This is a genomic window from Paenibacillus paludis (assembly GCF_042610515.1).
Lineage (GTDB): Bacteria > Bacillota > Bacilli > Paenibacillales > Paenibacillaceae > Paenibacillus_AQ.
The window spans coordinates 112929-228271 of sequence record NZ_JBGJZP010000002.1 but is presented as its reverse complement, the minus strand read 5'-3'; the positions used below and the strand labels follow the sequence as shown (position 1 = coordinate 228271).

Here is a 115343-nt window from a genome sequence, read left to right as displayed (position 1 = left end):
GAGCACCCGGTATTTCTGGACGGCAATTTCGATATCAAATTCCTCGAAGAGTATGAAATTTAGGACGGCTTCTCATTGTTTGTCATAAAGTTCGGCAAATGATATAGTATGTTTAATAAGAGACGTGCTTGGCGCTTGAAATTGTGAACAACTTTTTGATTGAAAGGTGTGAAGTCCAAAATGAGTACATTGCCGACAGAATTCGAACGTACGGAGATCGGTGAGATCCAGATCGCTCCTGAAGTGATCGAGGTTATCGCAGGTTTGGCAACCGTAGAAGTTAAAGGTGTGGCTGGCATGAGCGGCGGCTTTGCCGGAGGAATCGTGGAGCTTCTCGGACGCAAGAACCTGTCCAAGGGCGTTAAGGTAGAGGTTGGCCAACGTGAGGCGGCTGTAGATGTGTCCGTCATTATTGAGTACGGCAACCGTCTCCCTGAAGTGGCTGCAGAAATTCAGCGCAACGTGAAACGTTCCATCGAGACAATGACAGGTCTGACCGTTGTGGAAGTGAATGTGCATATTCATGATGTGCAGTTCAGAAACAACAACACTGCAGACAAGAGTGAAGATACAGATGCGGTTCTCCGCGTGAAATAAGGGCCTGCGTTCTTCCATAAACCCCCGACAGCACCGTCGAGGGTTTACTCTAATTTAAGGAGGTTATGTGACTCGTGGCAAAAATTTTGGACAGACTTCTGCTGTTTCTGTACAGCTTAAGTATCGGAATATTATCAGTAATTGCCATCCTCCTCTTAAGCGGCGCTATTCCGGATACGCTGGAGATTCCGGATGACCCTGCAGCGTATATAACCGTAATTGCCGTGGCTGTTATCCTGTTCTTGCTCAGCATCCGTTTCTTCTACATTTCTTTGCGCCGGGACCGCGCCTCGATGCCTTCGGTGGATCAGCGCACGGAGTATGGGGATATTCAGATCTCTATAGAGACCATTGAGAATCTGAGCCTCAAGGCTGCCGGTAAAGTAAAAGGGATCAGGGATTTGAAATCGCGCATTCGCGTTTCACAGGCCGGTCTTGAAATTATGATCCGTGCAGTGGTGGACGGCGAGCATTCCCTTCCGCTGCTTACAACAGAAGTGCAGCGCCAGGTGCATGAATTCGTGCAGGAAACGACCGGGATTCCGGTTGCTGACGTTTCTGTATATATTGCCAACCTTACTCAGTCTCCAAGCTTCAAAAGTCGAGTGGAATAGAGGTGAGTTTCCCTATGTTCTGGAGAGAAGTATGGGAAAGTCACGGGGGTAGAATTGCTGGAGTCACCTTCGGCATCGTTCTCGGATTGATTTATTTGATTAGCGGTTTTTGGGATATGCTGTTCTTTGCACTGGTAGTGTTCATCGGATATACGTTCGGCAAAAGAAAGGATACCGCACAGGGTCCCCTGTTTCAGTGGCAGGAGCTCGTAGCGCGGCTGTCCGGACGCTGGCGTCCCTTCAAGTGAACCGCTATAGTCTTTCTCCCGGAGCTGGAACCCGTTCGTTAGAGTTGCCTGTTTTGCGGAAGAAGGGCTGTGCGGTTTTTTTTCTGGAGCAGGGCGGTAATCGGCTGGAACATTGTGGGATTTGCCCACAGCAGTAAGCTCAATTAGCTCTGGCTAGTAGTTGAGATTAGGCCACAGGCTTATTTAACTAATGTAAAATGAAGTTTTGCGCCTGTTTAATTGCATTTTGTGCATTTAAAATTGCAGTATTGGTCTTCAAAGCTTATTTAACTGTATTTCGTACAATTAAATACAGAAGTAAACACGGAAAAGAACTTTTTTTGATTTTTAATTGTACGAAATACAATTAGGGATAGAATTTGCTTGATTTAGCTTAAAATAATTGTACGAAATGCAACGCGACAGACTGGTGTGGAAACATGGCAGTGTAATATAAAATGCGAGATCAGATTGTAGGAGGAAACACATGAAAAGACGTTTAGCGAGAGAGATTATTGTCCAAAGCCTGTACCAGATGGAAATGAATGACGTAGACAGTGCGGAAGCCGTGGAGATGCTGATTGAGGAAGCTTCGGAAGAGAATGAGACTGAACGTGTCATCACAGACGAAATTGAATTGAAGGCGTATGTCGTTATGCACGTGAATGGCGTATGGGAGCATAAGGTTGCGATCGACGATATGCTTGAGCATTATCTTAAAGGCTGGCAGATGAGCCGCCTGTCGCGGGTGGACCGGCAGATTCTGCGCCTGGCCACGTTCGAAATGGTATTTGCCAATGATGTGCCGGCTAAGGTTGCCGTCAATGAGGCGATTGATCTGGCTAAGCACTTCGGTACGGACGATTCCGGCAAGTTCGTCAATGGCGTACTCGGCAAGATGATTCAGGAGATTGATACGCTCAAAGCAGACCTTTAAAGTATTCTATTTACATCTTAATCAGACAAAAGGGGAGAGACTTACATGACAGCAGCAATCATCAGCGGTAAACAGGTATCCGACGAAATTCGTATCGACATTGCCCGGGAAGTTACCGGACTGGCCGAACGCGGCGTGAAGCCCGGTCTTGCTGTCGTTCTTGTCGGTGAAGATGCGGCTTCTCAGGTGTATGTCCGCAATAAAGAGAAATCCAGCACCCAGCTTGGCTTCCATTCGGAAGTCCACAGGCTGGATGCATCCACTTCCCAGGAAGAGCTTCTGAAGCTGGTGGCAGAGCTGAACAGCCGTGATGATATTGACGGAATTCTGGTTCAGCTGCCGCTTCCGAAGCATATTGAGGAGAAGGCGGTCATTGACGCCATTTCCGTGGAGAAAGATGTTGACGGCTTCCATCCTATCAATGTCGGCAATCTGGTCATCGGCGATGACAGCCTGCTTCCTTGTACGCCTGCCGGAGTCATCGAGCTGATTAAACGTACCGGCACTGAATTGTCCGGCAAACATGCTGTAGTCATCGGGCGCAGCAATATCGTCGGCAAACCGGTCTCACTGCTGCTGCAGCGTGAGAACGCAACGGTAACAATGTGCCATTCGCGCACCGCGAACATCGCTGAGCTTAGCCGCCAGGCAGACATTTTGGTGGTAGCCATCGGCCGGGCCAACTTTATTGACGGATCTTATGTCAAGCCCGGTGCGGTTGTGATTGACGTCGGGATGAACCGTCTGGATAACGGCAAGCTTGCCGGTGATGTCGATTATGAGAGCGCCAAGGAAGTTGCCGGATACATTACACCAGTACCGGGTGGAGTAGGGCCAATGACGATCACCATGCTGATGAGCAACACGCTGATAGCGGCCAAACGCCGCCGCGGCCTGGAATAGGTCAGGGCTCATGGCGGCAGAACGGCAAGTCTACTCGATAAAGGATCTTAACCGTTACATCCGCATGAAGCTCGATTCCGACAACCTGCTGTCCGATGTGTGGATTCGCGGAGAAATCTCGAATTTCACCCATCACGGCAGCGGACATATGTATTTCACGCTGAAGGATGAGAGCAGCCGGATCAAGGCGATAATGTTCGCTTCGCATAACCAGCGCCTGCCCTTTGTACCGAAGGAAGGCACCAAGGTTATTGCCAGAGGCAATGTAACCGTGTATGAACGGGACGGGCAGTATCAGTTCTATGCTACGCATATGCAGCCTGACGGGATCGGCAGTCTGTACATGGCTTACGAGCAGCTCAAGCGCAAGCTGGAGCAGGAGGGGCTGTTCGCGGCAGCGCGCAAACGGCCGCTGCCGCGGTTCCCGCGCTGTATCGGGGTCGTGACTTCTCCTACAGGCGCGGCGGTCAGGGATATTGTGATTACGCTGCAGCGGCGTTTTCCGCAGGTGGCAATTGTGCTCTATCCTGTGCTTGTCCAGGGCAAAGGTGCAGGCCCTTCCATTGTGAAGGCCATCGAAACCTTAAATGACATGGGAGAGGCTGACGTGCTGATCGTCGGCCGGGGCGGCGGCTCACTGGAGGAGCTATGGGCCTTCAACGAAGAAGCTGTCGCCCGGGCTATCGCGGCGTCAAGCATTCCGGTCATCTCGGCCGTCGGCCACGAGACCGACTTTACGATCGCCGATTTCGCCGCCGATCTGCGGGCGGCGACGCCTACGGCCGCCGCAGAGCTGGCCGTGCCGAGTGCGGCCGAACTGGCCGCGCAGCTGCGCACGGCAGAGCAGCGGCTGCGCCAGGGCCTGCTGCGCCGCTCCCAGCGCGGCGGCGAGCGCCTGGCTTCGCTGCAGCGCTCGCTGGCGCTGGTCGGCCCGCGCCGCCAGCTGGCCCAGCACGCGCAGCGGCTGGATATGCTCCGCACGGCGCTCACGCGCGCAGCGGAGACCCGGAACCGCCGTGCGCGTGAGCGCCAGGCGGTGCTGCACCACAGCCTGCAGCGGTTCCATCCGCTGGGCAGTGTCAGCGCTGCCCGCCAGCAGGCGGAGAGCATGACCCGCCAGCTGGCGGGGGCCATGCAGGCGCGCCTGCAGGACAAGCGCTCGCGGTATGTGTCCGAGCTGCGCCATCTGGATGCGCTCAGCCCGCTCAAGGTTATGTCGCGGGGCTACAGCCTCGTCTACGACGAACAGGAACAGCATTTAATCAAATCGCTTAAGGAAGTCGAGCTTGGCGATGTGGTGAATATAAAGCTCAGTGACGGACAGCTAAGCTGCCAGGTATGGGGAATGAAGGAGGATGGCAAAGACGATGACGAAGGAAGCGGAACTGGATTTTGAAGGAGCTATGGAGCGGCTGGAGGAAATCGTACGTGAGCTTGAGCACGGCGACGTTCCCCTGGAGAAAGCTATAGATTTATTTCAGCAGGGCATGAAGCTCTCGCAGCTGTGCGGCAGCAAGCTGGAACAAGTGGAACGCAAGATTGAGATGATTACCCTGGAGGATGGGGAGCTGCGCAAAAAACCGTTCGGTGCCCGCCTGGAAGGGGATGCCGATGAGCCGCTTTGAGCATGACTTGGAGACAGGCACTGCCGGTAAGGCCCAGCAACCGCCGCTGAAGGATTACATTGCCGAAGTCTGCGAACTGGTTGGAGCTGAGATGGAGCGGACGCTTCCGGCAGCCTGGACGGTCCCCGTCCATTTGAAGGAAGCGATGGACTATTCGCTGCAGGCCGGAGGCAAGCGCCTCCGCCCGCTGCTCGTCATCGCTGCCTGTGAAGCGCTGGGAGGCAGCCGCGAGGCGGCTCTGCCGGTAGCAGCGGCCATTGAGATGGTGCATACGTATTCGCTGATTCACGACGATTTGCCCGCCATGGATAATGATGATTACCGGCGCGGCAAATTGACGAATCACAAAGTATTCGGTGAAGCGACGGCAATTTTGGCCGGCGATGCGCTTTTGACGCATGCGTTCTACAGCGTGGTACAGGCTTCCCGCCGCCATGGCATTCCTGCGGAGCAGGTGCTGTCCATCGTAGAGGACCTGGCCGAAATGGCCGGTCCCCGCGGCATGGTCGGCGGCCAGGTTGCCGATATGGAGGGTGAGCAGGGGCTGACCGATCTGAAACAGCTGCAGTACATCCATCTTCATAAGACTGGCGATCTTATCGTTTTCTCGCTGCTGGCGGGCGGACGGATCGCCGGAGCCGATAAGAAGCAGCTGGAGGCGCTCCGTGAGTTCGGCACCCATATCGGTCTGGCTTTTCAGGTGCAGGATGATATTCTGGATCTGGTCGGCGACGAAGGCAAACTCGGCAAAAAAACAGGCAGCGACATCAAGCAGCAAAAGGTGACCTACCCGTATTTCATCGGGCTGGAATCCTCGCGCGAAGAGGTGAAACGCCTAACGGACGCTGCCCGGAGCGCGGTGCTTGAGGGCGGATTTGCCGACAATACACGGCTGCTTGAAATCGCGGGGTATTTAATGGCTCGCGATCATTAGAAAAATTTAGGGAGCGGCTGTGTTACGACAGCCGTTTCGTTTGTGTTATAATGGGTTTTATATATTTTACAACATCTAGGAAAGCGGGGAATACTCGTGCTGCTTCCACAAATAAATGATCCGGAGCAACTTAAATCCTTGTCAACCGAGGAGCTGGCTACCCTTGCGGAGGAAATCCGCCGGTTTCTGATCGAGAAGCTTACTGTAACCGGCGGGCACCTCGGATCCAACCTGGGGGTAGTGGAGCTTACACTGGCTTTGCACTATTGCTATGACAGTCCCCGGGACAAAATGATATATGACGTAGGGCATCAGGCTTATGTGCATAAGATACTGACCGGCCGCCAGGACCGGTTTGATACGCTGCGCAAACGTGATGGGCTATGCGGCTTTGTAAAGCGTTCTGAAAGCGAGCATGACGTATGGGAAGCCGGGCACAGCAGCACCTCTTTGTCAGCTGCGATGGGCATGGCTATGGCCCGCGATTTGAAGGGCGAAGACAACAAGGTAATTGCTGTAATCGGCGATGGCGCGCTCACCGGCGGGATGGCTTTTGAAGCCTTGAACCATATCGGTCATGAGAAACGCAAGCTGATGGTCATACTGAACGACAACGAAATGTCCATTGCTCCCAACGTCGGGGCGATGCACAATTATTTGAGCAAAATCCGTTCCGACCGCCACTACCTGCGGGCCAAAGATGAAGTTGAAAGATCACTGAAGAAGATTCCGGCGATCGGCGGCAAGCTGGCCAAGACCGTTGAGAAGATCAAGGACAGTCTTAAATATATGATGGTTCCCGGAGTGCTGTTTGAAGAACTGGGCTTTACCTATCTTGGACCGGTAGACGGGCATGATCTGGAGAAGCTGATTGATACCTTCCATCAGGCGGATAATGTGTCAGGACCTGTTCTGGTGCATGTGCTGACCACTAAGGGCAAAGGTTATAAACCGGCTGAAACCGATTACTATAAATCGCATGCCATTTCTCCTTACAAGATTGAGTCCGGACAGTCCCTAAAGGCTGTGGGCAATCCGATGTACACTGAAGTATTCGGGCAGACACTGATTGAACTCGGTCATGAGGATAAACGCCTCATTGCCGTTACCCCGGCGATGCCTGGGGGTTCGGGTTTATTCCCGTTTGCCAAGGAGTTTCCGGATCGGATGATTGATGTCGGGATCGCCGAGCAGCATGCGGCGACACTCTGTGCGGCACTTGCAATGGAAGGCATGAAACCGGTATTTGCCGTGTATTCGACCTTTATGCAGCGGGCGTACGATCAGATCGTTCACGATATCTGCCGGCATAACGCCAACGTAATGTTCGCGATTGACCGCGCCGGCTTCGTCGGCGCTGACGGTGAGACGCATCAAGGGGTGTATGACATCGCCTTTATGCGCCATATTCCGAATCTGGTCATGATGATGCCGAAGGATGAGAATGAGCTGCGCCATATGATGAAGACGGCGCTGGAGTACAATGACGGTCCGATTGCCTACCGTTATCCGCGGATTGACGGAACCGGAGTTCAACTGGACGCCGAGCTGCGCAGCCTGCCTATCGGCTCTTGGGAGCGTCTGCGCCCGGGTGACGATTATGCGGTGCTTGCCTGCGGACCGATGGTCCAGGTTGCAGAGGAAGCGGCAGAGATTCTGAAGCGTGAAGGCATCCAGGTAGGTGTTGTGAATGCCCGGTTCCTGAAACCGCTCGACAACTCTATGCTGCTTGAGCTTGCCCATGCCGCAACCAGCATGGTAGTGCTGGAGGAAGCCAGCCAGGCCGGTTCTCTGGGCAGTGCTGTGCTTGAATTTTATGCCGAACATGAAATTTATGATGCCCGCGTTCACTTAATGGGTGTGCCGGATCTGTTTATTGAACACGGCTCGATTAAAGAGCAGCGCCAGGAGACGGGACTTACCGTGGAAGCGCTGTGCGCACGCATTAAGACAATGAAGGCTTTAAGCAAATATACTTACAAGACGACTTCTACTTCCTGAATGAAGGAAGCTGAACTTGGGAGCCCAATGATCGGGAGATGAACATGGAACACCCTAAAGAACGTATAGATGTACTGTTAGTTGAACAAGGCTTTTATGAAAGCCGCGAGAAGGCCAAGGCTGCCATTATGGCTGGCCTGGTGCTTGCGGATGAAGAACGGATCGAGAAGGCGGGCATGAAGGTATCGCGCGGTGCAACCCTGAAGGTTAAGGGAGCTGTGCATCCTTATGTCAGCCGCGGGGGACTGAAGCTGGAGAAGGCGCTCCGCCAGTTTGGAATCGAACTGACCGGGAGAATCATGCTGGATATTGGCGCTTCTACCGGAGGGTTCACCGATTGCGCGCTGCAGAATGGTGCAAGCCATGTCTATGCGATTGATGTCGGTTATAACCAGCTGGATTGGGGTCTGCGCAATGATGAGCGGGTCAGCGTGATGGAACGGACCAACTTCCGCTACATGACGCCACCTGATCTGATCGGGCCGGTGCCTGATTTTGCAAGCATAGATGTCTCTTTTATCTCGCTCAAAATCATTCTCCCGCCGCTCAAAGCGCTGGTTAACCGCCCTGCGGACATCGCCGCACTCATCAAGCCGCAGTTCGAGGCTGGCCGTGAAAAGGTAGGCAAATCAGGAGTGGTGCGTGATCCGGCCGTTCATAAAGAGGTGCTGGTGAATGTGCTGACCATGGCTTCAGGGCTGGGCTACCGGCTGGAAGGTCTGACATTCTCACCGATTACTGGCGGAGAAGGAAATATCGAATTTCTGGCCCATTGGAAGCTGCTGCCGGAAGCTGTGGAAACAGCATCGGCAGCGGACCCGGGGACTTCGTTTGCAGAGCTTGCTGATGCCGTAATTAAGGAAGCGGCGGCGACATTTACTGCCAATACCACTGGAAACTCATCGAAGAAACGATGAGTTTCTTTTGCTAGTTCAGCAACAAATAACCACGGCTAAGTACGACAAGCAGGATTTCAGCGATCCTCAAGCGAATAAATCACCGAGGTGATTGCTTTGGCGAGCTCTGATAAAGCGGTTATGATACTCATTGGAGTGGCGGTATCGATCTTCCTGATTTACCGGATATTTATATGGCTGCAGAGCTCTCCGCGTTCGTTCATCAAGGACCGGCTGCCCCTCAATAAAGACATTCTTCCCCATCCTGCCATAGATCTGCTGGAGGCGGCTGGATATGAGGTGATTGGTGGCAAACTGAAGATTCCGTTATCCTTTCAGGTGGACGGGTCTCCGATGTACAGCAGGCTGTTCATTGACTACGTTGCCAGTAAAGAAGAGGACAATTTTTACCTGGTGATTTTATCCCGCCCGCGCAAAGGGCTGGAGTTTACCGGCAGCGGCCTTAGGGATACCCTGCTGCCTTATCTGCTGATTTATCCCGAATGCAGCGGTGTTCTGTATGTTAACACGTCTGCTTCGGCCATACATCTCATCAAACTTGGCAAAGATGATGGGGAATCGAATTAAAGTTCATTTTTTAAATACGGGAGGCAATAATGAAGGGACACAGGCATATTAAGATACGTGAAATTATTACACAGAGGGATATTGAAACGCAGGATGATCTGGTAGAGGCACTGCGCGGCGCCGGTTTCCAGGTCACTCAGGCTACGGTATCGCGTGACATCAAGGAACTGCTGCTGATCAAGGTTCCCATGGATGACGGCAGATACAAATATTCTCTTCCGACCGACCAGCGCTACAACCCGATTCAGAAGCTGAAGCGCGTGCTGGTGGACAACTTTGTTCATATTGATTTCTCCGCCAACCTCGTGGTGATGAAATGTCTTCCGGGTACTGCCAATTCAGTAGCGGCTCTGATCGACAATATTGACTGGCCGCAAATTATGGGCACCATTTCCGGTGACGACACTATTCTGATTATTTGCCGTCAGCCGGAGGACAGCAAAGATGTTATTTCGCAAATTATGGGTTATATCTCTTAATTTAAAAAACTCAGTGATCATCTTTTCGGAGGTGTTGTATTCGTGTTAGAAACCTTGTCGATCCGCAATCTTGCCGTTGTTGAAGCGGTAGATGTGCATTTTTATCCCGGTTTTCATGTGCTTACAGGGGAAACCGGGGCAGGTAAATCGATTATTATAGATGCGCTTGGACTTATTGCAGGCGGACGCGGATCAGCGGATTCGATCCGCTACGGCTGTGAGAAGGCAGAAATGGAAGCGTTATTCAGCTTACCCGCCAGCCATCCGGTATGGGAAACCCTAGATCGTCTTGGCATCGGAGCCGACCGGGAGGAGCATCTGGTTATCCGCCGTGAAATCACCTCCCTTGGCAAAAGCACTTCGCGGGTCAACGGGCAAATGGTGAATCTCAGCATGCTGCGTGAGATCGGCGAACAGCTGGTCAATATTCACGGGCAGCATGAGCACCAGAACCTGCTGAAGGCAGATCGTCACCTGGGATTGCTGGATACATACGGAGATGCCGTGATCGGCCCTCTTAAGGCTGATTATCAAGAGAAATATTCCGCTTTTGCCAAAGTAGAGAAAGAACTGCGGGAGCTTCAGGAATCAAGCCAAAAAGCTTACCAAATGCTCGATTTGTACCGCTTTCAATTAGAGGAAATTTCTTCTGCAGGATTAAAACCCGGGGAAGATGAATTACTTGCTGAAGAAAGGGTCAAACTATCCCACAGCGAGAAAATGATGGATTCCGTATCCGGCGCATACGAGCTGCTGTATGACAGGCAGGGATTGGAATCAATTGGTAACGTGATCTCGAAGCTGGAGGACGCGGTGCGTTATGATGAAAAGGGTCTCCGGGCAGTGCTTGATCAGCTGCAGTCTTCTTATTATCAGCTTGAGGATGCTGCGTTCCAACTGCGTGACTACCGTGAGGAAATCGAGTTCAATCCGGTCCGGCTGGAGGAAATTGAGAACCGTCTGGATCAGATTACCGGCCTGCGGCGCAAATACGGGGAAAGTGTAGAGCAGATTCTGGCTTATTATGAGCAGATTGAGCGGGAGACCGATCTTCTGGAGAATAAAGACGAATATATAGAGAAGCTGACCGTGAAGCGTGATGGATTACTGAACGTTCTAATGGAGGCAGCCGGGAAGCTCAGCGTTGCGCGCAGCCAGTGTGCAACAGATCTGTCTACCCAGGTTGAAGGTGAACTGAAGGATCTGCAGATGGAACGGACCTCGCTGCAGGTCAAGCTGGAACCTCTGGAGGACCCCCGGGGTATCGAACATGAGGGGCGGCGTTACCGTCTGACCCGACAGGGGATCGACGGCGCCGAATTTATGATCTCTCCGAACCCGGGAGAACCGCTGAGACCGCTGGGCAAGATTGCCTCAGGCGGGGAGCTGTCGCGGATTATGCTGGCAATGAAGAGCATATTCGCGCGGACCGATGCGATTCCGGTTCTTATCTTTGATGAAGTGGATACCGGTGTCAGCGGCCGGGCTGCCCAGTCCATAGCGGATAAGCTGTTCAGGTTGTCATCTTCTTGCCAGGTGTTTTCAATTACGCATTTACCGCAGGTGGCCTGCATGGCCGATCATCAGTATTTAATTCGCAAAAAAGTCGAGGACGGACGGACGATGACCGAAGTGGAGTCCCTCTCAGCGGAAGGCCGGGTGATGGAGCTGGCCCGGATGCTGGGCGGTGTGGAAATTACCGAAAAAACATTGCATCACGCACAGGAGATGCTTGGTCTGGCCGAGGCCAGCAAAGCAGCTTTAGGGTAAGCGGGACAATGATTGACAGTAATAAAAGCCTGGGGGCAAGGTTATCTTATAGGTACGCAATTGGCGACCACCTTTTTCGTCAAGCGAAAGAAGCAAAAGGGAGCGTGACAGCCATTGAAGCCGAACCTCAGGAAGTTAATGCCCGGCCTTTTATTTGCCTTCTTTCTCAGCATGTCAGGAATGACGGGATCTCTCCAGGCCTATGCATCACCGCTGGATATTCCGCCTGACAAGCCGGTACAAGGAATTGACGGGGAGCTGAAAGTCATCCCTGGAGGCCAGACGATTGGCGTCAAAGTGAAGTCAGCAGGTGTTCTGGTTGTGGGCCATCATCTTATTGAAGTATCTGAGCAGTCCAAGCTTTCACCAGGAGAGAACAGTGGTCTGGTACCGGGTGATCTGATGATCTCGATTGACGGGAACAAGTTGGACGAGGTATCTAAGGTAGCCAAGCTTGTGGAGCGTGCAGGAATGGCAAATGAGCCGCTGACCATCGTGTACAAACGCGACGGGAAAGAACATACGGCGAAGCTGAAGCCTGCTTATGACCGTAATGACAAGGTGTGGAGATTAGGGCTGTACATCCGCGATTCAGCAGCCGGTGTCGGCACCTTAACGTTCTATGCTCCTGAGCAGGGCGTATATGGCGCTCTGGGCCATGTCATTACGGACATGAATACCGGAACACCGATTGTCGTCGGCAGCGGTCACATCGTCCAGTCCAGTGTGACCTCAATCTCCAAGAGCCAGGACGGTGATCCCGGCGAGAAACGTGCTGTATTTCTAAAGGAAAGCCAAGTGCTTGGCAATGTTCAAAGCAATACGGACTTCGGGATCTTTGGTAAAATGACCCGCAATCCGGAGCACAGCCTGTATAAGCAGCCGATACCGATTGCCATGAGCAGTGAAGTCAAGGAAGGGCCCGCGCAAATTCTTACGGTTGTTGACGGACAGCAGGTCGAGCGATTCAATGTAGAGATCATCCATGTTGCCCATCAGCAGACCCCGGCAACCAAAGGTCTGGTGCTGCGCATTACCGATCCCCGTCTGATTGACAAAACCGGAGGAATCGTTCAAGGCATGAGCGGCAGTCCGATTGTGCAGAATGGCCGTTTAATCGGCGCAGTGACCCATGTATTCGTTAATGACCCGAAGTCAGGGTATGGCTGCTTCATCGAATGGATGCTAAAAGACTCTGGTGTGGCTCAGCAGAGCAATATTACTCCCTATAATCTTAAGGCGGTTTAGCCTTAAGATTTTTTTGTCGAAGCTAAGCGAGAAAGATCGAAACATGAAACAAAATATTTAATTATAATCCAATGCCGAAAAAAAATAAAGAAAAATAATTTTCGACAGAAGGATATTCAAACTGTATGTCGAAAATGTAAGGGAGACAAGATAAATGTTATTTTCGAATAGCAGTTATTAATAAGGAGGAAGCAGCCAGTGCAGAATATTGAAGTGTTGTTGGCCGATGATAACAGAGAGTTTACGAACTTGCTTGCCGAATACATTACGGAACAGGAAGACATGACCGTGACGGGCATTGCCTATAATGGTGAAGAAGTGCTTCAAATGCTTAGCGGGGCACGTAAAGTTCCGGATGTGCTAATTCTTGATATCATTATGCCGCATTTAGATGGACTTGGCGTCCTGGAGCGCCTGCGTGATATGGATTTGAATCCGCAACCGAAGATCATTATGCTGACTGCTTTTGGGCAGGAGAACATCACTCAAAGAGCTGTGCAGCTTGGCGCGTCCTATTATATTCTTAAGCCGTTTGATATGGAGGTTCTGGCCAATCGTGTGCGTCAGCTTGTTGGTACCCAAGGCAGTATGAGCTCCTCCTCCAGCATGTCCAATTATTCCGGCTCCAGAAATAACAACAATGTTGTGCCGCTCTCCAAAGGCAAAAATCTGGATGCTAACATTACCTCAATCATTCATGAAATCGGCGTTCCGGCCCATATTAAGGGTTACCAATATTTACGTGAAGCCATAACGATGGTGTACAACAATATCGAAATCCTCGGTGCTATCACCAAGACACTATATCCGGCCATCGCCGAGAAATTCAAGACCACGCCTTCTCGCGTAGAACGCGCGATCCGTCATGCCATTGAAGTGGCCTGGACCCGTGGCAACATCGACAGCATCTCCCACCTGTTCGGCTATACCATTAATATCTCCAAATCCAAGCCGACTAACTCAGAATTTATTGCCATGGTAGCCGACAAGCTGCGGATTGAACATAAGGTTTCTTGAAAGGGTTAGGATCAGTGAGCGTGAGTGGTAAGGGGATTTTATGATTTTCTAGCGGCAAGAGCTATTCGGAAATGAATGCAGTAAAAAGACACTGAGATCCTATTCATCAGTGTCTTTTTTGTTGTAATCATTTCATTCCAGAAGGTTGTAGTTTAAAGCAACTTAATCAGCTCTTCCAGCTCATCAACCAATACTTTTGCAAGTTCAAAATCAGTATCTTTTAAAGCCAATTCTATTTTCATTTCAACTGATTTTTTCTTTTGTTCAGTTTCTAAATAGTCTCTATCAAAATGACTAGCATAAATCATCTTTCTGAATTTTCGCATACTCATTTTTCTAATCGTCTTATCGGCAATGATTAAAACATAATCCATACCATTTACCACAGAATAGAAATCATGAGAAATCATGAGAATCGCACCTTTATAGTCTTCAATGGCTTTCTCCAGTGCTATTTGTGTATAGGTGTCTAAATGGCTTGTCGGTTCATCAAGAAGCAATATGTTTGCTTTACTGGCAGAAACTTTAGCCAATTGAAGCATATTTTTTTCTCCACCAGATAAAGATTCTATCTTTTGATTAACGATTTCTCCTTCAAAGCCATAGTTTGAAATATATGATCTTATCTCTTCATAAGTTTTAAATCCAGCATCGATGAATTCTTCCAGTATTGTATTAGAATCCTTTAGCATTTCGCCTTGAAGCTGAGATAAATAAGCCATTTTAACATCAGTGTTTATTTCAATTGAATCATGATTATTTTTAAAGATTTCTCGGAGTAAAGTCGTTTTCCCAGTACCGTTTGAACCGATAAGAGCTACTTTATCCGTAGATTTTATCTCAAAGTTAACATTTTCTAAAAGCAATTCATCAAAGGAAACACTATAATTATTGACATTTACAACAACGGTGTCTTCAATTTCATTATCAATACCTAAACTGATATTCGGTTGCTTAATATCTACGAATGGCGCTTTAATTCTACGCGCTTCCAATCTCTCTTGAAACCTAACTCTAGCTTTTAAAGCTCTCCCTCTAGATGCTTCTGAATTATAGGTTGCGATAACTCTAAGATTATTGATGATGTTCTCGTTTCTCTCAATTTCTTCATTCTCAGCGACCGTGAGTTCTTGTAACTCAATTTTAGTTTGAAGTAATGAGAAGTTATAATCAATATATCGCCCATTAAATTCTTGGATTTCCATGTTTTCAAGGTGTATAATTTTGTTGAAACAATGATTCAATAGATATCGGTTGTGCGTAACAACTAGCAGCATTCCTTTGTGGGAATTAATAAGATTTTTAAGCGCATTTAGGTTTTCAAAGTCTAAAAATACATCTGGTTCGTCCATAATCATTAAGTCTGGACTACTAAGCATTTCCTTCATCACTTGAATAAGTTTGAATTCTCCGCCACTCAGGTCGGATACCCTAAGATCTTTTAGCTTCATGAGGTTTGCTAGATTTAGTTTCTTATTAATATTGCTTTCAAAATCATCCCCGCCAATTGAATCAAATGCGTCTAAAGCTAATTGATACTTTTCTAGTAACGAATCAATCTCCGATGATGTTTCCATTTCAGTGCAAATAGATTTTATTTCATTTTGGATCTTAATAAATTCTTCTCCTATATATTCAAAAACTGTTGTTTCTTTAGATTTGTCCAGTTGCGAGAACTGACTTACATACCCAATTGTGCAAGTCGGGTCCATCTCTAACATGCCATCGAAAATATATCTTTCTGGATCCATCAGTATATCTATCAGTGTACTTTTCCCACTGCCACTTGTTCCTATAAAAGCGCAATGTTGTGCCTCTTCTAACGTAAATGAAATATTTTTATATAGTTCTTTTTGCGGAAATGAGAAGGATAAGTTATCAACTTTTATCATAGTATTACCTTTCTTTATAACTAAATTGGTGACGATTAATATGAAGATCATAAATTTTGAGTTTACCGTTGATAGAGTAACACTGTTTACAACCAACTTCAATCATTTCGCATTAAAGTTGTTCGTGAAATTGAAAAATACTTTCATTGAGAGAGGAAGTTGTATTTTGAATTTGAAGAAAATTAATTCTTTAACAAAGTACCCAAGCATTCTTACCTATCATCAATTAGGTGAACGGGGTCGCTTAAATGATGTATTAACTGAGTCCAAAGGCTTCTCAGAATCAGACGATGTTTTTGTTTACGAAAAAGTAGATGGTGAAAATTCAAGAATCATTCTATTTAAAAATGATTATAACGAAGTTGATTATCTGATTGGTTCCAGAGAAGAATTGTTATATGCAAAAGGAGACAGAATCGGTAATCCTTACGGGAACATTGCGGAATTCCTTAAACCGTTAGCAGAGAAAGTAACAGCAGATATCTTTTCACAGGGTGACTGGGCATTAACCGTAATTTATCAGGAATCTTATGGAGGAAAAACTAAAGCTTCCAAGAACTATTCTGACAGAAGAACTCAAGGGTATCGTGTATTTGATGTGTTCTCCTTGGATAAGGATGAATTAGATAGACTACTAGAGTTATCGCAGGAGAAAATTGCGGAGTGGCGAGATCATGGTAATCAGCCTTTTTATAATGAGATTGAGAAGAAGAGATTTGTAGAGCGCATGGACTTGCAGTCCGCCCCCCTTTTGGAAACCATCAAGGGTTCCCAATTTCCAACTTCTCTTGAGAATACATATTCTTACTTAACAAAGTTCGAAAATACGCAAGTGGGGATCGAGGCAACAGGCAAATCAGAAGGAATCATTGTTAGAACAACTGACCGTAAACAAATTAGAAAGATCCGTTTCGAAGATTATGAACGAACGTTTAGAAAATAACTGTTCAAAGTAAGGGAGTTATTATGGAGACTCATTATACAAGAGCCGTAAATCGAATTAACAATATTGATGCTAAGTATTATATAGATATCTCTAATAAAAGGTATGAAGATGTAAGGTCCAAAGGTGAATATACTGCAGACGCTACACTTATCGCTGAATACTATCGTAGAGTTGGTGTTTTATTACAATTTATGTCTATAGAAGGCGTTAGTATTTATGCAGGCATGGCGAAAATCATTAATAATGAAATAGAGCTTCTCGATTTTGATAATCTGTTTAAAATTTGTCCTAATCTTGAGCCGATAAATTTAACGGTTTTAAAAATGATTTGCTCCAATTATATTCAATGGTGCATACTGCTTGATGCCGGCGACCCGATTGCTGTTAAATTTCATGATACATATGAGCCAATCATCAAGTTGTTTGAAAGAGGTGGAGGACGGATTAGTACGCATCATCACGAATTGGTTGGAGGGTTTGGTGCGTTTGGCCGGTCTATACATGCTAGTAGAGGAGACATGAAAGAATTCGACATCAGTGACCAGGCACTTAGACAAGAAATCAAAGAGGTAGAACATGCCGAAGAATATGTTAAAGAGTATAAGTTAGATAGCAGCGTTACAAAGAATTGCCTACGATGCGGAAATAGACTGGTTGTACAAGAAAACGAGGGCTATGGTGGTAAATGGTACAAAATTAAATGTGAAACTAATATATGTTTTGATCAGAATTTTAGTTGAAATCTTCAATGAAATAAATTTTAGTCTAGCTGAACCGCTATTCATTTGATTAACCAATCGAAGTGAATAGCGGTTTTATGTTAATCTCCTCGAAAGACCTTCACACCCGTACGTCAATTGATTTTACCGCCCCGGAAGCTCCAGCATCATCCCCAGTTTTTTCGTTTCCCGAGAGCGATTTATCTTTCGAAGTGCTGTCTTTGGTAGCCTTCTTATCACTGTCCGTATCTTCCTCAAGTCCGGAAATTTCCGGTACGGCTTTGTTTGCTTGTGACAAGCGGGAGTTATCCTCTTTGAGCTCGGAAACCAACTCGCCAATTTTTTGATCGACATTATGTATGGTAGAGCGGATATCCAGTATCCGTTCCCGTTTGGTCTGCAGGACGGTATATTCTGCATTCTCCAGCATTTCGTATCTGCCGATATCTTTGGTAGGGTTGTTAGCCAGTCTGTCGTGCTCCATCTTGGATTCGCTCTTTAACGGATCTATAGAGCCTTCCAGCTTCTTGCTCAGGCCCACCAGCTTGCCCAGGCGGTCATAAGTCGTGCTGTGCTTTAAAACAACGTCCAGCACTGCTGCAGAGCTGTCTGTTGACGTTGGTTTGCTGTCCTGCTGCTCGGGCCGGTTGCGTTCAGCTTTTTCTTGCATTTCTTGGGCTTTGAGCTCGGCAATTTGGGCATCAATGTTTTGGATTGAGGTCCTCAGGGACTGAACCCGTTCGGCCTTCATCTTCGTGTCCAAATCTTTATCGGCCTTAACCGCGCTGATTTCTTCATTTAATTTGCTTTTTTGGCTTAATAAGCTTTGGATCTCCTTGCCACGGGGGGAAGCAATGGTTTGGTTTGCGGTATTAGTGTTACCGTTACTTGAGATTGAGGGGATGGACTTCATGGGTATTTCCTCCAAATCAAAGAATTATTTACCATATAAATGTTTTATCGGTAAAGCAGGGCGCTAAAATGAGAATAATGCTTAAATAAGCAGCAAGTATTTTAGGGATTAATTGTTATATTGAAACACAAAGTGTTATCTTGTGTTATGATATAGGTAGAGGTGACTCCCATGAACGATTTCGATAACTATCCTGATGAGCTGGGGGATTTTATCCGGCACTTCAGAAAAGCACGCGGGTTGACCTTAAGAGGACTGGAAGAGAAGAGCGGCATCAGTTACTCTCAGCTCAGCAAGATTGAACGCGGGGAAAGTATTCCTCTCAAAGATAACCTGGATAAGATCATTGAAGCGCTTGGAGCGGATCTTAAGAACCGCATGTATCATCTGGCCGACTATATGCCGGATATTGAATACATCAAGACACTTAAGCAGGGCTACAAGCTGCCTGTCCTTAATCAGTCCCAGGATTATATATATGAGACGGCATTTAACAAGCTGAAGGAGTTTCGGTCCAAGGAAGGGAAAGAAACTTCGTACGTTTCGTTTGATTCCGATGAGGTCATCGTTTATGAAACGGAATATGGGGCAGGAATGGTAATAGAAAAAATTGAGAAATATAACCTTACTGATGTGCTCAACGACAAATTTGAAGGCAATCTGGATTCACTCCGCAAGCAGCCCCGAAAAGGCCGACAGGCCTATATCTTCGGCGAGTGGCTGCGGGAATGCATCTATGAGCTGAAGGATGAGGAGCAGGACGAGGTTATCCAGGCACTTAAGGAGTTTACCCAATTTAAGGTGCAGCAGGTTAAGGGCGCGTTTAAATGAGCGTGCGTCCGTTCTATTGTTTTCAAAAATGAATAATGTTGCCCTTTCTTGCAGCCATCTATTCATCTTGATCCATAAACCAACAACAAAAATGGTTACACAGAAAAGGGGATATCTCAAATGAGAGTTAACATGAAATTTACCAGCAAGGGAAAAGCGGCAATCGAAAATTTCAACAACGAAGAGCTGCTGGAGATCTTTGCGAGATACATCAAAACATTGACTAAGAAATATGATATCGAAGTGGACGTGCCTCTCGAAGTGAACCAGAATATCGTGGGGGACGGAACCATAATCGCCATGGCACAGAATGTGAAGTGTGATATCGAAACCTTCTTCAAAGAACTGGGCCGGGATATCAAGGTGCCTCTCAAAAAAAGACTGGGCGGAAAGCTCGACAACGTCTTCAAGACAGAATTCATCGAGTAGTCCTGAAGTACTCTCCTTTATCTAATCATTAATCATCCCAATAAAAGAAGCCATCCTGCACATTAAAGTGAGGATGGCTTCTTTGCTGTTTATCGGGCAAGGCCTACTCCAAAAAGTAGAAACTATGTAATAATATGCTGAGATTATAGCAGCATCAAGCATCCAGGTGCTCTGAGCCCATTAATTTTCTCCCGTTCAGTACATTTTTAATAATTTCAATAAAATCAGGCGAAGCCTTCGCCTCCACCGCCAATTCATAGATGTTCAATAACTGTTCGTCAGATAACATTTCAAGGGATGAGGGGCGCGGAGAAGGATGAAAGTAATAATCCATTAGATTCCTCCATCGGTTATTTAGAATGACTTAAATTATAGTAATCTATCTAAATGGTACCATTTGGAAAGAAATCCGTCTCCTGGTATTCACAGTGTGAATTCCCCTTTACAAAAAATGAATGATATGGGAAAATGAAGGATTGGGTCGAAGGATGTTGAATAAAAGCAACGATCCCAGTGCTAATCTGCACCGGGATCACTGCTTATTGTTGCTGTCTTTGTTCTCTTCTTGCGAGGAGTCTTTTTTGCGTCCTGCTAAATGTTTTTTGAGGCGGGCTTCATTGGACTCAGATACAGTGGCAAATTGTTCTCCTTGATTAAAAAGAACGATCTTCCGCTCCGCATCATAACTGTCCACATTGCTGAGACTCACGACATTGCTGCGGTCAAGACGCTCAAATCCTTTACCCTTATAAGCAACCCATAGATCGGAAAGAGTAGTGGGGAGAACAAATTCGCCTTCTTTCGTATGGACGAATATTGCATTTTTGTAGCTGGAAAAATACAATATTTCTTCTTCCTGGATGTCCAGGGAGGAGCCGTCGTTTTGTAAGACACGCATGTTTTCCCCATCCTTGTTTAATTACTTCCGCAATTCTTTTGGTGCTTCAGGGCTGTGAAACCCTAACTTCATGACAGAGACGAAGAAACGGGCGGATGCTTCAAGTGCTGAAGAAGCTTGTTTGGCGATGAAAGTTTTCACTATTTTAACCTCCCTTTCCAAGGAATTACTGTTAAGGACTGAACCAGAAAAGCCAGTCCGATGACAGACGAACCAATAATAAAATTAAAACCAACAAGTGCTATGGAAGCCATCTTCAGACCGGGAAACCATCTGAGCGGAATTTGGGCATTTTTATCCGGGTTTGGGGCAAAGAAAAACATAATGATTAAACTCAAAATATTTATTATCCAAAGTGATGCTCCTGTAATATCAAACAAGTACGGAGTAAGTACACAAATCAAAGAAGTAACAATGTTGCAAGCCGCCGCAGTTTTTAAATGGAAACCTCCGGAACATACACGTAGTACGGAAAGACTTATGTAGAATATCATAGTTTCTGTGAGATTATGAAGTAGCAAACCTAAACCAATAGTAAATATTAGTGTTAAAAGTGTATTTAAAATGATATTTAGGGCATATTGCATAATTTCTACAGAACAAGTTTCTTCTGGATTGGCCCGCTTTATAGCGACAGAAATTTTATAAGCCAGACTGTTCATAATTCGTCACCTCGATCTTTCTTGCTGGACTGATCCAAGTACCCGATCAGGAGCAGGGAATAGATCAAAGGGATCACGAAAAAGAATTGATAATAATGTTCGGCGAAAAAAAGCAGCAGCATAACAAACATGATGGAAGGAAACGTAAGCGCGAACAGTATTTTTTCACGTCGTGCAATAGTGATTTTTCCATCGGGCTTGTCCGGTATAAAGTCAAATCCCTTTCTTTTCTTGCCAATCATGTAGCCAATCAGAAAAGTTGTAGAGGCGGTAAATAACTGCAACAGATAAACTCCTACAGAAATTGAAGGATAGTGAAGTGCATAAACTCCAGTATAGTTCATAAATAAATAAAATAACGATTGAATTAACAAATAGGCCTGATAGGATATGGCTGTCATGATAAAAGCGTAAAAAATATGAATACGGAACAAAAGCCACAAAAAGCAAATAATGAGTGTATATTGAACGAGAACATCAAACTCTGCAATTTGGTAAGTAACTCTCAGAACATAAGAGAAGAAAGCCATAATTAAACCAGCAAAAACCATTTCCTTCGGATAAAGATCAATCTTGAATATCTTAAATGCCAGATAAAATAATGCGGTACTTTCGAGTACCGAAAACACAATAAAAAGTACAGAATCCAGCATACCGACACTCCCGAACGTCAGATTAACTCAACCTTTAATCTTGCAAATATTATACCTAATGAACTAAAATACAACAATAAGATTTTGTTCTTTTCACCAAATTTTTCTTAATATTGTTGGAGAAGAGGTATTATTTGATGAATCAGCGTCTGGAAAAAAATGAGTATCTTGAGGTTCAGGAGCGATATATCGCTCTAGTGCCAGCTGACGGAGATTTGGCAGCCATTCTGAGGGAGCAATCCGGAAGCTTTTTTGATTTGCTGGGAGCCTTAAGCGAAGAGCAGGGGAACTACCGTTATGCACCGGAGAAGTGGAGCATCAAGCAGATGATTGGCCACCTGACCGACAATGACCGGATTATGTCTTACCGCTTGCTTTGTTTTGCCAGAGGAGAACAAGCACCGCTGCCCGGGTACGAGGAAAATGATTATGTGGCCGCAGGTGATTTTGACCGCTTCACTCTTCAGGAACTGGTCAGCCAGTACAAACTGGTCCGCCAGTCTACGCTGGCCCTGCTGGACAGTCTGCCGGAAGACGCCTGGACCCGGAGAGGAATGTTCCATTCGACAGCAATGTCAGTCAGAGCACAGGCCTGCCTCATTATCGGACATGAACTTCATCATTTGAATGTGTTGAACGAGCGTTACTTGAATTAGTTGCGGCTGCAGTTGATGGCAGTGAGGGATGGGAACAGGAGGAGGACGCAAATGAGCTTTTTAACGGGCATCTTGCATTTCTTTGTTCCACGGGAGAGAACACTGCTCTTCACTACATTTGATCAGGCCCAGTATTTCAGGGTGAAGAGCCGTCTTACCGCAGCGGGCATCCGCCACCGTTCCAAGATTAATGGAGGCATGCGGGCTGCAACCAAGCGCGCAAATTATGGAGGGAACGTGGCAGTGCAGCATGAGCTGTTTGTGAGCAGGGAAGACGAACATAGGGCGCTGAAGGAGATTCAATCGTCTTCGGTCTAAACCAAAAAAAGCATTCCGGCTCTTTATGAAGAGGCTGGAATGCTTTTATATTTACAAGGGCGGATTCTTGTGGCATTTGCGGCAGACCGGATAATAAGCTTCATTGCCGCCGATCTGGATTTGCTTGCCGCTGTATACGGGTTTGCCGTTCTCTACACGCAGCGCCATTGTGGCTTTCCGTTCACAGAACCAGCAGATCGTCTTCATCTCTTCAATTTTATCCGCGTAGATCAGCATATATTTACTGCCTTCGAATAAGTTGTTCTGAAAATCATTTTTTAGTCCAAAAGCCATTACCGGTATGTTCAGCTCATCCACAATACGCACAAGCTGGAGGATACAGTCCTTGGTCAGAAACTGACATTCGTCGATCAGCACGCAGTGGGGCTTCGGCAGATTGCTGCTGACTATGCTGTATATATCTGTGCTCTCGTCGATGGCTATGGCCTGCTTGCGCAGTCCGATGCGGGAGGAAATATACCCGACCTCGTCCCGATCGTCCAGGGATGGAGTGAAGATGAGCACCGACTTGCCCTGCTCCTCGTAATTATGGGCTACCTTGAGAATCTCAATGGATTTGCCGCTGTTCATTGCTCCATACTTGAAAAACAACTGTGCCACGTCCATCTATCCTTTCGTTCTTCAACCTGTGTAATAGTGTACTGAAAAATGCGACTTTACTAGAGTATCATACTCGTGGCTGAACTTGCCAGTGAAATCATTGCCATCGTGTTTTTAAATTTCAGCAACCGCTTTAAAGTGTGCTTCCCTGGTGATATGTTATAATATACGCAATTAATGGACTTCCACAGGAGAAGCCTTGACAGAAAGGAAGTTTGGCAGTTGACGGAGAAAATGGAGCATTATAAAGAGAGAATGGCAGCACTTCAGGAGAGCGGGGAACTGTCCCCGGAAACGCAAAGTTTATTGACGGAAATGCTTGATGAATTAGCAGAAATGAACCGGAGCAACAAGGCGCTGCGGCGGGTGATACTCAAGACGGGACAGGGTTCGGCAATGTCCACCCGCCTGCGGGATGCGCTCTACGAATAAACAAATGGGGTAACGTCGATGAACTTAATTTTTTCTTATCTCAAAAGATACCGGGTGGCGGCGATCGCCGCTCTGGTAATGATGCTTATCGAGCTTTCGGTGGAACTGTCGCAGCCTTTGCTGATCTCCAAAATTATCGATAATGGGATCAGGGAGAAGGATAATTCAGTAGTCTGGCTGTGGGGCGGTGTACTTGCAGTAAGCGCGATTATAGCGTTTGCGGCGGGTGTGCTCAGCTCTTTTTTTGCGTCTCATGCCAGTCAGGGATTTGCTTTTGATCTCAGGGACGAGCTGTACGGGAAGGTGCAGTCCTTCACCTATGAAGTGTTCAGCCGTTTTCCGACCTCGTCGCTGATTACGCGTCTTACCGGAGATGTGACCCAACTGCAGGATACAATATTTATGGGGCTGCGGTTTATGACCCGGGTGCCGCTTGTTGTCTTGGGCAGTGTGATCATGGCTTTGGTCGTGCATGTGAAGCTGGGGCTGCTGCTGACGGTGACATTGCCGGTGCTGATTCTGTTCCTGGCGTGGGTGATACGCAGGTCATCAGGTTTGTTTCGCAGCGTGCAAGTCCGGCTGGATGGGGTAAACGGCGTTATTCAGGAGAATCTGACCGGCATCCGTTTAATTCGTGTGTTTGTCCGTATGGGCCATGAGATTGGCCGGTTCGCTTCATTCAGCGGAGAGCTGATGAAGTCGACTGTAGCTGCACTCCGATTGACGGAAACAACTGCTCCGCTGATTATGCTGATCGTCAACGCGGGGATTATGGCGGTTTTATGGTTTGGAAGGATTGAGATTTCTGCAGGGGAAGCAACCCTGGGACAGACCGTGGCGGTCATTAACTACTCGTTGCGCACGATAGGTGCTATGTCAGCCTTGTCCTCGATCATGGCGACATTCTCCCGTGCAATAGCTTCTTCGCAGCGGGTGGCGGAAGTGATGTCGGCAGATGCAGTTCCGGACGTAACGGCGGAGCAAGGCATACAGACCAATGTGCATAAGCGTGGCGTTTTTGGACGCAGTGACTATACCGGACCGGATGCTATACAGGGTGAGGTTGAATTTGAGAATGTCAGCTTCAGTTATCCGGGGAGCGAGATCGCAGTCCTGGAAGAGATCTCCTTTAAGGTGAAATCTGGAGAACGGGTGGCGATTATGGGGGCAACGGGCTCCGGGAAATCCTCGTTAGTCGGACTGATTCCCCGGTTATATGAGCAGAACCATGGGGTGATCTCAATTGACGGTGTGGACAGCTCGGAGCTGGACATTGCCAAGCTGAGGGGAGCGATTGGTTATGTGCCACAGGAGGTACTGCTCTTCACCGGCTCGGTACGTGACAATATTGCCTGGGGGAATGAGCACGCAACCCGGGAAGAGATCGAGCGGGCAGCTGCTGCGGCGCAAATCCACGAAACGGTGAGAGGTCTTCCTCAAGGCTATGACACCATGCTGGGGCAGCGGGGGGTCAATCTGTCCGGCGGGCAAAAGCAGCGGCTGACTATCGCCCGGGCGCTTGTGCGAAAGCCGGCGATACTCATTCTGGATGACAGCACCAGTGCGCTAGATGCAGTAACGGAAGGTCTTTTGCTGGAGGAACTGAAGCATATGTCCTGCACAACCTTTCTTATTACCCAGAAGATCAGCTCCACGGTATCGGCAGACCTGATCCTGCTGCTGGATGAAGGCCGTTTAATCGCCAAAGGTACCCATGGAGAGCTTATGACCGGCTCTTCCCTCTACCGGAAAATTTATGAATCCCAGGGCAAGGAGGCGGTGCATCATGTTCAAAGCATTAATTGAACCTTTCAAGCATCCGAAGCTGGATCTGGCACTTGGAGAGGGTAGAAGCTTCGGGGCGGCCTCGAACCGTAAGCCCCAAGCGAAAGCGAAAAATTGGTCGGCTACGCTGAAACGGATCTGGAGTTATCTTGCCGAGCGCAAAGCCAAGCTGTTCCTCGTGCTTCTGATGGTGCTGTTCAGCTCCGGTCTGGCGCTGCTTGGTCCTTATCTGATCAGCCGGGCGGTCGATCATTACTTAGAGGGATCGGGGGGCAGAACCTGGGGGACCTTCCTCATTACCCTTGCACTTGTATATGTGCTCAATTCATTAACTTCCTGGCTGCAAAATATTTGGATGATCGAAATTGCCCAGGAGACAATCTACCGGATACGCACCGATTTGTTCGCGCACCTGCACCGTTTGCCGATTTCCTTCTTCAACCGCAGGCAGCAGGGCGAAATTATGAGCCGCCTGACCAATGACATCGAGAATATCAGCTCCACCCTGAACAGCTCGGCGATCCAGATTTTTTCCAGTGTCCTCACGCTGCTGGGTACCGTAGGTGTCATGCTATGGCTCAGTCCGCTGCTTACGCTCCTGACGTTTATTGTAGTGCCGCTGATGACGCTGGGGATGCGCTGGATTACGCGGCGTACCGGGCCGCTGTTCAAGGAGCGGCAGCGCAGCATGGGCGAGCTCAACGGCTATATAGAAGAGACATTGTCGGGACAGCGGATTATCAAGGCGTTCTCGCAGGAGGAACGGGTCATTTCCGGTTTCCGTGAACGCAATACGCGGATTATGCTGTCCGGGTATTGGGCGCAGTCCATTTCAGGCTTCATTCCCAAGCTGATGAATGGCCTGAACAATCTGAGCTTTGCCATTGTTGCCGGTGTGGGCGGCCTGCTGGCGATCCGCGGCCTGGTCACGGTCGGTGTAATCATCGCCTTTGTGGAGTATACACGTCAATTTACGCGGCCGCTTAATGATCTGGCGAACCAGTGGAACACACTGCTGTCGGCGATTGCCGGGGCGGAGCGGGTGTTTGAGGTTATGGACGAAGAGACTGAAGCCAAGGATGAAGGCGCAGCAGTATCGCTGGAACAGGTGGAGGGGGCGGTGACGTTCAAGGACGTCTCTTTCTCTTATGACGGCGGCGCCGATACATTGCAGAATATCAGCTTTGAAGCGAAGCCGGGCGAGATGATCGCCCTCGTCGGACCTACAGGGGCCGGCAAGACAACACTGATAGGCCTCTTATCGCGGTTCTATGATCCGAGCAAAGGAAGAATTACGCTGGACGGCATGGATCTTTCGTCCATCCGCAGGGAAAGTCTGCGCAGCCAGATGGCTTTTGTGCTGCAGGATTCCTTCTTGTTCAAAGGCACAATCCGCGACAATATCCGCTACGGCAGGCTGGACGCTACGGACGAGGAAGTGGAGCAGGCGGCGAAGCTGGCGAATGCCCATTCCTTCATCATGCGGATGCGCGGCGGCTACGAGCGGATGCTCTCCGTGGACGGCAGCGGGATCAGCCAGGGGCAGAAGCAGCTGCTGGCGATCGCAAGAGCGATTCTCGCCAATCCTTCCATGCTGGTGCTGGATGAGGCGACCAGCAGCATTGATACGGTGACTGAAATCAAGATTCAGGAAGGGCTGCAGGCGCTGATGAAAGGCCGGACAAGCTTCGTGATCGCCCACAGACTGGGCACCATCCGCGAGGCGGACCGTATCCTGGTATTGCAGGGCGGACGTTTGCTGCAGCAGGGCACACATGACGAACTGCTGCAGCAAGGCGGACTGTACAGCGAACTGGTTCGGGGTGCCAAGGATGAGGCAGCAATGTAAGGGGACAGTCCAGAATCAGAACGACTAACTAGAAGCAGCAAGATACGCCATCCCGGCAGGCAGTGGAACTGGGGCGGCGGGCTTGCTGCTTTTTTTGCCCTTCCCGAAAAATGGAGCTACTGTTTGTAGGATAATATAATGCTCTCATTGCTCAGCTTCCCGTTTAGAGAGGAGCGCACAGCGGTGCAGAGTGCAGCCAGGAGAAGCAGCATGCAGCCGGTAATCCAAAGGATGGCGTTACCATCCGGTGTAATCCCGAGCTTGCGGATAAATGTGCCGGGCAGTGAGGCGGCAAACACAAACAGCACGGCACTGACCGAAAGGAAAGTCCTTACCCGCTCGGGGGACTTGGAGAGCATGGAGATCAGCGTCAATGTTCCGGTGGCGGCATAGGTAAACAGGAGATAAGCCGCAGCAAACATCACAAAAGCAACATTCCGGAACAGATGGAGAAGCACCGCTTCCCGGGCAGCCAGGGCATATCCGAACACGAGGGCATTAAAAAGCAGGACAGGAGCAATGCTTAGCACAAAGGCGGAGCGGCTGTATAAAGACGTTAGCCGGCGGATATCGACCTTATTGGCAAGATAATATTCGCAGCGCCCCGAGGTTTTTTCGGAAATAACTATTAGACTGAGGGCAAGCATATTAAGAAAAAGATAGATCGAGATGTTGAGGATAAGGTAAATATAGACCGCGATAAATGCCATCGGGCCAGTGCTGGTTCTCAGAATTTGCAGCAGGGAGTTAAACGGCAAGATCATCACGATCAGGAGCATGGCAATATACGAGGGGGTTCTCAGGACATCCTTGATATTCAATTTGTTCACCGGATGCAGCCTCATTATCTAGCCTCCTTAAGTACAGTGAAGAACCGTTGCTCCAAATCACCGCAGAATTCTTGATTATGGATAATATCAACAATGGAACCGCCGATCAGGATGGTGATCCAATCGCTGATTTTTTGAACCTCCGCCAGATCGTGAGAGGTAAGGATAAGTGTTTTGCCTTCATCCTTCAAACCGCGCAGGACGCTGCGCATGACCAGTCTTGATTCGGGATCGACACCGGAGGTAGGCTCGTCCAGCAGCAGAATGGGGGAATCCTTCAGCAGCGTAATCAGCAGCGACAGCTTTCGTTTCATGCCTTTGGAATAGGAAGCCACTTTATTATCAAGTGCGGTTTCGAGCTGCAGAAGAGCAGCATATCGTTCGATCATCGTAGAAGCCGACGCCGGACTTACGTCCAAATAGATGCAGAAATCACGGATGTTTTCACGCCCGGTTTTGGTCTCGAATAAGTAATCATTCTCCAGCAATACCGAGATTTTCCGCAGATCACTGGAATAAGTAATCGTTCCTTCATCCAGTGTCAAGAGACCCATGATGAGACGCAGCAGGGTTGTTTTGCCCGCTCCGTTCGGGCCGATGATGGCAAAAATGCTGTTATGAGGCACAGCGAAAGAAACGCTGCGGATGATCTTTGTCTGATTTAATGTTTTGCCTGCGCCGGATACGATAATCGCATTGCTGTCCAGTGCCGGGGTCTGTTGTTGATGCAGCAAGACATACCACTCCCTGATTAAAATAAGTTACAGGGAAAATATACCTTATTTCCTAAGGGATTCATAGAATCAAAAAAAAGGCATCTCCGAATGTCTTCGGAAATGCCTGGTTAAGTGATCTAAGTTATTAAAAGTTAAGAATTACTTTTCGTAGCAGGCGGCTGCTGGATTTTTTGCTTCTCTCTGAACCGCGGGCCGACATAGTTCTTTTTACGGTCACGCGTCAGAATCCAGCCTCCGAGAAAGCTCATCCCGGCCAAGAAGAGCAGCAGCCCCCCGCCAAAATGCAGCCAGGCAAAATCCGGTGTCACAGCATCGTCGCCATGCATGGAGATATAGTTGAAAATATCATCTTTCATCATCAGGAAGCCCGTCATGGCCAGCAGGCCGGGAATAACCAGAATAAGGATGGCAATGAAGCGTGAAATCAGCAGTTTCATGAGGGTTCCATCTCCTTCGCAGCCCTTTGGATTCCCCCATATGATAACGCTTCACCAGGAAAAAGTCCATGAATACATGACGATTATAAGTTTGTAATGGGCATAAAAGAGAGTACAATGTAATAGGTTATGCAGAACTTATGAGTAATGACTGGAGGATACATATCATGACAATATCCTGTGACGTGGCAATACTGGGCGGTGGAACCGGAGGTTATGTGGCGGCGATCCGCGCGGCCCAGCTGGGAAAGTCGGTTGTCGTCATCGAAATGGACAAACTGGGCGGCACCTGCCTGCACCGCGGCTGTATTCCAAGCAAGTCGCTGCTGCGCAGCGCAGAAGTCTATGCTGAGATAAATGAGAGCGAAAGTTATGGCATCGAAACAACAGGTGTGCAGCTGGTATTCCCGAAGGTGCAGCGCCGCAAGGAAGCTGTGGTGGAACAGCTGCATGAGGGTGTGCAATTTTTGATGCGCAAGAATAAAATCCAGGTCCTCAAAGGGAAAGGCCGGATCATCGGGCCTTCGATTTTCTCCCCGCGCAGCGGTGCTGTGGCGGTGGAACTGGAGAATGGCGAGATGGAGACTGTGGTCTCATCCAATCTTATTGTCGCTACAGGCTCACGCCCCCGAGTGCTGCCGGGACTTAAACCGGATGGCAAGGTTATTCTGAGCAGTGAAGAAGCGCTGACGCTTGAAGAGCTGCCGTCTTCGATCATTATTGTGGGCGGCGGAGTAATCGGTGTGGAGTGGGCTTCAATGCTGGTTGATTTCGGTGTACAGGTGACTGTGGTCGAGGCTGCTGGCCAGCTGCTGCCGCTGGAAGACGAGGAAATTGCCCGGGAGCTGCTGCGTCTGCTCAAAAAACGCGGGGTCAAAGTTCTGACGGGGACAACTGTGGATGCTGAGACTTGTGTGGTAACGGAGGACGGCGTAACCATTGAAGCCCGCAAGGGGGAACAGAGCCAGAGCTTGTCCGCAGAGAAGCTGCTGGTATCTGTCGGCAGAGTAGCCAATATCGAAAATATTGGATTGGAAAATACCGATATCCACTTCGATAAAGGTGTGATTGAGGTTAATGCTAACATGCAGACAAATGAGCCGCATATCTACGGTATCGGCGACTGCATCGGCGGCCTGCAGCTGGCCCATGCCGCCAGCCATGAAGGTATTCGCGCGGTGAACCATCTGGCAGGTGAGAAGCTCTATCCCTATCATATCCATCAGGTTCCCCGCTGTGTCTACACACGGCCGGAAGTGGCCAGTGTCGGATATACGGAGAAAGAGGCCAAGAATCTCGGCCATGATGTCGTGACCGGGAAATTTCCATTCTCGGCTATCGGCAAAGCTATCGTCTACGGGATGAAGGACGGTTTTGTCAAAGTCGTTGCCGACCGCAGCAGCGGAGATATTCTCGGTGTTCAAATGATCGGACCGCATGTGACCGATCTCATTGGCGAAGCGGCGCTGGCGCAGCTGCTGGACGCCACCCCTTGGGAGATCGGCGAAGCCATCCATGCCCATCCGACCCTTTCCGAGATTATAGGAGAAGCCATGCTGGCGGTAGATGGCAAATCAATCGGTTTTTAGTATACGAGAAAAGTCCCCAAGAGAATGCCGGATAGAGCTGGAGAAGCGTTATGCGCCGAAATAGCTCTATTCCGGCTTTTCCTCTCTTTTCTTTTTGTACAGAAAGGGATTATAATGAACTCAGGCCAAGTCTTAGTACCAGGTTATAAGATCAGGCACAGGTTGTTATAATTTTAAGCATCTAATCCAAGTTTGTACGAAATCAATTTAGTGGGATTAGGCTCACAAAACTTTTAGGAGGTACCTCTCATATGGAATCTCAAGGTACTGTAGGAACAGTCAACAGACATAAGGAGCTTGGACTCAGTGACGGCCAGGTCATCGATATGTACAAATATATGCAGATGGGACGGAAGTACGATGAGCGCAGTCTGCTTCTGCAGCGCGCCGGGAAGATTAACTTCCATGTTTCCGGCATCGGCCAGGAGGCGGCGCAGGTGGCGGCTGCCTTTGCACTGGACCGGCAGAATGATTATTTCCTTCCGTATTACCGCGATTATGCCTTTGTGCTCACCGTGGGCATGACCATGCGCGAGCTGATGCTCTCCGTGTTCGCTAAGGCTGAGGATCCCAACAGCGGTGGACGGCAGATGCCGGGCCACTTTGGAAGCAAACGTCTGCGCATCGTAACCGGCTCAAGTCCGGTGACTACACAAGTACCGCATGCGGTAGGTTTCGCGCTTGCGGCCAAGATGCAGAAGAAAAAGTTTGTTTCTTTTGTTACGTTCGGAGAGGGCTCCAGCAACCAGGGTGACTTTCATGAAGCGTGCAATTTTGCCGGTGTGAACAAGCTGCCGGTCATTATTTTTTGCCAGAACAACCAGTACGCCATCTCCGTCCCTGCCCATAAGCAGCTCGCCGGCAAAGTCAGTGACCGTGCGCTGGGCTACGGCTTCCCGGGCATCCAGGTAGACGGCAATGATCCGCTTGAAGTGTACCGTGTCGTTAAGGAAGCGCGGGAGAGAGCACTTAGAGGAGAAGGGCCAACGCTGATCGAAGCGATGATGTACCGCCTGTCACCACATTCCACCTCGGACAACGATCTGGCTTACCGGACCAAGGAAGAGGTTGACGAGAACTGGAAAAAGGACGGCGTCGCCGCCTTCCGCAACTATCTGATAGAGCTGGGCCTGTGGAGTGACGAACAGGAACGCGATCTGGCTGCACAGTACAATCTTGAACTGAAAGAGGCTATTGAATATGCTGACAATGCACCGTTCCCGAAACCGGAAGATACGCTGCTGCATGTATACAGTGAATCAGACCTCAAAGGAGGAGCATAATTCATGGCAATGATGGAATATATCGATGCGATCCGGCTGGCGATGAAGGAAGAAATGGAACGCGATGAATCCGTGTTCGTGCTGGGTGAGGATGTTGGCGTTAAGGGCGGTGTGTTCACCACTACCAAAGGGCTGCAGGAGCAGTTCGGGGAAGAACGCGTGATGGATACCCCGCTGGCGGAGTCGGCGATTGCCGGAGTGGCCATCGGAGCGGCCATGTACGGCATGAAACCCATTGCCGAAATGCAATATTCGGATTTCATGCTTCCGGCAACCAACCAGATTATTAGCGAAGCGGCCAAAATCCGTTACCGCTCCAATAACGACTGGAACTGCCCGGTTGTTATCCGCGCGCCTATCGGCGGCGGTATATTTGGCGGGCTGTATCATTCCCAGTGTCCCGAATCAATTTTCTTCGGCACACCGGGACTGAAGATTGTGGCGCCTTATTCGGCTTATGACGCCAAAGGTCTGCTGAAGGCAGCGGTCCGTGACCCGGATCCGGTCATATTCTTCGAGAACAAGAAATGCTACAAGCTGATTAAGGAAGACGTGCCGGAAGACGATTATACCGTGCCGATCGGAGAGGCGAACCTGCTGCGCGCAGGCAGCGATATTACGGTGATCGGGTACAGCCTGCCGCTGCATTTTGCGATGCAGGCCGCGGAGGAGCTGGAGCGCGAGGAAGGCATAACGGCACACATACTGGATCTTCGCACGCTGCAGCCGCTGGACCGTGAAGCCATTATTGCTGCTGCCCGCCAGACCGGCAAGGTGCTGATTGTCCATGAGGACAACAAGACAGGCGGAATCGGCGGCGAGGTGGCGGCCATTATTGCCGAGCACTGCCTGTTCGAGCTCGACGCGCCGATCTTCCGGCTCTGCGGCCCTGATGTGCCCGCGATGCCGATCAGCCCGCCGATGGAGAAATTCTTCATGCTGAGCAAAGATAAAGTGAAAGCGGAGATGCTCCGGCTGGCGCAATACTAAACATTCTGATTCTGCGGGTACTTACTTCCGAAGCGAGTTTTGTACGACGACTCAACACGAAGTATTGCTTACAAAACTTAAGCGTATGCTTCCGAAGTGAATTTTGAACGAAGACATTTCAGGAAGTATTGCTTACAAAATTTTAAGGAGTGACAATATGTCTGACAATACAAAGCTGATCGACGTGATTCTGCCGCAGCTGGCTGAGTCGCTGGTATCGGCGACGATCGGCAAATGGCTGAAGCAGCCGGGCGATCAAGTGGATCAATATGAGCCCATCTGCGATTTGATTACAGATAAAGTCAATGCAGAGCTGCCTTCCACCGTGGAAGGAACACTGGTGGAGCTGCTCGCGGAAGAGGGCCAGACCGTCAACGTTGGCGAAGTTATCGCCCGTATTGCTGTAGCTGTGGCTGCTCCCGCAGCTCCAACGGTTCCGGCAGCTCCATCCGCCGGAGCTGGCCAGGTGAGTACTGCTCCGCAGGCGCCTGCAGCCGCCAGACCGCCGGTACCAGCTGCCGGGGGTTCAGCTGACGCTCCCATGCGCTCCCGCTACTCACCGGCAGTACAGACACTCGCCGCCGAGCACGGTATTAATCTTGCCGCTGTGCCGGGAACCGGTATGGGCGGCCGTATCACCCGGAAGGATGTGCTGACGTTCCTGGAAAGCGGCGGGGCCGCAGCCGTCCATGCCTCCAATGGCGCAGCTTCGGCAGCCGGACATCAGGCGCAAGAAGCCGCGCAGCAACCTGTGCTGCAGGCTGTTCAGACCGAAGTGCAGGAGCCCGTTCGCCATTCCGGACTGCACCTGAGCGAATCTCCGCGTATTCCGACGATTGAGGTGGAAGGCGGCCGGGGCAGCAGTTCAGAATTTCTGATCGACGTCACCCCGATCCGCAACACGATCGCCACAAGAATGCGCCAGAGTGTCTCGGAGATTCCCCATGCGTGGACAATGATTGAAGTGGATGTGACGAATCTCGTCGTGCTGCGCAATAAGCTTAAAGATGAGTTCAAGCGCAAGGAAGGCATCAACCTGACTTACCTCGCTTTTATGATGAAGGCTGTAGTCAGTGCGATCAAGGATTATCCGATTATGAACTCCGTCTGGGCGGTTGATAAAATCATTGTCAAACGCGACATCAATATTACACTTGCTGTAGGCACCGAAGATTCCGTTATGACACCGGTAATCAAGAAGGCTGATCAGAAGAACATCGCCGGACTTGCCCGGGAGATCGACGAATTAGCGCAAAAGACCCGCGACGGCAAGCTTCGCCTGGAAGATATGCAGGGTGGTACCTTTACCGTTAACAACACCGGTTCTTTCGGCTCTATTCTGTCCTACCCGATTATCAACTACCCGCAGGCGGCAATATTGACCTTTGAATCCATCGTGAAGAAGCCTGTGGTCATCAACGATATGATCGCCGTACGCTCCATGGCCAATATTTGTCTGTCTCTGGATCACCGGATTCTGGATGGAGTCATTTGCGGCCGCTTCCTGCAGCGCGTGAAGGATAACCTGGAAAGCTATACACCGGATACCAAGCTGTATTAATATTTTGCAACATTCAGTGACTGGCGACTCTAATTCAAAGGGGACCTGACGTTATGAATAACCCGCAACCTGGCAAGCTGGAAATTTCATATCACCCCCTGATGGAATATGGTGCGGCCTGGGAGCTGCAAAAGGAACATGTGCAGGCCATTGATGCCGGAACAGGCCTGGAACAGCTGATCCTTTTGCAGCATCCGCCCACCTATACCATCGGTTCTCAGAATCACCCGGAGCATCTTCTCCTCAGCGGTGAACAGCTCAAGGAGCAAGGGATTGCGCTGTTTGAAATCGACCGCGGGGGGGACATTACATATCACGGGCCGGGCCAGCTTGTCGGCTACCCGCTGCTGAAGCTTGGGGAGGACGGAAGGGTCGACCTGCATGGGTATCTCCGCCGGCTGGAGGCTGTAATTATCGATTATTTGGCTTCCTGCGGAATAGAGGGTGACCGCAAACCCGGGTATACCGGCGTTTGGGTTGGCGACCAGAAGATTTGTGCGATTGGCGTCAAGTTTAACAGAAGCAAATCACGCAGAGGCTTTATTACCAGCCACGGCTTCGCCTTCAACATCTCTGCGGGGATTGGCGGGCGCGGGTTTCAGGGAATTATTCCCTGCGGCATTGCGGAATATGGGGTAACTTCGCTGGAGGAATGCACCGGCCGGCCTATGGATCCTGAGCAGGTATCAGAGGAGCTGATTCCTTATTTCCTGCAGCACTTTCCGTATAAGGTGATCAACCCGGTGAATCCGTAGGCTCAGGCCGATTTGACGGTAACCCGGGATGTCAAATAGCGCCCGGGGAGTCCGGACGCTATTATTAACGTTCTACTTTCTGCTGTTAACCGGCCAGGAAAGGCTCGATGACCATCAGCAAGGTAGAGCCGACCATGGCGATCAGCATGACATAAATGAAGATACGGAACCATTTTTGACGTTGCATGAGTGACTCCTTTAGAATTAGTTTAAGTTAAGAGCGTACAGATATTTAAGGCAGTACCACTATTGTAACGCAATCGTGAAAGAGAGGGAAGTCCAATGATATCACAAGACCGATTGATTCAGGAATTTATGGAGCTTGTCCGTATTGACAGTGAAACAAGAAACGAACGGCAAATTGCCGATGTGCTAAAAGAAAAATTCAGCGCTTTGGGTCTTACTGCCATCGAGGATGATTCTCAGGAGCGCACCGGACATGGAGCGGGCAATCTGTTCGTTACCTGGCCTGCCGATAACGGAGCTGCGGCTCCCAAGCTGCTGTTCACCTGCCATATGGATACAGTAGTTCCCGGGCAGAATATCAAACCTACCCTTGGAGAAGACGGCTGGATTACGAGCGACGGCAGCACAATTCTCGGGGCGGATGACAAAGCGGGGTTAGCTGCTTTGTTCGAAGCGATCCGTGTCATTCAGGAACAGGGCGTTGCTCACGGTCAGATCCAGTTTGTCATTACAGCCGGTGAAGAATCCGGGCTGCTTGGCGCCCGGGCCATGGACCCCAAACTGCTGGATGCTGACATGGGCTTTGCGCTGGATTCCAACGGTGAGGTTGGAGCGATTGCGGTTGCTGCGCCTTCCCAGGCTAAAGTAACAATGCAGATCTTCGGCAAATCCGCCCATGCCGGCGTGAATCCGGAAGATGGCATCAGCGCCATTCAGGTGGCAAGCAAAGCCATCTCGGCGATGAAGCTGGGGCGCATCGACAATGAGACTACGGCCAATATCGGCAAGTTCGCAGGCGGCGGACCGACAAATGTGGTTTGCGACCATGTGCAGCTGGATGCCGAAGCGCGCAGTATTGTGCAGGAGAAGGTAGACCGGCAAGTAGCTTCCATGCGCGAAGCATTGGAGACCACAGTGCGTGAGCATGGTGCAGAATGTGAATTCCGCAGTGAGATTATTTATCCGGCCTTCAGCTTTAATGAGCATGATCCGGTTGTGGTGCTTGCGGACCGTGCCATAACCTCACTCGGTCTGAAGACACGCCTGTTCCCGTCCGGCGGCGGCAGCGACGCCAATGTGTTCAATGGTCTAAAGGTACCAACGGTAAATCTGGCCATCGGTTATGAGCATATCCATACCACCAAGGAACGGATCAAAGCCGAAGACATCGTCAAAGCAGCTGAGCTGGTTGTAGCCATCGTTAAGGAAAGTGTAAAAGGTTAAAATATCATGCGCAGCAGCTGAGGCTGGGTATATGCAGTGAAGGAGCTGTTTCCGGGCGATGCCCGGGAACAGCTCCTTATGGTTTTTCTGGACAGTACCATTAGTAGCGTTTAATGGAACAGCTTCGCCGAATGGAACCTTACGGGAAATGCTGCTGTCTAGCTTAATCTACGTATTTGTTGGCAACGTTCCTTCAAGCGAATGGGGAGGACTCTCCGTGACTTAGAAGCTGGGAAGAACTCTCCGTGACTTGAGGATGAGGACTAGAAGCTGCCGGACTCCATGGACGTTATTTCTAATAATCGCCTGTTTTTTACAAGGAAACGGACTCCAGTGACACTACTGTTCTGTTTTGAAGCCAATTTCCCTCCTTGTAGAGGAAATAACGTCTTTCCGGTCCGAAAGATCGGGAAAAAGGATTTACCAGGTATAATAACGCCTTTCCGGTCCGGATACATTCAGAAACGGAAAGGGGAAAATGCTGCAAGCGGTTACCCCGCTTTAGGTGGACTCAGCCGTGATTCAGCTTTCAGCCGCAGGATGTAGGACAGTGGCATATCACGTCCGTACTGCAGGGTCCACCCGGCGATTACTGCTTTAATCTGCTCCGGTGTACCTACCATTGTGACTGCAGTCGAGCTTGTACGGATAAGGATGTCATTCATGTCTACATTCCTTCTTTCCCCTTAAGTTTGCTATAATACACCCTATGCAGAACTGAGCTAAAGGAGACCATAAACTATGAAAAAAGATGAAACTCACCGCAATCCCGCACTGGATGAAGAGACGTTGTCTACACAGCCGATTTTTGAAGGCAAAATTATTACCCTGCAGGTGGATACGGTTAAGCTGCCGGATGGCAATACCGCAACCCGCGAGGTCGTGAAGCATCCCGGAGCTGTAGCTGTGCTTGCCCTGAATCAGGGCAAGATGCTTGTAGTGGAGCAATACCGCCAGCCGATGCACCGCACCGAGGTGGAGATCCCCGCTGGTAAGCTGGATAAGGGCGAAGATCCCTTGGCCGCTGCCGGCCGGGAGCTTCAGGAGGAGACGGGCTTTCACAGCGGCGACCTTAAGCTGCTGAAATCCTTTTATACCTCGCCCGGATTCGCGGATGAAATTATTCATTTGTATGTGACAGACAACGCCCAGGCAGGAGATATGGCACTCGATGAGGACGAATTCCTGGAGGTCTCCGAGCTTACGCTGGAGGAAGCTTACCAGTACATTGCGGACGGCCGCATCGCCGACGCCAAAACGATGATGGCGGTGTATGCATGGCATCTCTATACGCTGACGGGCCAATGGCACTAGAAGAGGAAAACAAGCTGCACAGCTTCTACTGTGACCTGCATGTTCATATCGGCCGCACTACGGAAGGACAAGCTGTCAAAATCAGCGGCAGCAAGAATCTCACCTTTGCCGGAATCGCCAAGGAGGCCGCAGAGCGCAAGGGGATCGGGCTAATCGGGATTATAGACAGCCACTCTCCCGGCGTGCAACGCGATATCTGCCAGTCGCTGGAATCCGGAGAGATGACAGTGGCAGACGGTGGAGGTATTGCTTACAGGGGCACCACCATCCTGCTGGGGTCAGAGATCGAAATCCGCGAGCCTGGCCGGAAGGAATGCCATGTGTTGGCCTTTATGCCGGATCTGGAGACGATGGCGGATTTCAGCAACTGGATGAGCAAGCATATGCGCAACGTAAATCTCAGTTCCCAGCGGCTGTATGCCCCATCCAGAGAACTGCAGGATGAGATTTACGGACGCGGGGGCATTCTAATTCCGGCGCATATTTTCACGCCGCATAAAGGTCTTTACGGCTGCGCTGCAGAACGTATGGCTGAGCTGTTTGACCTGGAGCGTATCGCAGCAGTTGAGCTTGGCCTTAGCGCGGATTCGGAGATGGCAGGATACATTTCTGAGCTGGACAGCTATACCTTCCTGACCAACTCTGACGCCCACTCCCTCGGCAAAATCGGCCGTGAATACAATGTCATCGAGCTGGCTAAGCCGTCCTTCAGCGAACTGAAGCTGGCACTGAAGCGTAAGGCAGGCCGTAGAGTCAGCGCTAATTTTGGACTGAACCCGCGCCTGGGCAAGTATCACCGCACCTATTGCGCCGGATGCGGCAGCATCATTGATGAAGCGTATGCCACTTCGGAACGTTGTCCTTATTGCGGCAGTCCCAAGCTGGTGCAAGGGGTGTTTGACCGGATTCTGTCCATTGCCGACCGCAGGCAGCCCCTCGTGCCGGACCATCGTCCGCCGTATCACTATCAGGTGCCGCTTGAGTTTATTCCGGGACTTGGCCCGGCCAAGATGAACGCGCTGCTGGCGGCTTTTGGAACGGAGATGAACATTCTGCATGGCGCCGGCGAGGCGGAGATTGCTGCAGTAGCGGGAACGGAGCTGGCTGCGCAGATTGTTCTTGCCCGCACGGGGGAACTTGCACTGTCGGCAGGAGGCGGAGGGACGTACGGCAAAGTAATGGTGAACAAAAAGTAGAATTGCTGTGCATAACGGCGACCTGTCCAAAGGACAAGTCATAGAGCGGGATGTCTCCTCATATGGTGTAATATGTGACCGGAAAGGAGAACGTCCCGATGCGCAGTTTAAGGCTGATGATGAAGGAACAGACGCCTCTTTATATTTTTGTTGCCGTATTATTTCTCGTTGGTGTCGTTTTCGGGGCTCTGATTGTCAGTGCGTTAACGTTGGACCAGCAGCAGGAGCTGGGAGATTACATGGGGAATTTCTTCGTCACCGTTGATCAGCAGGGCCTGCCGGCTGCACCCGACTCTTACTGGAGTATCGCCGCGCTCAATCTGAAGTGGGTGGGACTCATTTGGATTCTTGGCTTGTCGGTCATTGGGCTTCCGGGTATTCTAATCCTGGATTTTCTCAAAGGCGTGCTGATCGGTTTTACCGTCGGTTGCCTCGTCAGTCAATATTCCTGGCACGGCATGCTGTTTGCCCTCGTCTCGGTTGCTCCGCACAATCTTGTGCTGATCCCGGTTCTGCTCGTATGCAGCGCAGCAGCTATTGCCTTCTCGCTGCTGATGATCCGCAGCCGGGTGCTGGGGAAGCGGCGTACGCCGGTGACAAGGCCTTTTGCAATGTACACGGTATTATCGCTTGGAATGGCCGTACTCGTCTTGGGCATTTCCGGTTTTGAGGCTTGGGTGACGCCGGTGATGATGAGATGGGTGACACCCATGCTCGTATCTATTGGTTGATTTAAAGAATGCTGCCGGGTGGGATTTTCACTGGGCAGCATTTTTTTGTTCCTTTGATTGCAAAAAGTTATGAATAGTAGATATTTGCAAATATAGGAATTAAAATGGTGTTGGGACTTTAGAAGGCTTTCTTAACAATGATTTGCAATTGTTTACACTTTCAGCCCAAGAGAAAGTTATTTTTAACAGGATGGATAACTCGATATCTGTCTTTAACTTGGCTTCAGGCGAAGAAGCTTGGACGAAAAGTTGTTCCAAGCTCTATGATGTTGATGTACTCAGCTCTCCGGAGAAAATCATTGTGATCGCCAAAGATAAAAACAACAAGCTGCAAAAGATCGTCCTGAGTAAGGAACGAACGACACTCTCCATTACAGTCTTTAACAGCGCTCCAATCACTAAATCAATAACAAGCAATGGGGAGTTGATCCACTGGTACGCACCAGAAGGTAGCAATAAAGAAAGACTTTCTGTGTACAGTAACAACGTTCTCGCTGTGTATCAAGCCCCTTGGAACAATCCTGTTTTTAAAATGAATTTAGGCGGAATGTCAAGCAGCAGGTACGAAGATATCATGCTTAAGGATATTAAATTGAACGGGCCTTATGCGGTGGTCAAATTTACAGGATCCAGTCTAATGCAAAGTCAGGATTTTTTTCGTGTGATTAATACCTCAAATAAGAAAACATACACTATAGTTGCCGATTGGAGCACACACAGTGATTCTTCATTTGCCGGCAATGAGCTTGTTATTAACAGTTCCTTCAACGTGGGCAATCCGCTGGGCGTGAATGTTGGGCAGCCTTATTCACTATCCGGCATGTATAATCTCTCGACAGGAAAAAAGACAGCAGGCATCTCTGAAACGTTTACTGATCGGGAAATGGGATGGAAGTCTGAACGTATAGGCAATCATATTCTAATCTATCTCCCAATTTTGGAACTGTAGGAGCGATAGCGACCGCCTTTGTCTACGGATTTCTACCGCTATGAGCATATAAATCAAGAAATCAGTAGACAACAGCGGCCGGAAGTCCAAACATTCACTGCAGTTGCGTTCTATGCCGGCTCGCTAAATCTAAAGTCAACTTATACAGTCTATAGAACCGTTGTCAGAGCTGTATTGCCATCACGGAATACCTCTATTGAACACACTCTAAAAGCGTTTGACTTCTCAAAGCGACTCCCCCTATAATGGAAGAAGTGGTTTTATGCCCGGTGCGGTAATTTTCCAAGGGGGAGGGATACTATGGAAGCCCGGATAGACAAGATAAAGCAACAGCTACAATCCCAAGGATATAAGCTTACACCCCAACGGGAAGCAACCTTAAGAGTGCTGCTGGAGAACGAAGACGATCATTTAAGTGCAGAAGATGTGTTTATGCTTGTGAAAGAAAAGGCTCCCGAGATCGGTCTCGCCACTGTATACCGGACCCTGGAACTGCTCAGCGAGCTTCATGTCGTGGAGAAGATTAATTTCGGAGACGGAGTTGCCCGTTATGACCTGCGGACAGATACGGCGAAACACCATCATCATCATTTAATCTGTGTGCAATGCGGCACAATGGATGAAATCCGTGAGGATTGGCTCGGACCGCTGGAAGAGCGGCTGGAGAACGATTATAATTTCACGGTGCTCGATCATAGACTTGATTTTCACGGGATTTGCCACCGCTGCAAGGACAAGAATACTACGGATGGCAATACGCCTGAATAGGCTTATAGATGATAAATTACCGCACAAGCTCTCCCCGGTGTACTGCCGGAGGGGGCTTTTTAAATGATTTCATCAGGCCGACATACATATCACCGCCCGCCGGCGCATAAAGTGAAGGACGAGCTATGCTTCCGAAGCGAGTTCTGTACGAAGCAACCCTGGGAAGTATAAGCTCACAAAACTTTTAGGAGGAATCCTAATGATTATTTCTGTGCCTGGAACGGTGCGCCGGCTGTATTTTTTGACCCTGCTTGTTGCATTGAGCTGTTTCTTGTATTACGCCCTGAGCTGGCTAAGCGGATGGATCAGTCCGATAGATCATTATGAAATCCCGGAAGGCACGGCAGTCCGGGCCTTCGAGGATGCCCCTGTCAGTGTGGACAGTCTGAATGCAGGGGAACGTCTGCGGCTATATTACTGGTATGGCGAGTGATTGCCCGGCCCGAAGCAGGAAGAAGCCGGAACACTGTCGAATGAACCTTAGGTGAGTTCATGCATCTGGCTTGCCGCTGTGCAGCCAGATGCTGAACTCCATGCCTAAATGCTGCATAGCCGCGAAGAGCAGCCTGAGCAGACAGGAGCGTGAATGAAATGAAGTCACACTTGCAGCCTTTTATGCAATATTTAACCGTAGAGAAAGGTTTATCTTCCAGCACGCTCGAGTCCTATGGACGCGATGTGTCGCAGTTTCTGGAGTTTGCCGAAGGCCGTGGTGCCGTTACACCGGAGGAGATTAGAAGATCGCATATTATGCAGTATCTCGCTGAGCTCCGCACCGCAGGGCGGGCCACCGCAACAGTGAACCGGAATACGGTGTCGCTGCGCGCGTTTTTTCACTATCTGCTGAAAGAAAGGCTGATCGTGCAGGACCCAACGCTGGATATGGAAATGATCAAACCGAGCAAAAAACCGCCGATGATCTTAAGTATTGAAGAAATCGAACGGCTGCTGGCGGCCCCTGATGATGCTACCCCCCAGGGGATGCGCGACAAGGCGATGATAGAGCTGCTGTACGCCACCGGCATCCGGGTTACAGAGCTGATTACCCTGAATGTCGAGGACGTGCATACGGACCTGAAGTTTGCCCGCTGCAGCGGGGCTTCCGGGAAGGAGCGGGTAGTGCCAATCGGCGCTATTGCAGCGGAGTGCGTGGCGGTATATACATCCGGTATGCGGGACAAGCTGCTGCGGGGAAATCAGGAGGAGCCTGCCTTGTTTCTGAACAGTCTGGGCGGACGGCTGACCCGTCAGGGCTTCTGGAAAATCATTAAAAAGTATGCGCGTGAAGCTCAGATTGAGCAGGATATCACTCCGCATACCCTTAGACATTCGTTCGCTGCTCATTTGCTGGAAGGCGGTGCGGATCTGCGTTCCGTGCAGCAGATGCTTGGTCATGCGGATATTTCCACAACGCAGATTTACAGCGGGATTGCCCGCAAAAATATGAAGGAAGTCTACGAAAGCCACCATCCCCGGGCGAGGTAACTGCTGCTGCGGAATGGGTATAAGACCTGAATCGCGGGTAATCCCCGAGGTAAGGGTAAAAAGATGCTTTTTGTGAGTAAGATCGTTATGATGGAAATATACTGAAAGGATAGACCGGAGCGTGTGAACCCCGGGAGTTACTTTCGGCAGAAACGGGTACCTAAAAAGCGGGGCAATGGGCCGCTGGCTTCGGAAGGGCTGTCCCTTCGGAAGAAGGTAGAGCCGTTTCTTCTTGTTTTGATAAAACCTAAAGAATATGCATACTACGAAGGAGTGAAGACGGACATGTCCTCATTTAAACGAATTGGATTTATCGTTCTTGATAGTGTTGGTATCGGCGAAGCGCCGGATGCGGAAAGTTTCGGTGATAAAGGGTCCCATACGCTGGGACATATTTTGGAGCGGGTGCCGGGTCTTAAGCTGCCTAATCTGCAAAAGCTTGGTCTCGCCAATATTGCACCGCTGCCGCCGCTGGAGCCTGTAGCAGCACCAGCCGGATATTACGGCAAAATGCAGGAGGTATCGGTAGGCAAGGATACAATGACCGGGCATTGGGAGCTGATGGGACTGAAGATTGAAGTTCCGTTCAACACCTATTTTGACGGATTCCCGGCAGAGCTGATTGAGAAGTTCGAAGCGGCAACCGGACGCAAAGTGATCGGCAATAAACCGGCTTCCGGTACGGAGATTCTGGTCGAATATGGCGAAGAGCAAATGAAGACCGGGGCCTGGATTGTGTACACTTCCGCCGATAGCGTATTCCAGCTTGCTGCTCATGAAGATATTATCCCGCTGGAAGAGCTGTACAGCGCCTGCAAAATCGCCCGCGAGCTGACGATGGCTCCCGAATTCTCAGTAGGCCGCGTAATCGCCCGCCCCTATGTCGGCGAACCGGGGAACTTTGTGCGTACTCCTAACCGCCATGACTATGCGGTCAAACCGCCGGAGCCGACGGTAATGAACGCGCTGGAGGATATCGGTAAAGACGTTATCGCTGTGGGCAAGATCAACGATATTTTCACAGGTGAAGGCGTAACAGCCACTTATCCGACAAAAAGCAATGAGCATGGCATCGAGATTACGATCCGAGAGCTGCGCAAGCCGTTTGACGGCTTCCTGTTCACGAATCTGGTAGATTTCGATTCCCTGTATGGCCACCGCCGCGATCCGGAAGGTTACGGACATGCTCTTGAGGTATTCGATCAGGCGCTTCCGGAACTGCTCTCTACACTCGGCGAAGATGATCTGCTCATTATCTCGGCAGACCACGGCAACGATCCGATCCATAGCGGAACTGATCATACACGCGAGTATGTGCCACTCTTGATTTATAGTCCAAGATTCAAGACTCCGGGCAACCTGGGCATCCGCCAGACGTTCTCAGATGTGGCAGCGACAATTGCCGACAACTTCGGGGCCAAAGCGCCGCAATATGGGACAAGCTTTTTGGCGGAACTCAAATAATACGAAATCCTATGAAGCATCAATACTACGGACAACCCTCAAGGAGGCAATAAACTATGGAAGCAGTTAGCCAAAAGCACATTCAGGAAGCAGCGGTTTATATCAAGGATAAATGTACAGTCGCCCCGGAAATAGGGCTGATTCTCGGTTCAGGTCTGGGCGTTCTGGCAGACCTCATTACGGATGAGGTTGTAATTCCCTACAACGAGATCCCCCATTTTCCTGTATCCACAGTAGAAGGACATGAAGGCGAACTGCTGATCGGGATGATCGAAGGACGACGAGTTGTAATGATGAAGGGCCGGTTCCACATGTATGAAGGCTACGGCCCGGAGACGACGGCTTTCCCGGTGCGCGTCATGAAAGAGCTTGGCGTAACCAGCCTGCTCGTTACCAATGCCGCAGGTGGCGTGAACACGGACTTTACACCCGGCGATCTGATGCTGATTACCGATCATCTGAACCTGACCGGGCGCAATCCGCTGACCGGCCCGAATGACAATGCTCTGGGCGTGCGGTTCCCGGATATGTCGACCGCCTACAGCCCCCGCCTGATTGCAGCGGCGAAGGAAGCTGCGGCAGAGCAGGATTTTGAATTCAAAGAAGGCGTTTATGCCGGATTGCTCGGCCCTTGCTATGAAACTCCGGCTGAAATTGTCATGCTGCGCCGTCAAGGTGCGGATGCTGTAGGCATGTCCACCGTCTCCGAGACGATTGTGGCCCGTCATGCCGGTATCGAGGTGCTTGGCATTTCCTGCATCACCAACATGGCTGCCGGCATTCTTGACCAGCCGCTGAACCATGCGGAGGTTATGGAGACGGCTGAACGTGTGCGTGAGCGCTTTTTGAAGCTGGTACTGGCCTTTATTCCGAAGATGTAGGCTCTATAGATCAAATTCAATGGCATCGGAATTATGCCAATATTATTCATCCACAACAATTCATACCCGGGAGGTTCAATTCATGACACAAACCAATATTTCTTACGGCAATCAGGTGAAAGAAGCAGCGGACTACGTAAAATCCAAATTCGGAGCGTATTCACCGTCCATCGGGCTGATTCTGGGCTCAGGGCTTGGCGATCTGGGCGACCAAATCGAAGATGCAGTGTATCTGCCCTATGAAGAAATTCCTCATTTTCCGCGTTCTACGGTAGAGGGCCATGCTGGCCGGTTCGTCATCGGGAAGCTGGAAGGCAAGGATGTTATTATCATGCAGGGCCGCTTCCACTTCTATGAAGGCTACGAGATGCGCAAAGTTGTGCTTCCGGTCTATGTGATGGCAAAGCTTGGCGTGGGTACGCTGGTGATCACTAACGCGGGCGGCGGAATGAACCGGGCATTCAAAGCAGGCGACCTGATGCTGATTACCGACCACCTCAATATGACTGGTGACAACCCGCTGATCGGACCTAATGATCCGGAGCTGGGTGTGCGTTTCCCGGATATGTCCCGTGCTTATGACCCTGAGTACATGGCTTTGGCCAAAAAGCTTGCGGCTGATGTTAAAGGTGTAGACGGTGAATCGCTTGTGCTGCAGGAAGGTGTATATGCCGGCATCAGCGGTCCAACTTATGAGACACCGGCGGAGCTGAAAATGCTGGCATACCTCGGCGGTGATGCTGTCGGGATGTCTACTGTACCTGAAGTGATCGTGGCCAGCCACAGCAAGCTGCGTGTGCTCGGCATTACCTGTATCACCGATATGGCGATCGGAGATGAGCTGGAGCCGTTGACCCATGAGCAGGTGGTAAAAGTCGCCAATCTGACTAAACCGAAGTTTATCGGCCTTGTGCGCGCCTTTGTACGTGAGGTACAGGTGTAATGCGAGCGGTTGATCTTATTCAGAAAAAAAGAGACGGCGGGGAGCTTAGCCGTGAAGAAATAGCTTTTCTGATCCAAGGCTACAGCAAGGGTGAAATTCCCGACTACCAAATCTCGGCTTGGGCAATGGCGGTGTATTTCCGCGGGATGAACGCACGGGAAACCGGCGATCTGACGCTGGAAATGGCCATGTCCGGTGATCAGGTCGATCTCAGTCCGATTGCCGGCATCAAGGTGGACAAGCATTCCACCGGCGGCGTGGGCGATAAGACGACTGTGGTACTGGCACCGCTTGTTGCCTCAGCCGGAGTTCCGGTGGCCAAAATGTCCGGCCGCGGGCTGGGACATACCGGAGGCACCCTCGACAAGCTGGAGTCGATCAGCGGCTTTTCTATCGAGATGGGCCGGGAACAATTTTTCGCCCAGGTAGGGGAGATCGGCGCTGCTGTAATCGGCCAGTCGGGCAACATTACACCTGCGGACAAGAAACTCTACGCACTGCGTGATGTGACAGCGACAGTGGAATCCATTCCGCTGATCGCCAGCTCCGTCATGAGCAAAAAAATCGCCGCAGGTGCCGATGCCATCGTGCTTGATGTGAAGACCGGCAGCGGCGCGTTCATGAAGACACTTGACGATTCCATTGCCTTGGCGCAAGCCATGGTGGATATCGGGACCCATCTGGGCCGCAATACGGTTGCGGTCATCAGCGACATGGACCAGCCGCTTGGCTACGGCATCGGCAATGCCCTGGAAATCAAGGAAGGCATCGAAACCTTGAAGGGCCACGGGCCGAAGGATCTGCAGGAGGTCTGCCTTATTCTGGGCAGCCAAATGCTGGTGCTTGGCGGCAAGGCGAAGGACGAAGCCGAAGCCCGCTCCATCCTGATGTCTCATATTGAGGATGGCAGTGCTCTGGACAAGTTCAAGCAAATCGTATCTGCGCAGGGCGGAAAGGTGTCGCAGGTCGAAGCGCCGGACACATTGCCGGCAGCACGGAGATTTATCGAAGTGAAAGCAGCAACCGGTGGTTATGTGGAGAGCATCCAAGCCGAAGAGATTGGTGTAGCTGCCATGCTGCTTGGCGCAGGCCGCGAGACCAAGGAATCGGTCATTGATCTCGCCGTCGGCATCCAGCTGTCGCTGAAAGTCGGCGATGCCGTAGCCGCAGGCGATACGCTTGCTGTATTGCATGTGAACGATGCCAGCGAGAACAAAGTGCAGGAAGCGGAAGCCAAAGTGCTGGAAGCTTACCGCATTTCCGCTCAGCCCGTTCCGCCTCAGCCGCTGGTGTTTGCGCTTGTGACCAAAGATGGCGTAACCCGGTACTAGGATTCAGCGCAGGATGTAAAGGTTCTTGTATTTCTGTGATAGATCAGCATCATGTAAACGAAAAGCCGTACAGAACAGTCAAATGTTCTGTACGGCTTTTTGCAATTTGAAGTAATCTAACCCTCCAGGAGTTTGACTTTAAATATCATCTAACTTGCACCTTGCCATGAAGAATTACTGCAGCAGCCAGTCCTCTACCACCTTCAGGATAGGGTAGGCTCCCCGGCTTTTGTTACACAGGACAACAACGGTTACTCCGCTTGCAGGATAGAAGGCGGAGTGGAAGGACACCCCGGGATCGTACCCCATCAGATGGTATTTCAGTGCCTCGCCGTTTCGCTTCGTGATCCATACTCCGTAACCGTAGTACTCATCATTATCATCATGAATATGCGGAGTGAGCAGCAGGGCCGTCAGCTCCGGATTTAGCAGCGTATGATCAAGCAGTCCCTGCCATAGCCGCTGCATATCAGGCGCGGTGACGAAAGCGCCGCCGTCAGCGCCTCCTTTTACGGGAATGGAATAGATGTTGGTGACCCAGTTTCCATCCGCTTCTTCGATATATCCCATGGCGGTATTGGCTGGAAGCGCATCCAGTGCAAAATACCCGGAATGCTTCATTCCGCAAGGCGCAAAAATATGCTGCTCCACGTAATCCGTAAAGGACATCCCGCTAATCTTCTCAACCAGCAGGCCAAGCATGATGTATCCGGCATTGTTATAGTGAAATCTTTCTCCCGGTGTGAATTTCATCGGATGCTGCGAGAACATTGGCACGAAATCCTGGAGCTTGCGCAGCAGGTACATGGGCTGGTTCAGCCACAACGCCGCGTAATCATCCATGATTTCTTCATCAAAGTAATCCGCAATACCCGAGCTATGCGTCAGCAGGTGATGAACGGTCATGTCATGGCTGAATCGGGCAAACTCTTTTCCATTCAGCACATCCAGCACCTTGCTGCTGAAAGCAAGCTTGCCCTGTTCCACCAACTGGCAGACAGCAATCGCCGTAAACAGCTTGCAGCCGGAGGCGATGCCAAAGCGTGTGTCCGGATGATTTAGCCGCTCCTCTGAAATGTTGGCACTGCCGTAAGAAGCGGCCAGGGTCTGGCTCTGTTTTTTGACCAAAACTGCTCCAGAGAATCTTTCGGTCTCAGCTTCCTCGCTGAGCTTATGCTGCAGATATTCAAGCTTCATGATGGTTCCTCCGATTCAGTTCATTTATAAGTAGCTTAGCTAAGAAATTCGCCTGAAAGATACAAGTTTCCTTTATTTGATCCTTATTTATAAGGCGAGAATTGGAATAACGACTGAAGACTGTACGTGCTGCGTAAGGTTTATCTGCTAAGGACAAGAAAAGCACATCAGTTTTGGCAGGGCGGTACATTGTGGACGTTTTGGAATTTAAGATACTATAAACTCTAACCTTACAATAATAGTTTTGTACAGACTGGCGGCGGTTGGCTGCTTTTTCATGAAATGTCGTTAGCGTTTCTACAGATTAACAAATCCGCGAGTCAGCACATCCGAGGAGGAATTATAATGGCACTTCATCAAACGATAACGGTATTGAACACACTGGACAGCGCTTATGCTAACGGTGAACAGGTCAGGCAGCTGTTTGCAGCTTATCCGGCAGTTAAGGTAGACGTCCATAAGGTTGAGGGTGAAAAAGGCAGCACGGAATTCGTCAAAATCTCAATCCCGGGCAGCAACGGAAAGCTGGCGGGCGGCACGGCGCCGACCTTCGGGATTGTGGGCAGACTAGGCGGAATCGGCGCCCGTCCCAGCCGGATCGGGATTGTCTCCGATGCGGACGGCGCAGTCGCTGCCATTGCTTCAGCACTGAAATTGGCCCATATGCAGACCCAAGGCGATGTGCTCAAAGGGGATGTGCTGGTAACGACCCATATTTGCCCGGATGCTCCGACGCTGCCGCATGAACCGGTGGATTTCATGGATTCCCCGGTCGATATTCTGCAGATGAATGAACATGAGGTGCTGCCGGAAATGGAAGCGGTTCTGTCCATTGATACCACTAAAGGCAACCGGGTGGTCAACCACAAAGGCATTGCAATTTCGCCAACGGTCAAGGAAGGCTATATCCTGCGGGTGAGTGAGGACCTGCTGCGCATTCTGGAAATGACGACAGGCCAGTTTCCGGTTACTTTTCCGGTGACGACCCAGGATATTACACCTTACGGGAACGGCCTCTATCATATTAACTCGATTCTTCAGCCTGCCGTTGCAACGAATGCTCCGGTTGTGGGCCTGGCGATAACTGCACAGTCCATGGTGCCCGGCTGCGGTACCGGGGCAAGCCACGAGGTTGATATTGCTTCCGCAGTACGTTTTGCGATTGAAACCGCCAAAGAAGTGACCGGGGGATCATGCTCATTCTATAACGAAGCGGAATTTGACCGCATTACAGAATTGTACGGCACGATGAGTGTATTGCAGACACTGGGCAAACCGGCGGTAACCTCCCGCTAAATCCGGGTTTATAGCGATTGTACTGCGAAGGGTAACTCCATGAACATCTAGGAGGAAGCAAATTGATGAAAATTGGATTGATCACGATTGGACAGTCCCCCAGATCCGATGTGGCGCCGATTATTGAGAAATATTTGGAGGGCCGTGCGGAATTGCTGCAATCGGGGGTACTGGATGGATTCACTCCGGCACAGGTCCGCGAATACTACAGTCCGCAAGAAGGAGAATACGTTCTGACGACCCGGATGGCGGATGGTACTGCGGCGATCATCTCCCGCGAAAGGATAAAGACGGTGCTGCAGGGAAAAATTGATGCCATGGAGGCTGCTGGAATCCGACTGATTCTGCTGCTCTGCACCGGTGTGTTTCCTGAGCTGCACACGAACCGTGCCCATTTGCTTGAGCCGGACCGGATTATACCACCGGTAGTGCAGGCCATGATTGGCAAACGCCGGTTGGGGCTGATCGGTCCCTTGCCTGAGCAGGAAGTGAGTATGGTCGAGAAATTTGCCGGGCCGGGGACCTCTCTTCCTTTTGCCGCTGTCTCTCCATATACCGGCACTGAAGCGGAGTTTCGCGCCGCAGCAAGCCGGCTGAAAGACCAGGCGGATGTGATTGTGCTTGACTGCATGGGTTATGTGGAGCAGCATAGAATATGGGCGGCCTCAGCAGGAGTGCCAGCCGTACTGTCAAATGCCCTCATAGGGAAGCTGATGGCGGAAATGGTGTAATCAGGAGGAACGAATATGAGTGAAGAGCGGATAATAATCAGTATGAATGTCCTGAAGGACTGCCTGGGACTCAGCAGCGGTGAACTGCTTGCTGTAGTGGCGGATGATGACAAGCGGGAGCTTGCCGAATCCGTCTATGAGGCCGGCAAAAGACTCGGAGCCGAGTCGGTGCTGCTGATCATGCAGGAACGGAGCAAGTCCGGTGAAGAACCGCCTGCTCCGATTGCGGAGGCGATGGCCAAGGCGGATGTGGCGGTGTGTATTACAAAACACTCCATGACACATACAGCGGCCCGCAAGCAGGCTGCTGCAGCGGGAACCCGGGTAGCGACCATGCCGGGTATGACGGATGACATGTTCAGCCATGGAGCCATTACGGCAGACTATGGACAGGTGAAGTCGTTGACGGAACAAGTTGCCCTGCTTTTGTCCGCAGGCCGTGAGGTACGTGTGGAGAAGGACGGGCTAAGCCTCTCCTTTTCCATAGAAGGGCGGGACGGAGTGCTGAGTACCGGGCTATACCTGAATCCTGGAGAATCCGGGAATTTGCCTTCGGGCGAAGCGTATATAGCACCGCTTGAAGGCACCGCCGCAGGACGGATTAAAGTAGACGGGTCCATAGCCGGTATTGGCGCCTTGGCCAGTCCAATGGTGCTGACGGTGGAGCAGGGCCGGCTTACAGCAGCTGAAGGTGAAGGCGGAGACAAGCTGCTGGGGATGCTGGGGGCAGGCGATGGCCGGCTCCTGGGTGAATTCGGCATTGGCACGAATAACAAGGCGAGAATTACCGGTGTGGTGCTTGAGGATGAGAAGGTCTACGGGACCATTCATGTAGCCTTTGGCAGCAATAACACCTTTGGCGGCGTTGTAGCGGCAGGTGTACATATAGATGCCGTAGTGATGAAGCCGGATGTGTTTATTGATAACAAAATCATTATGCGCGCCGGGGAATTGCTCTAGTCTTGACAAGTACCTAAGCGGTCGTTACAAGCAACCTGAAAGGGAGGGATACGGATGCTGGGAATCATACGTGTAATAACACTTCAAGAAGAGAGCTCCATCCATCTGCACGGCGAGCTGATAGAGCACCGCTATGGTCTGCCGGTCACGAGCCGCTGCATTCAGGATCAGCCTCAAGGCGTCTACGATGACCTAACGGAAGCGGAATCCGTACCGAAAATCATTGAACTCGCACGGGAGCTTGAAGCAAGCGGATGTACGGCGATCGGCATCAGCTGCGCGGCGGATCCGGCGCTGCTGGAAGCGAGGGCTGCGGTACGGATTCCTGTACTCGGTGCCGGGTCCTGCGCAGCCCATATGGCACTGGCCTTCAGCAGCCGAGTCGGCGTTCTGACGATCCTGACCGAGGTGCCTCCCTTCATTCGAAGCATCCTCGGGGACGCCTATCTCGGGATGGATCGCCCCGACGGTGTAACAACGACGCTTGATCTGAACACGCCTGCGGGACGTGCCGGAGCTCTGGCCGGAGCGGCAAGGCTCGTTGAGCGCGGAGCAGAGGCCATTGTGCTGGCCTGTACCGGATTTGCAACGATCGGTTTGGCTGCTGAACTGGAAGAGAAGCTAGGAATCCGTGCGCTCGACCCGATTCTCTCACTGGGTGCCGCAGCGGCTTCGGCTGCCTCTCTGCCCGGGCTTGTCCGCCGCTAAATCGTTGTCAACGGCTGATTTGTTGGGCAGACAGCTACCCACACTCAAGTGAAACGTTCTCCCGGACCATCGGTCTGGCGAGGACGTTTTTTTGTGGATCACTCGAAAGCTTGATGAAACGCAGGAGCGGAGTCTCGATCGCGTAAAGTGGTGGAACAGAGGGCGGAATGAGAAGCAAAGGTGCATCTGATATTGTCGCAAACGCGATGGATGGCAGTATGAGAGGTAAAAGTGCATCTGGTTTCGCCACAAGCAGGCTATATGGCAGTATGAGAAGCAAAAATACATCTGGTTTCCACACTACATGCGGACCGCAGTCGCGTAATTCCTTGGAGAAACGGCAAAGTGCCGGCAATTTCATACAAATTGCAATAGCGACTGTGATGTCCGTGGATTGCCGAAATTGTGGATTTCAACGAACTAACAGCTCTGGTGTCCGGATAAGTCACCGCACAATGTAGTTTGCAGGATGTCTCCATTTCAGCGATTTTCTCCAGAAGGTTTTACTGTAGGATGCAGTTGTTATCTGCAATTTGAAATATTTGCCCTGTGGTTTGCGGGCGAATTCTGATAAACTATCGGGAACGCCAGACTATGGCATATCTCAGGAGAAAACTTGAAATACTGTAGACAGCGGAGGGAGGAAGGAATATTGAACACACGAGGAATTACGTTGAGAGAGCTGCTGCAGCTGCCGATACTCGGCACAGCCACCGTAGTCAGCGGTGGACAGGGACTGGACCGGATTGTCCGCTTTGTAGATATTATGGAGGTTCCCGACCTGAAGGGTTGGATCAGTGAAGGCGTCATGCTGCTCACTACGGCCTATTCGATCCGTCATGACCCTTCACTGCTGACTGAGCTGGTATACACACTGGACAAGCTCGGGGCAGCTGCGCTGGCGATAAAACCAGCCCGGTTCCTGAAGGAAATTCCTCAAGCGGCGATCGAAGCGAGCAATGCCTGCGGGCTGCCGATCGTCGAGATTCCGCCTGAAATCCCTTATACGAACATTACCCAGCCGGTGATGGAGCTGCTGCTGGGCCGTCAGGCTATGCTGCTGCGCCGGGCAGAAGAGGTCTACCGCACACTCACAACGATGGTGCTGGAGAACAGCGGAATTCAGGCGGTAAGCGATAATGTGGCCGACTTTCTAAAAGCGCCTGTCGCACTGGTGGATACGCAGCGCAGTATTATAGTTTCCTCACCCTCCAATTTTGACTGGTCACAGAAGACTTCACCGCTGAACTGGAACATTAATGTGGACAAGCGGACGGTGGCCAGGCTTCTGGTAGACAAGGAGAAGCTGGATGATATGGAGGAAGTGGGGATCGAGCAGGCCAGGCTGGTATTTGCCCTTGAGCTGATGCGGAAAAAGGTAGCCGAGGATACCGAGTTTCGTCTGCGCGGCAATTTCATCGACGAGCTGCTGACGCCTCCGCTGCCTTCACGGCATGAAGTGGAGCGGCGGGCACGTCAGCTTGGCATGAATCCTGAACATAAATGGGAGGTAGCCGTCATTGAAGGTGATACCGCTCCTAGTGAGGAGACCGTGAACCGGCTGCTGGACCGGGAAGCGCGCAAGCGCGGAGTGACTCCCCATGTGGAATACCGCTCAAGCCGAGCCGTATTGTTCTTGCCGACACCGGAAGGCCGTAAATTTACGGGAGCTGCAGGCGGGGAGGAACCATGGGCGGCAACGCTGGAAAGCTGGCTGCATGACAAAAGCGAAGGTCTTAGCGCCTACCGGACCGGTATCGGGACCCCGGAGAATTTGTGGAATATCCACACCAGCTATAATGAAGCGCGCAAAGCGCTGTCGGTCTCCAAACGTCTGGGCCAGGGGGCTGGTGCAGTCACCCAATACGAGGAGATGGAGGTCTACCATCTGCTGGAGGGGTTAAGCGGGCAGGGCTTCGAGGTGCTGTTCGAGCGCAAGCTGGGTAAGCTGCTGCGATATGACCAGGAGCATGACAGCAACATGCTGTTGACGTTTTATCATTATCTGGAGCACCGGGGGAGTCTGATTGACACGGCCAGCAGTCTCTACATACACCGCAATTCAGTGAAATACCGGCTGGAGCGGATCCGTGATATTACAGGGTTCGATCTCAATGATCCGCGTGAGCAATTTGTCTGCCATTTGTGCCTGATTTACTACTACCTGCAGGAAAAATAGGGCGTGCTGGAATTTTTACGGAAGTTAATGTTAGAAAACATGACATTAAGAGGCGGTAATAGTGCACAACCGACAAACGGTTGTGCTTTTTTTTAGCTAAACGGGACGTAGAGTGGACATGAAATTGTATGTAGAATTAGCTCAACTACTAAAGAGAATAAAGAAACAGCACAGTACCTGACATGGAACCGCAGGTTCCGCTAAAGAAAGGGCTCACAGCCTGGATTGCAACAGAAGCCGTAAGGGGGTTGATTCATTGTTTGCTTACACATTAAAAAGACTAACGCAGATGATTCCGGCCTTGCTTGGTATCATCGTCATCACATTCATTCTATCCAGGGTACTGCCGGGTGATCCCGCAATTATGCTGTCCGGTGAACAGGCCCCGGAGGAAGTCGTGAACAAGATCCGCCAGGACATGGGGCTGGACAAGCCGCTTTACGTTCAGTTCTTCAGCTATTTCGGGCAGCTGTTTCAAGGGAATATCGGCTATGCCTATCATACGGGGCATTCGGTAGCCAGTGATTTGTCCTCACGGTTTCCGGCCACCCTTGAGCTAACCTTGACCAGCATACTGATCGCGATTCTGGTGGCGATTCCCGTCGGAATTGTTGCTGCGACCCGCAAGGAATCCATCCTCGACCATATTTCGCGTGTATTCTCGCTGATAGGCGCCTGCGTGCCGATCTTCTGGCTTGGTCTGATGTTCATTTATATTTTTTATTCGATCCTTGGCTGGGCTCCGGCACCGATGGGGCGAATCAGCGGTGATCTGAATCCGCCGGTCCACATTACGGGTTTGTACGTGCTGGACAGCCTTCTGTCGGGTGATACCGCCGCTTTGAAAAGCAGTCTGGCCCACCTGCTGCTTCCGGCAATCTGCCTGAGCACAGGCACCATGGCTATTGTGGCCCGCATGACCCGTTCGAGCATGCTGGAGGTAGTCGATCAGGACTTCGTGCGCACCGCCCGGGCCAAAGGGCTGCGGGAGTCCGCCGTAATTTATAAGCATGCACTTGTGAATGCCCTCATTCCTACACTTACCGTGCTCGGCCTGCAGTTTGGCTATCTGATGGGCGGTGCGGTCATCACCGAGACGATCTTCTCCTGGCCGGGCATCGGCGGGTATGTCACAGATTCCATTCTGGCCGCGGATTATGCGCCGATTCAGGCGTTTACCCTAGTAAGTGCGATTCTCTATTGCGGCATTAACCTGGCGGTAGATCTGATATACGGTCTGATTGATCCGCGTATCCGCTATGAATAAACAGCTTTTTGGAGAGGAGGAGATTTCTGTTGAGCACTGCAGCACATTCAGCACAGGGCAGCCCTGCCAAACCCGCCGCTGCACCGAAACCCAAAACATTACTGACGCTGCTTCTGCATAACCGTCTGGCTGCCATCGGCCTCATCTTTATTCTGATCTGGACGGTGATTGCCATCATTGCACCCTGGATTGCTCCGCATGATCCTTACATTACTGATATGGCGAATAAACTGCAGGCTCCTTCAGGAAGCCACTGGTTCGGAACGGACAACTTCGGCCGGGATATTCTCAGCCGGGTGCTGTACGGAGCAAGGATCAGTATCTGGACCGGTCTGATTGCCGTGGCGATTTCTTTTCTTATCGGCGTACCGCTGGGCGGAATTGCTGCCTACTACGGCGGAAAGACCGGAACGGTCATTATGCGCTTGATGGATGTCCTGTTATCCTTCCCTTCACTGGTGCTGTCCATGGCAATTGCCGCTTCCATCGGGGCAGGCTTAACCAGTGCAATGATCGCTGTAGGAATCGTCGGTATTCCGGAGTTCGCGCGGCTGATGTTCGGCCAGACCGTCTCTCTCCGCGAGAAGGAGTATGTTGAAGCCAGCCGGGCGATCGGTGTAAAAAATTCGGTGATCCTATACCGTCACATTCTGCCCAATGCACTGGCCCCGCTGATGGTACAGGCTACCCTCGGAATGGGCTTCGCCATCCTGACGGCATCCAGTCTCAGCTTTCTCGGCCTTGGAGTCAAACCCCCGATTGCCGAGTGGGGGGCGATGATCTCAGAGGGCAGGGAATACATCATTTCCGGTCAATGGTGGTTGGTCACTTTTCCGGGATTGTCCATCGCCACTTCGATTCTGGGCTTTAATCTGCTCGGCGACGGTTTACGAGATGTTCTTGATCCACGGTTGCGGTCGGGCAAATAGAGCGGAGCGCAGGCAGGAAAGTCCCGCTGCACATCCGCAGGTTGCCCGATAAATATAGATTAGAGTCTGCCGGAAGGGCTGCTGCAGACAGGCGAGACCCTCGGAAGCAGATCCAGCCCCTCACGGAGCATGATCACAAGCAGCAATATGTTTTTTTAGCAGGCAGGATATAGAAAAGGGAGGAATTACTGATGAAAAGAGTCAAGCTGCTGTCCACATTCATCGCTTTTTCAATTATGCTGGCTGGTTGCGCAACCAGCGCCAATCCGCAAACACCGGCTGCCTCACCAGCGACATCGGGAACTACAGGAGAGACGGCGGCTGCCAAACCATTCCTGACCGTAGCTTATTCCGAGGGCGGCACAACACTGGACCCGGCAGAAGCGAATGACCTGACCTCCGATACACTGGTACTTGCCGCATACGATCAGCTGGTTACCTACGGAATTAAGACCGAAAATGGCGCGAATATCGCCAACACTGAAGATATTCAGCCCATGCTTGCCGAGAGCTGGGAGGCTTCGAGCGACAATACTGTCTATACCTTCAAACTAACGCCCGGAGTGAAATTCCAGAGCGGCAATCCCGTGGATGCAGCATCGGTTGTATATTCCTTTGACCGTGTTGCCAAGTCCAGTTCCGGCAGTTTTCTCTATGGGATGGCTGCGATCAAAACCGTAACCGCCGTAGATGATGCTACAGTTGAAATCACCCTGACTAATGCCAATCATAATTTCCTGCAAATATTGGCCATGTACACCTTCTCGATCGTCGATCAGAAGACGGTGGAAGCGCAAGGTGCCGATTACCTCAAGACTCATGCCGCCGGCTCCGGTCCGTTCAAGCTGGAGAAATGGGACCCGGCTACGGAAGCAGTGTTCACACCTAACGAAGACTACTGGCAGGGTGCTGCGAAACTTGGCAAGGTGACCCTGAAGTTCACCAAGGAAGCCTCCAACCGGGTGCTGCTGCTGGATAAAGGTGATGTAGACATGGCGATTGAGATTCCGCCTAAGGATGTATCCTCCCTGAAGAGCAACACCGACCTGACCGTAGCCTCCAACGCCAGCAACCGGATTCTCTACTTTGCGATGAACAGCAAAGTGAAGCCTTTTGACAACGAGAAGGTCCGCCAGGCGATCAATTATGCCATCCCTTATGATGAACTGCTGAGCGGCGTCATGTACGGCCAGGCGAATCAGATGAAGAGCGCTGTGGCCAGCAATACTCCGGGCTTCACCGATGCAGGTTACGTCTACGAGCATAACCTGGACAAAGCCAAGGAATTGCTGAAGGAAGCTGGTTATGAGAACGGGTTTAAATTTGACTTCACCCTGGGCTCCGGCTTTGACGACTGGGAAGATGATGCCGTACTGATTCAGGCTGAGCTTGCCAAAATCGGCGTCACTATGAACATCAACAAGCTGGCACGCGCCCAGTTCCTGGAACAGCAGAAAACAAAGAACCTGACCGCTTATATATCCAAATGGACTTCTTTTGTCAATGATCCCGGCTATCATCTTGGTTTCCTGATGTATGGCAAAGGTTCCTCCAACTACAACAACTATCAGAATGCCGAAGTAGACAAGCTGTGGGAACAAGCTAATACGGAGACTGATCAAGCCAAACGCAGTGAGCTGTACCAGCAGGCACAGGAAATTATTACAACAGAAGCGCCATGGGCGTACCTCTACGAATACAACCGCATCGTTGGTATGAGCAACAAGATCAGCGGATATGCGTTCTACCCGGATGAGGTCATCCGATTCTATCCATTGTCAGTGCAGGAATAAAATTCGACTTACAAAGAGCGGACGGGCCATGAGGCTGCGGTCCCTCTTTTTTCACAAATTCATGGGAGCTATAGGGAGGCCACTACCAATGACTGACTGGACAAGCAAGGTGCTGAATGCAATTGATGAAGGGCAGGATCAGCTGCTGGAGCTGTGCTCGCAGTTGATCCGTTATCCATCGGAGAATCCCCCGGGCGATTCGCGTGAGATCAGCGCTTTTATTATTGATTATCTGAAGCAGGCGGGAGTGAGCACGAGCATTTATCCGGCCACTGAAAAGATGCTGAATCTCGTATCCACATTGACAACAGCAGCTGAACAGCCTTCCGATAAAAAGTTGATTTTCTGCGGACATACCGATGTGGTTCCGGCTGGTGATCTGTCCCGCTGGGATTTTGATCCCTTCTGCGGGGATATTGTTGATGGATACATGCTCGGCAGAGGCGCTTCCGATATGAAGGCGGGGCTTGCCGGACTGATCTATGCCGTGGCCCTGCTGTCGAAACTAGGCGTGCCGCTCAAAGGCGATCTGTCCCTGCTTATCGTGCCGGATGAAGAAACGGGCGGCCACCTGGGCGTGCCCTGGGTGCTGGAGCGCGGGCTAATTTCCGGGACAGCAGCAGTTATCGCTGAGCCCTCCGGCCCGCTGAATCCGACGATCGGCCAGAAGGGCAGCTGCTGGTTTGAATTCACAGTGGAAGGCACGCCGGGACATGGCAGCCTGTCTCCGGTGGTTGGTGAAAGTGCAATCGTCAAAGCGGCCAAAGGCATTGATGCCTTGCAGCGCCTATGGGATATCAAGCCGGATATTCCGGAGGAGGTCAAAGAAATTATCCGCATCTCCCAGGATTATGTGAAGCAGCGTGAAGAGTACGGTACGGTCGCCTACCAGGTGTTCGACCATGTTACCGTAAATATCGGAACCATTCAGGGCGGTACGAAGGTCAACGTGGTTGCCGACCGCTGCACCATTCAGGTGGATTCGCGGGTGCCGTTCGGCGTTGATTACCGCGATGTGCTTGACCGGGCCCGTTCCTTACTGCTTGAGGCGGGAATCGAGTCCGAGGTCAAGGGCTTCGGCTTCCAGGGGAATGCGAATTGGACCTCCCCGGAGGAGCCGGTCGTCAGCGATCTCGTTGAGAGTATTTGCGAAGTGAGCGGAGAAGAGGCTTACGGTGTGCTTCAATGGGCATCCAGCGATGCGCGCCATTTCCGCACTCATAACATTCCGGTGCTGCAATACGGCCCTGCCGAGCTGTCCACCATTCATAATTTCAATGAAAAAGCACCAGTCTGGCAGATCATTCAATGCGCCAAGGTTTATGCCTTGACTGCGCTTAAATACCTGGGTGTGGAGGAAGACACGCAAAGATAAACGTAACGGAGGGGAAACGATGACAGAACTGCTGGAAGTATCGGGATTATGCACCGAATTCGTAAGCGCTGCGGGCACAGTCCGCGCTGTGGACGGCATCAGTCTGTCAGTGCGCAAAGGCGAGACGCTGGGCATTGTCGGTGAATCCGGCTGCGGCAAAAGCATAACCTCGCTGTCGATTATGCAGCTCCTGCCCAAGCGGATCAGCCGGATCGCCGCCGGGCAAATCCGTTTTGAAGGCAAGAATATGCTGGAAATGCCAGCGAAGGAAGTGCGCAATATCCGGGGCAACCGGATTGCGATGATTTTTCAGGAGCCGATGACCTCGCTCAATCCGGTATTCAAGATCGGGCGGCAGATTTCCGAGTCTGCCCGCTTTCACCTGAAGCTGGGCAAGAAGGAAGCGAATGAGCGTGCGGTTGAGATGCTGCGAAAGGTCGGCATTCCCCGTCCGGAGAAGATCGCCGAGCAGTATGCCCACCAGCTCTCCGGCGGTATGCGCCAGCGCGTGATGATCGCCATGGCGATGGTCTGTAACCCTCAGCTGCTGATTGCAGATGAGCCGACCACGGCACTGGACGTCACGATCCAGGCCCAAATTCTCGATCTTATGCGCGATTTGCAGAAGAACGAGGGCATGTCCATTCTGATGATTACCCATGATCTTGGGGTGGTTGCAGAGATGTGCGACAGAGTGGTCATTATGTATGCAGGACAGATTGTGGAAGAAACAGATGTGGCGACGCTCTATAACAATCCGCTGCATCCGTATACCCAAGGGCTGCTGGCATCGCTGCCTCAGCTCGCGGGAGACAATGACCGCCTGAGCTCGATTCCGGGGCAGGTGCCGAACCCGGCCAACCTGCCGCCCGGCTGCCGGTTCGCTCCCCGTTGCCCGATGGTGGTTCAGCGCTGTTGGGAAGAACGCCCGGAGCTGCTTGAGATTCAGCCGGGACACACTTGCCGGTGTCTGCTGCAGCAGGAGGAAATATCATGAGTACAATTCTGGAAGTCCGCAATCTTAAGAAACATTATCCGATCCGCAAAGGGTTCTTCTCCAAGCAAGTAGGTGCCGTGAAAGCCGTTGACGGCATTACGTTATCGGTAGAACAAGGAGAGACCCTAGCCGTAGTGGGAGAGTCCGGCTGCGGCAAGTCTACTACAGGGCGGGCTATCCTGCGCCTGATCGAACCAAGTGAGGGCGAGATCCTCTTCAACGGCACAGATGTGCGCAGCCTGGGTACCGAGCAGCTGCGCCGCTTCCGCACCGATATGCAGATGGTGTTCCAGGACCCGTATGCTTCGCTGGATCCGCGCTGGACCGTGCAGCGCATCCTGGAGGAGCCCATGCGCACGCATGAACAGGCAGCAGGAAATGAACTGAAGAGCCGGGTTGAACACTTGATGGAGGTTGTCGGACTCTCCCCTTATCAGGCGCACCGTTTTCCGCATGAATTCTCCGGAGGCCAGCGGCAGCGGATCGGAATCGCCCGGGCGCTGGCACTGAACCCCAAGTTCATCGTCTGCGACGAGCCGGTATCTGCATTGGATGTATCGATCCAGGCCCAGGTGCTGAATCTGATGCAGGATTTGCAGGAGCAGTTTGGCCTGACCTATATGTTCATTTCCCATGACCTGTCGGTAGTGAAGTTTATCAGTGACCGTGTGGCTGTCATGTACCTGGGGCGGATCGTTGAGCTTGCGCCTACAAAGGCATTATTCGCGAAGCCGCTCCATCCGTATACACAAGCGCTGATGTCCGCAGTGCCGGTGCCAAATCCGGCGCTGAAGAAGCAGCGGATTGTCCTGAGCGGCGACGTGCCGAACCCGGAAACTCCGCCAAGCGGCTGTGCCTTCCATCCCCGCTGTCCGCATGCAATGGACAGATGCCGGACCGAAGAACCGGTGCTGCGCGAGCTGGAATCAGGGCACCAGGTTTCCTGCCACTTGTATTAACCGCATAGAGCAAGATAGCGAGGCCATCCGGGAGCGGGTGGCCTTTATTTTATAGAGCATTTTTGCGGATAAATGGAATAATTTTCACCCTTTCTGACCAAACTGGAACACAGTACCTATGAATTGAAGGTTAATGTTCAGGAGGGGAACCATTGTGAGAAGAATGCGTTATATTATGTTAGTGCTGTGTATTGCTGTATCGGTTCTGGGAGCGTCCTCGGGGGCGTATGCGGAGGAGAAAGCCAAAGGTACCGGTACCGGCAGTAATGCCGCCGCTGTTGACCTTGCGCCGGGTGCACGTTCCGCCATCCTGATGGATGTGGGCACCGGCACGGTAATCTATGAGAAGAACAGCCATGATAAGCTGCCTCCGGCAAGCATTACGAAAATTATGACTATGCTGCTCACCGTTGAGGCACTTGACGAAGGAAAACTGCAATTGACCGATAAGGTACGGACCAGTGAATACGCGGCATCCATGGGCGGTTCGCAGATTTTTCTGGAGCCCGGTGAAGAAATGACGGTGGATGAGATGCTCAAAGGCATCGCTATGGCCTCAGGCAATGACGCTTCGGTGGCAATGGCGGAGAAAATCGCCGGTTCGGAGAGTGCATTTGTGGATCTGATGAACAGCAAAGCTGAAGCGCTGGGCCTGAAGGACACCCATTTCGCCAACTGCAACGGTCTGCCGGCGCAGAACCATTATTCTTCGGCGCATGACATTGCCGTAATCAGCCGGGAGCTGCTGAAGCATGAGCGGATCATCAAATATACCGGCTCCTACCAGGATTATCTGCGCAAGGATTCGGCTAAGCCGTTCTGGCTGGTGAATACGAACAAGCTGGTCCGTTTCTATACAGGAGCCGACGGATTGAAAACGGGTTATACCTCCGAAGCCAAGTTCTGCCTGTCTGCGACTGCGGCCAGAGACGGACTGCGTGCTGTTGCGGTCGTGCTGGGCGAACCGAACACCAAAACGCGCAACAGCGAAGTGTCGGGGATGTTCGATTATCTCTTTTCCCAATATAAAATGCACACCATTCATAAAAAAGGCGACGCTATCGGTACCCTAAAGATTGAGAAGGGTGTGAAAACAGAGCTGCCGCTGACCGCAGAGGAAACCTACAGTGTCCTGCTGAAGAAAGGCATCACCCAGGAAGGCATCCGCCATGAGCTGGTACTGCCGGCAAACCTCAAAGCTCCTGTAGCTGCAGATCAGATCATAGGTAAGCTGGTAGTTTATCAAGGGACGAATGTAATTAAGGAATACGAGCTCAAGGCAGGCGAAGATGTGGCGAAGGCGGGCTGGTGGAAGCTGTTCAAGCGGACGACGGGTTCGCTGTTCACGATTGATTAATTTCTGGTATTTTGTAGATTGCTCATGAGTCTCCTGTAGATTCATAGGGGTTTTCTTCTAGTTTTGTCGTGGGGCAGGAATCCTCAATTGCCATGTAGAAAACCTTGTCCTTGAAGGGGAAAACATTTAGTTTCAGGGCGGTTTTGAAAGCAACGAAGAGGAGAGTGGCAGGCATGAATTCTCATGTGGAGATGGAGCATCACCGGGGTGTGCTGATTGTCCGTTTATTTGGAGAGCTGGACCATCACGCAGCCGATTATGTACGTATGGAAATGGATGAAGCGATTATGCGCGGCCAGGTCGAGCATATGATCCTCAGCCTGAAGGACCTGCAGTTTATGGACAGCTCGGGCTTAGGAGTCATTCTCGGGAGGTACAAGCTGATTCGCAGCAAAGGCGGCAAAATGGCAGTCTGCGATGCCACCGCACCTGTGAAGCGGCTGCTGGAAATGTCGGGCCTGTTCAAAATCATGTCCCTATATGACGACGAGAGCGCTGCACTCTCGGATTTGGAGGTTGCGTTATGACAAAGAGTGAAGCTGTTAACTTCATGAGTGTGCAGTTTGCTGCCCTGTCGGAGAACGAATCGTTCGCGCGTGTAGTGGTGGCAGCCTTTGTCTCCCGGCTTGATCCCACAATGGAAGAGCTGAATGATCTGAAGACGGTCGTTTCAGAGGCAGTGACAAACTGCATTATTCACGGATATGACAGTGACCCAGAAGGGATTGTCAGCATCTCCGCATCGATTGAGAACGAAACCGTGCGTCTGACCATAGAGGATCAGGGACGCGGGATTGAGGATTTGGAGCTGGCGCAGCAGCCGCTGTACACCTCCAAGCCGGAGCTGGAGCGGTCGGGTATGGGTTTTACGATTATGGAGAATTTCATGGACGAGTTCGAAGTTACAAGTGAACCGGGGCGCGGTACTTCCATCGCAATGAAGAAAACCATCGTCTCGAAAAAAGCTTTATACAATTAGGGGTTGGAGCCATGGATGCAGAGTCAAAAAAAGCTCCGCCGACCTATTTGGACGATGCGGAGGTCAAACGTCTTATCGCGCTCAGTCAGGCTGGAGATAATCTGGCCCGCGACACGCTTGTAAGCTGCAATATCCGCCTCGTCTGGTCGGTGGTGCAGCGGTTTATGAACCGCGGGTATGAGCCTGATGATTTGTTCCAGATTGGCTGTATCGGACTGCTGAAGTCCGTAGATAAATTCGACCTCAGCTATGAGGTCAAGTTCTCCACCTACGCGGTGCCGATGATCATCGGCGAGATTCAGCGTTTCCTGCGCGACGACGGCACCCTGAAGGTCAGCCGTTCGCTGAAGGAAATGGCCAATAAGGTACGCAAGATGAAGGATGAAATGTCCAAGACATTGGACCGCCTGCCGACCATCGGCGAGGTCGCGGAGGCGCTGGGCGTGACGCCTGAAGAAATCGTCTTCGCCCAGGAGGCCAACAAGCCGCCGACCTCGATCCACGAGACTGTCTTCGAGAACGACGGCGACCCGATCACCCTGATCGACCAGATCGCTGATGAAACGCAGGAGCGATGGTTCGACAAGCTTGCGCTGAACGAGGCCATTGGGGCCTTGACCGAACGCGAGCGCCTGATCGTCTATCTGCGCTACTACCGCGACCAGACGCAATCCGAAGTCGCCAGCCGCCTTGGCATCTCGCAGGTCCAGGTGTCGAGGCTGGAGAAGAAAATCCTCGCGAACATCCGCGAGCAGATTGCGCAGTGAAGCAAGGATAAGTATGAGCAGTGAATGTGACGGGTGAAATCAAGGGTGTATGAGCAAGAAGCAGGAGCCGCCTCGGGAGAGGCGGCTTTTTTAAAAAGATAAGAATTTATATGTTTTGGGGCTGTCCCATAAGTGGAGTTTCCGGCGAATGGGACAGTTCTGTGGTTAAAAATGACCGTAAAAAAACAACAGAGCCGCGCTTCTCCCGTTACTGGCAGGGTTTGTCGAGCCTGTTCCTTGTAACGCAGCCGCTCCAAACTGACGACCACTTCCAGATTTCCTGCAGCCTTCGATAGAATCGTCCAAGCGATTTACGACTGCGTTAACGACACGAACAAGGTGATGAGGGAGAATGTCTTCTTCTAAGTCCATTGGCAAGCAAAGTTGATCAATGATATATTGAATGTACAAAGAAATCGCTCCTTTTTGAGATGGTTGGTGGTACCTCCATTTTACTAAAAGGGCGATTTTTTTGCGCCGCCGTGTGAATTATTCAAAATAAAATGTAGTTATGCTTCTGAGTCCAGCTTATTCAGGTGTTCCATAACACGGCGTAGTAGATGCGCAGGAACTTATACTCCAATGCCTCGCCCCGCAAAGTCGCTGTATTTTCGTTCCCGGCACAATGCTCAGCATTGACAGCCGGATTGCAGGAGCAATGTTAAGGTAATGTTAAGGTTAACCATGTTTAACTGAAAGGTAGGACAACTATAATGAACTTACGGCTCGAAGGTATGATGAGCAAGAAGAGAGGTGAAACCATGAACAAAACTATTCTGATTGTAGATGACGAGAAGGAAATTCGTGAGCTTCTGCGGTTGTATATAGAAAAGGACGGCTATTCCGTGATACAGGCTGAAAATGGATTGGAGGCGCTTAAACAGGCTGCGTCCGCACGGATTGATTTGGCTGTCATCGACATTATGATGCCGGAGCTTGACGGTTATCAGCTTATCAAAGGTTTGAGAGAACGCAGCAATCTTCCCATTATTATCGTGAGCGCTAAAACGGAAAATCATGAGAAAATATTGGGGCTTGACCTTGGTGCGGACGATTATGTTACAAAGCCTTTTGACCCTTTGGAGGTCACAGCCCGAATCAAAGCTCAATTACGACGCTATGACGGAGGTGCGGCGGATTCCGAAGCGGCTTTACTGACGGCAGGCGAACTGTGTATGGATGTTTCCGCTTGCACACTTAGCTTTGGCAGCGGGACAATCCCTCTTACCGCCACGGAATTTAACATGATGAAGCTATTTATGCAAAGTCCCGGACGCGTATACACCAAACAGCAGATTTATGAAGCTGCATGGCAGGAGGCAGCCATCGTGGACGACAATACGGTGATGGTCGCCATCAGCAAGCTGCGCGGCAAACTTCCTGGTGACGGTGCGGTATCCATCGGAACCGTCCGGGGATTAGGGTATCGTCTGGAGGTGCGTACATGAAGAAAAAGCGTAGTTTCAAAAGTGTCATCATGCGCAGATTCATAGGCTATACCATCGGAATTGCACTGACGCTTCTGGTATTGGAGTTTTTATTCAGTCTGTTTACATTGAATAACGGGATGAACTTCTCGGAACTGGCGTCGTCCCCTCTGGCCGAGGGGACGGAAACCCTTCAAATCACGCTTTCAGTTATCTGGAATCTTATCACAGTTGCGATATATTTTATTGGGATTGTCCTTTTTGGGCGCGGAATCAACAGGAAAATCATGGAGCCTGTACAGAAAATGGAAGAAGGTTTCAAGGAGGTTACGGCCGGTCATTTAGACACTACGCTGGACTTTGAAACAGAAACGGAATTTGGGGAAATGCGGGATGCTTTCAATTTTATGGCACGAAAGCTGAAAGACTCCGAAGAAAAGCGAATGACAATGGAAAATGAGAGGATGCGGCTTTTCTCGCACATTGCCCATGACTTGAAAACCCCCATGACAACGATTTCCGGATACGCGCAAGCCTTGGCAAGCGGTATGGTGGAGGAGCCGGACAAACAGCGGGAATACCATCTGGCGATTAAAGCGAAATCCGGGCAGATGAACCAATTGATTGACCAGTTGCTTTCCTATTCCAAGCTGGGTACGCCGCAATACCGGATGAATTTTGCGAAGGTTGACCTTGTAGAGCTGCTTCGCGTATCTTGCGCCACTTTGTTTGGTGAAATCGAAAGCAGGCAAATGAAATTGGAGCTGCGGTTGCCAGACAAGCCAGTATTTTACATGGCGGATTCGTTGGAAACCAACCGCGCTATTGGCAATCTGCTGACAAACGCAATCCGCCATAACCCGGTGGGCAGCCTATTGTCCGTGGGGCTGACGGATGAACCCGGCTGTATTGAGTTACAAATTGCCGATAACGGAGCGGCTATCCCGGAGGCCATCGCCGGGAATCTGTTCGAGCCTTTTGTTTCCGGCAGTGATTCAAGAAGTAACAGCAGTGGAACAGGACTTGGGCTTGCCATTGTGAAAAAGGTGATAGAACAGCATTCCGGCGAGGTTTTCGTATTGGACGCACCCTCTCCTTATACAAAGATGTTTGTCCTGAGATTTCCAAAAGTTTCAGGACACAGAAAGACGGAGGGATGAATATGTATCAAAAAATTATCAAAAACGATATACGCAAAAGTAAGCTGATTACCGCGACGATTACGGCGTTTATCCTCGTTGCCGCCATGCTGACCGCTTTGGCCGCATCGCTGACAGTAAACCTGTTCGGCGGTATCGACAATATGCTTCTTTCGGCAAAGTCGCCTCATTTCATGCAGATGCACACAGGCGACGTAGATTTGGAACAGTTACGGAGCTTCGCGGATGCTAATGACAACGTAGAGGATTATCAGGTGTTGGAGTTCCTCAACATCGAGGGCGCGGACATTGTCATCGGGGACGATTCCCTTGCCGGAAGCATACAGGACAACGGCCTTTCAGTGCAGGGCGAGAAATTCGACTTCCTGCTTAACTTAAACGGCGAAGTCATCCATCCCGCCGACGGCGAAATCTATGTCCCCATCTATTACATGCAGGAAGGAAACGCGGCACTTGGCGATACGGTGACAATCCACGGCATTTCCTTTACCGTCGCGGGGTTTTTACGGGATTCTATCATGAACGCGGCGATGGTAAGCTCCAAGCGGTTCCTTGTGAGCCAAGCGGATTTTGAAAGAGTCCGTGAGTTCGGACAGTTAGAAAACCTTATTGAGTTCCGGCTGGCAGAGGACGTTTCCTTCCCGGCTTTCGAGGCAACCTATCTCGATGCGGGGCTTCCGGCAAACGGTCCGCCCGCTATCACTTATACTCAAGTGAAGATGATAAACGGCATTACGGACGGCATCATGATTGCCGTGCTGGTGTTGATAGGCGTCCTTGTCATCATCGTGGCGTTTTTGTGCATCCGCTTTACGCTACTGGCTAAAATCGAAGAGGATTATAAGGAAATAGGCGTACTGAAGGCCGTTGGGATGCGGGTATCGCAGATTAAAAAACTCTACCTTGCGAAATACGGCGCTATCGCGGGGGCGGCCTGCGCGCTGGGCTTTCTGGCCTCCCTGCCGCTCCAAACGCCTTTCATGCAAAACATCCGCCTGTACATGGGCGAAAGCGGCAGCCCGTTACCCGGCTTGCTCTGCGGACTTTTGGGGGCGACGGTAATCTGCGGGGTTGTCATGCTGTATGTGAACGGCATGTTGCGGCGCTTCCGTAAAATATCTGCGGCGCAGGCGGTGCGGTTCGGCGCGTCGCAGGAAAAATCGAGATCGGCCAGAAATTTCCGGCTGAGTAATAGCAGGCTCTTTTCCCGGAATATCTTTCTTGGAATCAAGGATGTTCTTTCTCGGAAAAAGCTGTATCTCACCATGCTGATGGTGCTGGTCATTTCCTCATTCATTATGATTGTGCCGCAAAATATCAGCAGCACCATTTCTGCGGAAAGCTTCATCACCTACATGGGCATGGGAATTTCCGACGTTAATATCGGGGTGATGCGGACACAGGTGGAGGACGTTCTGGGAAAGGCGGCGGAAGTTGCTGATGTGCTGGCGGAGGATAAGAATGTTGAAAAGTATGCTTTGTTCACCGGCATGATGTTAGACCGGAAAGCGGACGACGGAACGATGGAGAAGCTGCGGGTGGCATTTGGTGACTATTCCGCCTTTCCTATCACCTACTCCAAGGGCCGTGCGCCGCAATCGGAATCGGAACTCGCTCTCTCCGTCCTCAATGCCAAAGACCTTGAAAAAACAGTTGGGGATGAAATCATTTTAATCGTTGACGGCGCGGAAAAGCACCTGACGGTCTGTGGGATTTACTCTGATGTCACCAACGGTGGCCGAACAGCGCAAGCCAGTTTTGAGGCAAATAACGGAGATGTTTTGAGCGTCGGTCTGGCGGTCACGTTCCGTGACCGCCAGAGTGTAAAGGCGGCAATATCACAGTACAGGGAACAGTTCCCTTTCGCCAAGGTTACCGGTATCGACGAAAGCATTGGGCAGATGCTCGGCTCTATACGGGACGCCATCAAAATGGCTTCCGCTGTCGCTATCGGGGCAACCGTCCTGCTCACACTACTGGTCACGGTGCTGTTTATGAAAATGCTGGTGGCGAAAGACCGTTATCCTATCGCCATACTGAAATCAATGGGCTTCACCGGTGCGGATATTCGCGGGCAGTATCTTACGCGCTCCATCACTGTGCTTCTACTTGCCGTAATCATCGGCACGATTCTGGCGAACACGCTGGGAGAGCTTGTCGGCGTAGCAATCGTTTCTTCCTTTGGTGCAACAACCTTCCATTTTGCGGTAAACCCGTGGTTTGTCTACCTCGTTTCGCCTCTGCTGATTACGGGTTGCGTTGTCGCCGCCACCATGCTGGGCGTTTCCGGCATCCAGTCATTAAAGATTTCCGAACATATTAAGGAGGCTTAACACTATGAATAACATCATTACAGGGAAAAACATCGTGAAAACCTTTGGCAAGGGAAAGGAGCAGGTAAAGGCGCTGAACGGAGTAAACGTGGAAATAGCAAAAGGCGAGTTTGTTGCCGTGATGGGGCCGTCGGGTTCGGGGAAATCCACACTGCTGTTCGCGCTCAGTGGCATGGACGAGATTACAGGAGGGGCGGTGAAATTTGGCGATACCGAACTATCTAAACTCCGCGAAAACGCGCTTGCGGATGTTCGCCGGACAAAAATGGGCTTTGTCTTTCAGCAGCCCACTATGCTGAAAAACTTGAATCTTTTGGATAATATCATCCTCCCCGCCGCGCATGAGGGCAAAAAGGATATAGCGAAACTCACGCAAAAGGCGAAAGCCCTGATGAAGAAAACAGGGATTGCCGGGCTTGAAAGCAGGGATACCACGGAGGTTTCGGGCGGCCAGCTCCAGCGGGCCGGTATCTGCCGCGCCTTGATGAATGCACCGGAGATTCTCTTTGCCGACGAGCCGACCGGCGCGATCAACTCAAAGTCGGCGGAGGAAATCATGGGGCTGCTGGTGGACATCAACAAAGAGGGCACAGCCATATTGCTTGTGACCCACGACGCGAAAGTCGCAGCCAGGGCTGACAGGGTTCTGTTTACGAAGGATGGGAATATCGTTTCCGAACTGCCGCTACAAAAGTTCAGCGGCAGGGATATGGAGGCGAGAGGGGAAAAGGTACTCGCTGGGATGGCGGCTGTGGGTATTTAGGTGCGATTAAAAACTGCAAATAGCCATACATTCGAATTCAGAGGACAGACATGTCCGGCATGAACCGCCTTCATGTTTTTCCATAAGCTGCTACCCCTTTCCTAATAAGATTTATTCACTCAATAAAACTAGCGCCTCCGCAGAAAGTGTTGTAGAGTTTGTGAAAGACAAACATTTCCACAACTGTCGCCATGCCTGTTTCTCGCGCGTTTTTCAACTCCAATTTAATTCCAACACTAAATAAACTGATCGGGAAGAATCACCGGAGGAGTAGCAAAAGTTCGATCTCAGTTACGACGGTAAGAGGAGGAGTAATGAATAACAAAATTTTACTTTTAGAAGATGATATTAGCTTAGTGGATGGATTGAAGTACTCTTTAAAACGTAACGGCTTTGAAGTTGATATCGTCCGTACCAAAAAAGAAACTATAAGCCTCCTGCCCAAGATCAATACATATGATTTATTGATTTTTGATGTAACTTTACCGGACGGAACAGGCTTTGAAATTTGTGAAAAAGTGCGCAAACAAGGATATCAGATTCCTATTATATTTCTAACCGCCTCTGATGAAGAAGTGAATGTCATTCGGGGTCTGGACAGTGGCGGGGATGATTATGTAACAAAGCCGTTTAAGCTAGGTGAATTATGTTCCCGAATTCGGGCTTTATTGCGTCGAACCAGCGTATTAAACCAAAATAATCATGCTGTTATCGAGTGTGGCGATGTTTCAATCGATTTTTTGGGAAGCCGTGTTCAGTTGAAAGGAAGAACTCTGGATTTAACAAGTGTAGAATACCGTCTGATATGCTTGTTAATAAGAAATGCTAACAGGGTAACAACTCGCAACAATATTTTGAATGAGCTATGGGACAGTTCAGGGGACTTTGTGGACGATAATACGCTTTCCGTTTATGTACGGCGGCTTCGTGAAAAAATTGAGGTTGATCCATCTCACCCTGAGCATTTAATAACGATTCGTGGATTCGGCTATCAATGGAACGAGGTATCTGTATGAACCTTTTTCGTGACAACCAAATAAAATATTATATTATCTTTCTTTTTTCTTTTTCTTTGCTGATTTTTCTTTCCGGCATGGGATTAATCGCAGTACAGGAAAAGGCCATACAGAATTTATTCTTATCACATGATAAAGCAATTGTAACTTCTCTTTTAGAACAGGGCATTTCGAAAGATGTGATTGCCAAAGCAGTTACAAATACCGTCAGTAGCCAAGAGGGAACGGCTTTGCTTGTTAGTATTGGTATAACAGAACATACCTCTATAAGATTTTTACCCTTTATTGCTGAGTTTCAGCGGATATCAGGGTATTTCATGCTGCCTGTAGGAGCGTTTCTATCTATATTGCTTTTTGGTGGGACATTTATTTTCTTATGGAAAAGGGAGCAGCTTTATCAGCGAGCGGCAAAGGTGATTACCCGCTTTACTGAGGGGGATTTTTCTTGCCGCATGCCTCAAATGAGTGAGGGGACGCTCTACCGTCTCTTTGCTTCTTTAGACCAACTTGCTACGAGATTACAGTCGAAAAATGAAGCTGGGCAGAAAGCAAAAAAGTTTTTGAAAAATACAATTTCAGATATATCGCATCAACTGAAAACACCACTTGCCGCTCTTACCATGTATCACGAAATCATTTCCGATGAACCCGATCATATTAAAACTGTCATAGAGTATTCTGAAAAGACAGGGTTGGCGCTAAGGCGTATGCAACAGCTTATTCAAGCCATGCTGAAAATTACCCGCTTAGACGCCGGCAGCATTGTCTTTGAAAAGGAAAGCTGTCGTATATCAGAATTGGTTTTACAGGCTATCGGTGAATTAACAACACGGGCATCCAGTGAGGGAAAAGAAATTATTATAGACGAATCCTCGGAAGAAACGATCATTTGTGATAAGCAATGGACGAGCGAAGCGATTGCGAATATCGTGAAAAACGCTTTGGATCATACGGATTCTGGAGCGGAAATCCATATTTCTTGGAACCGAACCCCTGCCATGCTCCGCATATTGATATCCGATAATGGTTCGGGAATTCCTCCGGAGGATTTACATCATATCTTCAAGCGCTTTTACCGCAGTAAGAAATCTTTGGACACGCAGGGAGTTGGATTAGGGCTGTCACTGACAAAATCCATTGTTGAGGGACAGGGCGGCATTATCTCTGTTCAAAGCACTTTGCATGAGGGAACTACTTTTATCCTTTCTTTCCTTACGGAATCGTAAGCTGTTATTCACCCGATTGTAAGGTGAGCCTGTTATTCTTTTCAGGAAAGGAGGTACTTGAAATATGGAAATTTTAAAAGTACAGCATATATCTAAAACCTACGGCAAAGGTGAAAATCAGGTGAATGCCTTAAAGGATGTTTCCTTTACATTGGAGCAGGGAGAGTTTGCGGCTGTAGTCGGTGAATCCGGGTCAGGTAAAAGTACATTGTTAAATTGTATCGGAGCCTTGGATACTCCTACCTCAGGAAATATCTATATGGATGGCAAAGATTTGTTTTTGATGAAAGAGGAACAGCGCACCATTTTCAGGCGGCGCAATATCGGCTTTGTGTTTCAGTCTTTTCAGCTTGTTGCAGAATTGACTGTGGAGCAAAATATTATGTTTCCGATTCTTCTGGATTACCGCAAGCCGGAGCAATCGGCAGTGAATGAGATTTTAGAAGTTTTAGGACTGAAAGAGCGCCGTCATCACTTGCCAAGCCAATTATCCGGCGGACAGCAGCAGCGTGTTGCAATTGGGCGGGCGCTGATTACAAGACCTAAATTGATTCTTGCTGATGAACCCACCGGAAATCTGGACAGCAAAAACAGTCAGGATGTGATTGATTTACTGGTTAAGGCATCACGCCACTACCAACAAACAATTCTAATGATTACACATAACAATAATCTGACTAATTCAGTAGACCGTGTACTGCGTGTTTCAGATGGTGTGCTGACGGATCTGGGAGGGAAAGAGAATGAAAAGTTATCTTGACCTTGTTCCCATCTCAGCCAAAGTCCATAAAAGGCAGAACAGAATGTCTGTATTCTGCATTGTTTTAGCGGTGTTTTTAGTTACAGCTATTTTCGGTATGGCTGATATGTTTATACGCAGCCAAATTATGCAGGCCCGTATAGAGGACGGTAATTGGCATGTAATGGTTCGAAACATAAACGAAGAACAAGCAAACCTAATTTCTGCACGGCCGGAAGTAACTGCATCTTCTTGGTATGGTGTCCTCAACTTCAGGGGAGATCAGGGCTATACTGTATCGGGAAAAAACGTGGTCGTTTTTGGAAGCGAAGAAAGCTTTGTAACAGAAATGCAAACGGATGAAATTCAGGATGGAACATTTCCCCAAAAGGACAATGAGGCCATGATAACAGAAAATGCAAAGACGATGCTTGGATTGCAAATCGGAGATGCCATTTCAGTCAATGCGCCTGATGGAGCAAGTTATAGATTTACGATCTCCGGCTTTATAAAAAATGCATCTAAAACAATGAAAGAAGATTCCTATGCGGTTAGCTTGACTACCAAGGCGTTTCGTTCCCTGTATCCCGGAGTCACGAATGGTAAACCAGCCGATTATAACAGTGTCTTTTGTGTGCAGTTTTCTACTCATAGCAATATACGCAATACGATTGCCGATATGAAGTCTCAGTTTGGACTTTCAGACGAACAGGTTTCGGAAAACACGAAACTGCTGGGCTTACTTGGTCAAAGCGGGAATTCTTTTATGATGCAAATCTATAGCTCCGCTGCTGTTTTGTTTTTATTAGTTTTACTGGCAGGCATTATGATGATTGCAAGCAGTCTCAACAGCAATGTCGCACAGCGTACAGAATTTTTTGGAATGATGCGCTGTATCGGTGCGACACCAAAGCAGGTGATGCGATTCGTCCGCAAGGAAGCCCTCGGCTGGTGTAAATTCGCAATTCCGCTTGGCATTTCAACAGGAGCCGTTGTCATTTGGATCTTGTGCGCCTTACTTCGTTTTCTCAGTCCGGAATATTTTGCCGAGATGCCAGCCTTTGGCATAAGCTTACCAAGTATCGTGGCCGGTATCTGTGTAGGCATCCTGACGGTTCTTCTGGCTGCTCGTTCCCCAGCAAAAAGAGCAGCCAGCGTTTCCCCGTTAGCAGCTGTATCAGGGAATGCAAATTTTTTACAGCCTGTGCGCAAAGCCGCTAATACTACATTTATTAAAATTGATACCGCCCTTGGTTTCCATCATGCAAAAGCAAGCAAGAAGAATTTTGTTTTGATGGCAGGTTCCTTTTCCCTGAGTATCATTCTTTTTCTCGCCTTTTCAGTCACGATTGACTTTATGCACCATACACTTACACCGTTGAAGCCGTGGACACCGGATTTATCTATTATCAGCACTGACAATACCGGTTCGATCAGCAACACCTTGTTAGAAAAATTCCAGAAAAATCCGGCGATCAAACGAGCATACGGACGAATGTTTGCCTATGACGTGCCAGTTACGGTGAACGGGGAAGAAAAAAAGGTTGATCTGATTTCTTATGAAAAGAACCAATTTGAGTGGGCAAAGGACTATTTGCTGGAGGGTTCTTTGGATACCGTTCAAAACGAGAACAATACCGGACTGATTGTTTTTGAACAGCAGAATACCGTGAAAGTTGGAGATACGGTGACGTTACACACAGAAAATCATTCTGCGAATATAAAAATTGTGGGCTCGCTTTCTTCCAGTCCTTTTAACAATGCCCCTGATGTTGGAACGATTATCTGTTCTGAGAACGCTTTTCGGCAGCTGACCGGCCAAACGGATTATACGATTATAGACTTGCAGTTGTCTAAGAACGCGACGGAAGCTGACATCGATGAAATTCATAAATTAGTTGGTACAGAGGTTATCTTCTCTGATGAACGCTCAGGCAATCGCAGCGTAATAGGCACTTATTACTCCTTTGGATTGTTTATCTATGGGTTTATGGCTTTGATTGCTTTGATTACCATATTCAATATCGTAAACAGTCTTGCAATGAGCGTTTCGTCTCGCATGAAACAATATGGCGCATTTCGTGCCATCGGTCTAAGTAATCGGCAGCTAATAAAAATGATTATTGCTGAGGCTTCAACCTATGCAATCACAGGAAGTATCTGCGGCAGCGTTGTCGGGTTAATGCTGAATAAGTTTCTGTACGCAAGGCTGGTAACCTTTCACTGGGGTGAACAATGGAGTATTCCATTTGCAGAAATTTCCATCATAATAGCAATCGTCCTTTTCTCCGTTGTCTTAGCTGTACGAGGCCCAGTAAAACGCATCCGCGAGATGTCTATTGTAGATACCATCAGCGCACAATAATAAAGGAGGCAAAGAGGTTATTGGCTTTATGCCAAAGGGCTGAGCGGAATAAAAAATGGAGTTCATGAAATTCAGCACATAGGGGGAATCTAGAGAATGGAGAGAACTCTCTAATTCCCAAAAGTGATGAGGACGAAATTCATGAACCAAGCTTCCAGTAATACCAAAGAAGACAAAAAACTGAAATGGTGGCAGCTGAGTTTGCTGGGAGTTGCAGGCACCATTGGTACAGGGTATTTTTTGGGCTCGGGTCTGGCGATCTCCATCGGCGGGCCAGCGGTGCTGCTTGCCTACATCCTTGCAGCTGTTGGAACCTATGTAGTCTTCGATGCCTTGTCTCAAATGACGGCAGAACACCCGGAGCAGGGCTCTTTTCGATCCTATGCCAAAAAAGCGTTCGGAAACTGGGCCGGGTTTGGCAGCGGCTGGGTATACTGGTTCTCGGAGCTGCTGATTATGGGGAGCCAGCTGACGGCCTTGTCCATTTTCTCACGCTTCTGGTTACCGGCCGTACCGATGTGGATTTTTGCAGCCGGGTTTGGCGTCGTGAGCCTGTGCATCGTTTTCTTTGGCAATAAGGGATTTGACCGGGTGGAAAATGTGCTGGCTGTGATCAAAATAGCGGCGATTTTGATGTTCCTGGTGATTGCGGCTGCTCTTCTGGCAGGCTGGATAGGGGGTGGGAAGTATACGCCTAAACTCCCGCTAAGTTATTCTGCATTGTTTCCTGCCGGGGGGATAGGCTTATGGTCGGCCTTTATTTTTGCTTTCTATGCCTATGGCGGCATTGAGGTACTCGGCATTATGTCCAACCGCCTCCAAAAACCCGAAGAGGCACCGAAAGCAGGTAAGGTGATGCTGCTGGCATTGACTACAGTATACGTCCTGTCTATTGGGCTTGCCGTAACGATGGTTCCTTTAAGCGCCTTTAATCCGAAGGAAAGTCCCTTTGTGCTGGCGCTCAGCAGTGATCATCTTGCTTTTGTGCCTCATCTGTTTAACGGAGTATTGATTATTGCCGGTTTCTCCACAATGACTGCCTCGCTTTATGCGATAACTTCGATGATGATTACACTTGCGCAGGAAGGGGATGCTCCCCGGCTATTTGCAAAGAAATGGAAGGAGAAGTATCCATTCTTTGCCTTGTGTCTGATTGCTGCCGGTTTAGTTGGTGCCATTGTGATGGCGCTGTGGTTGCCGGGGAAAGTGTATGAATATATCACGACAGCTGCGGGGCTAATGATCCTGTACAATTGGGTTTTTATCCTGTTGTCGTCAGGCAGGCTGCTACAGCCAAGTAAGTTAAGCGGAGTAAAACGCTGGATCGGGTTGCTGCTGATCGGGGCAGCGGTAGCGGGCACTCTGTTTCATGCACTCAGCCGTCCAGGCTTCTACATCAGTCTGCTGATTATCTCGCTGATCGCGCTCAGTGATTGGATTGTCCAGCGGGTTCAGAAGAAACAAGCAGCCAGTTCTGCTGGCGCTAACGCTCATGAAGATAAATTATCGAATGAACACGAAGCCATGGGAGGCAGCGGTCCTAAGTTTCGCATTACAGGCATCAGGCTGCGGAAAAGCAGGCTTTAGTGGAAGAATAGCAGCTGAACAGCCTGTAGGCCAAAATAAACACCAAAACCAACCAGCGACAGGCCGGACAAAACGGAAATTCCCTTTAAGACCCGTGCGGTCATCACTCTGCGAAAGATGCTGGAGGCTGCGGCCATGGATACATCCCAAAGCAGAATCCCCGTTACGATAGCTCCACTGTACATTAATAACTGCTGCATTGGATATTCATTGGCTGCCTTAGCAAGGATGGATCCGTAAATCCCGAGCCAGAACAGAATGGAGAGCGGATTAAATAACGACATCAGAAACCCGGACAGATAGGACTTTGTCAGGGAAGTTTCGCTTCCTCTCATCTCGGCTGCGGAGATTACGCCTGCGCTTTTGATGCTCTCCACACCTGTATAGACCAGAACAAAGAAACCGAATAACCATAAGAAGGCTTTCACAAAAGGAGCCTCAAGCAAATGGATAACGCCAAAATAAACCAGCAGCATATATATGATATCTGCACTGATCGCCCCTAGACCGACAACCCAGGCGTGCCAGAAGCCTCCCCGAATCCCCTTGTCCAGCTGCGCGGCATTAATCGGGCCGATAGGAGCCGAAAGTGACAAACCAAGAAAAATATAACCTATAAATACATTAATCAGGACCTCCTCCTTTATGTTTAGCTTATTCTTATAAAGCTGTTTATAGGACAACCAAAACGAAGGCCCGCAAATGAGTCGCGGGCCTTCGTAATATCCTGAACTATTGAAGCTTTCACATGACTGTGTAATCACAACTACACTTCAATAATGATCGGAAGAATCATCGGACGGCGTTTTGTTTTGTCGTACAGATATTTGCTCAAGGCATCTTTAAGCGTCTGCTTCATAATATTCCATTGGCCCAGATCCCCTTTGCTCATTTTCTCCAGGGTTGCTGCGATAAACTGATTGATCTCTTCCATTAGATTGTCTGAATTCCGTACATAAATGAAGCCACGGGATATCGTGTCAGGGGCGCTCAGCATCCGGCCATCCGTTTGGCTAAGGGTAATGACAGTGATTAACACACCATCCGCAGACAATTGACGGCGGTCCCGCAAGACCACATTGCCGATGTCGCCGACTCCCAGGCCATCCACAAATATTTGCCCGGCGGGAACCCGTCCCGATTGACGGACAACCCCTTCCAGGGATTCAACGACTTCACCGTTTTTCAAGATAAATATGTTGTCCTCCTTAACTCCGACTGCTTCTGCCAAGAGGCTATGATGATGAAGCATGCGGTATTCTCCATGAATCGGAATAAAGTATTCAGGCTTCATTAGGGTAAGCATCAGCTTTAATTCCTCCTGGCTGCCATGCCCGGATACATGAAGCTCACTCTTTGATCCGTAGATGACCCTTGCGCCGAGCATATACAGATTATCAACAATCCTGGATACATTACGTTCATTGCCCGGAATCGGATTGGCAGCGAGAAGAACGGTATCCCCGGCTCCGATTTCCATCAGCCTATGGCTGGAGTTGGCCAAACGGGACAATGCTGCCATGGGCTCCCCTTGACTGCCTGTGCAAAGGACTGCTATCTGTTCTGGAGGAAGCTTCGCAGCTTCCGCAGGTTCTACCAGCATCCCGTCCGGGATGTTCAAATAACCCAGTTCCTGGGATACGGAGACCACATTTACCATACTCCGGCCAAGTAAGGTGAGCTTACGTCCGGTAAGGATAGAAGCATCTACAATTTGCTGCAGACGGTGCACATTGGAGGCGAAGGTGGAGACAAATATTCTGCGGTCCGCTTTTTGAAAAGCTTCTTCCATATGGGCGCCTACAAGCTGCTCAGACGGCGTGAATCCAGGGCGTTCGGCATTCGTACTCTCGGAGAGCAGAATTTTAACACCGTTTTTGCCGATGTCGGCCATTTTATGTATGTCCGGATATTGTTTATTGACAGGCGTCATATCGAACTTGAAGTCGCCCGTATGGACAACCGTTCCTTCAGGAGTATCAAAGACGACCCCGAGACAATCAGGAATGCTGTGGTTGGTACTAAAAAAGGTTGTCGTAATGGAACCAAAGGTGAGGCTCGACTCGGCATCAATGCAATGCAGGCTGGTCTGGCGGAGCAGACGATGTTCCTTAAGCTTGTTCTCAATTAACCCCAGTGTCAGACGGGAGGCATAGATGGGGATATTTAATTGTTTGAGCAGGTAGGGGATCCCTCCGATGTGGTCCTCATGCCCATGAGTCACAATCAGTGCTCTTAACTTGTCAACATTATTCAATAAATAAGTTACATCTGGAATGATAAGTTCAATGCCAAGCAGACTTTCATCCGGGAATTTAGAGCCGCAATCGATAACAAGAATGTCATCGGCGTATTGCAGGAAATACATGTTTTTACCAATTTCATGAACGCCACCTAAGGCTGCGATCGATAACCTTTTTTCAGACATTTTTATATTCCCTCCTTATTAGATTCCTCTATATTATGTTTAGAGTCTTTAATAACTATCCATTGTTTCGGCAGGTGAGTTAGGATAACGCAGAACAAAAATAAAGCTGCGTTCCTCGTAACATGACGGAGAACGCAACTTTATGTCTGAATGGGTCCAAATGAATCGTAATACGGCCTTCCTTTGCAGCAATCTGCTCGTGAGGAACATGGTGCAGTTGAATAATCTAGTAAACGTATTCCAAGCGTATTAAACTTGCTTTTCGCTATGGATTAATTCCAGAAACTCAACGATAATTTCGGAAGTCACATCTTCCGCCGGCAAATGTATAAATTGACTTAACCGGAGAATGACCGGCCTGTACAGCTCAATCAGTTGAAGCGTGGCTTCGGGGTCTTTGTTTCTGACCTCGTTCAGCAAATTTAAAAATTCGCGATCTGGGATAGGCGCTGAATCAGCTTCCTTTTCCATTTGTGCACCCCCTGTTGACTGATGTTGAGCTGGCGAGCGACTTCAGCTTCAGTCAAACCTTCCAAATAGATTTTTTGCAAAATGGATCGCTCGTATGGGGACAGCATACTGATTAGCTGTTCCGCAGCGATTTTGTTATCTGAAGATTCTGTGAATGAAGGGACGGCAAGCTTGTCATCGTAGCTGTTCTCTTGTCGCTTGATCTTCTTTGCCCGATATTGCAGCCTCCAGCCAATACGGTATATTTCGGTTTTATAGCGGTTATATTCACTCTGCTGCACACCAACACTCCCCTTTCTACTATTTAACGTTTATGTATATAGGGAACTTTTAAGAGGGAAATAACAACCAAAAAAGGAACATGTGTTCCTATATATTATACACGTTTTCCAATTTAATGGAATCGGTTGTAAAACAAAGCCCAAAGTTTCCCTTCAATTAAAACGTCGGTTTGGGAAGGGAGGGGAGATTCATGGAAATTGCAGATGTTGTCAGCTTGATTACTAATGTGGGCTTTCCGGTCACACTCTGCTTTATTCTGATTCGTTATGTACTGGAAACGGTAGGGGAGAAGCTGGATAAACTGGATGCTTCGCTTCATCAGCTCACACAGGCTATTCAAACACTGGAAGGCACAGAAAAGGCGGTAGAGTTCAAAAGTGTTAAATCTAAGCAAGTTTGACAAGCGTATCGCTTCAGCACAAAAAGCTTCCCACAAGAGGAAGCTTTTTGCCCTGAACTGTAAACTTGCTAATCATTGATGATAGCTTAGCGTATAATATGATTTAGAAAATTGAGGATTCCATTAGCCGCCGATCGCCATCGCGCTAAAAACAACAGGACCGACAACAAATGCAGTCGAGTTATTATCCTGATTTTCAACAATCAGCTGATAATTTTGTGTTCCGGCTGGAGCATTGATATCCACCATATGCAGGCTGATGATCCCATCATCGTTAAAGTCTTCTTCATATTCTGCCAGCGCATAGAAAATTTCAACACCTGCACGCCAAATGCGGATCAGAATATTCGGGAAATCACCGAGATTGGGAACATCGATACCAATGGTAGCTTTCAATTCCACCTTGTTCGGGAAATGGGCAGGATTTGCGGGATCAATAAACACCGCTACTCCTGCAATCTGCACGCCCGCAGGAGAGATTGGAATCAATGTAGAAATCCCTCCTGTAATTGGTGTTACTACAGTAGCATTATAATCTAAAAGAGTTTTCACCATTTCAAATCACCCCCTTCGGTCTTGACACAACATCTTATGTGTGGCATTGAATTCGGAGTGTGTGGTTGTCTTAATGAATATGCTCATTTTTAGTAGATTAAGTGAGTGATAAAGTAGTTTTAACCCCCGCACCAAGATCGTTGTAACCTTTCTTCTCGTAGATGGCACCTATAGTTAAGAACATGTGAAAAGAGGATCGAAAGTGATGCGGCAATGGGTTGAAGAGGCACAACAAGAGAATTGGGAAGCGTTCGGGCAGTTAATGCGGCATTTTCGCGGTATGGCTTATGCTGTAGCTTACGACATGCTGAAAGATGTACATCTTGCTGAAGATGTTGTGCAGGAAGCGTATATTGAAGCTTATTTGAATCTAGGAAAGCTGCATGAGCCGGCTGCGTTTCCGGGATGGTTCAAGACGATTGTCGTAAGGCAGTGCCAGCGGAGTCTGAGACGTAAACGACATATATTGCTGCCTCTTGATGATGCCCTGCACCTCTCGGAAAAGTCGCCGGGCGTTGCGGAAATTGCCGAGCGCAGAGAAGGGGAACAGCTGCTGCAGAGAACGGTTGCGGCGTTGTCTGCGAAGCTGCGGGTGCCCATGCAGCTGTTTTATTATTATGGTTATTCCCTTCAGGAGATCTCGGATTATCTGGGGATTCCGGTTTCGGCGCTAAAGAAGCGGCTGTATGATGGGCGGCGCAAGCTGAAGGGAGCTCTTCCCGTTGCCGATCTCGCCTCCATGTTCAACTATCTATATGAAGGAGGCAGAAATATACTGCATATTGTGAACGGAGACAGTGTGGGTGAAATGCTGAAGCAGGGAATTGTCCAGGGCGAGGTGCTGGTCTGGCGGGAAATCTATTCCGCGGGTCCGATATTCGTCAATCCGGCAGGCTCCAGTGAACGGATACAGCGGGCCGGGGTTCTGGAGAAGACATTAGGCATTCCTTCTACAGAGTATATAGCAGGGTGTGAGGCACAGGAGGCGAAGATTCGCGAATTCAAACGTTATGATGAAGTAGTACTGTGGTTTGAGCATGATCTGTTCGATCAGAGCATGCTTGCTTATCTGCTGCACTGGTTCAAGGGACAGAAGCTCGGCAGTACGAAGCTGAGCCTGCTCTGCATTGGTGAATTTCCGGGGATTGAGCTGTTTCACGGTCTTGGCCAGCTGACTCCGGCTCAGCTTGGAACATTGTCGGGAACCTGGCGGGGCATTGGGCGCAAAGAAATGGAACTGGGCAGCGATCTTTGGCGAGCCTATGCGTCTCCCGATCCTGGAACGATGGCTGATCTGCTGGAGGAGAGAAGGGGAGAGCTTTCGGCATCTGCGCTGCCCTTTGCCTATGAAGCATTCAAAGCCCATCTCTCAAGGCTTCCTTCGGTTCATAACGGCCTTGGCATCGTAGAAGAGACTACGCTTCAGGCTGTCCGCCATGGCGCGCTTACACCGATGGAGCTGTTCCCTCTGGTTTCCGACAAGCTGCACCGGCTCGGCATGGGTGATCTTGATTTTGGCCGTTATCTGCACACTCTGGTGTATAACCGGCAGCCTCTGCTGACTATAGAGGGAGCAGAGGGAAATACGGATTTCCGGCAGATTGCGGAATTTTGGGGCCGCCGGGTTGCCATCACCGAGCTTGGTGAGCGGATACTTGACGGGTTAGCAGACCGGGTAGAGGTTCAAGGCCTGGACGAATGGTACGGCGGGCTGCATCTGGAGGGTCACACCGTTCCATGGCGCTGGGACAGCTCCTCCGGCAGTTTGGTCCGGTCTGAATTGTAAGCTCCTCAGGGATGCAGAAATGGGCGCGGGCCAGTCCTATAAAGTTGTAGCCGCTTGCAGATTGACAAAGAAGACCTGAGGGATGCCCTCAAGGTCTTCTTTGTGATTACCAACCCAGCTTCTGGTCTCTAATCTCCGTTATCCAGAGATCCTGAAGCTTCTTGACGTGGGCTTCAGGCATCGCTGCTGCGCTGGCCGATATATTCTCAATCAGTTGGGCACTGTTCCGTACACCGGGGATGACGGTTGTGACTTCAGGATAGGCCAGGATGAATCTCAGAGCGGCCATCGTCATCGTCGTTTCTTCATTGGTTATGAATTTGATTTGCTCCAGAAGTGCTGCACGCTTACGGATCACTTCCGGCGACCAGCGGCTGCGCACTCCTTCGAAGCTGCTCTGGCTGTTATATTTGCCGGACAGCCAGCCGGAGTCGAGTGGGACCTTGACAATAATGGCGATATTGTTATCCTGGGCACGCTTGAACGCTTCGGCAGTCTCCTGATAAAAGATATTAAACATCACTTCCAGCACACCGATGTTCGTATGCTCGATAACTTCCAGCATTTCCGGGATGGAATCGACAGAAACGCCGTAGGTGAGGATTTTACCCTCGGCTTTTAACTTCTCCAGTTCCTCATAATGTCCGTGTTTCCCATCCAGCATGTCAAAAGGCGGATTATGGATCAGCACGGAATCGACATAGTCAGTTTGCAGCCGCTGCAAGCTGACTTCAACCGAGGCCCTGATTTGATCCGCGCCATAGTCCGAGCTGCCGTCCGCCTGATGTCCGAATTTCGTATTGATGACGGCATTCTTGCGTTTTCCGGCTAGAGCCTTCCCAAGCAGCTCTTCGCTTTTGCCAAGTCCATAATTGGGAGCGGTGTCAAAAAAGTTCATCCCTCTCTCCAAAGCTTCATGCACCAGGCGCACCGCCGCATCCTCCTCCATGGCTTCCCAATCCTGTCTGTTGCCCAGCTGCCATCCGCCGAAGCCGATTTCGGATACGGATTTACCTGTACGTCCATAAGTTCTTGAGTTCATCATATTCACTCCCTATAGGATTGATCAATGGTTCATATACTTAGCTGCTCATATTTCCAGAAGATTATATTATATTACTAGAATATTGCAATACTGGACACAGATATTTCCTAAGGCATGCAAAGAGCCTGTGAAACATAGGATTGTATAAGAGCTGTCTCCATTCAACTGCAGCAGGAGGGATTGGTGTATGGACGGGAAGATGAGTGCAATCATTATGCAGATAGACGCTCTTGCAACCGATATCATTGTACCTTTGCGCAGAAAAATCATTAATGAGGCCGGATTTATGCGGCTGTATGCCGTTCTGGAAGAGGTTTATGTGTTGATTGAGCACGAAAGGCAGATCGACAGGGAGCTGGCGGCCATTTTATTCCTGATCTATTCACAGCTTGTGACCCAGGCTAATTATGTGTATGACAAAAGCACTTTTGTGCCTCATATTGGCAAAATGCAGGGATACATCCGCAAAATATTTGGCGGCACGCTGCAAAATGACTAGTCCCAAGGTCAGGAAATCTCCGTTATCCGTCCTATTATCAAGGAGAGATAACGGTGATTTTGTGTTATTTAGGGCCAAAACTTGTCATTTTAACGGAGATTAGAGGTTTTTGAGCGGTGTGTTTTCATTTGTCCATTGCCAAACAACGCCATTTTCATTTACAATATTACAATGATAATGAGAATCAATTTCATAGAAAACGGGTGACTTTAATGAATCAACAGGCAACGGCCAGCAAAGGGCTAATCCAGGGGAGAGATCCGGTGAAGTTCCGTTCACGCCCATGGGCAGCAACGCTGATATTGGTCGGCGGTCTGATTGCATTAGCACTAGGCATTGCACTTTCGGTCTCGTTCGGAGCCAAAGACATTAACTTTTCTGTAGTGTGGACCGCTGTGTTTCACTTCAATCCGGATATTACGGATCATCAAATTATCCGCGAGCTGCGGCTGCCGCGCGTGCTCGGCGGGGCCATGGTAGGTGCCAGCTTTGCGGTGGCAGGAGCGATTATGCAGGGGATGACCCGCAACCCGCTCGCGGATTCCGGGCTGATGGGCATAAACTCTGGAGCGGGGTTTGCGCTTGCACTCTGCTTTGCATTCTTGCCGAATTTACCGTTCATGTATCTGATTTTATATGCATTTGTGGGAGCCGGGGCCGGGGCGGCAATTGTGTATGGTATCGGGTCCATGGCCAAGGGTGGCCTTACACCTGCCCGTCTGGTACTTGCCGGAGCGGCCTTCAGTGCGCTGCTCTCTGCGCTCAGCGAAGGCGTAGCTTTATATTTTCAGATTGGACAAGATCTGGCTTTCTGGTATGCAGGAGGCGTAGCCGGTACGAAGTGGATTCAGCTCAAAATTATGTTTCCCTGGATCGGCGGGGCAATTATAGGCGCTCTCATTTTATCCCGCTCCATCTCTATGCTCAGCCTGGGTGAGGATATCGCCAGAGGCCTCGGGCAACGGACGGGTCTGGTCAAATTGGCCGGTGCATTAATCGTACTGATTCTTGCCGGCTCCTCAGTAGCAGTTGTCGGAGCAGTGGGCTTTATTGGGCTGATCATTCCCCATCTGACGCGTTATCTTGTAGGGGTGGATTATAGGTGGATTATCCCTTGTTCCGCCATTCTGGGCAGTCTGCTGGCTGTATTTGCCGATCTGACCGCCAGAATGATCAATCCGCCGCAAGAAGTGCCCTTGGGCGCTATCATTGCGCTAATCGGTGTGCCTTTCTTTCTGTATTTGGCCCGCAAAGAAAGAAGGGAGCTGTAGTCATGCAGAGAACAACAGCTTTATCCTATGAATCTACCAGACGCAGACGCGGACTGACCGTTCTGGCTGTGATATTTGCATTAATCGTACTCGTGTTTATTATCAGTGTGAATACAGGATACATACGACTTACTCCTATGGAACTGCTGAACACTTTGCTCGGCAAAGGTACGGACAAGCAGGAGCTGATCCTGTTCGACTTCCGTCTGCCGCGCATCGTTATCTCCGTTCTGATCGGAGCGGGACTTGCCGTTTCCGGAGCAGTCATGCAAGGCGTCTTCCGCAATGACCTGGCTGATCCCGGCATTCTCGGCATCAACGCCGGAGCCGGCCTGATGGTTATGCTGATGGTTTCTTTTTATCCATCGACGACTGCTGCACCGGTATACCTGCTGCCGCTCGTTGCTTTTGTCGGAGCAGGACTGACTGCGGCCTTGATTTATGTGCTTGCGTATAAGCGGTATCAGGGGATATCCCCGATCCGCCTGCTTCTGACCGGCGTAGCAGTTGCAGCCGGAATCAGCGCAGCGATGATTGTGCTGACGCTGCGTCTTGATCCTGATAAGTATCAATTTGTCGCTACCTGGCTGGCGGGCAGCATCTGGGGGACCAGCTGGAAATTTGTGCTCTCCCTCCTACCTTGGATTGTGATTCTGCTGCCCTATGTGATCTACAAAGCCCGGGTAATGAATGTACTTAATCTGGGCGAGCAGACAGCCACCGGCCTTGGAGCCGCTGTTACCAGAGAGCAGTTCAAGCTGCTCGCAGCCGCAGTCGGACTCGCAGCTTCTAGTGTCGCTGTCAGCGGCGGGATCGGTTTTGTCGGCCTGGTCGGCCCGCATTTAGCCAGACGTCTGGTGGGTCCGAAGCATCAGCTGATGCTTCCGGCTTCCGCGCTGCTAGGTTCCCTGCTGGTTATCACCGCCGATACGATCGGCCGCTGGATATTGCAGCCCTCGGAGATCCCTACAGGGATCGTGGTTGCTGTGATAGGTGCACCTTATTTTCTCTATTTGCTGGCCCGGACGAAGTCTTGATAGAGACCAAAAATACTCAAGCCAAAAACATATACGGAGGGAAATATATGAGCAATCAACTGGAATTATACGATGTAACGATCATTGGCGGGGGACCCGCAGGTATGTATACAGCATTTTATAGCGGCATGAGAGATTTGAAGACAAAGCTGATTGAAGCCAAGGAAGAGCTTGGCGGGAGGATGCTAATCTATCCTGAGAAAATGATCTGGGATGTGGGTGGAGTCACCCCGATCCTCTGCAGCCAATTGATTAAACAGCTGGAGGAGCAGGCCCGGACTTTCGATCCGACTATTGTTCTGGGGCAGCAGATTATTGCTCAGGAGCGGCAGGAGGACGGAACCTATATTCTGACTTCGAATACAGGCGAACAGCATTGGACGCGTACGATCATTCTGGCGATCGGCTATGGTATTCTGCAGATGGCGAAGCTGGAAATTGAAGGGGCGGACCGCTACGAGGTTACGAATCTGCATTATACGGTGCAAGAGCTGGAGCCGTTCCGCGGCAAAGCAGTGCTGATCTCCGGCGGTGGCGACTCCGCGGTAGACTGGGCCAACGAACTTGAAGGTATCGCAGCCAGCGTAACCATTGTGCACCGCAGAGAGCAGTTTGGCGGACATGAGAAGAATATCGCGCGGATGAAGGCTTCCTCCGTAGAAGTACGCGTGCCGTTTGCGGTAAGCCAGCTGCACAGCAGCAATGGAGAGACGATCGACCAGGTGACGATCAGCCATATAGAATCCGGGGAAACAGAGCAGTTTGCGGTGGACGCGGTAATTGTGAACCATGGTTTAAAAAGCGATTTTGGGCCACTGAAGGAATGGGGCCTCGATATGGGCGACTGGTGCGCCAATGTCAGCGGGCGGCTGGAGACGAATCTGCCCGGTATCTTTGCCGCAGGTGATTTTGTAGATTACAGCAGCAAGGTCCGCCTGATTGCCGGCACCTTTACCGATGCCGTTCTGGCCTTGAACAGTGCCAAGCTGTATATGGATCCCGATGCACCCAAAGCAGCCTATGTCTCCTCGCATAATGACCGCTTCAAGGAAAAGAACAAGGCGCTTGGCGTAAGTGATGAACACTAGCATACAACATAATGATTGATAAATATGGCTGTCCCAAAGTAGAAGAATCTACGGCGGGGCAGCTTTTTCTGTTTCCGCATGGATAAATTCAGAAATGAAGGATCATCGGCTGGAAAGCTTTATGCAGCATCTCACACATTCCATAACCTGCATAAAAAGAGAGTAGCAAGCGAATAGTAAAAGGCAGGAGGTGCCGAAGATGGCTAAACGCAACCCAGAACCTAAGCCCGCCGGGGCGCATGAAGGCAGCACTTCAAGCCCCCCGCTCTCCTTAAGCCTTGAGGACAACGTTAAAGTGATTAGATCCAGACTTGGAAACAGCCCGGATCTGATTATACGCGAGTACGAAACAACAGATAATGCCAACCAGATGGCTGCAGTATATATCAACGGCATCATCGACAAGGAAAGAGTAGAAGAGTTCATTACCCATGCCTTTTCGTTTGGAATTCTAAGCGAAGAGAAGTCCGCTGAACTGACAATCTTGGACTTGTTCACCTATGTGCAAGAAAAGGCGCTCAACATCGGCAAGGAAAAACTCGTTCAGGATCTGAACAGTCTTCTGGAAGCCCTCATGTCGGGAGATACGGTATTGCTGTTTCATGGCCTGAAGGATGCCATCAGCCTAAGTACAAGCGGCGGTGAAAGCAGAGCTGTCACGGAGGCCGCAACCCAGGTAGCCATCCGCGGCTCCAAGGAGAGCTTTACGGAATCTCTTGGCACGAACATCGCCCTTGTGCGCAGAAGAATCAAGAGCCCTGACCTATGGATCGAGACAATGACCCTTGGGGCTGTAACTAAAACCGATGTCACCATGATGTATATTCACGGACTAGCCCCGGAAGAGACACTTCAGGAATTCAGGAAGAAGCTTAAGGCGATCCACGTGGATTCTATTCTGGAATCGGGATATATTGAGCAGATGATTGAAGAGAACAGGTTCTCTCCTTTTCCGACGATGTACAATACAGAACGGCCGGACAGCGTGGCCGGAAATCTGCTGGAAGGCAGAATAGCTTTGTTTGTAGACGGGACTCCTTTTGTGCTGATCGCGCCTACAACCTTTCTAATGTTTTTTCATACAGTTGAGGATTACTATCAGCGGTATGATATATCGACATTAATCCGTTTACTGAGATTACTGTGCCTGGTGATTTCCTTATTTGGTCCAGCGGTTTTTGTTGCAGCACTGAATTTTCATCAGGAGATGATCCCTACACCCCTGCTGATTAATCTGGCCTCACAGCGGGAAGGCGTGCCTTTTCCCACGTTCGTTGAGGCGTTGATGATGGAGGTTACCTTTGAGATCATCCGTGAGGCCGGCATTAGGATGCCTTCTCCCATCGGTCAAACCGTCTCGATTATTGGGGGGCTGGTTCTGGGACAGGCGGCCGTGCAGGCCGGGATTGTGTCTCCTGCCATGGTTATTGTGGTTTCATTAACGGGGATCTCCAGCTTTGCCACGCCTTCCTTTAATATGGCGTTGTCCATACGCGTACTCCGCTTTGTTATCATGTTTATTGCTGCTTTTATAGGTCTTTACGGCATAGCCATTGTCAGCCTGATACTGGTTGCCCATATGTGCTCCTTGCGTTCCCTGGGTGTTCCCTATCTCTCCCCAATCGCTCCGTTTGCGCCGGGTGATCAGAAGGACGTCATTTTACGGACACCTTTGCATTTCATGAAGACCCGCAAACGTTTGATCAACCGCAATAGCGCTGAATCCGGCCAGAGCGGTCAGAACCGGCAGGGAAATAACAATGAGAACTAAAATGCCGGTTCTGCTGACGGTTTGGTTGATCCTATCTCTGATCCTCACAGGATGCTGGAACAGCAGAGAATTAAATGACCTTGCCATTGTGAGCGGTATCGGAATTGATCTAACGGCAAACAACGGGGAATTCCGGGTTACCTTTCAGGTGGTCATTCCGTCGGCTTCGTCTACAAGTATGGGCTCCGGGAACGGAATGCCTGCGGTAACTGTCATTTCTGCAAGCGACCGGACGGTATTCGGGGCATTGCGTAAAGCCTCCAAGCGGGCGACGCGTCAGCTGTTTTTTGCCCATTCTCAGCTCGTTGTTGTGGGTGAATCGCTGGCCAGAAGCGGAATTGAAGGCTTGTTCGATATTTTTGAGCGATCACATGAACTTCGCCTGAACTCGCCGGTGCTGATTTCCAGAAATTCAGATGCCGCATCTGTGCTCAAGATATTGACGACGCTGGAGAGTCTGCCCTCCATGGGGGTGGTCAAAAAGATGCAAAATACCTCCAGAGTATACGGAGAGAACCGGAACATGAATGTATTTGAGATCATTAACGGGATCACGGGGGAAGGGGATTTGACGATTAACGGTCTGCGAATTATCGGGGATCCAGCCGATGGGATGAAGAAATCCAGCCTCGAACAATCAGAAACGAAGGCGGGAACAATAATGAGCGGATTGGGTGTCTTTAAGGATGGTAAGCTGATTTATTGGATGGACGGGCCTGCGGCGAGAGGCACTCAATGGGTGCTTAATAAAGTCAGAGAAACTAATATTGACATCGCCTCTGATAAAAAAGATGAGGATATTGCCGTCAATGTGCTCTACTCGAAGACCACTGCCAAGGTTGAACTCAGGAACGGTATACCGGTCTTTCATCTGCATATTCGTGAGGAAGGCATTGTAAACGAAACGGGAAGTTATGTGGATTTGAGCCGGAAGGAAGAAATTGTGAAGCTGGAAGCTGAACTGGAGGAGAAAACCAGGGAGGAAGTAGAGCTGGCTATACGAACCGCTCAAGCGTCTCAAACCGACATCTTTGGTTTTGGCAATGAACTGAAGCGTACCGATCCGGCGACCTGGAACAAGCTAGGGAAGGAATGGAGCACCGCATTTGCACAAGGCGAATTGGATATTCAGGTTGAAGCTTATATCCGCAGTACCGGGATGAGATTGAAGCCTTACATGGCTCCAGAAAAAGAATGAACGGGTGAGCTGATTTATGAGAAAAGAAGTTATCGGACCGGTTCAATTATTTTCCATGATAGTACTGTTCGAACTGGGGACGGCGATTGTGGTACCCATTGGGCTGGAAAGCGGACATGCCGTCTGGCTGTCGATCCTGATGGCTCTGCCGGGGGGGATTCTCTTATATTGGATTTACGTCGATTTGTATCTTCAATTTCCCAATATGATTATCAGCGGATACACACAACAAATTCTCGGCAAATGGATCGGCTGGCCGCTGAGTCTGCTGTTTCTTCCCATACTGCTCTATAACGGCTCCCGGAATTTGCGGGAAGCAGGAGACCTCCTCATCTCGGCTTCATACGACAGGACGCCTGTGTTTATCATTAATTCAATTATGGTCATCGCCGTAATGTATATTCTATACAAGGGGATCGAGGTGTTCGCAAGAACGTCAGAGATCTACTTTTTTATCACCATCCTTATGGGTTTGCTCTGCAACTTTGTAGTCATTGCGGCGGGGCTGACTAAGTTCAAGAATCTGTTTCCGATTCATGCCGGGGAATGGATGGAAGCACTGCGCTCCGCTTACCCGAGCATATGGATTTTCCCTTTTGGCGAACTTGTCTGCTTCACGACGATACTTCCCCATCTCAACAAAACGCGGAAGGTCAGGAAGACAGGAATCGCCGCCATTCTTTTAAGCGGATTTCTGCTCAGCTTCACGCATGCTGTTGAGATGTCGGTGCTTGGAACAGACATTTACAGCCGCACAACCTTTCCGATGTTTACGACCATTACGCTTGTCAATGTGGCCAACTTTATTCAACGCCTGGATGCGTTTGTCATCCTGACCCTGATTATTGGCGTGTTTTTCAAAATGTCGATTTATTGCTATGCGGCTGTCATGATTGCGGCGGATTTATTTAAGGTTAAGGATACGCGCAGGCTGGTCATCCCGGTAGGGGTTGTGGTATTGTTCACTTCGTTTGTCAGTGCGGAGAATTACCCTGTCCATATGAAAGAAGGCAGTATTTTCCTCAAGAATATTCTGCCTTTTCTGTGTGCTGTCATCCCGATTCTGCTGTTTCTTGTGCACAGGCTGCGGCGCAGATTCGGACTGTACCGGTAAATTATTATTTCTGCGGAGCTCTGTTCCGTTTGATATAGCTGGCAATTGCGGCAACAATGGGCAGAGCGGCAAATACAACCATGATGAACGTTTCCTGCAGGGTAGTGGTTGCAAATGTAACATAAAAGGAATGCATCGACATTGCGAAGCTGGTGCCTGACAGCAGATCGACAACTACCAACAGCGAAAATGTTAAAAAAGCGAGCAAAAAATAGATCCCCAGAACCTTCATCCGGTTGTCCTCCTTGGCGGCAAGTGTTTGAAAGTATTGCTCTTTCGGGAACTGTAGACTAGAGGTATTATCTCCATTTCTGGATGCGGTTAATCAAAGGGCCTCCTGTATACTCCGGGCTGCGGAAGCTGGCCATAAAAAAACCGGCAGACCAGCCAATCAAGGCTAATCTCCGGCTTGTGCTTATTGTCCTTTAGTCAGCCAGTCCGCCAATTCCTCAGTCTGGGATAATACAGCAATAGGGTCATAATACCACGAACGTTCCTCTTTCCATACATAGAGATGATCGTTTTTGACTGCAGGGAGGTTGCCCCAAATAGGATCATCTTTGAAGTTCTGGACGGTGTAGTTGTTATCGGTCACGATGAGATAATCCCCTGCATACTTGTTAAGCACCTCTGTCGATAATTCCGCCCACTGCTTCTCCATGATCTCGGCGGCGACTTCGGTTGGAGGCTTGCGGCCCAGCGCCTGGTAGACCGGCTGTCCGCCCCGTCCGAAATTGTCTCCGTAGACCCAGGTGGTTTTTTCTGAATGCTCCAGGATACTGAAGGTTGCGTCTGCAGGAATGGCTGCATCAACCTTAGCCTTAGCAGCGGCGATACGTTTGTCGTATTCGGCCAGCCAATCTTTTGCTTGCTGTTCTTTGCCCAGCAGTTCACCGAAATAGGTCAGTTCCTGATGAGCATCTTTTAGATCTCCGTAAGGTACAATGACCGTTGGCGCGATTTGGCTTAAAGCCTCATAGCTGTCGGCATTGCCTGAGATAATCAGGTCAGGATCCAGCGCGATGATTTTCTCGGGCGACATCTTTCCGTAGGTTCCGGTATCCGCCACACCTGTAAGGGATTCCTTGTAGTACATATTTTGCAGCGTCAGGCCAGGAGCGCCTACGGGAATGGTGTCCAGTGCAATCAGGCTGCCCAGATATTCCTCGGCAACGATCCGCTTCGGCTGAACGGGGATTTCAATATCGCCGTTTACAGTTGTCACTGTTTTGAAGGATGCCGGTGCAGTTGTTTCTGCAGGCTGCTGTGAAGGTGCCGGAGCTTCGGCAGCACTTCCTGAATTAGTTGCGGAGCCAGTGCTCTGGTTGCTGCCACAGGCTGAGACCAGAAGAGTCAGGGTCAAGAGCAGCGGGTAGACGAGCCAGCGCTTCCGGGTGTTGCTGTTATGTTGCTGGTTAATCAACTTATAGGCCTCCTTATGTAGAACGATTATCATTCTCATTTACACTTTACAGATTTCAACCGGTGAACACTATGGCTTAATGTGATCTTGTCCTATGGAAATTTGTGATCTTATTGTTCTCATCAGCGTCTTTAGCTGAGCCAATGAAGAGAGGGGATCAAACCCATAGAACATGTCCGGCTGATCGAGGAGATAGACATGCCCGCTGCGGGCTGCGTCAAGCTCCTGCCAGCGGGCGGAGCGCAGCAGGGTCTCGAAGCGCCGCTGGCCCTCAGCGGTTGAAGCGCTGCTGGTGAAGAAGATATGATCTGCCGGATAATCGGCTATATGCTCAGCCGGTATTTCCAGATAACCACGGTTCATCAGCCCGTGCTCCATCAAGACGCCGGGCGGCTGAAAGCCGAGATCGCCATATAAAATCTGGCAGCCATGGCCATAGCTGCTGCTGAAGCAGTATGCGCTGCTCGTGCCGAACTCCCAAATGACGGCTGTGCCCCGTGCGCCAAGCAGCTGGTCCAATTGCAGGTTAGCTTCGTAGCACAGCTGATCATAATGTCTCAACCAGGCTTCGGCCTGTGGCTGCCGGTCTGCAATCCCGGCAATCATCCGAAACTGCTCGCGCCAGTCCATTTGCATGTAAGGCAGCTCTATCACGGGAGCTACCGGCAGCAGCTGCTTGCTTTCTCCGGGGAGGTCATAGCTGATGATGACATCCGGGCGCACAGCGGCAACCCTGTTATAGAGCATGGCCGCGCTGCTGCCTTCGAGCTGAAGCTTAAGCGCAGAAGGAACCGTCTCATGACGTTCCATCCACCCGGAATACACTCCGAGCTGTGGCGTAATCTCCAGAGCCCGCAGGCTTGCGGTATGGTTGAAATTGAGGGCCACAATTCTTTTATTCTTACGGTGGTAGGCTGCAGGAGAAATACCAACGACCTGCTTGAATTTCCGGCTTAAGTAGGTTCCCTCAATATAGCCGACCTCCAGCGCGAGCTGAGACAAATTCGGAGCACCGGTCAGCATCCGCTTCTGGGCTCTGCGGATGCGCTGCAGGGTTACATATTCGTTGAAGGTTTGTCCGGTAGCTTTGCGGAAGACCCGCGAGAAGTGTTCCGGGCTGACTCCTGCCCGTTCGGCCATCTGACTTCTTGTGATATCCTCGGAATAATGTGCTTCTATATATTCCAGCACGCGGTCAAGCCAATGCACCGGGGACTGGCTGTTCTCTCTGATTTCGCCATGAAGCTCAGTCAGCAATTCGGTGAATAACTGCTGTACGGTGAAAGGGGACTGAATTTCGCTCCCCTCCCAGACTCTCAGCAGGCGGGCTGCGAGTGTGCAAACCTTGGTCGAGCAATTCCCCAACGGGTGCCTGTCGTTCAGGGGATTTGTCTGATTGCTCAGCAGCGGAAATGTAGCGTATTCAATCCATACACCCTGCAACTGATGCTGCGGGCTCAGAGAAACACCGGGCTGTGTGCTGCAGCACAGCATGCTGCCGCCGGAGAGGCTAAGGCGTTCGTCTTGAATATCGATAGTTCCGCTGCCTCCGGTTACAATAACAGACAAGTGTCCGGAGGATCCGGGTCCGGGAGCAATGCTTGCGGCTAATCCGGCTAGATTTTCAACGCGTACCGGGAAGTAGAAATGATGGGGATGAGGGCGGGAATCGCCAGGTTGCCGGAGAGGCATGGATAGAATCACTCCTTTGATGTTTGATAATCATTCTCATTTGTATTATAACAGCCTTTCCCCCTATTGACGATTGTCCGGGCAATCGGTAGAGTTTAGGAGAATTCATGTAAAGGTATTATTGTTCAGAAAGAGGTGGGAGTTTCCATGACGACCTGGAATTTGCAAGGGACAGTAAGCCATCTGCTGATCTGCAATGGGAGCAGCTGCAGAAAGCATAAGGGTGAAGAGGTGGCTGATGCAATAGAGGATGAGATCGAGAAGCAGGGCGCGGAGCGGCTGATTCATACGACGGTTACCCGCTGCAACGGAAGGTGCTCGGATGCCTGCGTAGTGATTTCCTATCCGGAAGGCGTATGGTATAAGGAGATCACGCCCAAATCGGCCAAAGCGCTGGTGCGCAAGGTTCTGGAAGGCGAACGTCTGGAAGACAACGTGCTCTATACTTACGATGGAGGGCTCATTGCAGCAACCGAGAAAGATGCGAAGGGCAAAAAGAAGAAGTAAAAATTACATCCAATATGATCAAAATACCGTCAAAGCGCTGGCGGTATTTTTTTTATACTAAATTTATAAACAGCGCACAACCAATAACGAAACTATTGAGGTGTTAGACATGGGACAAAACCTGGAAACTTTACCGCAACAACCGCCTGTGCGCAGCCGTAGAGCCTGGTCGCTGCAAAAGGGTGAGACGCTTTCCGGACTGCTGTTCGTAAGCCCGATGCTGATCGGGGTGACGATACTGGTGCTGATTCCGATCATCGCCACGTTATTCCTCGGATTTGCCGATTGGAACTTTGTTCAGGGCTTTGACGGCATCCGCTGGGTAGGCCTGCAGAATTTCACCAATCTGCTGCAGGACGAGATGTTCATCCGTTCGGTGCGCAACAATTTTCTGTTTCTGCTGACGGTGCCGGTGTATTTGCTGGTGTCGATGGTGCTGGCGATTCTGATTGACCGTTATGTGTATATGAAGGGATATTTCAAAATTGCCTATTTCGTTCCTTATGTGTCCATGACCGTAGCGGTAGCCATCGTATGGCAGGTGCTGTTCCAGCCCTCCTATGGACCTATTAATGAAATGCTCAAGGCCATCGGGATTGCCGACCCGCCGAAATGGATTGCTGATCCGCATTTCGCGTTGATCTCGATCATGATGATCTCTGTCTGGATCTCCATCGGCTTCAATATGATTATTTACATCGCCGGATTGCAGTCCATTCCGAAGGATTTGTATGAGGCGGCCGACATTGACGGAGCAGGCGCTTGGACAAAATTCAGACGGATCACCTTCCCGCTGCTGTCACCAACCACCTTTTTTCTTCTTGTAACCGGTATTATTGCCACTTTTAAAGTGTTTGATATTATCGCTGTCCTGACACAGGGCGGCCCCATCGGCTCAACGACAATGATGGTCTGGTATTTATACGATACAGCTTTTGTAAATCTGAAGGTGGGTTATGCGTCGGCCATCGCTGTGGTCTTGTTCATCTTCGTGATGCTGATTACTTTCGGCCAGTGGCTGGCAGAGAAAAAATGGGTCAATTACTAGGGCGGCAAGGGAGGGAAGAGAAACTATGGAAATACGCACAGGCTTGGACTGGCGCAAAGTAATTATTACGGTTGTAATGTTTGCGGGAAGTGTTTTGTTCCTGCTGCCTTTTATATGGATGCTGGTAACGTCGTTCAAAGTAGAGTCGGAAGTGTTTGCTTACCCGATCCAGTGGCTCCCCAAGAAGTGGAATGCCATTGAGAATTACAAGGAAGTCTGGTTCGGGGATTACCCGTTCACTCTATATTACTGGAACTCGATCAAAGTGGCGCTGATCACGACGGCGTTGTCCTGTCTGGTCTCGGCAATGGCCGCTTACGGCTTTTCGAAGATCAAATTCCGCTCCAGCAATTTCTTGTTTATGATCGTACTAGTGACGTATATGATTCCGGGACAGGCGATCCTGATACCGCAGTTTATCCTATACCGTAATATCGGGCTGTTTGACAGCCATTTTGGACTGATTCTGCTCGGCAGTTTCAGTGTTCTTGGAACCTTTATGCTGCGGCAGTTCTTTATGGGACTGCATCAGGAGTTCATTGAATCAGCTAAAATAGACGGTGCGGGCCACCCGAGAATCTTCTGGTCGATTGCACTTCCGCTGGTGAAGCCTGCTGTGGCTACTTATGCTATACTCCGGTTCATCTGGACCTGGAATGATTATCAGAATCCGCTGATCTTTATCCGAAGCGACAAGCTGCTGACCCTTCCGATTGCCATTCAGAAATTCACTTCCATGAGCGGAGAGTTCTATTCCCTGATCATGGCGGCCGCAGTGTCGGCAATTCTTCCGCTCATTATTATCTTTATCCTTGGCCAAAAAAGTGTTATCGAAGGAATTGCTCTTGGCGGTGTTAAAGGATAAGCTGCAAGCGGGAACTCTCCTATATTAAATAGAAGTAAAAATAATTCAATAAAAGTAAATATTGTTTCATGTGTCAAATGAAAGCGTATTCTATAATTCAGTTGTTAGTTCCATGTAAGTGAAAGCCGAAGAAAACTTTGAGGAGGGTTATAGAAATGAGGACAAAAGTATGGGCAGGAGCAATTACGGGGGTTCTGATGTTAAGCCTGCTGTCGGGCTGCGGCGGTAATAACAATAACAATGCTGCGGATGGTGGAGCGACTGCAGGCACAAATGGCGGGGCCTCCGGCAGCACCGAGACTACCAATCTGCGGCTCTACACCTACGGTACTGAGGAAGCCTATAACTGGAAGCATACGCTGGAGGCTTATGAAGCGGCAACTCCGGGAGTGAAGATTGAGCTGGTACAGCTCAGCGAGAAGGGAGATACACAGGAGGCCTTCAAAAAGCTGGATCTGGAGGCCGCGTCCTCCGCCCAAATGGACATTCTGATGTTCAGCGATGCGGCGGGTTATGCGCAGCGTGTCGCGCTTGGCATGGCGGAACCGCTGGATGAGTACATTGCCAAGGATAACTATAAGGTGGAAGAGGATTACAAGGTGGATACCCATCTGGACGGCAAGGTCTATGCGCTCCCGGGCAAATTCAATCCATGGTATGTGCTGCTGAACAAGGACCAATTGGATGAAGCGGGTCTTGCAGTACCGGCCGAATGGACCTGGGATGAATTTGCCGACTACGCCAAGAAGCTGACTAAAGGTGAAGGCGCAGAGAAACGCTACGGAACCTACTTCCATGGCCCTCAAGCCGGCGGCTGGATGGAATTCCTGAAGCTGAAGCTGGAGAATCAACCGCAGAACTCCGAGTTTCTCAAAGCAGATGGCACGTCCAATCTGGACGATCCGAACTTCAAGGCGACGCTTGAGCTGAGACTGCGGATGGAGAAAGAGGATAAATCCTCGGTGCCCTACTCCGACATGATCTCCCAGAAGCTGGCCTACCGGACGCAATTCTTTAACCAATCCGCCAGCATGATTCTGATCGGCAGCTGGATGAACACGGAAATTGGCGGTACGGAAAAGGTGCCTTTGAACTTTAATGTGGCGGTTGCCCCGTTCCCTAAAAACACTGCAGGCGATGAGAACGGTCTGACTCCGGTTACTACAGACTATGTAGCTGTGGCAGCCAAATCCAAAAACAAAGAAGCGGCTTACAAGTTTGTGCGCTGGTACACAACGGAAGGACAGCTTGTCCAAGGTAAAAATATCCCGGCCTGGAGCAAGGTGACCAGCGATCAGGTGGAAGGCATCATTGATACGATTCTCACCGGCACCAAAAATCCGGAGAAGGTGGACAAAAAGTCACTGGTAGATACTCTCGTAGCTTCAAAAGCTTCGGCGATTATTCCACCCGCTACTTACCAGGCTGAGGTCTACAAAGCGATCAATGAGGAATACGAGAAAATGATCCTCGGCGATCAGGATGTGGATACAACGGTGAAAAACGCCAAGGAGCGGGTTGACAAAATTATTGCTGCCAACAAAAAATAATTGATATAATGTTTTAACCTTATACTTCTTGCAGAAACGGATGCCTTCCTTCATAAAAGGGGAGGCGCACCGTTTCTACTTGTTTCAGGGGGACATCCGATATGATTGGCAGACTGAGGGAACTTGCCCCTAAATCGATCCGCCATAAGCTGATCCTGGCAGCTGTGGCTTGTATTCTCGTTCCAGCCGCTCTGACACTAATCATTTATAATTCTTTGACCCAAGAGGCTGTAAAACGGCAAGCGGTTTCAAATGCGGAGGATTCCCTGCAGCTGGTGAGCGGTTCAGTAATGAACAGCTTGAAGGGAATGGTGACCATTGCCAATTACGTGCAGACCAATCCCGGGCTGAGAGCCTATTTCAAGCTGGTGGCCTCGGGCAATGCCAGCGGCAATGAATATGAACGCTTTATGGACAGCAACCGGGTGCTGGAGCAGCTTGATACCCTTACGGTTGTAGGCCAGAACTGCTATGTTACGATTCTGCTGACCAACAATGCTTACTATATGAACTATTCTGTTAGCGATTACAATCCGCTGGATCTTAAGAAAAAGCCCTGGTTCCAGAAGCTGATGGAACTGAAAGGGCTGGAATCCTATTGGATAGGTGTCGAGTCTACCGACTTCTCCTATGACAAATTTGATCATCCGTATCAGTTGACCGTTGCCCGTACGCTGCGGCTGGACAGCACAGAGATTTACGGCTATGCCATTGTCACGATTATGGAGGATCAGCTCCATTCAATTTTTGGCAATCTTTCCGCCGGCCAGAAGGTGACGCTGCTGGACAGTGCCGGCATGATCGTTTCCGGTGGCGATCCCGAAAGTATCGGCAAGCCGTTTCCATACACCGCCGCTGTGGATCATCTCAAGGATTCCTCTGTGGTTTCCATAGCAGGAGAGCGGTATCTGGTCGCCCAGCAGCAGATTCCGTTCAACGGCTGGAGGCTTGTGCTGATGCAGCCATATTCACAGAGCATTGTCGATATCAGCTCCATCTTCAACCGGGTATTTACCATACAGCTCATTTCCTTTTTTGTGTTTCTGCTGCTGCTGATCACACTGGTCCGTGCCTTTACGAAGCCGCTGGTGCGCCTCGGCAAAGTGACAACGGCAGTGCAGCGGGGCAATCTGCTGGTGCGTTCGGGGGTCCGGGGCAATGACGAGATCGGGCGCTTGGGCCTGCTGTTCGATCAGATGCTGGACCGGGTCAAGGAAATGATAGCCGAAGTATCCGACACCCAGGCGCGCAAAAGAAAAGCGGAGCTCAAAATGCTCCAGGCCCAGATCAACCCGCATTTTCTCTTTAATGTGCTCAACTCGATCCGGATGAAGGTCATGAAGCGGGGAGACCCGGACAGCGCCAAAATGATCGGTTCATTGTCCATGCTGCTGCGGATGACGATCAGCCGTGAGGAGGATGAGATTTTCCTGCATGAGGAGATCGACCTGGTCTCCCATTATGTCAGCTTGATGAATCTGCGCCAGAAGGAAGAGGCCGCGCTTCAGCTGGATATTGATCCGGAAGCTTTTCTCCTTAAAGTGCCGCGTTTCTTTCTTCAGCCGCTTGTCGAGAACGCGCTTATTCACGGTCTCAGCCAAAAGCCGGGAACGATCAGCATCCGGGCAGTCGTGGAAGAGAAGTTCATCGTGCTCACGGTTGAGGACAACGGGCGGGGGATGGACAGCAGCGAATTATCCAGCCTTACCCGCAAGATAAGCTTGGAAGCGGAGAGCCTTTCCGGCAAGGCAGAGCCTAAGGGCTCTTTTTCCGGCATGGGACTGCATAATGTGGTCGAGCGGATGAGAATTCTTTTTGGCGGGGAATTTGCTATTGAAGTCAGCAGCATAGCAGGCGATGGTACAGCAATCAAGATGTTTATTCCGCATAGGGAGGTGATCCGGGATGTATAAAGTCATGCTGGTGGATGATGATTATCCTGTAATCGAGCTTTTATCCGAAAGTATCCGCTGGGAGGAGCTTGGCCTGTGTCTGATGGGGACACATGAGAACGGCTGGAACGCCTGGGAGCATGCCCGGCTGGAGATGCCGGATATTCTGATTACGGATATCGGGATGCCGCGGATGAACGGATTGGAGCTGTCTTCACTCATGAAGGAGCTGAAGCCGGAGGTGCGGATAGCCATTCTTTCCTGCCACAACGAATTCCAGTACGCCCAGCAGGCGATGAGGCTGAATGTGCAGGATTATTTGCTGAAGGATGCGCTGGACCCGGAGGATCTGGTGCAGCTCCTGCGCAAATTCAAGGAATCGCTGGATGAGGAAACCAAAACAGGCTGGGAGAATTCCCGGATCAAGCATTTGTTCGGGGAGACCCGGGAGCTGCGCAAGGAGCGGAGCATCAAGAATTTTATCCACCAGCCGCTGCTTTCGCCGGAGAAATGGATGGATGAAGCTGCCGAATATGGATTGTTCCAGAATGGAGAAAGCTGCCTGCCGGTGATCGCCTATCTTGAGGACTACCGGCATGTGAAATACCGCTTCTCCTCGGATCAGACCCTGCATTTCGCCGTGTGCAATGTGATGAATGAGGTGCTGGACGGAATGAAGCCGAGAGGGCTGTATGTCGGTTACAATGTGAAGTCTTCGTTCCTGTTATTCTCCTATAAGCCCGGTCTTCAGGGCAATATTTATGCTGAAGCCGCCGCCGGTCTGAAGATGCTCCAGTCTACCTTGTTCAGGGTGCTGAAGATTCAAATGTCCTTCATTACAGGGGAAGGGACCGGGTCGCCGGAGGGCCTGAAGCAACAGCTTGGCCAACTGCTGGCGGGGGAAGAACAACGTTTCTATCTGGAGCAGGGGGAGATTGCGAAGCGGAAACCCCCGCAGTCTCCGGTCAGCGGCCACACCAACAATCTGTTCGCCCATTATGACCAGGCCAGTATGGAGCTGAGAGAGGTGCTGCTGGGCAGGTCCGGTGATTTGTCGCACCTAATAACGGATAAATGGATAGCGCAGATCCGGCAGGAGAAGTATGCACCGGAAGTGGTCAAGGATTGGACGCTGAAGCTGCTGCTCGATCTGAAGCTGAAGCTGCATTCCCTGCAGTCGGTCCGGCCTGCTTATTCGGCGGATACGCTGCATAAGGAGATTGTGGATATTGATTCACTGCCTGCCCTGCGGGAATGGCTCGATAATCACCTGAAATCCATCGCCCGCGCCAAAGGTGCGGGTGCCGGGGCGAGCAAGCGGGCCGAGGTGATGGAAGCCTGCCAGTATGTCTCCCTGCGTTTGGGCTCCAGAATCAGCCTGGATGAGGTGGCGGATCACTTGCACCTGAATTCCAGCTATTTCAGCAGGCTGTTTAAGAAGGAAACCGGCACTACTTTTATCGAATATGTAACCAAGCTGAAGATGGAGCGGGCCAAGGAGCTGCTGGACGGAACGAACTCTACGGTCGGTGAGATCTGTGAGCAGCTTGGGTATGACAACCAGAGCTATTTTATTAAAACATTCAAGTTGCATGCCGGAGTTACACCCGTGGAATACCGGGGCTGAACATTCAGGTGTGCCAGGAAAGGCGGCGTAATATGCAAAGGGTTGAACTGCATCCCATTATTGCAGCGATGGAACCATCGGATGTCCGGTTGTATTATCCTGACGGCGATCAGAAGACATTCTGGAGCTATGTGCTGGAATCACCGCTATACTGTGATGAGCTTGCGGAGATCCGCCGGGAAGGCGAACGGCTGAATGATGTTCCTATTCCTGAGCTTACGTATGAGCTGTTCTCCATCTATGCCCGCACGGGTTCAAGGCTGGAATATGAGCGGGTCTATTTCGAGCGCAGGCGAATACTGAATTCGGCTGTTCTGCTGGCGCTGCTGGAACCCGGGCAGGAGAAGCATTTAGCGGCGGTGTGTGAGATTGTGTGGAGCATCTGCAACGAATATACCTGGTGTCTCCCCGCTCATCTGGGAGATACCGGCATCACAGAGACGATTGATTTGTTCTCGGCAGAGACAGGCTTTGCACTCAGCGAAATCAATTGTCTTCTTGGCGAACGGCTGCCTGCCCTGCTGCAGGCCCGGATCAAGGCAGAGGTAGATAAGCGGCTGTTCGTGCCGTACTTAACCTGCGGACCCTATCATTGGGAGACTTCCACCCATAATTGGTCGGCGGTTTGTTCCGGCTCTATAGGCTCGGCGGCACTTTTGCTGATGGAAGATAAGGAAACGCTTACCGAGATCCTGTTCAAAGTGCAGGGCAGCATGGAATATTATTTGCAGGGCTTTGGTGAAGACGGCGCTTGTCTTGAAGGGTTGGGGTACTGGAATTACGGGTTTGGTTATTTCGTCTACTATGCTGATCTGCTTCGTCAAAAAAGCCGGGGGCAGCTGGACTGGTTCCGGCGTGAGAAGGTAGGCAGCATCGCGGCCTTCCAGCAGAAATGTTTTCTGGGCGGGCAGCTTGTGGCGAACTTCTCCGATTCGCTGGAGTCAGGCCATGTGTTTCTCGGACTCAGCCATTATCTGGCTTCCGCGTATCCTGAAGTGGAGGTACCTCCGTTGTCGCTTAGAGCCGCCTACACTGAGGATCACTGCAGCCGTTGGGCTCCTGCGCTGCGTAATCTGATCTGGCGCAAGCCGGAGGAAGGACCAAGAGATTGGGGCAGCGCCAGCTATTATCTCCCGGATGCGCAGTGGCTGTTGTCCCGTCATTCGGGAACGGATGGCAGTTTCGGGTTTGCTGCCAAGGGCGGCAACAATGACGAACCTCATAATCACAATGACCTCGGGGGATTTATCCTGCAGGGAGAAGGAACGGTATATATTTCCGAGCTGGGCAGCGGGGAATACACTTCAGGTTACTTCGGAACAGAGCGGTACTCCTATGATTGCAACGGTTCTCAAGGCCATAGCGTGCCAATTATAGACGGGCAGTATCAGGTTGCGGGAGCGGAGGCTTGTGCTAAAGTTCAGGAAGCGAAGGCCGGGGACGGCAGTGATGTGCTGGAGCTTGATTTGACCCGTGCATACCGTGTTGACAGTTTGGAGGGCTTAACACGCCGCTTCGAATGGGAGACAGGTGTTAATCCTCCTGTACTTGCGATGACTGATGAGTTCCGGTTTGCGGAAGCTCCAGCGGCACTGGTTGAACGGTTTATTACCTTTATTCCGCCTGTTCTGGAGGAAGATACGGTGCTGCTGGAGAGGCAGGGAGAGGGAGATGGGCATGGGCAGGCAGATGGAGGAGCAGATGGGCAGGTAGATGAGAAGGCAGATAGACAGGAACATGGACAGGCGGATGGACAGGCGGATGGAGGAGCAGATGGGCAGGTAGATGGACAGGCGGATGGACGAGCAGATGGGCAGGCGGATGGACGAGCAGATGGGCAGGTAGATGGACGAGCAGATGGGCAGGGCCAGCGTGGGCTGCGTATCAGCTATGACATTGCGGCGCTGAAGCCCGAAATTTCCGTGCATAGCTATAACGACCATTTCGGTAAGGTGAAGACTTGGTATGGTCTGGATTTTTATGCCCGGAACCCGTGTAAGCATGAAAGGTATCATTTTGAATTCAGATTCCTGGACTAAATAAGCTTTCAACCGCGATGAGCGGTTCAATAGAAGAAATGCAGTCGGATGTAATACGTAAATCTAGAGTTCAACTTGTATCATCCAAATCAATGAATGGCGGTGGCTAGAGATGACAGCGGAAACAAAGCTGGGATGGATAGAGGAAGCGTGGAGCAAGGCACTGGAGAAGACACGGAAGAACAGTCGGAGAATCGGTGCGGGGTTTCCCCATGCCAGTCAAGGCGGCCAATATGAACTGGCCCAGCCGTACTGGTGGACAGCCGGATTCTGGCCGGGACAGCTGTGGCTTCTGTATAACGAGAGCAAGGATGAGTCTTTGCGCGCGCTGGCAGAGGACTGTGAGGAGCAGCTGGACCAGGTTCTGAATGATTATGTCCGACTTGACCATGATCTGGGCTTTATGTGGACCTTGACCAGCGTAGCTTCCTACAAGCTGCTGGCCAGCGAGGTTTCCAAGGTGAGAGCGCTGAAGGCAGCGAATTTCCTCGCGGCCCGCTTTAATCTGAAAGGCAGCTACATCCGGGCCTGGAATCCCTGGTATGAAGGCGAAGATAACCGCGGATACGCGATCATTGACTGTGCGATGAACATGCCGTTGCTTTTCTGGGCGGCAGAGACCAGCGGAGATCCGCGTTACCGCCATATCGCCGAAGCACATATGGACACGGTCGTGAAGCACTTCATCCGCCCGGACGGCTCCGTGTATCATATTGTCCGTTTCGATCCCGAAACCGGCGAATTCCTCGAAGGCATCGGCGGCCAGGGTTACGCTGCCGAGTCGGCCTGGTCCCGCGGCACAGCCTGGGCGATTTATGGACTGACGCTGGCCTACCATCATACCGGCAAGGCTGAATATCTCCATACCGCCCAGAAGGTGGCCCATTTTTTCCTGGCCCGCTTGCCGGAGGACCATATCCCACACTGGGATTTCCGCGCACCCGGAGAAGCGCGCGGCTTCCGCGATTCGTCAGCCGGCGCTTGTGCGGCAAGCGGTTTGCTGCTGCTTGCCGACAAAGTCGGCGAGATCGAGGCACCGGTGTACCGGGAGCCTGCGATCCGCATGCTGGAATCGCTATACCGCAATTACGGCACCTGGGACAACGACGCCGAGGAGGGACTGATCCTCCATGGTACGAGCAATTATCCGGCCGGAACAAACATTGATGTTCCCCTGATTTACGGAGACTTCTTCTACGTCGAAGGACTGGCACGGTTGAAGGGGAATGGCCTGTTCTATTGGGAGTAAGCGCCCACCATTGTGCTGTGGGATTAGGGTAACAGCGCGTCCACAGGGAATAGAGCAATAAGCGCTGAATCTTAGGACTAGAATAAGGGTGCAGGAAGAGACAGCAGATGAAATAGAAATAGTATGACTAGAAGAGATAGCAGTCTGATGGATTATATTGCTTGCTGTTCTGCCTCTGTTCGAATATCACCAGATAGTTGGCCAGTACCTAAGACTGTGAATTAATCTAGAAGTTTGCTGCCTGTTCCAGCCAGTATGCTCTCTAGCAGATATGCCTGCTCACTAGTTATCAAATCACTCGGAAATTCGTGGGCAACACGTCTTTTAAGAGCGGGCAGTGGATACGCAGAGAAGCTGCGGACTCCAGTGCTCTTATTTTCCGGATTTCGCTTGCTTGGCCTGCTTGCCGGACTCCAGCGCACTTATTCGCTCGTAGATCAACTAAATATTCGATTTTCCTAGGAATAGCGTCATCTGAGTCCGCTCGTTCGTGCGAAGAGGCCATTTCTGCAAAGTAACGTCACTGGAGTCCGCAGAGCAGGCAGACACTGGTGGAAGGAGCAGCTTTCCGCGAAGAGCGTTGGTGAGAGTGCTGACGAGATTGTTGGAGGATACGTTGTTGAGAGTGCTGACGAGATTGTTGGAGGATGCGTTGGTGAGAGTGCTGACTAGGTTGCTGGAAGATGCATTCGTGAGTGCCGATGATGCTGCCAGAAGATGTGCTGGTGAGTAGGGGGATGTTGCTGGAAGGAAGGTTACTGGTGGCGAGTGCGGTTGGTGAGTGGAAATGGGTTGCTAAGGTACACTAGCGAGCGTGGCGGGTTTGCTGGAAGTAGCACCAGCGAGCGCGGATGGAGTGCTAATAGAAGCGTTGGTCAGACCCGATGAGGTTGCTAGAAATTTCACTAGTGTTTGCGGATGGTTTGCTGAAGTTAAATCAGCGAGCGTGAGCGCGGATGAGGTTGCTATAAATTGTATTGGCGGTGTGATGGGACCGCTGAAGATGATCGGAAAACACCAACAGCACTGCAAAAGTTGCATCAGTGAGCGCATCGATTTTGAACGTGTATAGTTGGAGCCTGACTCTATAAAAATTCGAGAAGCAATTAGGAGTGATGTCGATGAGTAGCCAATGGGGAACAATTGGGGCTAATCCGCTGGTCACAAAAGAAGATATGCAAAATGCTTTCCGTCAGCTGGCCTATCCGCTTAAGCCTTACTATAGTGAGGGACGTGCCCGTCTGAAGCTGGGGGTGACCGGGGTTCATTACGGGCCCGATATTGCTGAAATGGAGGGCTTCTCCCGGGTATTATGGGGATTTGTGCCGTTTCTGGCCGGTGGCGGTGAAGATGACATGTGGGAGATACTGCTGGACGGCATCCGCAACGGGACTGACCCGGAGCATAAGGAATACTGGGGTGAGGTCGGTGATTATGACCAGCGTCTTGTGGAGATGGCAGCATTTGGCTACGGGTTGGCGCTGATCCCGGACCGGATCTGGGGGCCGCTGAGCGAACGGGAGCAGAGGAATTTGTTCAATTGGCTGAACCAGATGAACTCACATCCTTGTTATGACTGCAATTGGCTCTTCTTTAATGTGCTGGTTAATCTGGGCTTCCGCAAGGCTGGTCTACCGTATGATGCTGATCAATTGGAGCAGAATCTGCGGCGCATGGATGATTTCTACTTGACCGATGGCTGGTACAGCGACGGCATCGGCGGTCATAGTGATTATTATGTTCCGTTCGCCATCCATTTCTACGGGCTGCTGTATGCTGAACTGATGGGTGAGGAAGATCCTGAGCGGGCAAGCGTATTTAGGGAACGGGCCGGAAAATTCGCTGCTGAATTCATCCAATGGTTTGCTGCGGACGGCTCCGCGCTTCCGTATGGCCGCAGCTTGACCTACCGGTTCGCCCAATCGGCCTTCTGGGGGGCCCTTGCTTATGCAGGAGTTGAAGCTGTGCCTTATGGTGTTATTAAAGGGATCGTTCTGCGCAACTTACGCTGGTGGTTCCAGCAGGATATTCTGAACGCAGACGGCGTATTGAACATCGGTTATACCTATCCCAACCTGGTGATGGCCGAGAACTATAACTCGCCGGGGTCGCCGTATTGGTCGTTGAAATTCTTCCTGCCGCTGGCCCTGCCGGATCAGCATCCCTTCTGGCAGGCGGAGGAACTGCCGCTTCCGGAGCTTGAGGCGCTGGCTGTGCAGCAGCCTGCTCATCTTGTTATTTGCCGCCGGGCAGAAAGCGACCATGTCGTCGCCTTCAACAGCGGGCATAAAGGCACCAATGAGCATACCCATACTTCGGCCAAATATGAGAAGTTCGCTTATTCTACGGCTTTTGGGTTCAGCGTTCCCCGTTCGGAATGGGGAATCTCCCAGGGGGCATTCGATTCCATGCTGGCGCTCAGCGAGGCAGGCGACAATCTGTACCGGGTGAGAAGACAAAATGAAGAGACGCGGATTGAAGACAATCTGCTCTTTTCCAGATGGAAGCCTTGGCCTAATGTGGAAGTGCAGACCTGGGTTGTGGCTGGTCTTCCCTGGCATATACGGATTCACCGGGTACAAACAGCAAGAACGCTGGATGCTGCAGAAGGCGGTTTTGCCGTGGCGCTGGAGCCTGGACTGCAGGAGATAATGCCTGCTGAAGGAGCAGGTATGACAGCGATCAGCAGCCATGGCGCCAGCGGGATTCTCGGCTTGGCCGGTTACAGCGAAGCAGGGCTGATCCGTCCGCATACCAATACCAATGTGCTGCGGCCGCGGACAGTCATACCGACGCTGCAGGCGAAGCTTGCTCCCGGGACCCACTGGCTTATCTCGGCCGTGTATGGCGAGCCGGGTGACAGTCGTGAAGGAGGCAAGGCTATGGCTGCCGAACCAGCAGGTGACCCGTTGCAGCTTCTCGGTGTAGAGCTGACCAGGGATGAAATCCGGGTTGCTACTCATACCGGCCAGAGCATCACCATACCGCTGGATAAGTAGAATCTCCCGTCGGATACAACATTCAGGCTGGCTGGCGGAGAGGGCACCCAGAGGGTGAGGGGTTGACCAGCAGGTACCACAGTAACGGGAATAGTTACCGCTGTATTAGGCTTAGTTAGTGAAATCGAGCTGTTGCCGGGAAATCAGCCCGCTAAAATTTCAATATATTACGTAACAGTGTAATTCGACATAATTACCATTAGGAATTCCCGCTATCCTCCCGGTAAGCGGGATTCTGGTGAAAGTAAAGGGTATTAATCCCGTTACTTTCGCAATGTCCAATCAAGTACGCCAATTGGCGAAACCTGGCGGTTTGACCAGCAGCCCGAACCGGAAATTCCGGTTCGGGCTGTTTATTTTTTCAGGCAGGCGCATTATGATTGAAAGAAAGGAAAAATTAGGGGGTTAAGAGATGTTTGAGAGTTTTGAGCCGGGTGATAGAGTGCTGCATAGCAGTGGGTTTAAGCAAGAGGAGGTTCTACATAACCTGATTCACCGCATTGCGGAGTACGCGGATGCGATCAAGCTCAAAAGCATTGATGATCAACTGATCTTCACCCAATCGACAGGTCACAATGCCTGGTTATGGGTCTCGAAGGAGCTTGGAGTGCAGCAGCGGGACGATTTGCTGCGGCAGCTGGCGGAACGGGTGAAGGATAGCGGAATCCCTGGAATCAGCGCAGAGCCGGAGACGGCCAAGGCATTCGCGGAAGCTTTTTGCGCGGCCAAAGGGAAACTTCATCATACCTATATGATGCTAAAAGCCTATCATTGCCCCGAGGTGCGGAAACCCGGTCATGTCAGTGGGTCGCTGTTGCAGGCTGGTGAGGCCCATATTCCGGTGGTCGCGGAGTTTACAGCCAGATTCGTTGAAGATGCCTTCGGCACTTCTGAGCAGCAGGAGAATTTCCTTTCCTATGCGGATGAAGCGGTTCGTGCAGGCAACCTGTATTTGTGGGTTGTGGAAGGCGTACCTGTATCTATGGCGGCCATCGCACACCGCTCAGCGAGACATGTCCGGATTAATGATGTCTATACGCCGCGCACTCACCGTAAACAAGGGTATGCCAGCGCAGCCGTGGCTGAATTATGCCAAATATTGCTCGCCGAAGGCCTAACTCCGGTGCTGTACGCAGACGACAAAAACCCGGATTCCAATAAGGTCTACCAAACCGTAGGGTTTGTGGAAGCAGGGCAAATTGCAGATATTAAATTCGACTGAAGTAGCTGTAAAGCCGCTGTGGAACAAGGAGACAGATCATATGCTGAATGCCATGAAAATTATAGTAACCGGAGCTGCTTCCGGGATTGGCAAGGAAATTGTCCGGCTTGGTCTGCGGGAGGGTGCGGGCGTCATAGCCTGCGATATCAATGGCCCGGCGCTGGAGCAGTTGGAATCGGAAATGGCTTCCGGCAAGTTGTCCGCCTATCGGCTGGATGCCAGTCATCACCGCGAGGTGAAACAATTCTTTGCCTATATAGAGCAGCAGCATGCGGATATCAATGGTTTGGTCAACAATGCAGGCATCTATTTGGGCAAAAGTATCCTTGAGTATGCCCCTGATGAAATAGATCGGGTGCTGGATATCAACGTGAAAGGTTATGTCTATTTCTCTCAGATGTTCGGCAGGCTGCTGCTAGGAAGCCGTCGCCAAGGCGCAATCGTCAACATGTCGTCCGTATCCGGACAGGAGGGAAGCTCGGATGCCGTTTACGGCTTGTCGAAAGCGGCTATTCTGGGTTTGACGAAAAGCTGCGCGATGAACTTCGCCCCCTATATCCGCGTAAACGCGGTTGCGCCGACAATGACGAATACACCGATGATGAGCCATATTCCCGTTTGGAGACAGACGGAATATCTGGAGCATCAATTGACTAAGGAGCCGCTGCTGGCAGAAGAGATTGCCGAAAGTGTTGTTTTTTTGTTGAGCTGGAAGTCAAGGGCTTATACCGGTGCAACGTTTGATATTAACAATGGCTGTTATTTGCGCTGACGGGAGGTTGTTTTTGTGATCACAGGTGTAATAGGACCATCGGATGAAGAAATTGAACATCTGATAAAGAAATGTTATATAGATTCGGTTTACGAAAAAGCATCCCTGAAATTCTATTCCGGATTCTACGGAGAGGTTCAAGTGGTTCTGGTAATCTGCGGGGTGGGTAAAGTCAACGCCTGCATTGCGACGCAGGTGCTGATTGACATACTTGAAGTCACACATATTATTTTGACAGGTGCCGCCGGAGCATTGGGGGACAGCCTGAAGCACGGGGATGTGGTCATCTCTACCGCGGTAGCCCATCATGATCTTCCGCAGGAAATCCTGACGGAGTACCATCCATGGATGAAGAGCATTTTCATAGAGGCCGATACAGCGATGGTTAATGAATGTATCCGTATTGCCGGAGAGGATCAAGATCATGGAAATATCTACGCCGGAAAAATGATCTCCGGGGAAGAGTTCATCGCCAGCAGTGAAAAGCGCAAACGGCTGGACTCCTTTGGGGCGATGTGTGTGGACATGGAGAGCGCAAGCATTGCGCAGACCTGCTATGTCAATCATATTCCTTTTGTTGTTATCCGTTCGATATCGGACCATGCGGACGAAGAAAGTGTTGAAAGCTTTGAAACCCATGTGGAATCGGTCTCCCTGAATGCATTGTGCCTAGTGGAAAAGCTGCTGGTAAGTTTACATAAACCTTTGATTTGAGGATGATATCTGGATCTGGAACTTTCAAAAACGAAGGTAAAAGGTGCAGAATTTCATAGAGGGGCGCTAGTGCTGAAAATTTGACTTGCAACCCCTGCGTTGACTATGCTAATAGCAAGTGCAATTTATCACACTTACAGATAAGTCTTTGTATTAGGGGGAAAGCGGTAATGGAAAGGGTGCAGGTATGGCCTGAGAGGTTTAAAAAGTTTTTTCTAAATAACAAATTTGTGGTTTCTTTACTGATTATTTTACTTATCGGAGTTACGATTCTGGTGTTCTCCAAGGTTCCGTTTATCTTCAAGCCGATATCGGTTCTGCTGCACACAGTGGCAGCTCCGCTGCTGCTCTCAGGAATCGCCTACTACTTGCTGAATCCGCTGGTAGACAGGCTGGAGAGAAGAAGCAAAGTGAAGCGTGCCTATGGGATTGTGATTCTGTATCTGTTGATCGCCGGGATTATTACACTAATTCTGCTGACAGTCATTCCGATAATCCGCACCCAACTGCTTGGACTGATTGATAATTTCCCTAAATACAGTGAGCAGATTCAGCAGGAATTCGTTAATCTGACCGGCAGTGCGCAGTTCGAGCGCATTCAGGAGAATATTGGTATGGACTTCACTAATATCACCAGCAAGGTGACAACATGGGCCACCTCCTTTCTGAATAACGCAGTGAATGGCGTTGGCAGCTTCGTTGGGGCATTGACCGAAATTGTTCTGGCTGTGGTAACCACGCCATTTATCCTGTTCTACCTGCTTCGTGACGGCAAAAAGCTGCCTGATTACCTGATGAGGTTCATCCCTACCGGCTTGCAGCCGCAGACTCGGGAAGTAATGTCCGAGATGAACAGCCAGGTGGCTTCCTATATCCGCGGACAAATTATCGTAAGCTGCTGCATCGGTGCGCTGCTCTATATCGGGTATTTGATTATCGGGCTGGAGTATTCCCTGGTGCTGGCGATCGTTGCAGCCTGTACGGCGGTAGTTCCCTATTTGGGTCCGGCCATTGCCATTACTCCAGCCTTGATCGTTGCGATGGTGACTTCTCCGTTCATGCTGCTGAAAATGATCTTCGTCTGGACTGCGGTCCAGCTGATTGAAGGTAAATTTATTTCGCCGCAGATCATGGGCAAGTCGCTGAAGATTCATCCGATTACTATAATTTTCGTCATTATTTTTGCCGGTAAAATGTTCGGCGTGCTTGGCATTATCCTGGCTGTACCGGGATATGCCGTGCTGAAGGTGGTCGTTACCCATGTCTTCCAGTGGTTCCGTTTCCGCTCCGGATTATATCAAGTGATCGAAGAAAAAAAGGAATGACGCGAAAGGATGATTGTTTTATGACAGGACCCGTGGCAGAAACATTATATGGGAAGCTGCAAGGAACACAAAGTGACGGTGTGAACATCTGGCGCGGAATTCCTTTTGCCGCCCCGCCTGTGGGTGAGCTGCGATTTCGAGCGCCACAGCCGCCGGAGCCATGGAGTTCCATTAGAGAGGCCAGGGAATTCGGCCCGGTCAGCCATCAGCCTGTCAGTACCGGCAGCACCCGATTCGGAGGTACAACTCCGGAATATTCCGAAGATTGCCTGTACCTGAACATCTGGTCTCCAGCGGCTGAAGGTGAAGCCCTGCCGGTCATGGTATGGATTCATGGAGGCACTTTTGTAACCGGAGCCGGCAGTCAGCCGATGTTCGAAGGTACCCATTTGGCCAGTAAAGGCAAAGTCATTGTGGTTACCGTCAATTATCGGCTGGGACCGTTCGGTTTCATGCATTTGTCGCCGTTTGGCGGCGGCTTGGCCTCCAATGCCGGTCTGCTGGACCAGATTGCCGCACTACAATGGGTGCAGGGCAATATTGCCGCGTTTGGCGGGGACCCGAAACGGGTTACTCTCTTCGGCGAGTCTGCGGGCAGCATGAGTATTGCCGCGCTGCTGGCGATGCCTGCGGCAGAAGGCTTGTTTGCCGGAGCTATTATGCAGAGCGGGGCTGCACAGACCCTGAAGGCGCAGCAAGGTGAAGAGATTGGTGCAGCTTTTCTGGCCGAGCTCGGGATTCGTCCAGGCGGCGATACCACACTGCTGGACACGCTTCCGGCAGAGCAAATATTGAAGGCAGCGGGGGCGATGGTTTACAAGCTGTCCGGCAATGCGATGAGCATGCTGTTCCAGCCCGTTATTGAGCCGGATACATTGCCGGCAGATCCGGCGCAGGCTATTGCAGAGGGTGTAGCAAGCGGTATACCGCTTGTGATCGGGACGAATCTTCATGAGGGCAACCTGTTCTTCCGGGGAAGTGGTTCGGCAGAGAACTTTGACCAGTCGCTTCAATCTCTGGAAATGATGATGGGAGTAGAAAATTTGGCTGAACTCGCGCTTCATTATCCCAAGACCGTGGAGGGTCAAGCCGATTTTCTGACAGATCTCTTTTTCTGGGACAGCTCCATATCTATCGCTGAGCGGCAGCATCGCTATGCCCCGGTATGGATGTACCGGTTCGACTGGACCATCCCCGGCCATCCGCTGCTCGAGAAGGCTGTACATGGTGCGGAAATCTGCTATGTATTTAATAATTTATCGCACATGGC

113 protein-coding genes (2 of these 113 cut by a window edge) are annotated in these 115343 nt (G+C 50.4%); 90 read left to right on the top strand and 23 right to left on the bottom strand.

The features are described from left to right. The 16 genes from accC to spo0A form a co-directional block, all read left to right on the top strand. Nucleotides 1-63, top strand: partial view of an acetyl-CoA carboxylase biotin carboxylase subunit gene (accC, locus tag ACAN56_RS04380; RefSeq protein ID WP_038594931.1) — the 3' portion only. The gene continues 1281 nt to the left of window position 1, outside the view; only the last 63 of its 1344 coding nucleotides appear in the window; the start codon falls outside the window, past its left edge; it ends in the stop codon at nt 61-63. 117 nt (nt 64-180) lie between these two features. Beyond that, nucleotides 181-597, top strand: coding sequence for an Asp23/Gls24 family envelope stress response protein (locus tag ACAN56_RS04375; RefSeq protein WP_038594930.1), 417 nt, complete (start codon nt 181-183; stop codon nt 595-597). A 74-nt stretch (nt 598-671) separates the two neighbouring features. Then, nucleotides 672-1211, top strand: coding sequence for an alkaline shock response membrane anchor protein AmaP (gene amaP, locus ACAN56_RS04370; protein WP_038594929.1), 540 nt, complete (start codon nt 672-674; stop codon nt 1209-1211). Nucleotides 1212-1225: 14 nt separating this feature from the next. Next, a complete protein-coding gene (locus ACAN56_RS04365) occupies nt 1226-1459 on the top strand; it encodes a DUF2273 domain-containing protein (protein ID WP_038594928.1) in 234 nt (77 codons plus the stop codon). 466 nt (nt 1460-1925) lie between these two features. After that, complete coding sequence (gene nusB / locus ACAN56_RS04360; RefSeq protein WP_038594927.1) at nt 1926-2375, top strand: transcription antitermination factor NusB; 450 nt, start codon at nt 1926-1928, stop codon at nt 2373-2375. A 45-nt stretch (nt 2376-2420) separates the two neighbouring features. After that, entirely contained in the window at nt 2421-3278 is an 858-nt protein-coding gene (gene folD / locus ACAN56_RS04355; protein WP_341094776.1) for a bifunctional methylenetetrahydrofolate dehydrogenase/methenyltetrahydrofolate cyclohydrolase FolD, read from the top strand. A gap of 10 nt (nt 3279-3288) precedes the next feature. Then, on the top strand, nt 3289-4674 hold the full coding sequence (gene xseA, locus ACAN56_RS04350) for an exodeoxyribonuclease VII large subunit (RefSeq protein ID WP_038594925.1): 1386 nt from the start codon (nt 3289-3291) through the stop codon (nt 4672-4674). Continuing rightward, a complete protein-coding gene (gene xseB / locus ACAN56_RS04345; protein ID WP_038594924.1) occupies nt 4646-4903 on the top strand; it encodes an exodeoxyribonuclease VII small subunit in 258 nt (85 codons plus the stop codon). The genes xseA and xseB overlap by 29 nt, the downstream gene beginning before the upstream one ends. Further along, the gene (locus ACAN56_RS04340) at nt 4890-5837 is read left to right on the top strand and encodes a polyprenyl synthetase family protein (protein ID WP_052092220.1); all 948 of its coding nucleotides are present in this window, start codon (nt 4890-4892) and stop codon (nt 5835-5837) included. Before xseB ends, ACAN56_RS04340 begins: the two co-directional genes overlap by 14 nt. 96 nt (nt 5838-5933) lie before the next feature. Next, a complete protein-coding gene (gene dxs / locus ACAN56_RS04335) occupies nt 5934-7838 on the top strand; it encodes a 1-deoxy-D-xylulose-5-phosphate synthase (RefSeq protein ID WP_038594923.1) in 1905 nt (634 codons plus the stop codon). Between the two features lie 44 nt (nt 7839-7882). Beyond that, the gene (locus ACAN56_RS04330) at nt 7883-8755 is read left to right on the top strand and encodes a TlyA family RNA methyltransferase (RefSeq protein ID WP_038594922.1); all 873 of its coding nucleotides are present in this window, start codon (nt 7883-7885) and stop codon (nt 8753-8755) included. Between the two features lie 96 nt (nt 8756-8851). Next, nucleotides 8852-9322 (top strand): hypothetical protein, encoded by a 471-nt coding sequence (locus tag ACAN56_RS04325; RefSeq protein WP_231578311.1) that lies wholly within the window; start codon nt 8852-8854, stop codon nt 9320-9322. 29 nt (nt 9323-9351) lie between these two features. Further along, nucleotides 9352-9801 carry a transcriptional regulator AhrC/ArgR gene (ahrC, locus tag ACAN56_RS04320; protein WP_038594921.1) on the top strand — a complete coding sequence of 150 codons (450 nt, stop codon included), beginning with the start codon at nt 9352-9354 and terminating at the stop codon, nt 9799-9801. Between the two features lie 42 nt (nt 9802-9843). Further along, a complete protein-coding gene (recN, locus tag ACAN56_RS04315) occupies nt 9844-11571 on the top strand; it encodes a DNA repair protein RecN (RefSeq protein ID WP_379140701.1) in 1728 nt (575 codons plus the stop codon). Nucleotides 11572-11742: 171 nt separating this feature from the next. Continuing rightward, nucleotides 11743-12819: a SpoIVB peptidase gene (spoIVB, locus tag ACAN56_RS04310; RefSeq protein ID WP_331281772.1), complete on the top strand. Its 1077-nt coding sequence runs from the start codon at nt 11743-11745 to the stop codon at nt 12817-12819. Between the two features lie 198 nt (nt 12820-13017). After that, nucleotides 13018-13836, top strand: a complete 819-nt coding sequence (gene spo0A / locus ACAN56_RS04305) for a sporulation transcription factor Spo0A (protein ID WP_076108893.1) — start codon at nt 13018-13020, stop codon at nt 13834-13836. Nucleotides 13837-13988: 152 nt separating this feature from the next. Here spo0A and ACAN56_RS04300 read toward each other — a convergent pair whose 3' ends face one another. After that, a complete protein-coding gene (locus ACAN56_RS04300; protein ID WP_379140698.1) occupies nt 13989-15728 on the bottom strand; it encodes an ATP-binding cassette domain-containing protein in 1740 nt (579 codons plus the stop codon). A gap of 166 nt (nt 15729-15894) precedes the next feature. Between ACAN56_RS04300 and ACAN56_RS04295 the strand changes: the two genes are divergently transcribed. Next, nucleotides 15895-16671 (top strand): RNA ligase family protein, encoded by a 777-nt coding sequence (locus ACAN56_RS04295; protein WP_379140696.1) that lies wholly within the window; start codon nt 15895-15897, stop codon nt 16669-16671. A gap of 23 nt (nt 16672-16694) precedes the next feature. Then, nucleotides 16695-17414, top strand: a complete 720-nt coding sequence (locus tag ACAN56_RS04290; protein ID WP_379140694.1) for a hypothetical protein — start codon at nt 16695-16697, stop codon at nt 17412-17414. Nucleotides 17415-17514: 100 nt separating this feature from the next. On the opposite strand, the gene ACAN56_RS04285 is transcribed toward ACAN56_RS04290, so the two are convergent. Beyond that, nucleotides 17515-18306 carry a FlxA-like family protein gene (locus tag ACAN56_RS04285; protein WP_379140692.1) on the bottom strand — a complete coding sequence of 264 codons (792 nt, stop codon included), beginning with the start codon at nt 18304-18306 and terminating at the stop codon, nt 17515-17517. 171 nt (nt 18307-18477) lie between these two features. On the opposite strand from ACAN56_RS04285, the gene ACAN56_RS04280 reads away from it, so the two are divergent. Further along, nucleotides 18478-19137, top strand: a complete 660-nt coding sequence (locus ACAN56_RS04280) for a helix-turn-helix domain-containing protein (protein ID WP_038594913.1) — start codon at nt 18478-18480, stop codon at nt 19135-19137. Nucleotides 19138-19257: 120 nt separating this feature from the next. Next, entirely contained in the window at nt 19258-19566 is a 309-nt protein-coding gene (locus tag ACAN56_RS04275; RefSeq protein ID WP_038594912.1) for a hypothetical protein, read from the top strand. Between the two features lie 154 nt (nt 19567-19720). Here ACAN56_RS04275 and ACAN56_RS04270 read toward each other — a convergent pair whose 3' ends face one another. The 4 genes from ACAN56_RS04270 to ACAN56_RS04255 form a co-directional block, all read right to left on the bottom strand. Then, nucleotides 19721-19900, bottom strand: coding sequence for a sporulation histidine kinase inhibitor Sda (locus tag ACAN56_RS04270; RefSeq protein WP_341094749.1), 180 nt, complete (start codon nt 19898-19900; stop codon nt 19721-19723). Between the two features lie 198 nt (nt 19901-20098). Further along, the gene (locus ACAN56_RS04265) at nt 20099-20464 is read right to left on the bottom strand and encodes a LytTR family DNA-binding domain-containing protein (protein ID WP_038594910.1); all 366 of its coding nucleotides are present in this window, start codon (nt 20462-20464) and stop codon (nt 20099-20101) included. 140 nt (nt 20465-20604) lie between these two features. Next, nucleotides 20605-21126 (bottom strand): accessory gene regulator ArgB-like protein, encoded by a 522-nt coding sequence (locus tag ACAN56_RS04260; protein ID WP_379140688.1) that lies wholly within the window; start codon nt 21124-21126, stop codon nt 20605-20607. Further along, on the bottom strand, nt 21123-21779 hold the full coding sequence (locus ACAN56_RS04255) for a hypothetical protein (RefSeq protein ID WP_379140686.1): 657 nt from the start codon (nt 21777-21779) through the stop codon (nt 21123-21125). The genes ACAN56_RS04260 and ACAN56_RS04255 overlap by 4 nt, the downstream gene beginning before the upstream one ends. Nucleotides 21780-21916: 137 nt before the next feature. On the opposite strand from ACAN56_RS04255, the gene ACAN56_RS04250 reads away from it, so the two are divergent. Further along, nucleotides 21917-22435, top strand: coding sequence for a DinB family protein (locus ACAN56_RS04250; protein ID WP_379140684.1), 519 nt, complete (start codon nt 21917-21919; stop codon nt 22433-22435). Between the two features lie 51 nt (nt 22436-22486). Beyond that, nucleotides 22487-22753 carry a hypothetical protein gene (locus ACAN56_RS04245; RefSeq protein WP_379140682.1) on the top strand — a complete coding sequence of 89 codons (267 nt, stop codon included), beginning with the start codon at nt 22487-22489 and terminating at the stop codon, nt 22751-22753. A 51-nt stretch (nt 22754-22804) separates the two neighbouring features. Here ACAN56_RS04245 and ACAN56_RS04240 read toward each other — a convergent pair whose 3' ends face one another. Further along, complete coding sequence (locus tag ACAN56_RS04240; protein ID WP_379140680.1) at nt 22805-23374, bottom strand: thymidine kinase; 570 nt, start codon at nt 23372-23374, stop codon at nt 22805-22807. 222 nt (nt 23375-23596) lie between these two features. Between ACAN56_RS04240 and ACAN56_RS04235 the strand changes: the two genes are divergently transcribed. From ACAN56_RS04235 to ACAN56_RS04225, 3 genes are read left to right on the top strand one after another with little or no spacing between them, the layout of a single operon-like run. Continuing rightward, complete coding sequence (locus ACAN56_RS04235) at nt 23597-23806, top strand: hypothetical protein (protein WP_038594769.1); 210 nt, start codon at nt 23597-23599, stop codon at nt 23804-23806. Nucleotides 23807-23824: 18 nt separating this feature from the next. After that, complete coding sequence (locus ACAN56_RS04230) at nt 23825-25612, top strand: ABC transporter ATP-binding protein (protein WP_379140678.1); 1788 nt, start codon at nt 23825-23827, stop codon at nt 25610-25612. Further along, complete coding sequence (locus ACAN56_RS04225; RefSeq protein ID WP_379140676.1) at nt 25593-27440, top strand: ABC transporter ATP-binding protein; 1848 nt, start codon at nt 25593-25595, stop codon at nt 27438-27440. The genes ACAN56_RS04230 and ACAN56_RS04225 overlap by 20 nt, the downstream gene beginning before the upstream one ends. A 116-nt stretch (nt 27441-27556) precedes the next feature. On the opposite strand, the gene ACAN56_RS04220 is transcribed toward ACAN56_RS04225, so the two are convergent. From ACAN56_RS04220 to ACAN56_RS04210, 3 genes are all read right to left on the bottom strand, one after another. Beyond that, nucleotides 27557-28285, bottom strand: a complete 729-nt coding sequence (locus tag ACAN56_RS04220; RefSeq protein WP_379140673.1) for a hypothetical protein — start codon at nt 28283-28285, stop codon at nt 27557-27559. Then, nucleotides 28285-29004: an ABC transporter ATP-binding protein gene (locus tag ACAN56_RS04215; RefSeq protein WP_052092211.1), complete on the bottom strand. Its 720-nt coding sequence runs from the start codon at nt 29002-29004 to the stop codon at nt 28285-28287. The genes ACAN56_RS04220 and ACAN56_RS04215 overlap by 1 nt, the downstream gene beginning before the upstream one ends. Before the next feature lie 134 nt (nt 29005-29138). Beyond that, nucleotides 29139-29444, bottom strand: coding sequence for a DUF2627 domain-containing protein (locus ACAN56_RS04210; RefSeq protein WP_379140670.1), 306 nt, complete (start codon nt 29442-29444; stop codon nt 29139-29141). A 167-nt stretch (nt 29445-29611) separates the two neighbouring features. Here ACAN56_RS04210 and lpdA point away from each other — a divergent pair, with 167 nt between their 5' ends. The 5 genes from lpdA to lipB all read left to right on the top strand — a co-directional run bounded on the left by lpdA (nt 29612) and on the right by lipB (nt 35622). Next, the gene (lpdA, locus tag ACAN56_RS04205) at nt 29612-31033 is read left to right on the top strand and encodes a dihydrolipoyl dehydrogenase (RefSeq protein ID WP_038594759.1); all 1422 of its coding nucleotides are present in this window, start codon (nt 29612-29614) and stop codon (nt 31031-31033) included. Nucleotides 31034-31284: 251 nt separating this feature from the next. Beyond that, entirely contained in the window at nt 31285-32316 is a 1032-nt protein-coding gene (locus ACAN56_RS04200) for a thiamine pyrophosphate-dependent dehydrogenase E1 component subunit alpha (RefSeq protein ID WP_379140667.1), read from the top strand. Between the two features lie 3 nt (nt 32317-32319). Then, nucleotides 32320-33306 (top strand): alpha-ketoacid dehydrogenase subunit beta, encoded by a 987-nt coding sequence (locus ACAN56_RS04195; RefSeq protein WP_038594755.1) that lies wholly within the window; start codon nt 32320-32322, stop codon nt 33304-33306. Nucleotides 33307-33463: 157 nt separating this feature from the next. After that, a complete protein-coding gene (locus ACAN56_RS04190; protein ID WP_379140664.1) occupies nt 33464-34867 on the top strand; it encodes a dihydrolipoamide acetyltransferase family protein in 1404 nt (467 codons plus the stop codon). A gap of 53 nt (nt 34868-34920) precedes the next feature. After that, a complete protein-coding gene (gene lipB, locus ACAN56_RS04185) occupies nt 34921-35622 on the top strand; it encodes a lipoyl(octanoyl) transferase LipB (RefSeq protein ID WP_038594750.1) in 702 nt (233 codons plus the stop codon). An 85-nt stretch (nt 35623-35707) separates the two neighbouring features. On the opposite strand, the gene prli42 is transcribed toward lipB, so the two are convergent. Next, nucleotides 35708-35809 carry a stressosome-associated protein Prli42 gene (gene prli42 / locus ACAN56_RS04180; RefSeq protein ID WP_144024217.1) on the bottom strand — a complete coding sequence of 34 codons (102 nt, stop codon included), beginning with the start codon at nt 35807-35809 and terminating at the stop codon, nt 35708-35710. Nucleotides 35810-35904: 95 nt separating this feature from the next. On the opposite strand from prli42, the gene ACAN56_RS04175 reads away from it, so the two are divergent. Further along, entirely contained in the window at nt 35905-37032 is a 1128-nt protein-coding gene (locus ACAN56_RS04175; protein WP_340897324.1) for a M20/M25/M40 family metallo-hydrolase, read from the top strand. Nucleotides 37033-37523: 491 nt separating this feature from the next. Here ACAN56_RS04175 and ACAN56_RS04170 read toward each other — a convergent pair whose 3' ends face one another. Further along, entirely contained in the window at nt 37524-37697 is a 174-nt protein-coding gene (locus tag ACAN56_RS04170; protein WP_156130927.1) for a hypothetical protein, read from the bottom strand. 76 nt (nt 37698-37773) lie between these two features. Between ACAN56_RS04170 and ACAN56_RS04165 the strand changes: the two genes are divergently transcribed. From ACAN56_RS04165 to ACAN56_RS04115, 11 genes are all read left to right on the top strand, one after another. Then, entirely contained in the window at nt 37774-38346 is a 573-nt protein-coding gene (locus tag ACAN56_RS04165; protein ID WP_341094715.1) for an NUDIX hydrolase, read from the top strand. Beyond that, on the top strand, nt 38337-39542 hold the full coding sequence (locus ACAN56_RS04160; RefSeq protein WP_379141399.1) for an endonuclease Q family protein: 1206 nt from the start codon (nt 38337-38339) through the stop codon (nt 39540-39542). Before ACAN56_RS04165 ends, ACAN56_RS04160 begins: the two co-directional genes overlap by 10 nt. A 98-nt stretch (nt 39543-39640) precedes the next feature. Continuing rightward, nucleotides 39641-40273, top strand: a complete 633-nt coding sequence (gene spoIIM / locus ACAN56_RS04155; protein WP_038594743.1) for a stage II sporulation protein M — start codon at nt 39641-39643, stop codon at nt 40271-40273. Nucleotides 40274-40574: 301 nt separating this feature from the next. Further along, complete coding sequence (locus tag ACAN56_RS04150) at nt 40575-41222, top strand: hypothetical protein (protein ID WP_379140659.1); 648 nt, start codon at nt 40575-40577, stop codon at nt 41220-41222. A gap of 300 nt (nt 41223-41522) precedes the next feature. Next, the gene (gene fur / locus ACAN56_RS04145; RefSeq protein WP_038594739.1) at nt 41523-41990 is read left to right on the top strand and encodes a ferric iron uptake transcriptional regulator; all 468 of its coding nucleotides are present in this window, start codon (nt 41523-41525) and stop codon (nt 41988-41990) included. Between the two features lie 199 nt (nt 41991-42189). Continuing rightward, complete coding sequence (locus ACAN56_RS04140) at nt 42190-42423, top strand: DUF4227 family protein (protein ID WP_379140657.1); 234 nt, start codon at nt 42190-42192, stop codon at nt 42421-42423. A 158-nt stretch (nt 42424-42581) separates the two neighbouring features. Further along, the gene (gene xerD, locus ACAN56_RS04135; RefSeq protein WP_038594737.1) at nt 42582-43475 is read left to right on the top strand and encodes a site-specific tyrosine recombinase XerD; all 894 of its coding nucleotides are present in this window, start codon (nt 42582-42584) and stop codon (nt 43473-43475) included. Between the two features lie 285 nt (nt 43476-43760). Next, entirely contained in the window at nt 43761-44939 is a 1179-nt protein-coding gene (gene deoB / locus ACAN56_RS04130; protein ID WP_038600282.1) for a phosphopentomutase, read from the top strand. A gap of 56 nt (nt 44940-44995) precedes the next feature. After that, nucleotides 44996-45820, top strand: coding sequence for a purine-nucleoside phosphorylase (locus ACAN56_RS04125; RefSeq protein ID WP_076108927.1), 825 nt, complete (start codon nt 44996-44998; stop codon nt 45818-45820). 82 nt (nt 45821-45902) lie between these two features. Then, a complete protein-coding gene (locus ACAN56_RS04120) occupies nt 45903-46763 on the top strand; it encodes a purine-nucleoside phosphorylase (protein WP_038594733.1) in 861 nt (286 codons plus the stop codon). After that, nucleotides 46763-48094 (top strand): pyrimidine-nucleoside phosphorylase, encoded by a 1332-nt coding sequence (locus ACAN56_RS04115; RefSeq protein ID WP_038594731.1) that lies wholly within the window; start codon nt 46763-46765, stop codon nt 48092-48094. The genes ACAN56_RS04120 and ACAN56_RS04115 overlap by 1 nt, the downstream gene beginning before the upstream one ends. Before the next feature lie 174 nt (nt 48095-48268). Here ACAN56_RS04115 and ACAN56_RS04110 read toward each other — a convergent pair whose 3' ends face one another. After that, nucleotides 48269-49291: a serine hydrolase domain-containing protein gene (locus tag ACAN56_RS04110; protein WP_379140652.1), complete on the bottom strand. Its 1023-nt coding sequence runs from the start codon at nt 49289-49291 to the stop codon at nt 48269-48271. 345 nt (nt 49292-49636) lie between these two features. Between ACAN56_RS04110 and ACAN56_RS04105 the strand changes: the two genes are divergently transcribed. The 15 genes from ACAN56_RS04105 to sigF all read left to right on the top strand — a co-directional run bounded on the left by ACAN56_RS04105 (nt 49637) and on the right by sigF (nt 65588). After that, nucleotides 49637-50587, top strand: a complete 951-nt coding sequence (locus tag ACAN56_RS04105; protein ID WP_340897330.1) for a DUF1177 domain-containing protein — start codon at nt 49637-49639, stop codon at nt 50585-50587. 62 nt (nt 50588-50649) lie between these two features. After that, on the top strand, nt 50650-51318 hold the full coding sequence (locus ACAN56_RS04100; protein ID WP_379140650.1) for an AroM family protein: 669 nt from the start codon (nt 50650-50652) through the stop codon (nt 51316-51318). A 15-nt stretch (nt 51319-51333) separates the two neighbouring features. Next, nucleotides 51334-52278: an aminopeptidase gene (locus ACAN56_RS04095; RefSeq protein ID WP_379140648.1), complete on the top strand. Its 945-nt coding sequence runs from the start codon at nt 51334-51336 to the stop codon at nt 52276-52278. A gap of 54 nt (nt 52279-52332) precedes the next feature. After that, on the top strand, nt 52333-52986 hold the full coding sequence (locus ACAN56_RS04090) for an aspartate/glutamate racemase family protein (RefSeq protein WP_379140646.1): 654 nt from the start codon (nt 52333-52335) through the stop codon (nt 52984-52986). A 652-nt stretch (nt 52987-53638) separates the two neighbouring features. After that, entirely contained in the window at nt 53639-55165 is a 1527-nt protein-coding gene (locus tag ACAN56_RS04085; protein WP_379140644.1) for a PucR family transcriptional regulator, read from the top strand. A 256-nt stretch (nt 55166-55421) separates the two neighbouring features. Continuing rightward, nucleotides 55422-56432, top strand: coding sequence for an ABC transporter permease (locus ACAN56_RS04080; RefSeq protein ID WP_379140641.1), 1011 nt, complete (start codon nt 55422-55424; stop codon nt 56430-56432). A 29-nt stretch (nt 56433-56461) separates the two neighbouring features. Further along, nucleotides 56462-57361, top strand: a complete 900-nt coding sequence (locus tag ACAN56_RS04075) for an ABC transporter permease (protein WP_038594717.1) — start codon at nt 56462-56464, stop codon at nt 57359-57361. Nucleotides 57362-57552: 191 nt separating this feature from the next. Further along, nucleotides 57553-59154, top strand: coding sequence for an ABC transporter substrate-binding protein (locus ACAN56_RS04070; RefSeq protein ID WP_340897337.1), 1602 nt, complete (start codon nt 57553-57555; stop codon nt 59152-59154). A gap of 88 nt (nt 59155-59242) precedes the next feature. Continuing rightward, complete coding sequence (locus ACAN56_RS04065; protein ID WP_038594713.1) at nt 59243-60529, top strand: M20 family metallopeptidase; 1287 nt, start codon at nt 59243-59245, stop codon at nt 60527-60529. Between the two features lie 19 nt (nt 60530-60548). Continuing rightward, nucleotides 60549-61526, top strand: a complete 978-nt coding sequence (locus ACAN56_RS04060; RefSeq protein ID WP_342436302.1) for an ABC transporter ATP-binding protein — start codon at nt 60549-60551, stop codon at nt 61524-61526. After that, complete coding sequence (locus ACAN56_RS04055) at nt 61523-62485, top strand: ABC transporter ATP-binding protein (RefSeq protein ID WP_379140637.1); 963 nt, start codon at nt 61523-61525, stop codon at nt 62483-62485. The genes ACAN56_RS04060 and ACAN56_RS04055 overlap by 4 nt, the downstream gene beginning before the upstream one ends. A gap of 163 nt (nt 62486-62648) precedes the next feature. After that, nucleotides 62649-63842, top strand: coding sequence for a D-alanyl-D-alanine carboxypeptidase family protein (locus ACAN56_RS04050; protein WP_379141397.1), 1194 nt, complete (start codon nt 62649-62651; stop codon nt 63840-63842). 173 nt (nt 63843-64015) lie between these two features. Next, entirely contained in the window at nt 64016-64369 is a 354-nt protein-coding gene (gene spoIIAA, locus ACAN56_RS04045; RefSeq protein ID WP_038594706.1) for an anti-sigma F factor antagonist, read from the top strand. After that, nucleotides 64366-64821 carry an anti-sigma F factor gene (gene spoIIAB, locus ACAN56_RS04040; protein ID WP_379140635.1) on the top strand — a complete coding sequence of 152 codons (456 nt, stop codon included), beginning with the start codon at nt 64366-64368 and terminating at the stop codon, nt 64819-64821. Before spoIIAA ends, spoIIAB begins: the two co-directional genes overlap by 4 nt. A gap of 11 nt (nt 64822-64832) precedes the next feature. Continuing rightward, the gene (gene sigF / locus ACAN56_RS04035; RefSeq protein WP_038594702.1) at nt 64833-65588 is read left to right on the top strand and encodes an RNA polymerase sporulation sigma factor SigF; all 756 of its coding nucleotides are present in this window, start codon (nt 64833-64835) and stop codon (nt 65586-65588) included. A 165-nt stretch (nt 65589-65753) separates the two neighbouring features. Here sigF and ACAN56_RS04030 read toward each other — a convergent pair whose 3' ends face one another. Continuing rightward, entirely contained in the window at nt 65754-65999 is a 246-nt protein-coding gene (locus tag ACAN56_RS04030) for a hypothetical protein (RefSeq protein WP_379140630.1), read from the bottom strand. Between the two features lie 350 nt (nt 66000-66349). Between ACAN56_RS04030 and ACAN56_RS04025 the strand changes: the two genes are divergently transcribed. From ACAN56_RS04025 to ACAN56_RS03985, 9 genes are all read left to right on the top strand, one after another. After that, nucleotides 66350-67036 (top strand): response regulator transcription factor, encoded by a 687-nt coding sequence (locus tag ACAN56_RS04025; RefSeq protein WP_038594700.1) that lies wholly within the window; start codon nt 66350-66352, stop codon nt 67034-67036. Further along, complete coding sequence (locus ACAN56_RS04020; protein ID WP_038594698.1) at nt 67033-68175, top strand: HAMP domain-containing sensor histidine kinase; 1143 nt, start codon at nt 67033-67035, stop codon at nt 68173-68175. Before ACAN56_RS04025 ends, ACAN56_RS04020 begins: the two co-directional genes overlap by 4 nt. Nucleotides 68176-68177: 2 nt before the next feature. Beyond that, entirely contained in the window at nt 68178-70508 is a 2331-nt protein-coding gene (locus ACAN56_RS04015; RefSeq protein WP_379140627.1) for an ABC transporter permease, read from the top strand. Nucleotides 70509-70512: 4 nt separating this feature from the next. Next, nucleotides 70513-71271 (top strand): ABC transporter ATP-binding protein, encoded by a 759-nt coding sequence (locus ACAN56_RS04010; protein ID WP_379140625.1) that lies wholly within the window; start codon nt 70513-70515, stop codon nt 71269-71271. A 314-nt stretch (nt 71272-71585) separates the two neighbouring features. Next, nucleotides 71586-72287, top strand: a complete 702-nt coding sequence (locus ACAN56_RS04005) for a response regulator transcription factor (protein ID WP_379140623.1) — start codon at nt 71586-71588, stop codon at nt 72285-72287. Beyond that, nucleotides 72284-73513 (top strand): sensor histidine kinase, encoded by a 1230-nt coding sequence (locus tag ACAN56_RS04000; RefSeq protein WP_379140621.1) that lies wholly within the window; start codon nt 72284-72286, stop codon nt 73511-73513. The genes ACAN56_RS04005 and ACAN56_RS04000 overlap by 4 nt, the downstream gene beginning before the upstream one ends. A gap of 64 nt (nt 73514-73577) precedes the next feature. Continuing rightward, nucleotides 73578-74273 carry an ABC transporter ATP-binding protein gene (locus ACAN56_RS03995; protein ID WP_076108947.1) on the top strand — a complete coding sequence of 232 codons (696 nt, stop codon included), beginning with the start codon at nt 73578-73580 and terminating at the stop codon, nt 74271-74273. Further along, on the top strand, nt 74257-76617 hold the full coding sequence (locus ACAN56_RS03990; RefSeq protein WP_379140618.1) for an ABC transporter permease: 2361 nt from the start codon (nt 74257-74259) through the stop codon (nt 76615-76617). The genes ACAN56_RS03995 and ACAN56_RS03990 overlap by 17 nt, the downstream gene beginning before the upstream one ends. 141 nt (nt 76618-76758) lie before the next feature. Continuing rightward, nucleotides 76759-78204, top strand: a complete 1446-nt coding sequence (locus ACAN56_RS03985; RefSeq protein ID WP_379140616.1) for an amino acid permease — start codon at nt 76759-76761, stop codon at nt 78202-78204. Here the strand turns inward: ACAN56_RS03985 and ACAN56_RS03980 are convergent. The 4 genes from ACAN56_RS03980 to ACAN56_RS03965 all read right to left on the bottom strand — a co-directional run bounded on the left by ACAN56_RS03980 (nt 78201) and on the right by ACAN56_RS03965 (nt 81384). Next, a complete protein-coding gene (locus tag ACAN56_RS03980) occupies nt 78201-78833 on the bottom strand; it encodes a LysE family transporter (RefSeq protein ID WP_379141395.1) in 633 nt (210 codons plus the stop codon). The genes ACAN56_RS03985 and ACAN56_RS03980 overlap by 4 nt on opposite strands. Nucleotides 78834-78970: 137 nt before the next feature. Beyond that, on the bottom strand, nt 78971-80638 hold the full coding sequence (locus tag ACAN56_RS03975) for a ribonuclease J (RefSeq protein WP_379141393.1): 1668 nt from the start codon (nt 80636-80638) through the stop codon (nt 78971-78973). A gap of 243 nt (nt 80639-80881) precedes the next feature. Beyond that, entirely contained in the window at nt 80882-81103 is a 222-nt protein-coding gene (locus ACAN56_RS03970) for a hypothetical protein (RefSeq protein ID WP_038594680.1), read from the bottom strand. Next, nucleotides 81055-81384 (bottom strand): RNA polymerase sigma factor, encoded by a 330-nt coding sequence (locus ACAN56_RS03965; protein ID WP_038594678.1) that lies wholly within the window; start codon nt 81382-81384, stop codon nt 81055-81057. Before ACAN56_RS03965 ends, ACAN56_RS03970 begins: the two co-directional genes overlap by 49 nt. Nucleotides 81385-81575: 191 nt before the next feature. Between ACAN56_RS03965 and ACAN56_RS03960 the strand changes: the two genes are divergently transcribed. Continuing rightward, entirely contained in the window at nt 81576-81785 is a 210-nt protein-coding gene (locus tag ACAN56_RS03960) for a hypothetical protein (RefSeq protein ID WP_038594676.1), read from the top strand. Nucleotides 81786-81908: 123 nt separating this feature from the next. On the opposite strand, the gene ACAN56_RS03955 is transcribed toward ACAN56_RS03960, so the two are convergent. Then, nucleotides 81909-82340: a hypothetical protein gene (locus tag ACAN56_RS03955; protein WP_379140613.1), complete on the bottom strand. Its 432-nt coding sequence runs from the start codon at nt 82338-82340 to the stop codon at nt 81909-81911. Between the two features lie 205 nt (nt 82341-82545). Here ACAN56_RS03955 and ACAN56_RS03950 point away from each other — a divergent pair, with 205 nt between their 5' ends. Continuing rightward, entirely contained in the window at nt 82546-84126 is a 1581-nt protein-coding gene (locus tag ACAN56_RS03950) for a sigma-70 family RNA polymerase sigma factor (RefSeq protein WP_379141391.1), read from the top strand. A gap of 106 nt (nt 84127-84232) precedes the next feature. Here the strand turns inward: ACAN56_RS03950 and ACAN56_RS03945 are convergent, their stop codons facing one another. Further along, complete coding sequence (locus tag ACAN56_RS03945) at nt 84233-85171, bottom strand: aldo/keto reductase (protein ID WP_379140610.1); 939 nt, start codon at nt 85169-85171, stop codon at nt 84233-84235. Nucleotides 85172-85358: 187 nt separating this feature from the next. Here ACAN56_RS03945 and ACAN56_RS03940 point away from each other — a divergent pair, with 187 nt between their 5' ends. From ACAN56_RS03940 to ACAN56_RS03910, 7 genes are all read left to right on the top strand, one after another. Then, the gene (locus ACAN56_RS03940; protein ID WP_379140607.1) at nt 85359-85670 is read left to right on the top strand and encodes a hypothetical protein; all 312 of its coding nucleotides are present in this window, start codon (nt 85359-85361) and stop codon (nt 85668-85670) included. A gap of 212 nt (nt 85671-85882) precedes the next feature. Then, entirely contained in the window at nt 85883-86941 is a 1059-nt protein-coding gene (locus ACAN56_RS03935; protein WP_038600267.1) for a FecCD family ABC transporter permease, read from the top strand. 2 nt (nt 86942-86943) lie between these two features. Next, a complete protein-coding gene (locus ACAN56_RS03930) occupies nt 86944-87978 on the top strand; it encodes a FecCD family ABC transporter permease (RefSeq protein ID WP_038594668.1) in 1035 nt (344 codons plus the stop codon). A 47-nt stretch (nt 87979-88025) separates the two neighbouring features. Beyond that, nucleotides 88026-89066, top strand: coding sequence for an NAD(P)/FAD-dependent oxidoreductase (locus tag ACAN56_RS03925; RefSeq protein WP_379140603.1), 1041 nt, complete (start codon nt 88026-88028; stop codon nt 89064-89066). 199 nt (nt 89067-89265) lie between these two features. Next, nucleotides 89266-90837, top strand: a complete 1572-nt coding sequence (locus ACAN56_RS03920) for a spore germination protein (protein WP_038594664.1) — start codon at nt 89266-89268, stop codon at nt 90835-90837. After that, on the top strand, nt 90827-92035 hold the full coding sequence (locus tag ACAN56_RS03915; protein WP_038594662.1) for a Ger(x)C family spore germination protein: 1209 nt from the start codon (nt 90827-90829) through the stop codon (nt 92033-92035). The genes ACAN56_RS03920 and ACAN56_RS03915 overlap by 11 nt, the downstream gene beginning before the upstream one ends. A gap of 16 nt (nt 92036-92051) precedes the next feature. After that, the gene (locus tag ACAN56_RS03910) at nt 92052-93149 is read left to right on the top strand and encodes a GerAB/ArcD/ProY family transporter (RefSeq protein WP_379140599.1); all 1098 of its coding nucleotides are present in this window, start codon (nt 92052-92054) and stop codon (nt 93147-93149) included. Nucleotides 93150-93153: 4 nt separating this feature from the next. On the opposite strand, the gene ACAN56_RS03905 is transcribed toward ACAN56_RS03910, so the two are convergent. The 3 genes from ACAN56_RS03905 to ACAN56_RS03895 form a co-directional block, all read right to left on the bottom strand. Beyond that, a complete protein-coding gene (locus ACAN56_RS03905) occupies nt 93154-93381 on the bottom strand; it encodes a YczF family membrane protein (RefSeq protein WP_379140597.1) in 228 nt (75 codons plus the stop codon). 183 nt (nt 93382-93564) lie between these two features. Beyond that, nucleotides 93565-94572, bottom strand: a complete 1008-nt coding sequence (locus tag ACAN56_RS03900) for an ABC transporter substrate-binding protein (RefSeq protein ID WP_379140595.1) — start codon at nt 94570-94572, stop codon at nt 93565-93567. A 69-nt stretch (nt 94573-94641) separates the two neighbouring features. After that, on the bottom strand, nt 94642-96264 hold the full coding sequence (locus tag ACAN56_RS03895; RefSeq protein WP_379140592.1) for an ABC transporter substrate-binding protein: 1623 nt from the start codon (nt 96262-96264) through the stop codon (nt 94642-94644). 147 nt (nt 96265-96411) lie between these two features. Here ACAN56_RS03895 and ACAN56_RS03890 point away from each other — a divergent pair, with 147 nt between their 5' ends. The 15 genes from ACAN56_RS03890 to ACAN56_RS03820 form a co-directional block, all read left to right on the top strand. Beyond that, nucleotides 96412-96771, top strand: coding sequence for a (2Fe-2S) ferredoxin domain-containing protein (locus ACAN56_RS03890; RefSeq protein WP_379140590.1), 360 nt, complete (start codon nt 96412-96414; stop codon nt 96769-96771). 109 nt (nt 96772-96880) lie between these two features. Then, complete coding sequence (locus ACAN56_RS03885) at nt 96881-97819, top strand: carbohydrate ABC transporter permease (protein WP_038594652.1); 939 nt, start codon at nt 96881-96883, stop codon at nt 97817-97819. Nucleotides 97820-97844: 25 nt separating this feature from the next. After that, nucleotides 97845-98684, top strand: coding sequence for a carbohydrate ABC transporter permease (locus tag ACAN56_RS03880; protein ID WP_038594650.1), 840 nt, complete (start codon nt 97845-97847; stop codon nt 98682-98684). A gap of 155 nt (nt 98685-98839) precedes the next feature. Then, nucleotides 98840-100234 (top strand): extracellular solute-binding protein, encoded by a 1395-nt coding sequence (locus tag ACAN56_RS03875; protein ID WP_038594648.1) that lies wholly within the window; start codon nt 98840-98842, stop codon nt 100232-100234. Nucleotides 100235-100335: 101 nt separating this feature from the next. Next, nucleotides 100336-102147, top strand: coding sequence for a sensor histidine kinase (locus tag ACAN56_RS03870; RefSeq protein ID WP_379140585.1), 1812 nt, complete (start codon nt 100336-100338; stop codon nt 102145-102147). Beyond that, the gene (locus tag ACAN56_RS03865; RefSeq protein WP_038594644.1) at nt 102140-103753 is read left to right on the top strand and encodes an AraC family transcriptional regulator; all 1614 of its coding nucleotides are present in this window, start codon (nt 102140-102142) and stop codon (nt 103751-103753) included. The genes ACAN56_RS03870 and ACAN56_RS03865 overlap by 8 nt, the downstream gene beginning before the upstream one ends. A 32-nt stretch (nt 103754-103785) precedes the next feature. Further along, the gene (locus ACAN56_RS03860) at nt 103786-105792 is read left to right on the top strand and encodes a hypothetical protein (RefSeq protein WP_379140581.1); all 2007 of its coding nucleotides are present in this window, start codon (nt 103786-103788) and stop codon (nt 105790-105792) included. Between the two features lie 112 nt (nt 105793-105904). After that, nucleotides 105905-107041: a glycoside hydrolase family 88 protein gene (locus ACAN56_RS03855; protein WP_038594640.1), complete on the top strand. Its 1137-nt coding sequence runs from the start codon at nt 105905-105907 to the stop codon at nt 107039-107041. A gap of 589 nt (nt 107042-107630) precedes the next feature. Further along, on the top strand, nt 107631-107774 hold the full coding sequence (locus ACAN56_RS03850; RefSeq protein WP_339225665.1) for a hypothetical protein: 144 nt from the start codon (nt 107631-107633) through the stop codon (nt 107772-107774). Nucleotides 107775-108162: 388 nt separating this feature from the next. Next, nucleotides 108163-110040, top strand: a complete 1878-nt coding sequence (locus tag ACAN56_RS03845; RefSeq protein WP_038594638.1) for a DUF2264 domain-containing protein — start codon at nt 108163-108165, stop codon at nt 110038-110040. A 412-nt stretch (nt 110041-110452) separates the two neighbouring features. Continuing rightward, on the top strand, nt 110453-111262 hold the full coding sequence (locus ACAN56_RS03840; RefSeq protein WP_052092206.1) for a GNAT family N-acetyltransferase: 810 nt from the start codon (nt 110453-110455) through the stop codon (nt 111260-111262). Between the two features lie 40 nt (nt 111263-111302). Then, nucleotides 111303-112034: an SDR family NAD(P)-dependent oxidoreductase gene (locus ACAN56_RS03835; protein ID WP_379140576.1), complete on the top strand. Its 732-nt coding sequence runs from the start codon at nt 111303-111305 to the stop codon at nt 112032-112034. Between the two features lie 15 nt (nt 112035-112049). Beyond that, on the top strand, nt 112050-112748 hold the full coding sequence (locus tag ACAN56_RS03830) for a 5'-methylthioadenosine/adenosylhomocysteine nucleosidase (protein WP_379140573.1): 699 nt from the start codon (nt 112050-112052) through the stop codon (nt 112746-112748). Nucleotides 112749-112918: 170 nt separating this feature from the next. Continuing rightward, entirely contained in the window at nt 112919-114073 is a 1155-nt protein-coding gene (locus ACAN56_RS03825) for an AI-2E family transporter (RefSeq protein WP_038594632.1), read from the top strand. A 20-nt stretch (nt 114074-114093) separates the two neighbouring features. Next, a protein-coding gene (locus ACAN56_RS03820) for a carboxylesterase/lipase family protein (RefSeq protein ID WP_379140570.1) crosses the window boundary here: on the top strand, nt 114094-115343 show its 5' portion. Its footprint extends 262 nt past the window's final position; only the first 1250 of its 1512 coding nucleotides appear in the window; it begins with the start codon at nt 114094-114096; its stop codon lies beyond the right edge, outside the window.

Coding starts and splice junctions, on each gene's coding strand:
- spoIIAB (WP_379140635.1), top strand. CDS start 64,366: ATGACAAAGAGTGAAGCTGTTAACTTCATGAGTGTGCAGTTTGCTGCC.
- ACAN56_RS03875 (WP_038594648.1), top strand. CDS start 98,840: ATGAGGACAAAAGTATGGGCAGGAGCAATTACGGGGGTTCTGATGTTA.
- ACAN56_RS03905 (WP_379140597.1), bottom strand. CDS start 93,381: ATGAAGGTTCTGGGGATCTATTTTTTGCTCGCTTTTTTAACATTTTCG.
- ACAN56_RS04275 (WP_038594912.1), top strand. CDS start 19,258: ATGAGAGTTAACATGAAATTTACCAGCAAGGGAAAAGCGGCAATCGAA.
- lpdA (WP_038594759.1), top strand. CDS start 29,612: ATGACAATATCCTGTGACGTGGCAATACTGGGCGGTGGAACCGGAGGT.
- ACAN56_RS04105 (WP_340897330.1), top strand. CDS start 49,637: ATGGCACTTCATCAAACGATAACGGTATTGAACACACTGGACAGCGCT.
- ACAN56_RS03935 (WP_038600267.1), top strand. CDS start 85,883: ATGAATCAACAGGCAACGGCCAGCAAAGGGCTAATCCAGGGGAGAGAT.
- ACAN56_RS03955 (WP_379140613.1), bottom strand. CDS start 82,340: ATGGTGAAAACTCTTTTAGATTATAATGCTACTGTAGTAACACCAATT.
- ACAN56_RS04020 (WP_038594698.1), top strand. CDS start 67,033: ATGAAGAAAAAGCGTAGTTTCAAAAGTGTCATCATGCGCAGATTCATA.
- ACAN56_RS04050 (WP_379141397.1), top strand. CDS start 62,649: ATGCGTTATATTATGTTAGTGCTGTGTATTGCTGTATCGGTTCTGGGA.
- ACAN56_RS03925 (WP_379140603.1), top strand. CDS start 88,026: ATGAGCAATCAACTGGAATTATACGATGTAACGATCATTGGCGGGGGA.
- ACAN56_RS04170 (WP_156130927.1), bottom strand. CDS start 37,697: ATGAATGACATCCTTATCCGTACAAGCTCGACTGCAGTCACAATGGTA.
- ACAN56_RS04120 (WP_038594733.1), top strand. CDS start 45,903: ATGACACAAACCAATATTTCTTACGGCAATCAGGTGAAAGAAGCAGCG.
- ACAN56_RS04090 (WP_379140646.1), top strand. CDS start 52,333: ATGCTGGGAATCATACGTGTAATAACACTTCAAGAAGAGAGCTCCATC.
- ACAN56_RS04175 (WP_340897324.1), top strand. CDS start 35,905: ATGATATCACAAGACCGATTGATTCAGGAATTTATGGAGCTTGTCCGT.
- ACAN56_RS03990 (WP_379140618.1), top strand. CDS start 74,257: ATGAAAAGTTATCTTGACCTTGTTCCCATCTCAGCCAAAGTCCATAAA.
- ACAN56_RS03895 (WP_379140592.1), bottom strand. CDS start 96,264: ATGCCTCTCCGGCAACCTGGCGATTCCCGCCCTCATCCCCATCATTTC.
- ACAN56_RS04160 (WP_379141399.1), top strand. CDS start 38,337: ATGGCACTAGAAGAGGAAAACAAGCTGCACAGCTTCTACTGTGACCTG.
- ACAN56_RS03920 (WP_038594664.1), top strand. CDS start 89,266: ATGGCTAAACGCAACCCAGAACCTAAGCCCGCCGGGGCGCATGAAGGC.
- ACAN56_RS04270 (WP_341094749.1), bottom strand. CDS start 19,900: ATGGATTATTACTTTCATCCTTCTCCGCGCCCCTCATCCCTTGAAATG.
- ACAN56_RS04110 (WP_379140652.1), bottom strand. CDS start 49,291: ATGAAGCTTGAATATCTGCAGCATAAGCTCAGCGAGGAAGCTGAGACC.
- sigF (WP_038594702.1), top strand. CDS start 64,833: ATGGATGCAGAGTCAAAAAAAGCTCCGCCGACCTATTTGGACGATGCG.
- ACAN56_RS04330 (WP_038594922.1), top strand. CDS start 7,883: ATGGAACACCCTAAAGAACGTATAGATGTACTGTTAGTTGAACAAGGC.
- ACAN56_RS03970 (WP_038594680.1), bottom strand. CDS start 81,103: ATGGAAAAGGAAGCTGATTCAGCGCCTATCCCAGATCGCGAATTTTTA.
- ACAN56_RS04065 (WP_038594713.1), top strand. CDS start 59,243: ATGACTGACTGGACAAGCAAGGTGCTGAATGCAATTGATGAAGGGCAG.
- lipB (WP_038594750.1), top strand. CDS start 34,921: ATGAATAACCCGCAACCTGGCAAGCTGGAAATTTCATATCACCCCCTG.
- ACAN56_RS04070 (WP_340897337.1), top strand. CDS start 57,553: ATGAAAAGAGTCAAGCTGCTGTCCACATTCATCGCTTTTTCAATTATG.
- ACAN56_RS03915 (WP_038594662.1), top strand. CDS start 90,827: ATGAGAACTAAAATGCCGGTTCTGCTGACGGTTTGGTTGATCCTATCT.
- ACAN56_RS04375 (WP_038594930.1), top strand. CDS start 181: ATGAGTACATTGCCGACAGAATTCGAACGTACGGAGATCGGTGAGATC.
- prli42 (WP_144024217.1), bottom strand. CDS start 35,809: ATGCAACGTCAAAAATGGTTCCGTATCTTCATTTATGTCATGCTGATC.
- ACAN56_RS04000 (WP_379140621.1), top strand. CDS start 72,284: ATGAACCTTTTTCGTGACAACCAAATAAAATATTATATTATCTTTCTT.
- ACAN56_RS04025 (WP_038594700.1), top strand. CDS start 66,350: ATGAACAAAACTATTCTGATTGTAGATGACGAGAAGGAAATTCGTGAG.
- spoIIAA (WP_038594706.1), top strand. CDS start 64,016: ATGAATTCTCATGTGGAGATGGAGCATCACCGGGGTGTGCTGATTGTC.
- xseB (WP_038594924.1), top strand. CDS start 4,646: ATGACGAAGGAAGCGGAACTGGATTTTGAAGGAGCTATGGAGCGGCTG.
- ACAN56_RS03840 (WP_052092206.1), top strand. CDS start 110,453: ATGTTTGAGAGTTTTGAGCCGGGTGATAGAGTGCTGCATAGCAGTGGG.
- ACAN56_RS04290 (WP_379140694.1), top strand. CDS start 16,695: ATGGAGACTCATTATACAAGAGCCGTAAATCGAATTAACAATATTGAT.
- ACAN56_RS04250 (WP_379140684.1), top strand. CDS start 21,917: ATGAATCAGCGTCTGGAAAAAAATGAGTATCTTGAGGTTCAGGAGCGA.
- ACAN56_RS03910 (WP_379140599.1), top strand. CDS start 92,052: ATGAGAAAAGAAGTTATCGGACCGGTTCAATTATTTTCCATGATAGTA.
- ACAN56_RS04260 (WP_379140688.1), bottom strand. CDS start 21,126: ATGAACAGTCTGGCTTATAAAATTTCTGTCGCTATAAAGCGGGCCAAT.
- ACAN56_RS04060 (WP_342436302.1), top strand. CDS start 60,549: ATGACAGAACTGCTGGAAGTATCGGGATTATGCACCGAATTCGTAAGC.
- ACAN56_RS04210 (WP_379140670.1), bottom strand. CDS start 29,444: ATGAAACTGCTGATTTCACGCTTCATTGCCATCCTTATTCTGGTTATT.
- ACAN56_RS03890 (WP_379140590.1), top strand. CDS start 96,412: ATGACGACCTGGAATTTGCAAGGGACAGTAAGCCATCTGCTGATCTGC.
- ACAN56_RS04245 (WP_379140682.1), top strand. CDS start 22,487: ATGAGCTTTTTAACGGGCATCTTGCATTTCTTTGTTCCACGGGAGAGA.
- ACAN56_RS04285 (WP_379140692.1), bottom strand. CDS start 18,306: ATGAAGTCCATCCCCTCAATCTCAAGTAACGGTAACACTAATACCGCA.
- nusB (WP_038594927.1), top strand. CDS start 1,926: ATGAAAAGACGTTTAGCGAGAGAGATTATTGTCCAAAGCCTGTACCAG.
- ACAN56_RS04165 (WP_341094715.1), top strand. CDS start 37,774: ATGAAAAAAGATGAAACTCACCGCAATCCCGCACTGGATGAAGAGACG.
- ACAN56_RS03865 (WP_038594644.1), top strand. CDS start 102,140: ATGTATAAAGTCATGCTGGTGGATGATGATTATCCTGTAATCGAGCTT.
- ACAN56_RS04055 (WP_379140637.1), top strand. CDS start 61,523: ATGAGTACAATTCTGGAAGTCCGCAATCTTAAGAAACATTATCCGATC.
- ACAN56_RS04140 (WP_379140657.1), top strand. CDS start 42,190: ATGATTATTTCTGTGCCTGGAACGGTGCGCCGGCTGTATTTTTTGACC.
- folD (WP_341094776.1), top strand. CDS start 2,421: ATGACAGCAGCAATCATCAGCGGTAAACAGGTATCCGACGAAATTCGT.
- ACAN56_RS03855 (WP_038594640.1), top strand. CDS start 105,905: ATGACAGCGGAAACAAAGCTGGGATGGATAGAGGAAGCGTGGAGCAAG.
- ACAN56_RS03845 (WP_038594638.1), top strand. CDS start 108,163: ATGAGTAGCCAATGGGGAACAATTGGGGCTAATCCGCTGGTCACAAAA.
- ahrC (WP_038594921.1), top strand. CDS start 9,352: ATGAAGGGACACAGGCATATTAAGATACGTGAAATTATTACACAGAGG.
- ACAN56_RS04015 (WP_379140627.1), top strand. CDS start 68,178: ATGTATCAAAAAATTATCAAAAACGATATACGCAAAAGTAAGCTGATT.
- ACAN56_RS04265 (WP_038594910.1), bottom strand. CDS start 20,464: ATGCGTGTCTTACAAAACGACGGCTCCTCCCTGGACATCCAGGAAGAA.
- xseA (WP_038594925.1), top strand. CDS start 3,289: ATGGCGGCAGAACGGCAAGTCTACTCGATAAAGGATCTTAACCGTTAC.
- ACAN56_RS04365 (WP_038594928.1), top strand. CDS start 1,226: ATGTTCTGGAGAGAAGTATGGGAAAGTCACGGGGGTAGAATTGCTGGA.
- ACAN56_RS04220 (WP_379140673.1), bottom strand. CDS start 28,285: ATGAGGCTGCATCCGGTGAACAAATTGAATATCAAGGATGTCCTGAGA.
- xerD (WP_038594737.1), top strand. CDS start 42,582: ATGAAGTCACACTTGCAGCCTTTTATGCAATATTTAACCGTAGAGAAA.
- ACAN56_RS03930 (WP_038594668.1), top strand. CDS start 86,944: ATGCAGAGAACAACAGCTTTATCCTATGAATCTACCAGACGCAGACGC.
- ACAN56_RS04190 (WP_379140664.1), top strand. CDS start 33,464: ATGTCTGACAATACAAAGCTGATCGACGTGATTCTGCCGCAGCTGGCT.
- spoIIM (WP_038594743.1), top strand. CDS start 39,641: ATGCGCAGTTTAAGGCTGATGATGAAGGAACAGACGCCTCTTTATATT.
- ACAN56_RS03870 (WP_379140585.1), top strand. CDS start 100,336: ATGATTGGCAGACTGAGGGAACTTGCCCCTAAATCGATCCGCCATAAG.
- ACAN56_RS03885 (WP_038594652.1), top strand. CDS start 96,881: ATGGGACAAAACCTGGAAACTTTACCGCAACAACCGCCTGTGCGCAGC.
- ACAN56_RS04125 (WP_076108927.1), top strand. CDS start 44,996: ATGGAAGCAGTTAGCCAAAAGCACATTCAGGAAGCAGCGGTTTATATC.
- ACAN56_RS04280 (WP_038594913.1), top strand. CDS start 18,478: ATGAACGATTTCGATAACTATCCTGATGAGCTGGGGGATTTTATCCGG.
- fur (WP_038594739.1), top strand. CDS start 41,523: ATGGAAGCCCGGATAGACAAGATAAAGCAACAGCTACAATCCCAAGGA.
- ACAN56_RS04195 (WP_038594755.1), top strand. CDS start 32,320: ATGGCAATGATGGAATATATCGATGCGATCCGGCTGGCGATGAAGGAA.
- ACAN56_RS03960 (WP_038594676.1), top strand. CDS start 81,576: ATGGAAATTGCAGATGTTGTCAGCTTGATTACTAATGTGGGCTTTCCG.
- ACAN56_RS03835 (WP_379140576.1), top strand. CDS start 111,303: ATGCTGAATGCCATGAAAATTATAGTAACCGGAGCTGCTTCCGGGATT.
- ACAN56_RS04255 (WP_379140686.1), bottom strand. CDS start 21,779: ATGCTGGATTCTGTACTTTTTATTGTGTTTTCGGTACTCGAAAGTACC.
- ACAN56_RS04225 (WP_379140676.1), top strand. CDS start 25,593: ATGTTCAAAGCATTAATTGAACCTTTCAAGCATCCGAAGCTGGATCTG.
- ACAN56_RS04115 (WP_038594731.1), top strand. CDS start 46,763: ATGCGAGCGGTTGATCTTATTCAGAAAAAAAGAGACGGCGGGGAGCTT.
- ACAN56_RS03945 (WP_379140610.1), bottom strand. CDS start 85,171: ATGATGAACTCAAGAACTTATGGACGTACAGGTAAATCCGTATCCGAA.
- ACAN56_RS04200 (WP_379140667.1), top strand. CDS start 31,285: ATGGAATCTCAAGGTACTGTAGGAACAGTCAACAGACATAAGGAGCTT.
- ACAN56_RS03825 (WP_038594632.1), top strand. CDS start 112,919: ATGGAAAGGGTGCAGGTATGGCCTGAGAGGTTTAAAAAGTTTTTTCTA.
- ACAN56_RS03985 (WP_379140616.1), top strand. CDS start 76,759: ATGAACCAAGCTTCCAGTAATACCAAAGAAGACAAAAAACTGAAATGG.
- ACAN56_RS03995 (WP_076108947.1), top strand. CDS start 73,578: ATGGAAATTTTAAAAGTACAGCATATATCTAAAACCTACGGCAAAGGT.
- ACAN56_RS04300 (WP_379140698.1), bottom strand. CDS start 15,728: ATGATAAAAGTTGATAACTTATCCTTCTCATTTCCGCAAAAAGAACTA.
- ACAN56_RS03860 (WP_379140581.1), top strand. CDS start 103,786: ATGCAAAGGGTTGAACTGCATCCCATTATTGCAGCGATGGAACCATCG.
- deoB (WP_038600282.1), top strand. CDS start 43,761: ATGTCCTCATTTAAACGAATTGGATTTATCGTTCTTGATAGTGTTGGT.
- ACAN56_RS04010 (WP_379140625.1), top strand. CDS start 70,513: ATGAATAACATCATTACAGGGAAAAACATCGTGAAAACCTTTGGCAAG.
- spoIVB (WP_331281772.1), top strand. CDS start 11,743: ATGTCAGGAATGACGGGATCTCTCCAGGCCTATGCATCACCGCTGGAT.
- ACAN56_RS03880 (WP_038594650.1), top strand. CDS start 97,845: ATGGAAATACGCACAGGCTTGGACTGGCGCAAAGTAATTATTACGGTT.
- ACAN56_RS03950 (WP_379141391.1), top strand. CDS start 82,546: ATGCGGCAATGGGTTGAAGAGGCACAACAAGAGAATTGGGAAGCGTTC.
- ACAN56_RS03940 (WP_379140607.1), top strand. CDS start 85,359: ATGGACGGGAAGATGAGTGCAATCATTATGCAGATAGACGCTCTTGCA.
- ACAN56_RS04005 (WP_379140623.1), top strand. CDS start 71,586: ATGAATAACAAAATTTTACTTTTAGAAGATGATATTAGCTTAGTGGAT.
- ACAN56_RS04095 (WP_379140648.1), top strand. CDS start 51,334: ATGAGTGAAGAGCGGATAATAATCAGTATGAATGTCCTGAAGGACTGC.
- ACAN56_RS04340 (WP_052092220.1), top strand. CDS start 4,890: ATGAGCCGCTTTGAGCATGACTTGGAGACAGGCACTGCCGGTAAGGCC.
- ACAN56_RS04230 (WP_379140678.1), top strand. CDS start 23,825: ATGAACTTAATTTTTTCTTATCTCAAAAGATACCGGGTGGCGGCGATC.